Origin of the sequence: Pseudomonas sp. MWU12-2037 (assembly GCF_023242345.1) — a bacterium.
GTDB classification, from domain to species: Bacteria; Pseudomonadota; Gammaproteobacteria; order Pseudomonadales; family Pseudomonadaceae; genus Aquipseudomonas; species Aquipseudomonas gingeri_D.
In genome coordinates, this window is record NZ_JALLIZ010000005.1 from 224837 (window position 1) to 340179 (window position 115343).

General features: G+C 62.2%; 94 protein-coding genes, 1 pseudogene and 1 riboswitch (2 of these 96 running past the window's edge). Of the genes and pseudogenes, 45 read left to right on the forward strand and 50 right to left on the reverse strand.

Annotated elements, in window-relative coordinates:
* Both M5B42_RS11460 and metC read left to right on the forward strand, forming a co-directional pair.
* Window positions 1-176, forward strand: partial view of a glutathione binding-like protein gene (locus M5B42_RS11460; RefSeq protein ID WP_248745886.1) — the final stretch only. The gene continues 481 nt to the left of window position 1, outside the view; 176 of the gene's 657 nt are visible here — the last part of the coding sequence; the start codon falls outside the window, past its left edge; it ends in the stop codon at window positions 174-176.
* A gap of 26 nt (window positions 177-202) precedes the next feature.
* The gene (gene metC, locus M5B42_RS11465; protein ID WP_248745999.1) at window positions 203-2959 is read left to right on the forward strand and encodes a cystathionine beta-lyase; all 2757 of its coding nucleotides are present in this window, start codon (window positions 203-205) and stop codon (window positions 2957-2959) included.
* Between the two features lie 135 nt (window positions 2960-3094).
* Here metC and M5B42_RS11470 read toward each other — a convergent pair whose 3' ends face one another.
* Window positions 3095-4000 (reverse strand): AraC family transcriptional regulator, encoded by a 906-nt coding sequence (locus tag M5B42_RS11470; RefSeq protein WP_100943409.1) that lies wholly within the window; start codon window positions 3998-4000, stop codon window positions 3095-3097.
* Between the two features lie 125 nt (window positions 4001-4125).
* Here M5B42_RS11470 and cobF point away from each other — a divergent pair, with 125 nt between their 5' ends.
* Window positions 4126-4875, forward strand: a complete 750-nt coding sequence (cobF, locus tag M5B42_RS11475; RefSeq protein ID WP_248745887.1) for a precorrin-6A synthase (deacetylating) — start codon at window positions 4126-4128, stop codon at window positions 4873-4875.
* A gap of 211 nt (window positions 4876-5086) precedes the next feature.
* Window positions 5087-7420, forward strand: a complete 2334-nt coding sequence (locus tag M5B42_RS11480) for a glycoside hydrolase (RefSeq protein WP_248745888.1) — start codon at window positions 5087-5089, stop codon at window positions 7418-7420.
* Between the two features lie 3 nt (window positions 7421-7423).
* Here M5B42_RS11480 and M5B42_RS11485 read toward each other — a convergent pair whose 3' ends face one another.
* Complete coding sequence (locus M5B42_RS11485; RefSeq protein WP_248745889.1) at window positions 7424-8716, reverse strand: glycosyltransferase family 4 protein; 1293 nt, start codon at window positions 8714-8716, stop codon at window positions 7424-7426.
* A gap of 88 nt (window positions 8717-8804) precedes the next feature.
* Window positions 8805-9024, forward strand: a riboswitch (cobalamin riboswitch).
* 94 nt (window positions 9025-9118) lie between these two features.
* Here M5B42_RS11485 and cobW point away from each other — a divergent pair.
* From cobW to M5B42_RS11505, 4 genes are read left to right on the forward strand one after another with little or no spacing between them, the layout of a single operon-like run.
* Window positions 9119-10186 carry a cobalamin biosynthesis protein CobW gene (gene cobW, locus M5B42_RS11490; protein WP_283099739.1) on the forward strand — a complete coding sequence of 356 codons (1068 nt, stop codon included), beginning with the start codon at window positions 9119-9121 and terminating at the stop codon, window positions 10184-10186.
* Window positions 10187-10189: 3 nt separating this feature from the next.
* The gene (gene cobN, locus M5B42_RS11495; protein ID WP_248745891.1) at window positions 10190-13963 is read left to right on the forward strand and encodes a cobaltochelatase subunit CobN; all 3774 of its coding nucleotides are present in this window, start codon (window positions 10190-10192) and stop codon (window positions 13961-13963) included.
* 12 nt (window positions 13964-13975) lie between these two features.
* Window positions 13976-15001, forward strand: a complete 1026-nt coding sequence (locus M5B42_RS11500; protein ID WP_248745892.1) for an AAA family ATPase — start codon at window positions 13976-13978, stop codon at window positions 14999-15001.
* Between the two features lie 35 nt (window positions 15002-15036).
* Window positions 15037-15648 carry a VWA domain-containing protein gene (locus M5B42_RS11505; RefSeq protein WP_349292776.1) on the forward strand — a complete coding sequence of 204 codons (612 nt, stop codon included), beginning with the start codon at window positions 15037-15039 and terminating at the stop codon, window positions 15646-15648.
* Between the two features lie 162 nt (window positions 15649-15810).
* On the opposite strand, the gene M5B42_RS11510 is transcribed toward M5B42_RS11505, so the two are convergent.
* Window positions 15811-16074, reverse strand: coding sequence for a hypothetical protein (locus tag M5B42_RS11510; protein ID WP_100943402.1), 264 nt, complete (start codon window positions 16072-16074; stop codon window positions 15811-15813).
* A 360-nt stretch (window positions 16075-16434) separates the two neighbouring features.
* Here M5B42_RS11510 and M5B42_RS11515 point away from each other — a divergent pair, with 360 nt between their 5' ends.
* On the forward strand, window positions 16435-17760 hold the full coding sequence (locus tag M5B42_RS11515; RefSeq protein WP_248745893.1) for a sigma-54 dependent transcriptional regulator: 1326 nt from the start codon (window positions 16435-16437) through the stop codon (window positions 17758-17760).
* A 67-nt stretch (window positions 17761-17827) separates the two neighbouring features.
* Here the strand turns inward: M5B42_RS11515 and M5B42_RS11520 are convergent, their stop codons facing one another.
* The 8 genes from M5B42_RS11520 to M5B42_RS11555 form a co-directional block, all read right to left on the reverse strand.
* A complete protein-coding gene (locus M5B42_RS11520; protein WP_248745894.1) occupies window positions 17828-19129 on the reverse strand; it encodes a hypothetical protein in 1302 nt (433 codons plus the stop codon).
* A gap of 49 nt (window positions 19130-19178) precedes the next feature.
* Window positions 19179-19928, reverse strand: a complete 750-nt coding sequence (locus M5B42_RS11525; protein ID WP_152739682.1) for a hypothetical protein — start codon at window positions 19926-19928, stop codon at window positions 19179-19181.
* 43 nt (window positions 19929-19971) lie between these two features.
* A complete protein-coding gene (locus M5B42_RS11530; protein WP_152739683.1) occupies window positions 19972-20652 on the reverse strand; it encodes a C39 family peptidase in 681 nt (226 codons plus the stop codon).
* Between the two features lie 63 nt (window positions 20653-20715).
* Window positions 20716-21690, reverse strand: coding sequence for a heme utilization protein (locus tag M5B42_RS11535; RefSeq protein ID WP_152739684.1), 975 nt, complete (start codon window positions 21688-21690; stop codon window positions 20716-20718).
* A gap of 65 nt (window positions 21691-21755) precedes the next feature.
* Window positions 21756-22331: an adhesin gene (locus M5B42_RS11540; protein ID WP_248745895.1), complete on the reverse strand. Its 576-nt coding sequence runs from the start codon at window positions 22329-22331 to the stop codon at window positions 21756-21758.
* A 1-nt stretch (window position 22332) separates the two neighbouring features.
* On the reverse strand, window positions 22333-22773 hold the full coding sequence (locus tag M5B42_RS11545) for a hypothetical protein (RefSeq protein ID WP_152739686.1): 441 nt from the start codon (window positions 22771-22773) through the stop codon (window positions 22333-22335).
* A 338-nt stretch (window positions 22774-23111) separates the two neighbouring features.
* Entirely contained in the window at window positions 23112-23639 is a 528-nt protein-coding gene (locus M5B42_RS11550; RefSeq protein WP_248746001.1) for an AAA family ATPase, read from the reverse strand.
* Window positions 23640-23700: 61 nt separating this feature from the next.
* Entirely contained in the window at window positions 23701-25335 is a 1635-nt protein-coding gene (locus M5B42_RS11555; protein ID WP_248745896.1) for a methyl-accepting chemotaxis protein, read from the reverse strand.
* Window positions 25336-25630: 295 nt separating this feature from the next.
* On the opposite strand from M5B42_RS11555, the gene M5B42_RS11560 reads away from it, so the two are divergent.
* Both M5B42_RS11560 and M5B42_RS11565 read left to right on the forward strand, forming a co-directional pair.
* Window positions 25631-26458 (forward strand): undecaprenyl-diphosphate phosphatase, encoded by an 828-nt coding sequence (locus M5B42_RS11560; protein ID WP_248745897.1) that lies wholly within the window; start codon window positions 25631-25633, stop codon window positions 26456-26458.
* Window positions 26455-26886, forward strand: coding sequence for a DUF1294 domain-containing protein (locus M5B42_RS11565; protein WP_248745898.1), 432 nt, complete (start codon window positions 26455-26457; stop codon window positions 26884-26886). Before M5B42_RS11560 ends, M5B42_RS11565 begins: the two co-directional genes overlap by 4 nt.
* Here M5B42_RS11565 and M5B42_RS11570 read toward each other — a convergent pair.
* Both M5B42_RS11570 and M5B42_RS11575 read right to left on the reverse strand, forming a co-directional pair.
* The gene (locus M5B42_RS11570) at window positions 26881-27225 is read right to left on the reverse strand and encodes an MmcQ/YjbR family DNA-binding protein (protein ID WP_248745899.1); all 345 of its coding nucleotides are present in this window, start codon (window positions 27223-27225) and stop codon (window positions 26881-26883) included. The two genes, M5B42_RS11565 and M5B42_RS11570, sit on opposite strands and share 6 nt — an antisense overlap.
* Before the next feature lie 11 nt (window positions 27226-27236).
* Window positions 27237-28145: a LysR substrate-binding domain-containing protein gene (locus tag M5B42_RS11575; RefSeq protein ID WP_103494242.1), complete on the reverse strand. Its 909-nt coding sequence runs from the start codon at window positions 28143-28145 to the stop codon at window positions 27237-27239.
* A gap of 129 nt (window positions 28146-28274) precedes the next feature.
* Between M5B42_RS11575 and M5B42_RS11580 the strand changes: the two genes are divergently transcribed.
* Both M5B42_RS11580 and M5B42_RS11585 read left to right on the forward strand, forming a co-directional pair.
* Entirely contained in the window at window positions 28275-28886 is a 612-nt protein-coding gene (locus M5B42_RS11580) for an FMN-dependent NADH-azoreductase (protein ID WP_103494243.1), read from the forward strand.
* A 248-nt stretch (window positions 28887-29134) separates the two neighbouring features.
* Complete coding sequence (locus M5B42_RS11585) at window positions 29135-30166, forward strand: dienelactone hydrolase (RefSeq protein ID WP_103494244.1); 1032 nt, start codon at window positions 29135-29137, stop codon at window positions 30164-30166.
* Between the two features lies 1 nt (window position 30167).
* On the opposite strand, the gene M5B42_RS11590 is transcribed toward M5B42_RS11585, so the two are convergent.
* The 3 genes and pseudogenes from M5B42_RS11590 to M5B42_RS11600 form a co-directional block, all read right to left on the reverse strand.
* Window positions 30168-31361 (reverse strand): MFS transporter, encoded by a 1194-nt coding sequence (locus tag M5B42_RS11590; RefSeq protein ID WP_248745900.1) that lies wholly within the window; start codon window positions 31359-31361, stop codon window positions 30168-30170.
* Between the two features lie 125 nt (window positions 31362-31486).
* Window positions 31487-33076 (reverse strand): ABC-F family ATPase, encoded by a 1590-nt coding sequence (locus tag M5B42_RS11595; protein ID WP_248745901.1) that lies wholly within the window; start codon window positions 33074-33076, stop codon window positions 31487-31489.
* A 12-nt stretch (window positions 33077-33088) separates the two neighbouring features.
* Window positions 33089-33311: pseudogene (locus M5B42_RS11600) on the reverse strand (site-specific integrase); the annotation flags it as partial.
* 487 nt (window positions 33312-33798) lie between these two features.
* Here M5B42_RS11600 and M5B42_RS11605 point away from each other — a divergent pair.
* Entirely contained in the window at window positions 33799-40092 is a 6294-nt protein-coding gene (locus tag M5B42_RS11605) for a TcdA/TcdB pore-forming domain-containing protein (RefSeq protein ID WP_248745902.1), read from the forward strand.
* A 109-nt stretch (window positions 40093-40201) separates the two neighbouring features.
* On the forward strand, window positions 40202-40546 hold the full coding sequence (locus M5B42_RS11610; protein WP_248745903.1) for a hypothetical protein: 345 nt from the start codon (window positions 40202-40204) through the stop codon (window positions 40544-40546).
* 14 nt (window positions 40547-40560) lie between these two features.
* Here the strand turns inward: M5B42_RS11610 and M5B42_RS11615 are convergent, their stop codons facing one another.
* Window positions 40561-41667: a GNAT family N-acetyltransferase/peptidase C39 family protein gene (locus M5B42_RS11615; RefSeq protein WP_248745904.1), complete on the reverse strand. Its 1107-nt coding sequence runs from the start codon at window positions 41665-41667 to the stop codon at window positions 40561-40563.
* A 92-nt stretch (window positions 41668-41759) separates the two neighbouring features.
* Here M5B42_RS11615 and M5B42_RS11620 point away from each other — a divergent pair, with 92 nt between their 5' ends.
* Together M5B42_RS11620 and ilvA are read left to right on the forward strand one after the other, a co-directional pair.
* The gene (locus M5B42_RS11620; RefSeq protein WP_248745905.1) at window positions 41760-43346 is read left to right on the forward strand and encodes a RimK family protein; all 1587 of its coding nucleotides are present in this window, start codon (window positions 41760-41762) and stop codon (window positions 43344-43346) included.
* 199 nt (window positions 43347-43545) lie between these two features.
* A complete protein-coding gene (ilvA, locus tag M5B42_RS11625) occupies window positions 43546-44577 on the forward strand; it encodes a threonine ammonia-lyase, biosynthetic (RefSeq protein ID WP_248745906.1) in 1032 nt (343 codons plus the stop codon).
* Window positions 44578-44588: 11 nt separating this feature from the next.
* Here the strand turns inward: ilvA and eco are convergent, their stop codons facing one another.
* Window positions 44589-45068 (reverse strand): serine protease inhibitor ecotin, encoded by a 480-nt coding sequence (gene eco, locus M5B42_RS11630; RefSeq protein WP_103494252.1) that lies wholly within the window; start codon window positions 45066-45068, stop codon window positions 44589-44591.
* Between the two features lie 427 nt (window positions 45069-45495).
* On the opposite strand from eco, the gene M5B42_RS11635 reads away from it, so the two are divergent.
* A complete protein-coding gene (locus tag M5B42_RS11635; protein ID WP_103494253.1) occupies window positions 45496-45765 on the forward strand; it encodes a DUF1652 domain-containing protein in 270 nt (89 codons plus the stop codon).
* A gap of 164 nt (window positions 45766-45929) precedes the next feature.
* Window positions 45930-47576: a phosphoglucomutase (alpha-D-glucose-1,6-bisphosphate-dependent) gene (pgm, locus tag M5B42_RS11640; protein ID WP_177099094.1), complete on the forward strand. Its 1647-nt coding sequence runs from the start codon at window positions 45930-45932 to the stop codon at window positions 47574-47576.
* A gap of 160 nt (window positions 47577-47736) precedes the next feature.
* On the opposite strand, the gene M5B42_RS11645 is transcribed toward pgm, so the two are convergent.
* The gene (locus M5B42_RS11645) at window positions 47737-48435 is read right to left on the reverse strand and encodes a pirin family protein (protein ID WP_177099093.1); all 699 of its coding nucleotides are present in this window, start codon (window positions 48433-48435) and stop codon (window positions 47737-47739) included.
* A gap of 271 nt (window positions 48436-48706) precedes the next feature.
* Here M5B42_RS11645 and M5B42_RS11650 point away from each other — a divergent pair, with 271 nt between their 5' ends.
* Entirely contained in the window at window positions 48707-51190 is a 2484-nt protein-coding gene (locus tag M5B42_RS11650; RefSeq protein WP_248745907.1) for a UvrD-helicase domain-containing protein, read from the forward strand.
* Between the two features lie 132 nt (window positions 51191-51322).
* Here the strand turns inward: M5B42_RS11650 and M5B42_RS11655 are convergent, their stop codons facing one another.
* Complete coding sequence (locus M5B42_RS11655; RefSeq protein ID WP_152739699.1) at window positions 51323-51613, reverse strand: DUF1652 domain-containing protein; 291 nt, start codon at window positions 51611-51613, stop codon at window positions 51323-51325.
* 170 nt (window positions 51614-51783) lie between these two features.
* Between M5B42_RS11655 and M5B42_RS11660 the strand changes: the two genes are divergently transcribed.
* The 4 genes from M5B42_RS11660 to M5B42_RS11675 all read left to right on the forward strand — a co-directional run bounded on the left by M5B42_RS11660 (window position 51784) and on the right by M5B42_RS11675 (window position 57201).
* Window positions 51784-52599 (forward strand): nuclear transport factor 2 family protein, encoded by an 816-nt coding sequence (locus M5B42_RS11660; protein ID WP_248745908.1) that lies wholly within the window; start codon window positions 51784-51786, stop codon window positions 52597-52599.
* Between the two features lie 49 nt (window positions 52600-52648).
* Window positions 52649-54055, forward strand: coding sequence for an FAD-dependent oxidoreductase (locus M5B42_RS11665; RefSeq protein ID WP_248745909.1), 1407 nt, complete (start codon window positions 52649-52651; stop codon window positions 54053-54055).
* A 104-nt stretch (window positions 54056-54159) separates the two neighbouring features.
* Window positions 54160-55239, forward strand: coding sequence for a polyamine ABC transporter substrate-binding protein (locus M5B42_RS11670; protein ID WP_248745910.1), 1080 nt, complete (start codon window positions 54160-54162; stop codon window positions 55237-55239).
* Between the two features lie 336 nt (window positions 55240-55575).
* Window positions 55576-57201 carry a methyl-accepting chemotaxis protein gene (locus tag M5B42_RS11675; RefSeq protein WP_248745911.1) on the forward strand — a complete coding sequence of 542 codons (1626 nt, stop codon included), beginning with the start codon at window positions 55576-55578 and terminating at the stop codon, window positions 57199-57201.
* Window positions 57202-57250: 49 nt separating this feature from the next.
* Here the strand turns inward: M5B42_RS11675 and M5B42_RS11680 are convergent, their stop codons facing one another.
* The 9 genes from M5B42_RS11680 to M5B42_RS11720 all read right to left on the reverse strand — a co-directional run bounded on the left by M5B42_RS11680 (window position 57251) and on the right by M5B42_RS11720 (window position 66290).
* Window positions 57251-58228, reverse strand: coding sequence for an NAD(P)-dependent oxidoreductase (locus M5B42_RS11680; protein WP_152739703.1), 978 nt, complete (start codon window positions 58226-58228; stop codon window positions 57251-57253).
* Between the two features lie 19 nt (window positions 58229-58247).
* Window positions 58248-59546 (reverse strand): MFS transporter, encoded by a 1299-nt coding sequence (locus M5B42_RS11685; RefSeq protein WP_152739704.1) that lies wholly within the window; start codon window positions 59544-59546, stop codon window positions 58248-58250.
* A 63-nt stretch (window positions 59547-59609) separates the two neighbouring features.
* Window positions 59610-60563 carry a sugar kinase gene (locus M5B42_RS11690; RefSeq protein WP_152739705.1) on the reverse strand — a complete coding sequence of 318 codons (954 nt, stop codon included), beginning with the start codon at window positions 60561-60563 and terminating at the stop codon, window positions 59610-59612.
* Entirely contained in the window at window positions 60556-61344 is a 789-nt protein-coding gene (locus M5B42_RS11695; RefSeq protein ID WP_248745912.1) for a TIM barrel protein, read from the reverse strand. The genes M5B42_RS11690 and M5B42_RS11695 overlap by 8 nt, the downstream gene beginning before the upstream one ends.
* Before the next feature lie 71 nt (window positions 61345-61415).
* Window positions 61416-62444 carry a LacI family DNA-binding transcriptional regulator gene (locus M5B42_RS11700; RefSeq protein ID WP_349292777.1) on the reverse strand — a complete coding sequence of 343 codons (1029 nt, stop codon included), beginning with the start codon at window positions 62442-62444 and terminating at the stop codon, window positions 61416-61418.
* Between the two features lie 104 nt (window positions 62445-62548).
* Window positions 62549-63478 carry an alpha/beta hydrolase gene (locus tag M5B42_RS11705; protein ID WP_248745913.1) on the reverse strand — a complete coding sequence of 310 codons (930 nt, stop codon included), beginning with the start codon at window positions 63476-63478 and terminating at the stop codon, window positions 62549-62551.
* Between the two features lie 221 nt (window positions 63479-63699).
* Complete coding sequence (locus M5B42_RS11710) at window positions 63700-64641, reverse strand: choline ABC transporter substrate-binding protein (protein WP_248745914.1); 942 nt, start codon at window positions 64639-64641, stop codon at window positions 63700-63702.
* 134 nt (window positions 64642-64775) lie between these two features.
* On the reverse strand, window positions 64776-65387 hold the full coding sequence (locus M5B42_RS11715) for a LysE family translocator (RefSeq protein ID WP_103499143.1): 612 nt from the start codon (window positions 65385-65387) through the stop codon (window positions 64776-64778).
* Between the two features lie 51 nt (window positions 65388-65438).
* Window positions 65439-66290, reverse strand: coding sequence for an AraC family transcriptional regulator (locus M5B42_RS11720; RefSeq protein WP_103499142.1), 852 nt, complete (start codon window positions 66288-66290; stop codon window positions 65439-65441).
* Window positions 66291-66462: 172 nt separating this feature from the next.
* On the opposite strand from M5B42_RS11720, the gene M5B42_RS11725 reads away from it, so the two are divergent.
* The 7 genes from M5B42_RS11725 (at window position 66463) to M5B42_RS11755 (ending at window position 76285) form a co-directional block, all read left to right on the forward strand.
* Window positions 66463-67566 carry a P1 family peptidase gene (locus M5B42_RS11725; RefSeq protein ID WP_248745915.1) on the forward strand — a complete coding sequence of 368 codons (1104 nt, stop codon included), beginning with the start codon at window positions 66463-66465 and terminating at the stop codon, window positions 67564-67566.
* 309 nt (window positions 67567-67875) lie between these two features.
* Window positions 67876-69324, forward strand: coding sequence for a serralysin family metalloprotease (locus M5B42_RS11730; RefSeq protein WP_248745916.1), 1449 nt, complete (start codon window positions 67876-67878; stop codon window positions 69322-69324).
* Between the two features lie 51 nt (window positions 69325-69375).
* A complete protein-coding gene (locus M5B42_RS11735) occupies window positions 69376-69771 on the forward strand; it encodes a protease inhibitor Inh/omp19 family protein (protein ID WP_248745917.1) in 396 nt (131 codons plus the stop codon).
* Between the two features lie 183 nt (window positions 69772-69954).
* Window positions 69955-71736: a type I secretion system permease/ATPase gene (locus tag M5B42_RS11740; protein ID WP_283099741.1), complete on the forward strand. Its 1782-nt coding sequence runs from the start codon at window positions 69955-69957 to the stop codon at window positions 71734-71736.
* Entirely contained in the window at window positions 71733-73061 is a 1329-nt protein-coding gene (locus tag M5B42_RS11745) for an HlyD family type I secretion periplasmic adaptor subunit (RefSeq protein WP_152739713.1), read from the forward strand. Before M5B42_RS11740 ends, M5B42_RS11745 begins: the two co-directional genes overlap by 4 nt.
* A 13-nt stretch (window positions 73062-73074) precedes the next feature.
* On the forward strand, window positions 73075-74412 hold the full coding sequence (locus M5B42_RS11750) for a TolC family outer membrane protein (protein WP_248745918.1): 1338 nt from the start codon (window positions 73075-73077) through the stop codon (window positions 74410-74412).
* Window positions 74413-74437: 25 nt separating this feature from the next.
* A complete protein-coding gene (locus M5B42_RS11755; RefSeq protein ID WP_248745919.1) occupies window positions 74438-76285 on the forward strand; it encodes a polyurethanase in 1848 nt (615 codons plus the stop codon).
* Window positions 76286-76470: 185 nt separating this feature from the next.
* Here M5B42_RS11755 and M5B42_RS11760 read toward each other — a convergent pair whose 3' ends face one another.
* The 8 genes from M5B42_RS11760 to arnC form a co-directional block, all read right to left on the reverse strand.
* Entirely contained in the window at window positions 76471-78066 is a 1596-nt protein-coding gene (locus M5B42_RS11760; RefSeq protein ID WP_152739805.1) for a glycosyltransferase family 39 protein, read from the reverse strand.
* Window positions 78067-78183: 117 nt separating this feature from the next.
* Window positions 78184-79545, reverse strand: coding sequence for a UDP-glucose/GDP-mannose dehydrogenase family protein (locus M5B42_RS11765; RefSeq protein ID WP_103495130.1), 1362 nt, complete (start codon window positions 79543-79545; stop codon window positions 78184-78186).
* The gene (gene arnF, locus M5B42_RS11770; protein ID WP_103495131.1) at window positions 79542-79949 is read right to left on the reverse strand and encodes a 4-amino-4-deoxy-L-arabinose-phosphoundecaprenol flippase subunit ArnF; all 408 of its coding nucleotides are present in this window, start codon (window positions 79947-79949) and stop codon (window positions 79542-79544) included. The genes M5B42_RS11765 and arnF overlap by 4 nt, the downstream gene beginning before the upstream one ends.
* Window positions 79946-80290 carry a 4-amino-4-deoxy-L-arabinose-phosphoundecaprenol flippase subunit ArnE gene (gene arnE / locus M5B42_RS11775; protein WP_248745920.1) on the reverse strand — a complete coding sequence of 115 codons (345 nt, stop codon included), beginning with the start codon at window positions 80288-80290 and terminating at the stop codon, window positions 79946-79948. The genes arnF and arnE overlap by 4 nt, the downstream gene beginning before the upstream one ends.
* Window positions 80287-81936, reverse strand: a complete 1650-nt coding sequence (gene arnT, locus M5B42_RS11780; protein ID WP_248745921.1) for a lipid IV(A) 4-amino-4-deoxy-L-arabinosyltransferase — start codon at window positions 81934-81936, stop codon at window positions 80287-80289. The genes arnE and arnT overlap by 4 nt, the downstream gene beginning before the upstream one ends.
* Window positions 81933-82817 (reverse strand): 4-deoxy-4-formamido-L-arabinose-phosphoundecaprenol deformylase, encoded by an 885-nt coding sequence (gene arnD, locus M5B42_RS11785; protein ID WP_100943353.1) that lies wholly within the window; start codon window positions 82815-82817, stop codon window positions 81933-81935. The genes arnT and arnD overlap by 4 nt, the downstream gene beginning before the upstream one ends.
* Window positions 82817-84808 carry a bifunctional UDP-4-amino-4-deoxy-L-arabinose formyltransferase/UDP-glucuronic acid oxidase ArnA gene (gene arnA / locus M5B42_RS11790; protein ID WP_103495134.1) on the reverse strand — a complete coding sequence of 664 codons (1992 nt, stop codon included), beginning with the start codon at window positions 84806-84808 and terminating at the stop codon, window positions 82817-82819. The genes arnD and arnA overlap by 1 nt, the downstream gene beginning before the upstream one ends.
* The gene (gene arnC / locus M5B42_RS11795; protein ID WP_103495135.1) at window positions 84805-85818 is read right to left on the reverse strand and encodes an undecaprenyl-phosphate 4-deoxy-4-formamido-L-arabinose transferase; all 1014 of its coding nucleotides are present in this window, start codon (window positions 85816-85818) and stop codon (window positions 84805-84807) included. The genes arnA and arnC overlap by 4 nt, the downstream gene beginning before the upstream one ends.
* Window positions 85819-86214: 396 nt before the next feature.
* Between arnC and M5B42_RS11800 the strand changes: the two genes are divergently transcribed.
* Both M5B42_RS11800 and M5B42_RS11805 read left to right on the forward strand, forming a co-directional pair.
* Complete coding sequence (locus tag M5B42_RS11800) at window positions 86215-87876, forward strand: MFS transporter (RefSeq protein WP_103495136.1); 1662 nt, start codon at window positions 86215-86217, stop codon at window positions 87874-87876.
* Window positions 87873-89018: an HlyD family secretion protein gene (locus M5B42_RS11805; protein ID WP_177099075.1), complete on the forward strand. Its 1146-nt coding sequence runs from the start codon at window positions 87873-87875 to the stop codon at window positions 89016-89018. Before M5B42_RS11800 ends, M5B42_RS11805 begins: the two co-directional genes overlap by 4 nt.
* Window positions 89019-89025: 7 nt before the next feature.
* On the opposite strand, the gene M5B42_RS11810 is transcribed toward M5B42_RS11805, so the two are convergent.
* From M5B42_RS11810 to M5B42_RS11820, 3 genes are read right to left on the reverse strand one after another with little or no spacing between them, the layout of a single operon-like run.
* Entirely contained in the window at window positions 89026-89853 is an 828-nt protein-coding gene (locus M5B42_RS11810) for a metal-dependent hydrolase (RefSeq protein ID WP_152739719.1), read from the reverse strand.
* Between the two features lie 14 nt (window positions 89854-89867).
* Window positions 89868-90764, reverse strand: a complete 897-nt coding sequence (locus tag M5B42_RS11815; protein WP_248745922.1) for an SDR family NAD(P)-dependent oxidoreductase — start codon at window positions 90762-90764, stop codon at window positions 89868-89870.
* Window positions 90761-92311, reverse strand: coding sequence for an NAD(P)/FAD-dependent oxidoreductase (locus M5B42_RS11820; protein WP_248745923.1), 1551 nt, complete (start codon window positions 92309-92311; stop codon window positions 90761-90763). Before M5B42_RS11820 ends, M5B42_RS11815 begins: the two co-directional genes overlap by 4 nt.
* Window positions 92312-92563: 252 nt before the next feature.
* Here M5B42_RS11820 and M5B42_RS11825 point away from each other — a divergent pair, with 252 nt between their 5' ends.
* The 5 genes from M5B42_RS11825 (at window position 92564) to M5B42_RS11845 (ending at window position 97924) form a co-directional block, all read left to right on the forward strand.
* Entirely contained in the window at window positions 92564-93556 is a 993-nt protein-coding gene (locus M5B42_RS11825) for an alpha/beta hydrolase (protein WP_248745924.1), read from the forward strand.
* Between the two features lie 242 nt (window positions 93557-93798).
* Window positions 93799-95076: an alkane 1-monooxygenase gene (locus M5B42_RS11830; RefSeq protein WP_248745925.1), complete on the forward strand. Its 1278-nt coding sequence runs from the start codon at window positions 93799-93801 to the stop codon at window positions 95074-95076.
* A gap of 138 nt (window positions 95077-95214) precedes the next feature.
* On the forward strand, window positions 95215-95706 hold the full coding sequence (gene praA, locus M5B42_RS11835; RefSeq protein ID WP_248745926.1) for an alkane oxidation protein activator PraA: 492 nt from the start codon (window positions 95215-95217) through the stop codon (window positions 95704-95706).
* 169 nt (window positions 95707-95875) lie between these two features.
* Window positions 95876-96358, forward strand: a complete 483-nt coding sequence (gene praB / locus M5B42_RS11840) for an alkane oxidation protein activator PraB (RefSeq protein ID WP_248745927.1) — start codon at window positions 95876-95878, stop codon at window positions 96356-96358.
* A gap of 123 nt (window positions 96359-96481) precedes the next feature.
* Window positions 96482-97924: an outer membrane protein transport protein gene (locus M5B42_RS11845; protein ID WP_248745928.1), complete on the forward strand. Its 1443-nt coding sequence runs from the start codon at window positions 96482-96484 to the stop codon at window positions 97922-97924.
* On the opposite strand, the gene M5B42_RS11850 is transcribed toward M5B42_RS11845, so the two are convergent.
* Entirely contained in the window at window positions 97925-98125 is a 201-nt protein-coding gene (locus M5B42_RS11850; protein ID WP_248745929.1) for a hypothetical protein, read from the reverse strand.
* Between the two features lie 23 nt (window positions 98126-98148).
* Here M5B42_RS11850 and M5B42_RS11855 point away from each other — a divergent pair, with 23 nt between their 5' ends.
* Window positions 98149-99063, forward strand: coding sequence for a LysR family transcriptional regulator (locus M5B42_RS11855; RefSeq protein ID WP_103495146.1), 915 nt, complete (start codon window positions 98149-98151; stop codon window positions 99061-99063).
* 16 nt (window positions 99064-99079) lie between these two features.
* On the opposite strand, the gene M5B42_RS11860 is transcribed toward M5B42_RS11855, so the two are convergent.
* The 3 genes from M5B42_RS11860 to M5B42_RS11870 form a co-directional block, all read right to left on the reverse strand.
* Entirely contained in the window at window positions 99080-99853 is a 774-nt protein-coding gene (locus tag M5B42_RS11860) for a substrate-binding domain-containing protein (RefSeq protein ID WP_248745930.1), read from the reverse strand.
* Between the two features lie 200 nt (window positions 99854-100053).
* Window positions 100054-101352, reverse strand: coding sequence for an MFS transporter (locus M5B42_RS11865; protein ID WP_103495148.1), 1299 nt, complete (start codon window positions 101350-101352; stop codon window positions 100054-100056).
* Window positions 101353-101558: 206 nt separating this feature from the next.
* Entirely contained in the window at window positions 101559-102437 is an 879-nt protein-coding gene (locus tag M5B42_RS11870) for a LysR family transcriptional regulator (protein ID WP_248745931.1), read from the reverse strand.
* Window positions 102438-102681: 244 nt separating this feature from the next.
* Here M5B42_RS11870 and M5B42_RS11875 point away from each other — a divergent pair, with 244 nt between their 5' ends.
* The 3 genes from M5B42_RS11875 (at window position 102682) to M5B42_RS11885 (ending at window position 105697) form a co-directional block, all read left to right on the forward strand.
* Window positions 102682-103995, forward strand: a complete 1314-nt coding sequence (locus M5B42_RS11875) for an MFS transporter (protein WP_248745932.1) — start codon at window positions 102682-102684, stop codon at window positions 103993-103995.
* Window positions 103996-104157: 162 nt separating this feature from the next.
* Window positions 104158-104712 carry a phosphonate metabolism protein/1,5-bisphosphokinase (PRPP-forming) PhnN gene (phnN, locus tag M5B42_RS11880; protein ID WP_248745933.1) on the forward strand — a complete coding sequence of 185 codons (555 nt, stop codon included), beginning with the start codon at window positions 104158-104160 and terminating at the stop codon, window positions 104710-104712.
* A gap of 253 nt (window positions 104713-104965) precedes the next feature.
* Window positions 104966-105697 carry a hypothetical protein gene (locus M5B42_RS11885; protein ID WP_248745934.1) on the forward strand — a complete coding sequence of 244 codons (732 nt, stop codon included), beginning with the start codon at window positions 104966-104968 and terminating at the stop codon, window positions 105695-105697.
* Here M5B42_RS11885 and M5B42_RS11890 read toward each other — a convergent pair.
* A complete protein-coding gene (locus tag M5B42_RS11890) occupies window positions 105694-106611 on the reverse strand; it encodes a LysR substrate-binding domain-containing protein (RefSeq protein WP_248745935.1) in 918 nt (305 codons plus the stop codon). The genes M5B42_RS11885 and M5B42_RS11890 overlap by 4 nt on opposite strands.
* A gap of 143 nt (window positions 106612-106754) precedes the next feature.
* Here M5B42_RS11890 and M5B42_RS11895 point away from each other — a divergent pair, with 143 nt between their 5' ends.
* Window positions 106755-107765, forward strand: coding sequence for an aldo/keto reductase (locus tag M5B42_RS11895; protein ID WP_103495154.1), 1011 nt, complete (start codon window positions 106755-106757; stop codon window positions 107763-107765).
* A gap of 89 nt (window positions 107766-107854) precedes the next feature.
* The gene (locus tag M5B42_RS11900) at window positions 107855-108271 is read left to right on the forward strand and encodes an SRPBCC family protein (RefSeq protein WP_248745936.1); all 417 of its coding nucleotides are present in this window, start codon (window positions 107855-107857) and stop codon (window positions 108269-108271) included.
* 22 nt (window positions 108272-108293) lie between these two features.
* Here M5B42_RS11900 and M5B42_RS11905 read toward each other — a convergent pair whose 3' ends face one another.
* Together M5B42_RS11905 and M5B42_RS11910 are read right to left on the reverse strand one after the other, a co-directional pair.
* Window positions 108294-109688: a HAMP domain-containing sensor histidine kinase gene (locus tag M5B42_RS11905; RefSeq protein WP_177099064.1), complete on the reverse strand. Its 1395-nt coding sequence runs from the start codon at window positions 109686-109688 to the stop codon at window positions 108294-108296.
* A complete protein-coding gene (locus M5B42_RS11910) occupies window positions 109666-110349 on the reverse strand; it encodes a response regulator transcription factor (RefSeq protein ID WP_100943330.1) in 684 nt (227 codons plus the stop codon). Before M5B42_RS11910 ends, M5B42_RS11905 begins: the two co-directional genes overlap by 23 nt.
* A gap of 317 nt (window positions 110350-110666) precedes the next feature.
* Between M5B42_RS11910 and M5B42_RS11915 the strand changes: the two genes are divergently transcribed.
* A complete protein-coding gene (locus tag M5B42_RS11915; protein WP_248745937.1) occupies window positions 110667-112286 on the forward strand; it encodes a glucan biosynthesis protein D in 1620 nt (539 codons plus the stop codon).
* A 167-nt stretch (window positions 112287-112453) separates the two neighbouring features.
* On the opposite strand, the gene msrA is transcribed toward M5B42_RS11915, so the two are convergent.
* The 3 genes in view from msrA to msrB are tightly spaced (at most 27 nt apart) and all read right to left on the reverse strand, a layout consistent with a single transcriptional unit that may run on beyond the window.
* Entirely contained in the window at window positions 112454-113182 is a 729-nt protein-coding gene (gene msrA / locus M5B42_RS11920) for a peptide-methionine (S)-S-oxide reductase MsrA (RefSeq protein WP_248745938.1), read from the reverse strand.
* 20 nt (window positions 113183-113202) lie between these two features.
* On the reverse strand, window positions 113203-115008 hold the full coding sequence (locus M5B42_RS11925; RefSeq protein WP_177099061.1) for a cytochrome c biogenesis protein DipZ: 1806 nt from the start codon (window positions 115006-115008) through the stop codon (window positions 113203-113205).
* Between the two features lie 27 nt (window positions 115009-115035).
* Window positions 115036-115343, reverse strand: the 3' portion of a protein-coding gene (gene msrB / locus M5B42_RS11930; protein WP_103495162.1) for a peptide-methionine (R)-S-oxide reductase MsrB. 211 nt of this gene lie beyond the right edge of the window; 308 of the gene's 519 nt are visible here — the last part of the coding sequence; its start codon lies off the right edge, out of view; its stop codon occupies window positions 115036-115038.

Consider the following 115343-nt stretch of genomic DNA (forward strand, 5'->3'; position numbering starts at 1 on the left):
TTGCCGATATGGCGATCTTCCCCTGGATCCAGCCCGCCCGGCAGGGTTTCGACCTTGGCGACTACCCGGCGATCAACGCCTGGCGCGAACGCATCAAGGCCCGTCCGGCGGTGCAGCGCGCCTACGCCAGGGGCCGTGAACTGGCCGCGGGCGAGCGCTCGTTGGTGCTGGAATGAGCTCTTCACTGGAAAGCGGGGTTTGTGTGAGTAAAACCATTACACCGGCACAGTTGCAGCAATGGCTGTTCGACGGGCGGGAAATCGCCCTGTTCGATGTGCGTGAGCACGGTCAGTACGGTGAGGCCCATCTGTTTCACGGGGTGCATTTGCCTTATAGCCGCCTGGAACTGGAAGCCCGGCGTCTGGCGCCCGAGCCACGGGTGCGGTTGGTGATCTACGACCAGAATGGCGGCGAACTGGCTGCCCGTGCCGCGCAACGCCTGCAGGCATTGGGTTATGAGCAGGTGCATGTGCTGCAGGGCGGCGCCGACGGTTGGCAGGCGGCGGGCCTGCAGTTGTTCGCCGGCGTGCATGTGCCGTCCAAGGCCTTTGGCGAATGGGTGGAAGAAGCCTGTCATACGCCGCATATCAGCGCGACCGAACTGGCCGACTGGCAGGCCCGGGGCGAATCCTTGGTACTGCTGGACGGCCGACCCTTCGACGAATACCGCAAGATGACCATTCCGGGCTCGGTCTGCTGCCCGAATGGTGAGTTGGGCTATCGCCTGCACGACCTGGTGGCGGACGAGTCGACGCCGATCGTGATCAACTGCGCCGGGCGCACCCGCAGCATTATCGGGGCCCAGACGCTGATCAATCTCGGGGTGAAAAACCCGGTTTATGCCCTGGAAAACGGCACGCAAGGTTGGTTCCTGGCCGATCTTCAGTTGGAGCATGGCAGTACCCGACGCTACAGCGATGTGGCGCCGCCGGTGGGTATCGAGCAGCAGCGCGAGGCGGCCCGTACGCTGGCCCGGCGTGCCGAGGTGCAGACGGTCACGGCGGCCCAGGTCACGGCCTGGGCACAAGCGGGTGACGGCAGTTTGTTCCTCTGCGATGTGCGCAGTGCCGAGGAGTTCGGTCTCGGCAGCCTGCCGGGCGCGCAACACACGCCGGGAGGCCAGTTGATCCAGGCCACCGATTTGTATATCGGTGTGCGCCAGGCGCGGGTGGTGGTGTTCGACGATGATGGCGTGCGCGCGCCCATCGTTGCCAGTTGGTTGCGCCAGTTGGGGCACGATGCCCGGGTCCTGGAAGACGGGCTGTATAGCGGTTTGCGCTTGCCGCTGGCGGGAGCCTTGCCGTTGCCCGAGTTGCCCGCGCTTGAGGCGCAGGAGCTGTCCCGTGAACTGGCCGAAGACGCGCTGGTGCTGATCGACCTGCGTTCGAGCATGGCTTTTCGCAAGGCCCATCTGGCCGGTTCGCGCTGGTCGATCCGCTCGTTGCTCGCCGCTGAAGTCGCGGGCGAAGAGCGGCCCCTGGTGCTGCTGGCGGACGATATCGCCGTGGCGCAGTTGGCGGCCCTGGAACTGCCCGAGGCCCAGCGCCAACAGGTGCGGTTTTCCAGCGCGGACCTGTCGGCCTGGCAAGCGGCCGGGCTGACGCTGGTCAACGATGCGTCGGTGTTGCCTGACGAGCGTTGCATCGACTTCCTGTTTTTCACCCACGACCGCCATTCCGGCAACAAGGACGCGGCACGCCAGTACCTGGCCTGGGAAACCGGCCTGCTGGCGCAGATGACCCCGGCGGAAATCGCCAGCCTGAAACCGCTGGCACCGGCCAAGGCCCCCGTGGATGTGCGGACCCGGCTGGTTCACGCGGCCCGTACCCTCAAGGGCAGCGGCCCGCGCTCGGTGAACGTGCCGGTCACCCGCTTGAGCACCGTGCTGTTCGACAATCTGGCGGATATGCGTGACGCCCGTCGCCGTCGCGACAGCGAACGGGTCCTGAGCTACGGCGCTCGGGGCAATCCCACGGCCTTTGCCCTGGAAGACCTGGTGACGGAGCTGGAAGGCGGCCACCGCACGCGTCTGTTCGGAACCGGGCTGGCGGCGGTGGCGCAGACCTTCCTGGCCTATCTGCGTCCGGGCGACCATGTGCTGATTACCGATGGCGTCTACTTCCCGGTGCGGCGCCTGGCGAAGGAGTTCCTGGCGCCCTTTGGCATCGAGGTCGGTTATTTCCCGGCGGACGGCCGGGATATCGAGTCACGCCTGCAGGCCAACACCCGTATGGTCTATTGCGAGTCGCCGAGTTCGTTGCTCTACGAGTTGAACGATCTGCCGGCCATCGCGGCCTTGTGCAAGCCACGGGGTATCCTGCTGGCGGTCGATAACACCTGGGGTTCGGGCTACCAGTACCGGCCGTTGGCCCTGGGGGCGGATATCTCGATCATGGCCTTGACCAAGTACCTGTGCGGTCACAGCGACGTGGTGATGGGCAGTGTCTGTACCACCGAGGCGGCCTGGCCGGCGTTGGCGCGTATGAGCGACAGCTTTGGCAACACGGTGAGCCCGGATGATGCCTACCTGGTGCTGCGCGGTGCGCGGACCCTGGCGGCGCGCCTGGAGGTGCATCAGCGCCAGGGGCTGGAAATCGCCCGCTGGTTGCAGGCGCAGCCGCAGGTGCGCCAGGTGTTCCATCCGGCCTTGTCCACGCACCCGGATCATGAGCTTTGGGTGCGGGATTTCAGTGGCAGCAACGGGCTGCTGTCGTTCGAGTTCGCTGACGCCGATCCTGGACAGTTGGAGCGCTTTATCGGCGCGTTGCAGTTGTTCGGGCTGGGAGCTTCATGGGGCGGCTATGAAAGCCTGGTGACCGTGGTGGATGTGAGCGAGCGGCAATTTGCCGGGCCGACACGGCACCCGGTGATCCGCTTGCATATTGGCCTGGAGGCGGTGACCTCGCTGATTGAAGACTTGCAGCGTGGTTTTGCCGCCCTGGCACAACCTTCCGTCTAGCGTGATCCAGGTCTATCGTGTACGCAAAGTTTGTATCCGGCGCCGACCTGTAGGAGCAGGGCTTGCCCGCGAAGCTTTTGGCGGTCTCAAGGGCCCCTTCGCGGGCAAGCCCTGCTCCTCTTTGAACCCGGGCCATCAGCCGTGGTTCTGCTCCGTCAGGCGCTGTACCGCCAGACGCCGGTAATGCGAGGGCGTCATGCCCTTGAGTTGCTGGAAGCGGCGGTTGAAGTTGGAGATATTGTTGAAGCCTGACTCGAAGCAGACATCGGTCACCGGCTTGTCGCCGTCCGCGAGCAATTCGCAGGACTTGCTGATGCGCAGGCGATTGACGAATTCGACGAAGCAACGGCCGGTGGCCTGCTTGAACACCCGGGAAAAGTAGGTGGGCTTCATGCCCAGGTACTCGGCCACTTCTTCCAGCGGCAGCTCCCGGGCATAGTGGGCAAAAATATAGTCGACCGCCCGGTTGGTGCGGTCGATATTGTGCTCGTCGGCCAGTTGTGGTGTGGTAACACCCGACAGCAACTGGTAATCGTCACAGTTGCCGAGCAGTTCCAGCAGGATCAGGAAGTGACCGAGCCGGGTGACTCCCTGGGAGTCGGCGATACGTTGCATCAAGGTCGTGGCCTGGCGCACGGTGTGCTGGCAACGGAACTCGATGCCGTACTGGGCCCGTTCCAGCAGTGGTGTCAGGGTTTTCAGCTCGGCGAACACCAGATGACCGCTTTCGAACAGCTCGTCGGTGAAATTCACCAGCATGTCGCGCTTGGGCACCACTTCGTCCTCGGCCACCTGGCTGATCCAGTTGTGGGGCAGGTTGGGGCCGGTCAGGAACAGGGTCTGCGGGTAGAAGTTGCCGATATAATCGCCAATGAACACCTTGCCGGAGCTGGCGACGATCAGGTGCAGTTCGTATTCCTTGTGGAAATGCCAACGGACCAGGGGGCAGGGAAAACCATGCTGGCGATAGATGATCGACAGGCCGTTGTGGTCGTCCATCAGCTCGTAGGAGGGGTCGGTGACGCGGGCTGCTCGGGTCATGCCTGGCTACTTGTCGTTTTTTGTTGTGGGCGCTTTCCGATAATGCCCTCATCCTTGCCATCGCGCCAGTTGCGCCGTACCCAAGAGGGGGACGTGCCAGGCGTCAGACAACCGGAGCGCCAGTCATGAAAACCCTTCTGCTGGTCGGCATGGGCCCCGGCCACCCGGAGCAGATCACCGTCCAGGCGATCAATGCGCTCAATCGCGCCTCGGTGCTGTTCCTGCTGGACAAGGGCGAGACCAAGGACGATCTGTTGAATTTGCGCAAGGACATCTGCGAACGCTACATCCAGCAGCCCGGTTGCCGGCAGGTCCAGGTCAGTGATCCGGTGCGCGAGGACTCGGCGGCGTCCTACGAGGCGGGTGTCGAGCACTGGCATCGGCAACGGGCGGCCCTGTTCGCACGGCTGATCGACGAGGAGTTGGGCGAGGATGAGTGCGGCGCGTTCCTGGTCTGGGGCGATCCGGGGCTCTATGACAGTACCCTGAGAATCCTTGAGCGGGTCCGTGCGCTGGGCGGTCCGGCGTTTGCCGTCGAGGTGATTCCGGGCATCAGCAGTATCCAGGTGCTGGCCGCGCAGCATCGGATTCCCCTGAATCGCATCGGCGAGCCGCTGCTGATCACCACCGGGCGACGGCTGGACGCGGCTGATCTGGACAATGTGGTGGTCATGCTCGATGCCCGCTGCGCGTTTAGCCAGTTCGCCGACCAGGACCTGGAAATCTATTGGGGCGCCTACCTGGGGACCGAAGACGAGCTGCTGGTGGCCGGCAAGCTCCACGAGGTGGGCGAGCGGATTCGCCGTGTGCGCGAAGCAGCGCGCAAGCGCAAAGGTTGGATCATGGACTGTTACCTGTTGCGCCGGCCGCTGTAGGAGCGGAGCCTGTCGGATCGCCGCACCGCCGCGAAGGGGCCCGTGAGGCCGCTGAAAGCTTCGCGGCGGTGCGGCGATCCGACAAGCTCCGCTCCCACATCCACAGATTTTTAGTGCTTTCACTCGAATTGAGGAGAAGCGGACTACAGGGGCTTTTCTCCTCGGTCAGTTAAGGTTCATCGGTTTACACACCTGAATCGATGAGGACAACATGAAGGTCATGCCGCCGCGGTGGATGAATGATCGTCACTGCCTGCAGATCTGGCTGACCCTGCTCGGATGGACCTTGGCCCTGAGCGTCGAAGGGGCTTCCCAGGTCTACCTGCCTCATCGTTCAGGGACCTTTGTCGTCGACCCGGCGACCCTGGCCGTGTCCCTGCACCACAGCGACGAACATCGGTCCCCGGCCTTGCTCAGCGCCGCGGCCTTCGACGAGGACGCGCAGGTCATCGGGCGAGACGGTAACCGCTGGCGGGTTCGACAGGCGGACCAGGATTTCAGGATCGAGGTCGGGGTCGATGGGAATGCCCTGGTGGTCACGGTGCAGGCCGGACAACCGGGGCGGCTGGAGTGGCCCAGGCCCGTCGAGGACGGGGCGATCGAAGCCCATGCGATTCCCTTTGGCGAAGGCGCCTATATCCCCAGCGACGATCCGAAATGGCTCGACTGGCTGCTGCGGCGTTATCAGCCGGCCCGGCTCAATGGGGTGTTGTCGATGCCGTTCTGGACCGAACTGCGCAAGGACTGTTCCATCACCTGGATCGTCGAGACGCCGTTCAACACCAGCTTTGGCATCAAGGCGCAAAACGCCCGGCCCTTGCCGACCCTCAGCCATGCCTTCAATCGCCTGGCCCCCGGTGCGCCTTACCGGGTACGCATCGTCGTCGGCCCGCGGGAACCGCTGGTCGGCGCACGGCTGTACCGGCAATGGCTGCGCGATCACGATCAGTTCGTCTCGTTGCGCGAGAAAATCCACACTCAACCCCACGTTGCCCGTCTGGGCGGCGCGCCGCATATCTATCTGTGGGATGCCGGACCGCTGAAGGCGGGCGATATCCTGCACTGGCCGGAGTTCCTGCGTTTTTTTGCTCAGCACCGCGATGACAGCGATCACCTGGCCTCCAGGCTCTGGGGGGCCTTCGAGCTCAAGGCTCGCGAGGCCTTCCTGCTGGCGTTGGGTGAAGCCGATAGTGCCTTTGGGCAGGTCCCACCTTTTGCCCGGACCCAGGTGATCCGGGCGATCAATGCCGGGTTGCTCGCGGTGATCGGGCGTGAGGCCCAGGCACCCTTGCCCGGCAATCATGATCCCCTGGCCGAGGTGGCCTGGGCGCAAACGGTGCGTCAGCAGTTGCGCGAGGCCTTTGGTGATCTGCTGGCACCGGCCGAGCGCTGGGGTGGTGGTTTGTCCCTGGATACCGTTGCCGCCTTGCAGGGGGCGGGTCTGGCCCGGGCCTGGCTGGGCGCCGATGACTGGCGCGATACCTTCTGGCACCCCGAGGCGGTGGACGCGGCCAAGGCCGCCGGCTACCTGGTGTCGGCCTACGACAGCTACGGCAGCGCGCATCCGTCGAATCTGCAGGCCAGTTGGGCGACCGCGAAGATGGGCGATGAACTGGCCGCCGCCGGTTATACCGACGAGCAGGGCAAGAAAGTCCAGGGCTTCAATGGCCGTGGTGTTTTTGTCAATCCGCGCAGTGTCGAGGCCTATGCCCGGCGGCGGATCAGTGCGGTGGCGCGGGCGGGGCGCCTGAACAGCTATTTTCTCGATGTCGACGCCGCCGGTCCCGAGTTCAGTGATTACACACCGGGTCGGGAAACCAGCCAGGCGCAGGATGCCGAGGCGCGCCGCCGGCGCCTGGCGTATCCGGTCCAGGCGCTGGACCTGGTCACGGGCAGCGAGGGCGGGCAGGCCTTCTATGCGCCGATCATCGCCTTCAGCCATGGCATTGCCACCCAGCCTTTTGCCTGGATGGACGCGGATATGCGCAAGAACAAGCGCTCGCGTTATTACCTGGGCGGTTACTGGCCGCCGGAAACCCCCAACCTGTATTTCAAGGCGGTCCCGCTCAAGCCGGAGGTGGCGCGCTTCGTGACGTCGGCCGAGTTTCGCCTGCCGCTGTACCAGATAGCGCTGCATGACAGCCTGGTCAGTACCCATCACTGGGAGTACGGCTCGCTGAAGTTCTCCAGCGAACGTGATGTCACGGCCTTGCTGCAGTTGCTGTACATGGTGCCGCCGCTGTATCACCTGAACGATCAGGTGATTTCCCGTGACCTGCCGCTGATCAGTGCCTACGACAAGGTGTTCCGGCCCTTGCACGAGCGCCTGTTCAGCCAGGCCATGGACGATTTCCAGGTGTTGTCCGGGGATCGCCTGCTGCAACGCTCGACCTTTGCCGATGGCACGCTGATTACCGTCAACTTCTCCGTCAGGCCCAGCCGCACGCCGGAGGGCCGGCAACTGCCGCCGTTGTCGGCCCATGTAGTGGTGGCCGGCGAGCCGGCGCAACTGATCGAGATCCGCCAGCTCCTCGGTGCCTCCTGAGGCTCAGTCGACGCGGTTCTTCGCCTCGATCCACTGGGACATGTACTGGGTGCTCTTGTGGTGATGGTGGCGCAGCATCGCCCCGGTGAAATTGTTCCGACGGTGGGCCGCCAGATCCTTGCGGCAGGCCTGGATCCGGGCAATCAACGCCGGGCCGTGGACCCGACGCTCATAACGGGCGGCGAGCAGCACCTGGCCGTTGGCCTGGGCCTGCTGCCACGGCGCACGGTCCTGGTAGAGACGCACGGCCGATTGCGCCAGGGCGACGGCGCTGGTTTCGATGGCGCCGGCCCAGGGCAGCTCACCGTGCATGGCTTCGGCGCCGATGGGGGTGGTGACATTCGGTGTGCCGCAGAGCATGGCGTCGACGATCTTGCCCTTGATACCGGCACCGAAACGCAGCGGTGCCAGACACACCCGTGCCGCCGCCATGACCTGCAAGGCATCCTCGGCCCAGTTCATGATGTGAAAGCCCTGGGCGGGGTTGTGCAGCGCGGTGGCCTTGGGCGGGGTGTAGGCGCCATAGATATGCAACTGGGCCGTGGGCAGTTGCTGGCGGATCAGCGGCCAGATCGTGGTCTTCATCCAGAGCACGGCATCCCAGTTCGGCGCGTGGCGGAAGTTGCCGATGCTGAGAAAGTGCGCGCGCTCATCGAAATCGCGGTACGCCGCCGTGGGCATGTCGATCATCAGTGGGCACCAGTGCAATAGTGCCGCGGGGACCTTGAACTGTTCGATCAGCAACTGCGACTCGACATCGGAAATCATCAGGTTCAGGTCCGAGCGGTAGATGGCGGCGATTTCCCGCTGGGCCTGATCGGTCGCGCTCATCTGTTCGAACATCTGCCGCTGGTCGGGGGCGAACAGGGTGCTGAAGTCATTCAGGTCCTGATCGTCTTTCAGGCGTGCCTTGAGCTGTTGCTGGCGGGCATCGCGCAGGCTTTGCAGGTCCGCGGTCTCCAGCACCCGCAGGGCCCCGGGACAGTGTTTTTCCACGCGCCAGCCGAACTGCTCTTCCATCATGAAACGGTCGAACAGCACCACGTCGGGTTGCAGGTCGGCGACAAAACTGTCGAAGCTGCTGTTATTGAGCTCGATGCGACATTCCTCGATGCCCAGGCTCGCCAGGTCGGCCTTGTGCTCGCCGATAACGGCCGGGCTGGCGAAGGTGATGCGCCAGCCGGCCTCGAGAAAGCTTTCGAGGATCTGCATCATGTGCCCGCCGGCGGCCGACGAGCGCGGTTCCGGCCAGACATAACCGATAACCAGGGCCTGTGTGATGTCGGTGGCGTTCATAACAGGATTCCTTGAAACGGGCAGGGCGGGAAAAGGGGCGCAATTAAACCACAGCGGCGCTCGCGATTGACCTGCCCCGGCGCACTGCGTAGCCTTGCAGCTTCGAGGTTCTTCGGCGCTCGGCCGAAGCTAAGAAGGGAACGCGGTATGCCGCGGCTGCCCCCGCAACTGTAAACGGTTCGATAGCCCTGCAATGCCACTGCCTACGGGCGGGAAGGCGCAAGGCCCGGCCGGTTCGCCTGCTTTCGAGAGCAAGCGCGACCGCCAGACCGTAAGCCAGGAGACCTGCCTCGTCACCGTTTCTCACTACAACCGGGCGGGGTGATCCGGTGGCGAACGCATCCGCGCCCAAGGGCCGCGGTTCTCGTCCCGTATGCCCGCCACTTTGCCAAAGGGCATCCGATGAAAACACTGGCCAAGCTTCCCGTCACCATCGTCACCGGCTTTCTCGGCTCGGGCAAGACCACCCTGTTGCGCCATATGCTCGACAACGCCCAGGGCCGCCGCATCGCGGTGATCGTCAACGAGTTCGGCGAACTGGGCATCGACGGCGAGATCCTCAAGCAGTGCTCCATCGGCTGCAGCGAAGAAGAAGCCAATGGCCGTGTCTATGAACTGGCCAACGGCTGCCTCTGCTGCACGGTCCAGGAAGAATTCTTCCCGGTGATGCGCGAACTGGTGGCGCGCCGTGGCGACCTCGATCATATCCTTATCGAAACCTCCGGCCTGGCGCTGCCCAAACCCCTGGTACAAGCCTTCCAGTGGCCGGAAATCCGCAGTGCCTGCACCGTCGATGCGGTGATCACCGTGGTCGACAGCCCGGCCGTGGCCGCCGGCACCTTCGCCGCGTTCCCGGACCAGGTGGATGCCCAGCGCAAGCTCGACCCGAACCTGGACCACGAATCGCCGCTGCACGAGCTGTTCGCCGACCAACTGTCCAGCGCCGACCTGGTGATTCTCAACAAGGCCGACCTGATCAGCCCTGAAGACCTGGCCCGGGTGCGCCTGGAAGTGGCCGAGGAGCTGCCGCCGGCGGTGAAAGTCATCGAAGCCAGCAGCGGTCGCCTGCCCCTGGACGTGCTGCTGGGCCTGGGCGCCGGTTCCGAGGAGCATATCGACGGTCGCCACAGCCACCATGATCACCACCACGACGATGACGATCATGACGACCACGATCATGATGCCTTCGACTCGATCTCCCTCGAACTGCCGCAAGCCGATGAAAGCCTGCTGCTGGACGCCCTGACGCAACTGGTGGTCAAGCACGGCATCCTGCGGGTCAAGGGTTTCGCCGCGATCCCGAACAAGCCGATGCGCCTGCTGATCCAGGGTGTGGGCAGCCGTTTCGACAAGCATTTCGACCGCGCCTGGACGGCGGACGAGCCGCGTGTCACCCGCCTGGTGCTGATCGGCCAGGAACTGGATGCCGCGCTGCTCGAATCGACCCTGCGCGCCGCGCTGACTGTCTGACCCATGCACCTGCTCAGGACCCAGCCCGGCGGTTTCGTATCGGATGACAATATCGCCGACCTGGGGCAAACCCCCGCCGAGCTGGTGATCCTCTGCAGCGGCGATTCAAGCCTGGCATTGCTCGCCGAAGCGGCGCGGCAACTGCCTGAAAATTACCCTAGTCTGCGCCTGGCCAACCCCATGCAGGTGCAGAACCACGCCTCGGTCGACCTCTATTTCGACCAGGTGCTGCAACACGCCCGGGTCATTCTGTTGTCTCTGCACGGTGGGATCGGTTACTGGCGCTACGGTATCGAGCGATTGGTGCAACTGGCCGAGCGCGGGGTGACCTTGATCCTGGTGCCGGGGGACGACCGTCCGGACCCGGAACTGAGCGACCTGAGCACGGTGCCCGCCGAGGAAGGCCGGCGGCTTTGGCATTTTCTGCGCCAGGGCGGCATGGGCAATGCCCTGGACCTGTATCGCTGTCTCGCCAACCTTTGGTTGGGGCGCGACTACTCCTGGGCCGAGCCGCAACCCTTGCCGCGCACGGCGATCTATCATCCTCGCCATGGCAGCGTCGGACTGCCTGCCTGGCGTGCCGACTGGCAGGCCGGGCAACCGGTCGCGGCGGTGCTGTTCTACCGCTCGCACTTGCAGGCGGCCAATACCGCCTTCGTCGATGTGTTCTGTCAGCGCTTGCAGGCGGCAGGGCTCAATCCCTTGCCGATTGCCGTGGCCAGTCTCAAGGAGCCCGCGTGCCTGAGTGTGGTGGAGGATCTGCTGGACGAGGTGGCGGCCTCGATCATCCTCAATACCACCGGATTTGCCCAGTCCAGCCCCGAGGCTCCCCATCTGCGGCCGTTTCGCCGGGATATCCCGGTGATCCAGGCCATCTGCGCCCAGGACAACGAGCCCGGCTGGCAGGCCAGCGAGCAGGGCCTCGGGCCCCGCGACCTGGCGATGCATATCGCCTTGCCGGAACTGGACGGGCGCATCATCAGCCGGCCCATCAGCTTCAAGGACCTGGCCTGGCGCAGCGAGCGCAGCCAGAGCGATGTGGTCTGCTACCGCGCCCAGCCCGAACGCATGGATTTCGTTGCCGAACTGGCCCGTCGCTGGATTGATCTGGCACGGCTGCCCAATGCGGACAAGCGCGTTGCCCTGATCCTCGCCAACTACCCGACCCGCGATGGGCGGATCGGCAACGGCGTGGGCCTGGATACCCCGGCGGCGGCGCTGAATATCCTGCGGGCGCTCAAGGAGCAGGGTTATCCGTTGAGCGAGGATTTGCCTGAAAGCGGCACGGCGCTGATCCAGGCCTTGCTCGGCGGTGTCAGCAACGATCTCGACAGCCTTGACCTGCGGCCGTGTCACCAGAGTATGGCCCTGGCCGATTACCAGACGATGTTCGAGCGCCTGCCCGAGGCCAATCGCCAGGCGGTCATGGCGCGCTGGGGCCGGCCGGAACAGGACCCGATGTTCCGTGGCGGGCGGATGATGGTCGCGGGGCTGCGTTTTGGCCTGACCTTCGTCGGCATCCAGCCGGCCCGGGGTTATCAGGTCGATGCCAGCGCGGTCTACCATGACCCGGACCTGGTGCCGCCCCATGGCTACCTGGCGTTCTATTTCTGGCTGCGACACACCTACGGCAGCCATGCGCTGATCCATGTCGGCAAGCACGGCAACCTGGAGTGGCTGCCGGGCAAGGGCGTCGGGCTGTCGCAGCAGTGCTGGCCGGATGCATTGCTGGGGCCATTGCCGAATATCTATCCGTTTATCGTCAACGACCCGGGCGAGGGTGCCCAGGCCAAGCGCCGCACTCAGGCCGTGATCATCGATCACCTGATGCCGCCGTTGACCCGAGCCGAAACCTACGGACCGCTGCGGGATCTGGAGTTGCTGGCTGACGAATACTATGAAGCTCAATTGCTCGACCCACGGCGTGCCCGCGAATTGCAGCGTGACATTCTCAAGCTGGTCCGCGAGACGCAGATCGACCGTGAACTGCAACTCGACGCGGGCCTGGACAGCGATGCCGACGCGGCGATCTGGCTGCCCCGGTTGGACACCTACCTGTGCGACTTGAAAGAGTCGCAGATCCGCGACGGCTTGCATGTGTTCGGCGAATCGCCGAGCGGGCGCCTGCGCATCGACACGCTGCTGGCCTTGCTGCGGATTCCCCGTGGCGACGGGCGCGGTGCCCAGTCCAGCCTGTTGCGGGCCTTGGCCAAGGCCTTTGAAATGGGCTTCGATCCGTTGGACTGCGCCCTGGCCGAACCCTGGAATGGGCCCCGGCCTGAGTCGTTGCAAGGCGTCAGCGAGGAAACCTGGCGTACCGCCGGTGACAGCCGCGAGCGCCTGGAACTGTACGCAGGGCAACTGATCGAGCGGGCGTTGCAAGCCGGGATCGATTGGCCGGAAACGGCGTTGTGGACCGATGTGCGGCTGATCATCGATGGCTTGCTGACGGTGGTCGCCCCGCGCCTGGATGCTTGTGGTCCGGCGGAGATGAACGGCCTGCTCGATGCCCTGGCGGGTCGCTTCGTGCCGGCGGGCCCCAGTGGCGCGCCGAGTCGCGGACGCCTGGACGTATTGCCCACCGGGCGCAATTTCTTTTCCGTGGATGTGCGCAATCTGCCGACCACCACCGCCTGGCGCATCGGCTTTCAGTCGGCCAACCTGATTCTCGAACGGCATTTGCAGGACCATGGCGATCATCTGCGCCAGCTCGGCCTGTCGGTCTGGGGCACGGCGACCATGCGCACCGGCGGCGACGATATCGCCCAGGCCATGGCGCTGATGGGCGTGCGGCCGGTGTGGGCCACCGGCAGCCAGCGGGTCGACGATTTCGAGATCCTGCCCCTGAGCCTGCTGGACCGTCCACGGGTCGATGTGACCCTGCGCGTGTCCGGGTTTTTCCGCGATGCCTTTGCCAACCTGATCCGCCTGTTCGACGCGGCCGTGCAGGCCGTGGCGGCCCTGGACGAACCGGCGGATATGAACCCGTTGGCTACCCGGGTCCGCGCCGAGCGCGAGCAGTTGCAGGCCGAAGGTCTGGATAAGGAACAGGCGGCCCGTCAGGCCGGCTGGCGAATTTTCGGTGCCAAGCCCGGGGCCTATGGCGCCGGAGTGCAGAACGCCATCGACGGGCGCTTGTGGCAGAGCCGCGAGGACCTGGCCGAGGTCTACCTGAACTGGGGCGGTTATGCCTATGGCGGCCAGGATGAAGGCACGGCGGCACGTGGACAGTTCGCGCAACGCTTGAGCCAGGTCCAGGCGGTGCTGCAAAACCAGGACAATCGTGAGCACGACCTGCTCGATTCCAATGATTACTACCAGTTCCAGGGCGGCATGCTGGCGGCGGTGGAAACCCTGCGCGGCGAACAGGCCGCCAGTTATCATGGCGACCACAGCCAGCCGGACCTGCCAAAGATCCGCACGCTCAAGGACGAGTTGAACCGGGTGATCCGCTCGCGGGCGGCGAACCCGAAATGGATCGACGGGGTCAAGCGCCATGGCTACAAAGGTGCGTTTGAGCTGGCGGCGACCGTCGATAACCTGTTTGCTTTCGATGCCACCACCGGCCTGATCGACGATCACCAGTACGCCTTGCTGGCCGATGCCTATCTGCTGGACCCGGACACCCGTGATTTTGTCCGCGAACATAATCCGGCGGCGCTGCGGGATATGACCGAGCGCTTGCTGGAAGCCCAGCAGCGTGGCTTGTGGAGCGAGCCCGGCGAGTACCGCGAGGCGCTGGAAAACCTGCTGCTGGATATAGAAGAAGATTCCTGAGGTGTGCAAGCCATGAGCGATACCCCGCATTTCCCGCTGTCGGCCGTGGTCGGCGCCGACGACCTGAAACTGGCGCTGTGCCTGACGGCGATTGACCCGAAGATCGGCGGCGTGCTGATCGAGGGCCCACGGGGTATGGCCAAGTCGACCCTGGCCCGTGGGCTGGCGGATCTGTTGGCCAGCGGGCTGTTCGTCACCTTGCCCCTGGGGGCGACGGAAGAGCGGCTGGTGGGCACCCTTGATCTGGACGCGGCCCTGGGCGAAGGCCGGGCGCAGTTTTCCCCCGGCGTGCTGGCGAAGGCCGACGGCGGGGTGCTCTATGTCGATGAGGTCAATCTGCTGCCCGATCATCTGGTGGACCTGTTGCTGGACGTCGCCGCCAGTGGCGTCAATCGGGTGGAGCGTGATGGTATTTCCCATCGGCACTCGGCGCGGTTCGTATTGATCGGCACCATGAACCCGGAGGAGGGCGAGTTGCGTCCGCAACTGCTGGACCGTTTCGGCCTCAACGTGGCTCTCAGCGGCCAGCCGCAGCCGAGCGAACGGGGGCAGATCATCCGTCGACGCCTGGACTTTGATAGCGACCCGCAAGGTTTCTGCGAGCAGTGGGCGCCGGCGCAGGAGGCCTTGCGCGAGCGCTGCCGCCAGGCCCGGGCACGCCTGCCGGAGATCGCCCTGGATGACCGGGCCCTGGAGGCGATTACCGAACGCTGCTTTGCGGCGGGTGTCGACGGCATGCGCGCCGACCTGGTGTGGTTGCGTGCCGCCCGGGCTCATGCGGCCTGGCGCGGTGCCGGGCAGATCTCCCCGGAGGATATCGAGGCGGTGGCCGAGTTTACCTTGCGCCATCGTCGTCGCGAAGGTGTGCCGCCAACCTCGGCACCGGCCTCGAATCCGGGGGCGGCGCCCCAGTCGGCAAGCGAGCCCGGCGAGGGCCAGGGGCAATGGGGTGAGCTGCCGGCCCAGGCCTTGCCGGTGGGCGCGCGCCGGGAAATTCCGAGCTGGCCAAAAAAGCCCCAGGCATCCGCCCTCGACTGAAACCGGGGGCGGATGCCAGGCCTCGGTCAGGTCGTTTGTCCGCTGGGCGTCAAGGCGTCAGCAGGGCTGGTGATAGCGGTGCGATCAGTTGGGTGGAAACCTTGCTGGCCGGGCGCCCGCGTCTGCGCAAGGACCTGCGCTTTCGTCCGCGCAGCCGCTCGCCCCATGAACTGTGGCTGGTGATTGTCGATGCTTCGGCGTCGACCCGCCGGCACCATGCGTTGAGTGAGGCCAAGGGCTTGCTGGCGCAGGTGTTTGACGATGCTTATCGGCAGCGGGCGCGCCTGGCGTTGATGACTGCCAGCGGTGATCGGCCCAAGTGGCAGCTTCAGGGTTTGAAAGCTTCGAGTGATTTACGCGGTTGGCTGGAGGACTTGGGAGCAGGGGGCGGAACGCCTTTGCAGGCGGCGCTGGCGCAAGCGGCGGATTGGTTGGCCAAGCGGCAGAAACGTTTTGCGGCTGAACAGCAGCGGGTGCTGTTGCTGACGGATGGGCGTTTAAAAGCCTGGTCGGGCTTGCCGGTCTTTAACTGCCAGGCGTTGCTGGTGGATCTGGAAAAAGGTCCGATCCGCCTGGGACGTGCCGTGCGGTTGGCGGCGGAACTGGGCGCGCAGTATCGGCATATCGACGAGCTTTCGACACCCTGAAAGACACTGCGATCGTGCGGGAGAACGCGGTCAACTGTAGGAGCAGAGCTTGCTCGCGAACCGCTGCAAGCGGCCATACACCTTGGAGCTACGGTGCCTATGAATCCGCCTTCGCGAGCAAGCTCTGCTCCTACAAGGTTTTGCGTGTTCTCTGGAGCGCTATCAGGCCGACAATGTCCACGGCTGCAGGTCGTAGCCTTTCTGGCTCAACTCCGCACGGGCCTGTTGCAGCAGGCTGACCAACTGCTCGGAGTCGGAGTAGGCGCTGCAAGGAATCTGCTGGCGACCGATGCTGTTGTTGGTCCGGTCGATCACGGTCAGGCTCAGTTCGCCTTTGTCTTGTGCCACCCAGGCAACACATTGGAATGGCTTGAGGGCCTGGCCGGCCATCAGAAGTGCTTCGTTCATACGGAGCGGGGCGTTCATGGGTTTTCTCTCAAGTATGCCCAAACAATTTCGCTGGACCGTCGGTTTGGGCTCACCGTTTCGGTCGGTTACTTGTACTGATGTCCGATCGCGGGCATCAGGTCACACAAGTCATAAAGTTTTTTTCACTTTCTTTCATATACTCAGTTCAAGCCCCGGTATGGCCGCGTCCGCTCCGCCAAACCAGTAGCAGCGGCCCGAAGGCTCTGGCTTGCAGCTTTCCGGATTTATGGCTTATGCATCGGCAAAGTTATAACCAAACGGTACAAGTCTGCGTCAAGTTCTTGCTAGTGTTACAGGCAGGTTTGCCAACTGCTTGTTTCTAATAAATATTTAAAACTCTGGCGCCAAGGATCAGTCATGCAAGAAGCGGTTCCGCTCAGACGCCTGCTGGTGGTTGATCCTTGCGATGACTGTCATCGCTTGTTACCCGGCTTGCGCACCGTTGGTTGGGATGTCGACAGTTGCAATCTGGACGCTGCTGTCGACCGTTCCTGCGATGTCGGCCTGTTGCGCCTGCAACCGTTTCATCTCGAACGCCCTGAAGCGGTCAAGGACCTGATCAGCCGCAGTGGCACCGAGTGGATCGCGGTTCTCAGCCAGGAAGTGCTGCGTTTGCAGAACGTCGGTGACTTCGTGTGCGAGTGGTTCTTCGATTTTCATACTTTGCCCTTCGATGTTTCCCGCGTACAGGTGACATTAGGTCGCGCCTTCGGCATGGCGCGCCTGCGCGGCCAGGGTTCGATCCATGTCGACCAGCCGGAGCACGAGTTGCTCGGCGACAGCCGGCCGATCCGCGAGCTGCGCAAGCTGCTGGGCAAGCTGGCGCCCACCGAGTCGCCGGTGTTGATCCGTGGGGAAAGCGGGACCGGCAAGGAGCTGGTGGCGCGCACCCTGCACCGGCAGTCCCAGCGGCATGCCAAGCCGTTCGTGGCGATCAATTGCGGGGCGATTCCGGAGCACCTGATCCAGTCCGAGCTGTTCGGCCATGAGAAAGGCGCCTTTACCGGGGCGCACCAGCGCAAGGTCGGGCGCATCGAAGCGGCCAACGGCGGCACCTTGTTTCTCGATGAAATCGGCGACTTGCCCCTGGAGTTGCAGGCCAATCTGTTGCGTTTCCTCCAGGAAAAGCACATCGAGCGAGTCGGCGGCAGCCAGCCCATCGCGGTGGATGTACGGGTGCTGGCGGCGACCCATGTCGATCTGGAAGCCGCCATCGGCACCGGGCGTTTCCGCGAGGATCTCTATTATCGGCTCAACGTCTTGCAAGTGATGACGGCGCCACTGCGCGAACGGCATGGTGATGTGGCGATGCTGGCCAACCATTTTTCCCATTTCTACAGCCAGGAAACCGGGCGCCGGCCGCGTAGTTTCAGTGAAGAGGCCTTGGTCGCCCTGGGCAATCATGCCTGGCCGGGCAATGTCCGCGAGCTGGCCAATCGGGTCAGGCGCGGGCTGGTGCTGGCCGAGGGGCGGCAGATCGAGGCACGGGACCTGGGGCTCAACAGCCTGCCGTGCGACAGCGCACCCATGGGCACCCTCGAAGACTATGTGCACCGTGCCGAGCACCAGGCACTGTGCGATGTGTTGAACCGGCACAGCGACAATATGAGCGTGGCCGCCCGGGTGCTGGGGGTGTCACGTCCGACTTTCTATCGATTGCTGCACAAGCATCAGATCCGCTAGGGCGCGGTGAGCGAAACGAAAAGGCCCGCAGCGTTTGCACGTTGCGGGCCTTTTCCATGGGGCGGCGTCAGAAGTAGTAGGGGAATTTCACGCTGAACGAAAAGTTCGGTGCGTCGGGGGTCATGCCCAGGGACAGCATGGGTACGATGGTGAGGTTCGGCGAAGCGGCAATGGTCATGCCGATGTTGAAGAACCCCGAGTTGGCATCGCTGCCGACCACGTTCTGCCAGCTCTGACCGCTCTGCTGGAGCTTGCTCCTGCTTTGCACCAGGTCCGAGAACGAGAAGGACATGCTCATCTTCTCGTTCAGGGCGAAGGCCACGCCCGCGCCGATCTGGAAGCTGTCGCCGAGCTGGACCTTGCCGGGAACGACCACACCCTGCTGTGCACTGATATCGTTGAACGATTGCTCGAAGTTGTGAGTGTAGGCCAAGGTGCCGAACAGTACGGCCGGGTCAAAGGTTTTGACCAGCGAGATGCCGGGTGTGACGGACCAGACACCGTTGCCGGTCGGCAAGCTTTGCGGATAAGTCAGGCTGGTGCTTTGAGACGAGGTGAGGAACTTGATGCCATACGGATCCTTGCCGGTAGGCGCCTTGATCCGGAAACTGAAGACGGCATCCGGCCAGTTCTCCGACTCGTCGAGGAACTTGTAGGCCACGCCGAAGTTGACGTCGCCCAAGGCCGGGTCCTGTCTCACCGTTTGCTCGACGGTGGTGCCGGCTGCGCCACCGTTGCCGCCCCCGGCTTGATAGACCGAGTCCCGGTAGACAATCGGGGCGTTTATGTCGAACTGCCAACGGTTGTCGAGGTTATAACGGCCGGTCAGGTCGAGCGTCCAGGTATCGGACTTGATCCGATCCAGGTTGATATTGCCGAGGAAGATCGAGTCCAGGGCCAGAAAGCCATTGAGAAACAGCTGTCGGGTATCGTAGTGTGAATAGGTAATCCCGGTCTCGACACTGAACTTGCCATTGCCAAAGAAGCCGCTGGCCTCGTTGTACAGGTCGGACACACTCTGGGCCGGCGCCGAATCATCCTTGAGGGACTGGCCATAAGAGGCGCCAGACGTGCTGGCCGCTGAGCCTGGAGCGTTGGCGCCGGCCGCCGCCACCGTTTGCCCCTTTTTCAGGTCCGCCGGGGATTTGACCAGGCGTTTGGGCGGTGGCGGTGCCGGCTGATCTTCGACCTGACGAACCCGTTGTTCCAGTACCGACAACGCTTGCTGCTGTTGTACGTAGCGTTGTTTCAGCTCCTGGAGTTCCTGTTTCAGGGCCTCTACCTCGGGGTCAGTTGCTGCTTGCAGCATCGTCGCCGGGAAGAGCGCACCCACACATACCGCCATGCGTAGCGAGAGCGATAGAGACATGAGATAAGTCGTCCTTTTCTGACATCCAATGGTCGAAAATGAGCGTAGTTCAGAATCCCATACTGCGTAGTCCCTTGAGTTGAGTCAGGCTGCAATCCAGTGCTCCCACGGTAGGCATGTTGTTCTGCAACACCACATTGAGTTGGGTCATGCTGTTGACCAGGTTGTTGCCACCCAGCAGGGTAGTGGACTGCAGCACACCGCCCTGGGCGATCTGTTGCAGCGCGTTGCCCTGATTGTTGTTGGCCAGTATCTGCATTTTCACGCCGCTGGCCGCGGCAGAGACGGTGACGCTGCCGGCGGCGCCGAGACCGGTGATGCTGCCACCACTGGTGAGCACCTGGCCCATTTGCTGAGGACTGCTCGGGACCTGGTTGGCTTCGCTGACATTGATCGCCACGTTGTTGCTGGCGCCGTTGCCGTCACCGGCGGCACGCACCACCTGGGTCACTCCCGCCGAGGCGTTCAGGCCGGCACCGCCGATCACCGTGCCGGTGCCCTGGGTGGGGGCCGACCCGTTGCCCTGGGTGCTGAAGGTGGTGACGTAGAACTGCGGCTTGACAGTCGATTGCTGGATCTGCAGGGAAGTGGCCGCGCCGATGGTGTCGCCCTGGGCGTTGGTCCAACTGCTTTGCATAACGATCCCGAAGCTGATGATGCGTCCTGGCATGACGTAGCGACCACGCAGTTCGGACATCTCTGAATCTTTCAGTTCGATAGGCTTGAAGGGCAGGGTTGCGTGTGCCGGCAGGCAGGTGAGTGCCAGGCAACTGACCATCAACCAGTGTGAGTTTTTCATGTGCTGCTCCCGGAGCATCCTGCCCCTTTATTTTTAGTTCACCTTAGAAGAAGTCGCTCTGGATAAAGCCGAAATCCATCAGTTCCGCGTCTTGGACCGGGTGGAAGGTGTCCAGCTTGTTCTTGGCCGTCAGCGGGGCCGGTGGGTCGAGCAAGGCGTTGCTCTTGTCGTAGCCGGGACCGATGATGGCGAAGATGATGCCGTTCCAGCCTTTCTGGAAGTCGGCCTTGCTGTAGCGCTTGTGGCCCAGTACCGGGTCGCCGATATAGACCCAGTCCTTGTCGGCGCGCTGCATCACCACGAAATGCTTGTAGCCGCGGATCTCCATCATCACCACGACCGGAATGGTCACGCTGGGCAGGCTGTCGGCGGGAATCTTGTAGCCCCGGGCGCGCATGCCGATGCTTTCGATGTAGCGCTTCATGTCCAGCATGGAGAAGCCTTGCTTCTTGACCAGCTCCTGGTCGGAGGTGGTCAGCATGCCTTTGATGATCTGTTCTTCGTTGACGTCCAGCCAGTAAGCCTGGCGCAACAAGGTGGCGAGTGCGGCGGCACCACAACTGAAGTCGGTCTTCTGCTCGACCAGGTCGGAAAAACGCCGTTCGCGAATACTTTGTACGTGCTTGTAGAAAACCACTGCACCCGGCAGGCCGGGCACGGCCATGGTCGCGGCCTGAATAGGGATGGAGAGAAAAAGCGCGAGGGCAAGGGCGATAGTACGCATGGTCATACGCCTCTCAGAGCTGAAAAAAGAGCCCCGTTTCCGGGGCTCTCAGTACTGTTGCCACTACATGCAGGCGCGGCAGCCTGCTGCGATGGACAGGGTGTTGCCTTGTTGGTTGCCGACACCGGCCGCCACGTTGGCACCCACATTGCCCGAGGCATTGTTGAGCGAGTTGTTGATGCTGGCGTTGTTGACCACTGGCATGGTCCAGCCGTTAGGTGTCATCACTTGATAGGTAGCGACACCGTTCAGGTCGATAGTCCCCATCTCGGTACCTTTGATGGTTTCTTTCCCTTTGCCGTTGTCACCGCCACCCCAGCCGTCATTGCCATAACCGCCTTTGCCGCTGCTTTCGGTGCCTGAGAAGGTCCCTTTGTAGCTGCCATCAATATCGATAGTGGCTTTGAGGGTGGTGACTTTGTAGGCTTGAACCGCGGCGTTGGCCACTTGCAGGCCGTTGGAGTTCTGGGTAGCCGCGCCGGTTGCCGACGCGACACGACCGCCGGATACGGCGATGGCCAGGTCGTTTTTCTGTTGGTTGAAGTTGCCGGCAGCAACGTTGACACCCATGTTGCCGGAGCCGTTGTTACCAGAGTTGTTCAATGACCCATTGTTCTGGGTGGATTGGTTCAGGACCGTGTTGTTGTGGTTGGTTTGGGTCAAAGTAGTGCTGGAAACGGCGCTGCCGAAGATGAAGCTTTCGTCGGCGGTGGCCAGCGCGGCTTCGTTGAGCTGCTGGTTGCCATCGCCGGCCGCGGCGTTGGCGCCCATGTTGCCGCTGGCACTGTTCAACGAGCCGTTGATGCTGCCGTTGTTCTGGGTGCCTTGGTTGACGACGGAGTTGCCGTGGCTGTCCTGGGTGTCATTCACCGAGGCGGTGGCGCCTGCGGTGATTTGCAGCAGGGTTGCCAGGTCCGGGCCTTTGTCATGGTCATGATGACGACGACCGTGTCCTTCATCACCGCCTGCCTGAGCGGCCATTGCCATGATGGCGGCCAGAGCGAAGACCAGTGGTTTGAGAGCCATTGTAGGTTTCATGGTGTGTATCTCCGTGCTTATTAGTTGAGTTAAGTGTTGGTACTTTCTAATGGGCACTGCACGGGTCAATCAGCGACCCGGATACTGAGGGTGTTGGCCATACGGTTGCCCACCCCCGCGCTCTGGCTCACCTGAATCACGCCCCGGCTGCCGGTGAAGGCCTGGTCGCTGGTAACGACCTGGCGACTGCCGGAGGGTGTGGATGAGTCCGAGTTCGGTGACAGCGCCACGTTCTGTTGGGACAGGACGCTGTCGTCGATGCTTTGCGGCGCGGCACTGATGCTGATCCGCACGGCATTGATCATCTGGTTGTTGGCACCGGCGGATTGGTTGACCCCAACCATGCCGTTGCCGTTACTGAAAGAGTTGCCCTGGATGGTCGCCTTGGCGTCGATTGCCGTACTGGCCCCGCTGGTGATTTTCTGGTTCAGCGAGGTCGTGGCACTGGCGTTGGTGCCGACCGCGATGGCGCGGCTGTTGAGCTGTTGCTGCTGGTCGCCGGCGGCCTGGTTGACCATCACGTTGCCGTTGTATTGCTGGCTACTGTTGTTGATCGTGGCGCTGTCGATAACCGGGCTACCGGAGTCGGCCAGTACGCCGGCGCTACTGAACAGGGCGAGAAGAAACAGTGAATGGCGCATGTCATTGCCCCTTGCCGATGGCGCCGAGGGCGTTCATACCCGCCGACAGCCCATGGTTGATCGTGTTGGCGATGCTGGCGCCATTGCCGCCGCCGTGTCCGGCGGTCATCCCTGGCAAGCCATTGGGGTTGTTCAGGCCCGGCATGCTGGCGGTATGGTTGTCGATCAGTTGGCTGATGGAGCCGCCGGTGCTGATGCCGGCGATATCGCCATCGCTCAGTTCCTTGCCGGTGGCCGAGGTGATCACGGCGGAAGGGTTGGCGTTGACCGTGGTGGGGTTGGGATCAGGTTGTAGGGCCGGGCGGCCATAACTCTGTGGTTGCACGGTACGATCAAGGACAATCACTCCGTTGCCCCCGGCCTGGGCCGTGAGGCAGAGCATCGAACTGATCGCGCAACTGATCAGCACGGTGCGGGTAAAGCCGGTAGTGAAAGTCCCCATGACGGCATTCCTTCTTCAGTACGCTGGCCCTAGCCTGGCGTTTGAGAGGGAAAGAGCAGAAGCTGTGCCGCTTTTTGTTTTTCCTTTTAAAACAATAGGTTGTTTTGGAAGGCAAATGAATCGCGTGAAAGCTGTTTCACAGATGAGACAGTATCGAGGGGGGCAGACGGGGAGATTTCGGCGCAACGCGGTAATACGGGCCTTTCAGGGGAGGTGTATCAGGGGCTTAACACTTGGGGCATTGCCGTGCCTGAACCGTTGATTTTGAGGCTTCGTCTGTGTACCGGGTGTTTCAGAAATGGACACTGATCCCGATTTTCCTGGGGTTTTCGGCGTTTTCAGGCACTTTCAAGCAGCCGGGCGACGGCCGCGAAGGCCTGCTCGCGACGTGCCTGCCAATCGCCATCAATCACTGTGACTGTTTGTCCATGCCGCGTCAGCCAATCCAGGCTGGCGGCGAAAAAGGTCTGGCGTTCACCCAGCTCCGGTTGGCAGCGCTGGCCATCGTCGGTCCAGCCCACGCCTTCGGGACGCAGTAACAGGTGCAGGTCATAGTGGCGCGCCTGCAGGGCCTGTTCGACCCACGCCGGGCATTCGCCGAACAGGGTCCGGCTCCAGAGCAGATTGCTCAACAAGTGGGTGTCGAGAATCAGCAGCTTGGGGGCCTGCGCGCGAGCCGCATCCTCCCAATCAAGCTGCCCGTGGGCGATGGCCGGGATATCCTCCAGGCAAGTATCACGCAGGTTGCACTCGATGAAATAACGCACGTATTCGCCCACCACCAGGCCACCGAAATGGGCTTGCAGTTCGGCGGACAGCCAGCTTTTACCACTGGATTCAGGCCCCGCCAGGACAATGACCTTCATGGGCGCGGGCATGGGAATTCCTTGGGCTCGAAAAAAGGAGGGCGATTGTACCCTCCCGCCCTCAGACCTTGAACTGCTTGAGCAAGGTATTGAGTTGCTGGCTCAGGTTCTTGAGCTTTTCACTGTCGACACTCGATTGCTCGGCCGCCAGGGCCGTGCTGTGGGACAGGCCCGCCGCGTCGGTGACGTTCTGGTTGATCTCCTCCACCACATGGGACTGCTCGAGGGTGGCGCTGGCAATCGAGGCATTGAGCCCATTGAGGTTACGCAGGGCCTGGCCGATGGCGTTCAGGCTCTCACCGGCCAGGCCGGCCTGCTCGATGGTCAGTTGCGAGGCACGGCTGCTGTCGCCGATGACTTTCACCGCGGCTTCGGAATGACCTTGCAGGCGTTCGATCATCGACTGGATCTCCGCCGTGGACTTCTGGGTGCGCTGGGCCAGCAGGCGCACCTCATCGGCGACCACGGCAAAGCCGCGACCCTGTTCACCGGCCCGGGCGGCTTCGATGGCGGCGTTCAGGGCCAGCAGATTGGTCTGTTCGGCAATCGAGCGAATCACTTCCAGGACGCTGCCGATCTGCGTGCTTTCGGCCGCCAGGGTGCGGATCACCTCCACCGCCTGGTTGATGGTGGCGGAGAGCGAATCGATCTGTTGCAGGCTGTTGTCGATATTCAGTTGGCCCTGGCGCGCCTGGGCTTCGGCATCACGCATCTCGCTGGCGGCCTGCTCGGCATTCTTGGCCACGTCCTGCACGCCATAGGTGACTTCGTTGATCGCCGTCGCCACCATTTCCATCTGTTGCGATTGCTGCTGGCTGCGGGCCTGGGCCTGGGTGGCGTTGCTGCCCAGGTCGCTGGAGGACTGGCCGAGTGCCGTCGCCGAGTCCTGGAGCTGGCCGACCACGCTGCGCAGCTTGCTGGTAAACCCGTTGAAATGGCGGGCCAGTTGCGTCACTTCATCCTGCCCGTGGGTATCGAGGCTGTGGGTCAGGTCGCTTTCACCGCTGGCGATATTGGCCATGGCATTCACGGTTTCCTGCAGGGGGCGCACGATGCTGCGGGCAATCATCGTCACCAGCAACGCCATGATCAGCGCAATCCCCAGGCCGATCAGCGACGCTCGCCAGACCTGGCCGTAGAACTCGTCCTGCAGGTCGTCGACGTACACGCCCGAGCCGAGGATCCAGCCCCAGGGTTCGAAGAGCTGGACATAGGAGGTTTTCTGTACCGGGGCGCTGGCGCCCGGTTTCGGCCAGCGATAGTTGATCATCCCTGCGCCCTTGGCTTTGGTCAGGGTGACCATCTCGTTGAACAGGGCGTAGCCGTCCGGGTCCTTGACCCCCGACAGGTCCTGGCCTTCAAGCTTGGGGTTGGCCGGGTGCATGATCATCACCGGGCGCTGGTCGTTGATCCAGAAATAGTCGGTCTGGTTGTAGCGCAGGCCGCGGATCACGTTCATGGCCTGCTTCTGCGCTGCTTCGCGGCTGAGGGTGCCGGCGGTTTCCAGGTCATGGTAGTAGTTGAGGATGCCTCCGGCGACCTGGACCACATGCTGAGTCTTCTGCGCCTTGCCCTGGTACAGGTCGTCATGGATCTGCTGGAGCATCAACAGGCCCAGGGTCAGCAGCATCGCCATGGCGACGATGAGGATGAGCCACAACCGCCGACTGATCGACACATTTCGCAAACTATTCATGAGGACACCGCTCCTTGTTTCTTCTTGTTGTGATCATCGCCAATCTGCATCCAAACAGGTTTTATCGCTCCTGCCCAGCAGGCTTTTGGCTACTTTCCTGGCAGCCACAAACAGACGTGTCTGATAGGATCTCGGCCCGAAACTGACAAACCTGAGTTGATGTTTGATTTTTCAGGCATTTTTTACGCTTTGACGACAAGCGGTGCGGCACGCTGTGTACCTGTTGTCATGGGCAGATGATCGAACGTCGAATTTTTCAAGTGCCGCGCGGGGTGTGCGGCAGCATGGGGGAATAATGGATCTGTGGACCGCCGTACAGGCAGTGATTCTGGGTATTGTCGAGGGTTTGACGGAGTTCTTGCCGATCTCCAGCACCGGGCACCAGATTATCGTCGCGGACCTGCTGAATTTCGGTGGGGAACGGGCGATTGCCTTCAATATCATCATCCAGCTCGGGGCGATCCTGGCGGTTGTCTGGGAGTTTCGTCACAAGGTGTTCTCGGTGGTCCGGGACCTGCCGACGCAGCGCAATGCCCAGCGCTTTACCCTCAACCTGCTGGTGGCGTTCCTGCCGGCGGTGGTGCTGGGGGTGTTGTTCAAGGAGGTTATCGCCACCTATCTGTTCAACCCGATCACCGTCGCCGCCGCGCTGGTGGTGGGCGGCTTGATCATCCTCTGGGCCGAGCGCCGCCAGCACGTGGTGCATGCCGAGACGGTGGATGAGATCACCTGGAAAGATGCCCTGAAGGTCGGCTTCGCCCAATGCCTGGCGATGATCCCCGGCACCTCGCGTTCCGGTGCGACCATTATCGGCGGCTTGCTGTTCGGGCTGTCGCGCAAGACCGCCACCGAGTTTTCGTTCTTCCTGGCGATGCCGACCATGGTCGCCGCCGCGGTGTATTCCGGCTACGGTTTCCGCCATCAGTTCCAGATGGCGGACTTGCCGGTGATTGCCCTGGGTTTCGTGACTTCCTTTATCTTCGCAATGATCGCCGTGCGCGGCTTGCTGAAGTTCATCGCCAGCCATACCTACGTGGCGTTCGCCTGGTACCGGATTGTCTTCGGCCTGGTGATCCTGGCCACCTGGCAGTTCGGCTGGGTCGACTGGTCGAGCCACGGGTGAGGGCGCCACGTAGCCAGGAACTTGGCCACCAGGCCAGCGGCCGGGTCCGGCATCTCAAGCTCAAGCTGGCGGTGCTGCTGGTGCTCTGCGTATTGCCTGGATTTGGCGCGCTGAAGATGTGGCTCGGTGATGGCTCCCCGGCGCCGCTGTGGGCTTACGGACTGGTCAGCCTGCTGGCGTTTTTTCTCTACTGGAGCGACAAGCGCAAGGCCCGTGACGAAACCTGGCGTACACCGGAGAAGGTCCTCCACGCCATCGAGCTGCTGGGCGGCTGGCCGGGGGCGCTGATCGCCCAGCAGGTGTTTCGGCACAAGACCCGCAAAGTCTCGTTTCAGCTGGTGTTCTGGTTGATCGTGCTATTGCACCAGGTGTTCTGGATCGACTACCTGTTCCTCAGCGCCAGCCTGGTGCACCTGTCGTATCTATAACAGCAGGCCGACCTGGACGCGCTTGGGCAGTTTTGCCACCACCAGTTGATGGGAACGCTGGATCAACCCTTGCAGTTCGTCACGGCCCAGCGGGTAGGGCGCGTCCATGATGATCCAGTGGGCCCTGGCCAGATACGGCGCGGGCCCGATTCCCGGGCGGTCGACATGCCCGAGGAACAGCTCCTTGTCGACCTTGAAGGCCAGGGAGTCGCCGCGCAGCCCTTGCACGGCGAACATCTTGTTGCCGGCAATGGAAAATACCCGCACGCCGCCCCATTTGTAGTCTTCCCGCGCCCCGGGCAGCGTCAGGCAGAACTGCGCGACGTCTTCCCGGCTCAAGTTTGATCCTTTCACAGTGTTCTATCTCCACAACCTTTGAAAACTTCGGCCAGATGATCGATCCAGGCCCGCACCGCCGGTAGTACGCCGCGCCGATGGGGGTAGACGGCCTGCAACCAGCCGCCGGGCAAGGACCATTCCGGGAGTATCTGCACGAAAGTGCCGTTGGCCAGCTCCTGCTCACAATACAGCATCGGCAGGACGGTAAAGCCCAGGCCGGCGAGGGCACAGGCCTTGCGCACGACAAAGTCGTCGACTCCGAGTCGGGCCTCGAGGGTCAGTTCGCGTTTTTCGCCCTCGGCGTTGATCAGGCTCAGGTGCACCAGCCGGTCGGCCTCCAGGGCGCCCAATACGGGTGCATTCCTGAGATCGTCCAACTGGTTGATGGGGTGTTGCTCGAGAAAGGCCGGTGTCGCCAGGATAAAGGTTTGCGCCTGACGCAGGCGGCGGGTCACCAGCAACGGGTCTTCGTCGCCTTGTTCGCGGACCCGCAGGGCGACATCGACGCCCTCGGTCACCAGGTCGACCCGCCGATTGACCATCAGCACTTCCAGCTGAACCAGCGGGTGCGCGGTCAGGAAGCTGGAGATCACCCAGGGCATGAACTCTTGGGCCAGGCCCACCGGAGAGGAGACGCGCAAGCGTCCACGGGGTTCGCTGGACATGCTGGCCACTGCCTCGTCGGCCATCTCGGCCTCCAGCAGCATCGCCTGGCAATGACGCAGGTAGCGCTCGCCGACCGCCGTGAGTTTCAACTGGCGGGTGGTGCGTTGCAGCAAGCGCGCGCCGAGGCGCTCTTCCAGTTCGGCGATGCGTCGCGACAGGCGCGACTTGGGAATGCCCAGCAGACGCCCGGCCGCCGCGAAGCCGCCGGCTTCGACCACCTTGGCGAAATAGTAGAGATCGTTGAGGTCCTGCATGGGGGTGACTCGATTGTTCTATGGTTGGGACAAACTATCACATTCAAGCTGTCTAATCGGCTATTGGTTTCGCCTGTAGGATTATCTCAACTTGATCGCCCAGTGGCGATCCTCACTTGGAGATCCCGCATGAAACTCTTGCACATTGATTCCAGCATCCTGGGCGACAACTCCGCCTCCCGTCAGTTGAGCCGTCAGGTGGTCGACGCCTGGAAACTCGCCGAGCCTTCTGCCGTGGTGACCTACCGCGACCTGGCCAGCGACGCCATCAGCCACTTCTCCAGCCTGACCCTGGTCGCCGGCGGTACCGCTGCCGAACTGCGTGACGCCGCCCAGCGTCACGAAGCCGAACTCAGTGCTTCGACCATCGAAGAGTTCCTCGCCGCCGATGCCATCGTCATCGCGGCACCGATGTACAATTTCAGCATCCCGACCCAGCTCAAGGCCTGGATCGACCGCATCACCGTCGCCGGCAAGACCTTCCGTTACACCGAAGCCGGTCCTGAAGGCCTGGCGGGTGGCAAGAAACTGGTGATCGTCTCCACTTCCGGCGGCCTGCATGTCGGCATGCCGACTGGCGTAGCCCATGAAGACTACCTGAACGTGCTGTTCGGTTTCCTCGGCATCACCGATATCGAATTCGTCCGCGCCCATGGCCTGGGCTACGGCGAAGAAGTTCGCGCCAAGGCCATCAGCACCGCGCAGGCGCGGATCAGCGAAGAGCTGTTCGCCACCGCGTAAAGCTTTAGTAAACACGCGAGCTTCTTTCGGGAACACCCATTAAACTCTGTGCTCTGATCATTATGAATGGTCAGCGTACGGAGTTTTTTGCGTCTGGCTGTTTGGGTTTGGCTCGGGTTATGCATCATCGATCAACCATAGGTGCTCTGAAAAACCTCGAAAATCAGTCAAAGCCCTCTCCAGAGCTTTAGCTTCAGGGAATTGAAGAGAATTGGTGTGCTAATTACGCAGCAAAGGTGGGCATCCCCATGATGCGTCTTTGTGCAGTGTTACTGATCTGCTTGTCCAGCAGCCTCCTGACGGTGCAGGCCGCGCCGCCCGCTCATTGGAGCGTCGGTTATCATCGTCTGATATTCCTCGATCCGCTGGATCTCAAGCCGATGTCGGCGATTGCCTTCTATCCTTCCAGTGATCGTGAGCACACGAGCCGGATCGGCAACTACACGATCCAGGCCGGCGAAGACGTCAAGGTTGCCATTGGTCGCTATCCACTGCTGATGTTGTCCCATGGCAACACCGGCACGCCCCTGGCCCTGCACGACCTGGCCACTTCCCTGGCGCGCAAGGGCTTTATCGTGGTCGCGGTGTTGCACCCGGGCGACAACTACAAGGATCAAAGCCGCCTGGGGACGCTGAGCAACCTCTATGGCCGGCCCATGCAGATTTCCGAAGCCATCACCGCCGCCCTCGGCGACTCGACCCTGTCACCGTTTATCGAAGCCGAGAATGTCGGCGTGATCGGTTATTCGGCGGGTGGCGAAACCGCGCTGATCCTGGCCGGCGCCCAGCCGAACCTGGAGCGTCTGCGTCGTTATTGCCAGCAGCGTCCGGATGACAAGGATGCCTGCAACACCAAGGGCGAATTGATTGTCGACCGCGATGACCTGCAGCCGGTGGCCGATCCACGGGTGCATGCGCTGTTGCTGATGGCGCCGCTGAGCCTGATGTTCGGCCGCCATACCCTGGCTGGTGTCCATGTGCCGGTACTGATGTACAGCGGCGGTGACGACAAGCTGGTGTTTCCGGACAAGAATGCCGCCGCCCTGGCGCGCAAGCTGCCGGTGGCGCCGCAGTTCAAGCTGATCGCCGGAGCCGGGCATTTCGTCTTCATGGCGCCGTGCGGCCCCGAGCAACTGCAGGCCACGCCGGGACTCTGTACCGATGCCGAAGGGGTCAACCGCGAGGATATTCATCGCGACCTGATCCACGAAGCCGGGCGCTTCTTCAGCAAGACCCTCAGTACGCCGAGCCATGGCGGGATGCAGACCGCCGATCAGTGAGTCAGTGGGCGGCCGCGCGACGTGCCAGCAGCACTGTGACCGACAGGCCACTGACCGAAAGTAGTGCGGCCGAGAAGAAAATCCACGAATAGCCCAGGTTCGAGGCCACCGCCCCCATTACCGGACCGGCGATGGCCAGTGCCAGGTCGAAAAACACCGCATAGGCGCTCAGGCCTGCGCCGCGACTGCTGCTCGGCACCTGTTTGATCGCCTCCACACCCAGCGCCGGATACACCAGCGACAGGCCAAACCCCGCCAGGCCCGCGCCGGCCAGAGCGACGCCGGTGGAAGGCGCCAGCCAGAGCAGCACCAGGCCCAGGGTCTCGATACTCATGCAGGCGATGGCCGCCTTGAAACCGCCGAAGCGGTTGATGCAGCCGATAAAGAACAGCCGGGCGAGGATGAAGCAGGTGCCGAACACCGTCAGGCAATAGGCGGCGCCGGTCCAGCCGCGACTGAGATAGAAGAGGGTGACAAAGGTAGTCAGGGTGCCATAGCCGATCGAGGCCAGGGTCAGGCTGGCGCCATAGGGCGCGATACGCCCGAACACCGCCCAGAACGGCAGGCGCTCACCGCGAATCACCGGCACCGAAGGTTTGTTGCGAATCAGCAGCAGCGCTCCGAGGGCCAGGGTCGACAAGGCGATGCCGAGGCTGGCGAAGCCGTAATCCTCGACCATCAGCACCCCCAATGGCGCGCCAATGGCGATGGCGCCGTAGGAGGCGATGCCGTTCCAGGAGATGACCCGAGCGGTCTGATCCGCGCCGACCTGGCCAATGCCCCAACTGATGGTGCCGACGCCGATCAGGCCCTGGGCGATCCCCAGCAGCAGGCGCGCGCCGATCAGAATCCCCAGGCTCAGCAGTGGCAGGTGCTGCACTTGTGTCGAGACCCACGTCAGCGCGCCGCTGAGCACAATACCCGATAGGCCATGGATGATCGAACGTTTGGTGCCGATACCGTCGGCCATGCGCCCGGCCATGGGGCGGCTGAGCAGGGTCGCCAGGTATTGCGAACCGATGGTCAGGCCAGCGATCACCGCGCTGAACCCCAGTTGTCCGTGTACATAACCGGGCAACACCGCAATCGGCAGGCCGATGCAGAGGAAGGCGATGAAAGTGTAGAAGACGATGGAAACGATCTGCAGGGTGATCGTCAGGTTGCTGGTCGGTCTGGGAGGTTGCTGGGCGGACATGAAGGCTCGTTCGCGGGCGGGCGGTTAGAGGCGAACATGATGGCGGGATGGGAGGATAAAAGAAAGCAGGCTAACTAATTTCTTGTGTGCTCTATGGGAGCCGGCGTGCCGGCTCCCATAGTTTTTTAGAACACCACGCCCTGGCTGCGCAGGTAGTCGTCATAGGTGCCGCTGAAGTCGATCACGCCGCTTGGGCTCAGCTCGATGATGCGGGTGGCCAGGGACGAAACGAACTCACGGTCGTGGCTGACGAAGATCAGCGTGCCCGGGTAGTTCTCCAGCGCCAGGTTGAGGGACTCGATGGATTCCATGTCCAGGTGGTTGGTCGGTTCGTCCATGATCAGCACGTTCGGCTTTTGCAGGATCAGCTTGCCGAACAACATGCGGCCTTGCTCACCACCGGAGATGACCTTGACCGACTTGAGGATCTCGTCGTTGGAGAACAGCATGCGGCCCAGGGTACCGCGAACCACTTGTTCGCCTTCCTTGGTCCAGCGGCCCATCCAGTCGAACAGATTGGATTCGTCTTCGAAGTCCGAGGCGTGGTCCTGGGCGTAGTAGCCCAGCTCGGCCGCTTCGGTCCACTTGACGGTACCGGCGTCCGGGGTCAGTTCGTTGACCAGGGTGCGCAGCAGGGTGGTCTTGCCGATCCCGTTCGGACCGATGATCGCCACGCGCTCGCCGGCTTCAACCTGGAAGCTGAAGTCCTTGAACAGGGTCTTGCCATCAAAACCTTTGGCCATGCGCTCGACGATGACCGCCTGGCGGTGCAGCTTCTTGGTCTGTTCAAAGCGAATGAACGGGCTGACGCGGCTCGACGGCTTGACTTCGGCCAGTTGGATCTTGTCGATCGCCTTGGCGCGGGAAGTGGCCTGCTTGGCTTTCGAGGCGTTGGCCGAGAAGCGGCTGACGAAGGATTGCAGCTCGGAGATCTGTGCTTTCTTCTTGGCGTTGTCCGACAGCAATTGCTCGCGGGACTGGGTCGCCACGGTCATGTATTCGTCGTAGTTGCCCGGGAACAGGCGCAGCTCGCCGTAGTCCAGGTCGGCCATATGGGTGCAGACGCTGTTCAGGAAGTGACGGTCGTGGGAGATGATGATCATCAGGCTGGAGCGCTGGGTCAGGATGTTTTCCAGCCAGCGGATGGTGTTGATGTCCAGGTGGTTGGTCGGCTCGTCGAGCAGCAACACTTCCGGATCGGAGAACAACGCCTGGGCCAGCAACACCCGCAGTTTCCAGCCCGGGGAGACTTCGCTCATCGGGCCGTTGTGCTGCTCGATGCCGATACCCAGGCCCAGCAGCAATTCACCGGCGCGGGATTCGGCGGTGTAGCCGTCCATCTCGGCGAAATCGGTTTCCAGCTCGGCCACGGCCATGCCGTCTTCTTCGGTCATTTCCGGCAGCGAGTAGATGCGGTCGCGCTCGGCCTTGACCTTCCACAGCTCTTCGTGACCCATGATCACGGTGTCGAGTACAGTGAATTCTTCGTAGGCGAACTGGTCCTGGCGCAGTTTACCCAGGCGTACGTTCGGTTCCAGCATGACCTGGCCGCCGGACGGGTCGAGGTCGCCGCCGAGGATTTTCATGAAGGTCGATTTGCCGCAGCCGTTGGCGCCGATCAGGCCGTAACGGTTACCGGCGCCGAATTTGACCGAGACGTTCTCGAAGAGCGGCTTGGCGCCGAACTGCATGGTGATATTTGCGGTGGAGATCAATTACTTTACCTATCAAGGGGTTACGCGCTGTTGATGGGGTGCTTGGGCCATTCCCTGGGCATCTAGGAGCTCTTCTATCTCGCTCCGGTCACCGCTGGAGTTCAGCCAGCGCGCGTACGTAAAGAGCAGCATCCGACGGTTTCGTCCGAGCTGCTGTGCAATTAAAGGCGGGATTCATTCCAGACATTGGGCCTATTGTCGCATACGGATGACGACAGTTACATGGCTGTCGGCGGGTGTCTGTCTGCGACAGCCCGACGCAGAGCCGTGCCATACATATGTATGACTTGAGACATAACGCTTCTCAGCACAATACGTCCCCCTGATTGAAATCATGATTCTGGAGGCGGTACATGGGTGTTGGAGCGGCTACAACCAGGGACGGTATTGATGGGAACGGGAGCAGCGGTTCAAGGAAAAGACCCGGTTCGGCCGTCGGGAACGAGGGCGGACGACCTCGGATCCAGGGGAATGAAGCCGGCACCTCGACACACAGTAATGAACCGGGCCCATTCGGGGCCAACCTCGCCCTTTGGGGGCAATCCAAGCGCTACAACGAGGCCAGTGAAACCTTTGACAGCCAGGTCATCCTGGAGCTTGGCGAGGTCCCGGGAACTGCCGACGCCATACGCTCGCTCGTACTGCAGCACCCCGACAAGCCCAGTGTGTGGTTTCGCTCGAGCGAGCACGGCTTTGCACTGAAGCTTGGTGATCCGGCATTCATGAATGGCCATGCCCGTATCCTGGTCCTCGGCGTGGCGGGTGCGGAAGGGGTCTTGAGCGGCTATACGCCGGCCCAGGTGGAAAGCCGGATCAGCGAGTTCCGTGGCTGGCTGCGTGATCGCTACCACTACGGTAGTTATGGTTTGAAAGGTTCTATTTACGAGGAGTACCTGACGACCAACTCGAGGTGGAATTCAAGGCATTCCGCGTATCCGGTGAGTGGCACGGGGGGCAGCGGTCAAGATGATCCCTATTTCTGGCGCCAGGTGAAAGAAGTCTTGCGCGATAACCATGGCTCACGGGCAGAAAAGGTCCGGGCCCTCAGTCAGATTGACCTCAGGATTGATCTGCATGGCCTGACTTTTTTTCGTATGCCGGGCAGTGTGGCGACCGAACTGGAGCTGGCGGATGGCGCGTTGATTGCCGATATCCTTCATCGCCAGTCAGAGGGTACCCCTGCACCTGTGGTTACCCGCGTGATAGAGCCCATGGCCGGCTCGGGGGTTTATTCGAACTGGGCCAGGGCGCTGGGGTTCAAGGGCAAAATCATCGTCAACGATATCAATCCCTTGATCGTGGTGACCCAGAGCGAGGTGGTCAGCCATCCGCAGGGCGTCGTCAGGGGTGTCCAGGAGATCAAGTCCGACCTTCTGGCGATCAGCCGTCAGCATGGCTTTGATTTCGACGACAACTTGTCAATGAGCTTTGAGCAGGTTTTTCCGGATAACATCCCTTTATCCAGCAAAAAGGAGGAAAGAATAAGAAAGCGAGAAAAGCTCAGGGAGTTTGTCAGGCAAGATCGGGTGGATAATCTTCGTCAGGCGGTAAAGGATTATTTTGAAGACAGTCTGGCTGAATTGATCTCCCTGAAAGATGGCAAGATAATTTTTGATGAAGCGACAGTGGCGAAACGTGGCCATTTAACCTCCAGGACACGTGTCGCCGCGTTGTTTTATGTGATGCAGAATGCGGCCAATTATAGTGATACGGTCAGCATCAACCTGGTCCCCTCGGTAGGGTACAGATTGCGCTTGCCTCTGGCTTTGTTTATGGCGGTGGATCATTACAGGGTCAATCTTCTTCCTTTTGTCACCAATGAAAGAAAGTTGTTTTTTATCAGTCGGCTCCACGGCGGGAATCTCGACAGCACCGAGTTCCTGAACGGTGATGGTTGGGAGTTGTTTGCGCGCGCCGATCTGGGGCCAGGCGATTTGATCCTGCTCAGCGGGCATTTCAGTGACAGCTACCTGAGCGTCGAAGGGTTTTATGAGAAAGTCGATCTTTATGTGGCGCGAGCGGTTGAAAAGGGCGCGCAGGTCCTGATTATCAATGACTTCAGTGAAGCCAAGGAGCAGGGATTCAAACAGCGTGGTTACCAGGTTTCCCGGCATGCGCGATTGAATGGTAATAAAGGATCCTATCTGTTGGCGTTGCGTAATGTTGTCGCGGGTTCCGCTACACCCGAGGCATTAAACAACAGTCTTCGCGATTTCGTGGCCGCGATGCATGATATCGAGAAGCGGGTCGGTTTTATTCCCGGCAAAGTATCGGTCGTTTGGAATGACGCGGATTATTACGACCCCGAGGCGGTCCAGAGGGCGAATGTCGAGCAGTGGGCGGTGTCGTCTAGCAACGAGGATAGAGAGCCTCTTTCGCAAGATGACAGCGTGCTGAACCGGGACGAAGTCGGCGAGTGGGACCGACCGGCGCTGTCCGCGTCCAATGAGGGCGAGAGCACCAGCCGGTTTGACTATCAACTGATTATCCAACTTGAAGATAATCGGACGGTCAGGCAGGCGGCGATTGATCTGGCCGGTAAACATGCTTCGGATTCATTGCTGCTTCAGCTCGACGTCGCGGGCCAGTTGCGCTTTGCCGCAGGCCAGGACGCGGTGCTGGCGCGTATCGGCCAGTTGAACCGGCAGGGAAAAAACCACTGGCGTTTGCAGGCGGTGGGTCATGGTCGTGACGATGCTGCGGGGCAGCGGACCCTGGCGGGTTACCTGCCGTCCGAACTGGCGCAAGGCCTCAGGCAGTTACTGGACCATCCTTTGCTGTCCGGGCAGGTGCGGGGGCGAGCTGTCGCGCCGGAACATATCAGCCTGGTGGGATGTGCGCTGGTGGATAACGAGCCGACACAAACCAGCAGCTATATACAGGCGTTCGTACACGCCCTGGATCGGGAAAAGCTCTCCGTACGTTCTGTCGCGGCCCATTCGGCGAAGATTATCGTCAACCCGCAGGGCGGAAAACGGGGCATCACCCTCACGGACACCAAGCTGGTTCTGCGCCGCAACGGCGATGCCTGGATGGCGCTGGTCGCGCCAGGAAAAACCGGATACGACGAGAGCCTGCTGCTGACGGAGACGCTGGCTGAAAAACTGGCTCAGCTGGAACTGAAGAAACAGCGGCTCGGCGTGGTGACGCGGGCACAAGGGTTTCAGCAAGGCATGGAGCAATTGTACCGTGACAATAATCTGTCCGCGGGCGAATGGCTGCCGCTCTGGCACAGCCTGAAGCCGGAGGAAGCTGCCAAGGGCGGCGAGTACCGATTGGCGTTCGCGCAGGTTGCACATCCCGAGGAACCGACGCGGGTACTGCGTTTGACGGACCGCCGCGTGGTTGAATTCATGCAGGACTACAATCGGCAACTGACCCGGGTCGCGCAGGCTCAAGAGGGGACGGGCGAGCCCTTGACGGGCCAGGTCGACGCGACCGAAGGGGAGGCCGCCGATGGGCTCAATGCCCTGTTTATGGTCCAGACCCTGTTCGCCTGGTTTGGCCACAAGAGTCGCACCGAGGCGGCCGGCGGCCAGTTGACGGGGGTATTGGGCTGCTCGCTGCAAGTGCACGCTTGGCTCAATACGGCGCAGATCGTCCATGGCACGGTCATGGATGTGGCGAAAGTCGTGCACCTGTTTCGTTCGGCACTGGCGATCAGCAAGGGCAAGGCGTTTTTCAGTGAGGCGCAGTCCCTCAATGTGATGTCGTCGCTCTCCAGGCTCAATGCCGGCGTTGGCCTGTTCTTGAATCTGGGCAGCGTGGTACTGGACGTCATCGAGTTGTCCCAGGCGCAGAATGAAGCCCAGCGTGCGGTCTTCGCCACCCAACTGGCCTTTGATAGCGCCGGACTGGCCCTCGGCGTGTTCAGTCTTGGCGCTTCGATGGCGGCGAATGCCGGTATCGTCGGTGCCGCCTCCGCTTCGGGTTTTGCCGGCGCGCTGGCGGCACCCGTGGCTGGCCTGGGTATCGGCTTCACCGCCCTGGCCCAGGCCTTCAGTGCCGTGGCCGAGGAGGCCGCCCAGGTGGGTAGCTATTTTGCCGGTCTCGATAGCGCCTATCGCCAGGGCGGCTATCGGCGCGTGGAGCGCAAAAACAGCACCGATCATGGGGCGGATGTCCAGGCCCCCGGGCATCTCCTGATGGAGTCCATTCCGGGCGCGGTGATCAGCGCACTGGATCTGTGTCGCCAGCAACTGACCCTGGGCAGCCAATACCTTTACCGCAACGACCCCAGGGGCTCGACCGGCTCCGGCAGGAGCAACTACTTCCTCTGGTGGCCAGGCCGCGGAGCGAACCTGGACAAGAGCCAGGCGATCAATATTCGCGAAGGTATCGGTTATCGCCAGGCCGAGGTCAGCTTCGCCCCCGGCGATGCGATCCTGGTGCTACCCATGACCCCGAAGTCGTACCTCAATTACGAATACATGATCCTGCCGTTTGCCACCACTCGGCACGACTACGGTTTTGATGTTTTGCGCAGGCTCGAGGAAGACTATCGCTTCGACTTTGACTTCTACGCCTTCCCCGGCGAGCGGATTGTCCGGCGGATTATACCGGAGTACGTGGCGACGCCGGTCAGGGTGTTATTGGACGCCCAGGACCGTGACATCCTGGTGCCCGCGCTGCCGGATATCCTGCAGGGCAAGCTTTCCTATCAATTGGAGGGCGAGGGCGGCCATTACCGTCTCGGCCTGCTGGAGGGCGTGTCGATTTCCCTGGGGGGCACGGCGAACAGCCGTTGGACACTGGATGCCCGGCAACTGAAGGAGGCCACGATGCGCCTCGACGGCAATCAGTTGCAGGTGGGGAGCCTGGCGATAACCCTGGCGGAGAACTGTGGCGAGATTTCGTTGATCGACGCCAGTGGCGAGCTGTTTACCGTCGACCGGGAGAACCAGAAACTGAGCCTGTTGGAGGCCGATGGCAGTGTATTCGCGGATTGGCAGGCCCTGCATGCGCATCTCAAGCAGTTGACCAGCCATTCACCCCACAGCCAACCCTTCGTGACGGTTGATCATTATCGCCCGGCCGGGCAGGACACCGGCAGGGCGTTCTATCAGGTGAGCCAGGACCGTTTTATCTACACCGATTATCCGCAGGCCAGCGAGTTTCTCGGCCAGGCGCAGTTGGGCGGTATCGTCGAAGACAAGGCCTGGTTCTACCGGGACGCGGATGTCTGGCAGGTGGCAATCGCCACGGGACAGGTACTGGTCCAGTACCGGCCGCGGACCTTTGCCGGAACCATCACCCACAGCAGCCTGGTGCAGCGCGATGGTCAACTCCTGCTGGCGATTGAAGAGCTGTTGCCGGACTGCTCCGTCGAGCACATTTACCAGGTCGAAGAGGCCTCGCTGAAACTGCTGGCGATCCATCGGGTCGGGCAACTGTTCAACCCCGGCGAAAACAGTCTGGCCCTGCTATCCGCCGCTGCACACTGGCGTGATCCGCTAAAACGGATGACCGAGCGGCAAGTCAGCGCCATCTGCGCGCCAGTAGTGACCTGCGCCGCCAGCCTGGGGCAGACGACAGAGCGCGAGTGGCTGGTTTTCAACAGCGAGTACCAGCCGCCGCGTGTGGTGCGGGCAAATCTGGGCGCTGTCCTGCCGCGGGACCTTTCGCTGGTGGGGTCGACGGGGGGTGACAAGCCGGGTTTCTACTTCTACGACCCACATGCGCGGCGGGCTTACTTCCAGGCCGATGAAGGCATGAGCGGGACGCTGGCTACGGCGGTGGACCTCAGCGAGGTCAGTGCTGTCCGGGGCGGCGATCAGTCACCGTGGCTGGCCCTGACGACGGAGGGATGCCTATGGCTGTTGGACCGTGGCGCTGCGCGGCTGGCGGGCGTAGTTGCCAGTTGGCTCGTCGGCCACCGGGAAGATCTGGCGACGGCGCTCGGACGGCTGGCCAGTACGGCGCCAGCACGACTCGACAACCTGGCGTTATGGGGGCTGGGAGGGCTCGCGGGAAAAACCACCGGCGCCTGGTATGACTGTGCCGCGCAACGGCTGGTGCAGGGCGGCGGCAATCTTGATGGACGGCAGGCCCTGACCTATCTGGGACTGACCGCCGATGACCGCCATGCCTGGATTCTGGATGGCGAGAGCCAACAGCTCTATCGCCAGGCCCTGCTCCCGGCCAAGACCGAGTTGGCATTCGACGAGCAGTTGCTCCCGTCACCAGTGGCCCCCGATGCGATGGCTTGGCAGGCGCCGCAGCGGTGGATCAGGGGGCAGCGGCAAGGGACCCGGTTGCACCTGGAAAGCAGCGACGGGGTCATGGTCCTGCTGCCGGTGGCCGCCACACTGACGGAGCGGGCGACGCTGATTGCGCTAAGGATCAATACGCCGCAAGAGAGGGCACAGGTCGGCGAGCGGATCGCGGTGTTGCGCCAGCATTACGATCTGCCGCCGGCCGTGCGACTGCTGACCGAGCCGGGCCAGGCCCCGGGCTGGTATCTGCCGGACAGCGCGGAGTTGCTCTGTGCCCAAGGTCCGCAGGCAGACCATCAGTTGACTTACCTGGGCAAGGCCGCAGGCCAGGCGGGCGGTTATATCCATGATGAAGACAGTGGGCAATTGTGGTGCCTGGACAATCTGCAGGCGACGCCGGCAGGGCGCTACAGTTTTGTCCATTTGTCCAAAGGCAACCTGATCCTGCAGCTCGATCACGGCAGTCCGGCGTACGGCGAGCCGTTGCCGGTCCTGGAGGAGGCCGAGTGCCTGATGGTTTCCGGCCACAGCCATGGCGTGCATCACTACCCACTGGGTCGTGGGCTGCTTAGCCATTATCGACAGATTGTCATTGACGAACAGAGCCGTGATGCGCTCATCAGTGCCGATTCCGAACGGCTGGTGTTGCAACGCAACGGCGAGGATCTGATGCTCTATGACAGTGACGTCCATACCAGCCTGCTGATCCCGGATATCGAGCAGGCGGCGCAACGCGGGACCAAATTGCAACTGGCGCCCCAGGCGCTGAGTGGCCTGCTGGCGGGGCTGGGCCGGCAGTAAGGCGGCCGGCTGTGCCACGGCGGCACTGAATTCGAGGCGGTTGCGGGTATATTATGGGGCGAGGCGTTGTCCAACCCCCATAACGAACGCACCCTTGAAGAGAGGCGTCATGAACAGACTGGTCTTCGCTCCGATAGCCTTGCTGGTCGTCGGGCTTCTGGTCGTTGCCCTTCCTGCCGAAGGTACTCCCCAGGGCGCGCCGCGGTTGCTGGCGCAAAACCTGCCCAACAGCGACAACCCCTACAACAGCCCGATTCGCCGCGCCAATCCAAACAGTCGCCAGGGTTCGGTGTCCAGCGTACCGCCCTTGCGCGGTCCGAGTACGTTGCCGACGCCACGGCCTGCGACCATTGAAAACGGCGCTATCCAGAATGGCTATCCGCGCGATCAGTCGGCACCGATGGCGGTGCCAATCAGTCCCGGTACCCGCAGCGATCCGAATATGCAACGCTGAGTATCGCTCCCAGCTTATTGCTGCTCTCTTCGATAGACAATCACCGCCGCCCGCAGCTTGCTGCTGCCGAAGGCGCTCATCTTGTCGAACTCGGCATGACTGACCGGCAGATGCTGGCAGTCCAATGGCTGGCGATGCTGGCTGTGATCGACATCCGGGTCGTGCAGATAGACGAATTCTTCATCACAGTCGGTGACGATCACCCAATGCGGCGCCTTGGAGCGGGTCAGGCGATAGCTGCTGATCAGCACCAGCGGTTGTCCCGCTGCGGCCAGCAGGCGTGGCAGGTCCAGCGGGCCGCCGAACACCTGCTCGACATCGGTTGACGCCAGCTCGCTTTCAAAGCCCTCGTGGACCAGGCGCATGACGTCTTTTTTATGTTCGTTGCGCACACCGTTGAGCAGTAGCGGCCCTCTGATGCTCACTTGCAGGCGCACCGCGAAACCTCGGCGCCAGGCGGCCAATGCCAGGCCCTGGGGGCTGCAACCGCCGTGGCCGGAGGTCATGAACACCGTGGTCGCCTCGCGCCAGATCTGCACCTCTTCCCTACGCGAGGTACTGCGCCCGGGCTGCAACGCGCCCATGGCCATCAGCAGGCAGGCCGGTCCACAGGTGAACTCGGTGGTCTGGGCGTAGTAGGGGACCTGCAGGTCGCGGCTGTCGCGGTGTTCGAGAATACGTTTTTCCAGGCGCAGGGCGTCGGCGTGGTCCTCGTAGTAATTGCTGATCCGCCCGAAGCGGCGATAGCCGTTGCGCTCGTAAAGGGCGATGGCGGCGGCGTTGTCGCTGCGCACCTCCAGGCGCAGGTAGGCGCAGTCATGCTCCAGGGCGCAGGCTTCGCTACGTTGCAGCAGTGCCTTGCCCAGTCCGGTGCCGCGAGCGTGGGGAGCGATGGCGATGGAGTACAGGCGCGCCAGGGAGGTACCGCGATGAAACAGCACCAGGGCATAGCCGGCCAGTCGACCGTCCGCTTGCTGGGCGACCATCAACTGCGCATGGGCACGGCTGACCATCCACTGGAAGCTGCGGGCGGTCAGCCGGTCGGTGGTGAAACAGTGCTCTTCCAGTTCCAGCAAGGCGGGCAAATCATCGGTCGTGGCAATGCGAAAGACAAGATCCATATAACCACCGTAAAAGTTGTGTAACGAAACGGGACTTTCAAAAAACTTCGTGCTTAATAGGAAGTGTCTTGTTTTCCATGGGGTCGGTTTTTATGTCAGCGGTACAAGGTCATTGGCGCGAAGTATCCGAGCAAACTGCACTGACAGCAATAACCACGACAAGTATTTTGTCAAGTTCAACAAGTCCCGGCAGTCAGTTGGTTATTATCGTGGAGCGCAAGGAAGACTGGGCCTCTTATTTTCCCAGCGAAGACATCGTCACGGCCCAGGAGTACCTTGAGCAGACCCGGGGCAATGAGCCTGGCAAGCGTGTCCAGGTGATCAACCTGTGCCGCAGCTACAAGTACCTGGGCCACGGCTATTACTGCTCGTTGCTGGCCGAGGCGAGAGGGCACAAGGTCATTCCGTCGGTGCGCACCATCAGCGAATTGACCCGCAAGGCGCTGTACGGCCTGGCCCTGGACGATCTCGACAAAACCCTCGATAAAGCCCTGGGCCATCAACTTTACCAAGGCACCGAAGGCTTTACCCTGACCTTGTATTTTGGCAGTACGGTGATTGAACCATTACAGGATCTGGCGCGTCAGTTATTTGAAGTTTTTCCCTGTCCGATATTGTTGGTCGAGTTTAAAAAGACCAACGCCTGGCATATCGAAGGGGTCAAGTCGGGCACCTTGCACAAGTTGCGCGAAGATCAGGAAGATCACTTTGCCCAGTCCCTGGACAGTTTCAGTCGCAAGATCTGGCGCGTGCCCCGTTCGCGGCGCCTGGCCCGTTATGACCTGGCGGTGTTGCATGATCCCCAGGAGGCGCTGCCGCCGTCCAATGCCAAGGCACTGGAGAACTTTATCCGGGTCGGCAAGGGCCTGGGCATCGATGTCGAACTGATCGAGAAAAAGGATTATTCGCGTATCGCCGAGTACGACGCCTTGCTGATCCGCGAGACCACCAGCGTCGACAACCACACCTACCGCTTCGCCAAGAAAGCCGAAAGCGAAGGCCTGGTGGTGATGGACGATCCGACCTCGATCCTGCGTTGTACCAACAAGGTCTACCTGACCGACCTGCTCAAGAGCCACAAGCTGGGCATGCCCGCCACCGAGATTCTCTACAAGGAACGACCGGAAGATTTCGAACGGGTCGGCGATCGGCTGGGTTTCCCCCTGGTGCTGAAAATCCCCGACGGTTGTTTCTCCCGTGGCGTGATCAAGGTCGAAAGCCAGCAGGCGTTGCTGGAGGCCACCGCGGAGTTGTTCGAACACTCGGTCCTGCTGCTGGCCCAGGAGTTCTTCTACACCGAATACGACTGGCGCATCGGTGTCCTCAATCGCAAGCCGATCTTCGCCTGCCAGTACTTCATGTCCAAGGGCCATTGGCAGATCTACAACCACAAGGCCAAGGGCCAGGACATCAACGGCGAATGCCGCACCCTGGCGGTTCACGAAGCACCGCGGGCGGTGGTGGAGCTGGCGGTCAAGACCGCCAACCTGATCGGCGACGGGCTCTACGGCGTCGACCTCAAGCAGTCCGGCGACAAGGTGGTGGTGATCGAGGTCAACGACAACCCGAACATGGACGCGGGTATCGAGGACGCCTATCTGCAGGATGACCTGTACGGCCTGGTGCTCGAGGAGTTCGTCCGGCGCCTGGAGCTCAAGCGCCGTGGCCAGGCCTGGTAATCGATGCATCCGGGCATTGACTTGGCCGTGGTGCCCGGATAACGTCGACACATGACTTCCGTACAGCGCTTTTCTCAGCCAAGCATTATTACCGCCATTCCTTATCTGGCGGGCTGACCTGTATCTGTTACCCAAACCCGCCTCCGAGGCGGGTTTTTTGTTTCTGTCTCCGAGGCCAAACGATCACCCGGAGACCGCCATGCCCAGCACCGCTACCCTCAGCCAGGAACCTGCCACCCATAGCCATTTGCTTGGCGACTATGTGCGCAAGATCCTTGCCGCGCCGGTCTACGACCTGGCGATTCGTACCCCGTTGCAAGTGGCCCCGGCGTTATCCCTGGCCCTGGGCAATCAGATCCTGCTCAAGCGCGAGGACCTGCAGCCGACGTTCTCCTTCAAGATCCGAGGGGCCTACAACAAGCTGGTCCAGCTCAGCGAGGCCCAGCGACGCTGCGGCGTGATCACGGCCTCGGCGGGCAACCACGCCCAGGGCGTGGCCCTGGCGGCGCGAACCCTGGGGATCCAGGCGACCATCGTCATGCCCACCCGCACACCGGAACTGAAAGTGCAGGGCGTGCGCAGTCGTGAAGCCACGGCCGTGCTGCACGGGGAGAGCTTTCCGTTTGCCCTGGCCCATGCCCTGCAACTGGCCGGGGAGCGTGGCTACACCTTTGTCTCGCCATTCGATGACCCGGATGTGATCGCCGGGCAGGGTACCGTGGCCATGGAGTTGCTCAACCAGCATCCCGGGCCGCTGGATGCGATCTTCGTTCCGGTCGGCGGCGGCGGGTTGATCGCCGGCATCGCCGCCTACGTCAAATACCTGCGGCCGGAGGTGCGCATCATCGGCGTGGAGTCGGAGCACTCCAATTGCCTGCAGGCGGCGCTAAGGGCGGGGGAGCGGGTGGTGTTGCCCAAGGTCGGGACTTTTGCCGACGGCGTGGCCGTGGCGCAGATCGGGGCGTATGGTTTTGAAATCTGTCGTGAGTATGTCGATGAGGTCATCACCGTCAGCGACGACCAGCTGTGCAGCGCGATCAAGGATATCTATGACGATACCCGCTCCATCACCGAACCTTCCGGTGCGCTGGCGGTGGCGGGCATCAAGCAGTACGTGGCGGCCCATGGGCTGCGCGGCCAGACCCTGGTGGCGGTCAACTCGGGGGCCAATATCAACTTCGACAGTTTGCGCCACGTTGCCGAACGCGCAGCCCTGGGCGGGGCTGCGTGAGCCAGAACGGTTTATTCGGGGCTGGCGGGCTTGATCAGCTTGGACGGTGTCCAGATCCGATAACGGATCTCGAGGTCATCGGGCGCGTAGATCACCAGGGGCAGCTTGCTGTTGTAACGCAGCATGTAGCCTTCGCCGATCACCGGGACGAAGTCTTTTTTCGTCTTGCTGCCGGGCGGGCAGGCCATCAGGGTGGACATCGGCCCGGTGACTTTCTCCAGGCGGTAATAGGAGTAACTCCAGCCCTCGAGGTTTTTCTCGTCCAGGTTGCCGCCCAGGCGCTTGGTGTTGCAATCGACGGGCATGACCTTGCCGGCGATGATCTCGACCCGATGGTCGGAGTCCTTGGTCATCTTCGGCACGCGAATGACCGAGCGGGTGAATCCGTCTTCGGCCTTGGGGAAGGGGGCCAGGTCGGCTTTGTCGGCGGCGAACACGCCGGTGGTGGTTAGCGCCAGCAGGAAGGTTGCGGCGATAGTCGTCGAATTCATGAGCTCTCGTTGCCCTGTCATGAGGGGGTACTCCCTCGTTTGATGGATGCGGTGGCGGCACGGTGCCTAATGACACTGGCGCTGGATGCCGGTCCAGGCCAGGGGCGTTTGCCACGATACCGGCAAACGGCACGATCCTAGAAGGCATTTGATGCATTTTGCATGGACGCGCGGGTCTATTAGCGCCTTAACGCATTGATTTTTCCAACAAACAATAATTCATCTTGTTTCGGCACGCTGAGTGCTAGGTCATTGTGTCGGATTGTCGGACGAATAACCTTAACGAGCTGTGTGAAAAGGCCTAATCTGAATATCGGTGTCGTCCTCCATGGCTGGACCGGGCGCCCGCTTGAAACGCAGATGTGAATGGCTAACCCTGGCTGTTCTGCCAAAGACCTGGCCGTCTCACATAAAGGAGAGAGTCGCCATGCAAGTATTGTCCACGTTGGAGTTACGCAACATCATCGAGAGCAGTTTCCTGCCCACGCGCTGCCAATGCAGCCTGGGGGCGGACGAGTCGTTGACGGTCAGAGTCTTCGACCGAAAATCCGAACGGATCGACCTTATGGTCACCGGAATCCAGGCATCGAAGCTTGACAGCAGTCGGGCCATCTCCGACTTGATTGCCGGACTGCGCTATGACCTGAAAAATCATCAGGTCGCCGCCCTTGGCGAAATGAAAGCACGGGCGCGCTAACGCGCCGCATCATTTGCGCTGATCAAGAGACGCGCTTCCTCTCACGGGGGAGCGCGTTTCCCATGGAAAATCTTCGCGCCAACGGATAGAACCCTTAACGTCAGTGTCGAACTGCCAGTAAACTGCGCGTCTTCCCCCGTACCATCCATCTCCAGAGGTTTTGCATGACACTCAGTCCTTTTGCGGGCAAGCCGGCACCGGCACAGTTGCTGGTTGATATCCCGCGACTGGTATCGGCCTATTACACCGGCCAGCCCGATGCGGCGATCTCCACCCAGCGTGTGGCCTTCGGCACCTCCGGGCATCGTGGCACTTCGTTCGAGCTGAGTTTCAACGAGTGGCATGTCCTGGCCATCAGCCAGGCCATCTGCCTGTACCGCCAGGCCCAGGGGATCGACGGTCCGCTGTTTGTCGGCATCGACACCCATGCGTTGTCCACGCCGGCCGGCGCCAGCGCCCTGGAAGTGTTCGCCGCCAATGGCGTGGACACCATGATCGCCGCCGCCGACGAGTACACGCCGACGCCCGCGGTCTCTCACGCGATCATCTGCTACAACCGCGGTCGCACCTCGGGCCTGGCGGACGGCGTGGTCATCACCCCGTCCCATAACCCACCGGAAAGCGGCGGCTTCAAATACAACCCGCCCAATGGCGGCCCGGCCGATACCCATGTCACCAAGTGGATCGAGGCCAAGGCCAACGAACTGCTCGCCAACCGCCTGGCCGGTGTGAAGCGTGTGAGCTACGAGCAGGCGCTCAAGGCCAGCACCACCCATCGCCACGACTACCTCAACACCTATGTAGCCGATCTGATCAATGTCATCGATCTGGATGCCATCCGTTCCTCCGGCCTGCGCCTGGGCGTGGACCCCCTGGGCGGGGCCGGCGTGCGCTACTGGTCGGCGATTGCCGAGCACTATCGACTGAATCTGGAAGTGGTCAACACCGAAGTCGACCCGACCTTCCGCTTCATGTGCGTGGACTGGGACGGCAAGATCCGCATGGACCCATCCTCCAGCCATGCGATGCAGGGCCTGATCGGTTTGAAAGAACGCTTCGACGTGGCCTTTGCCTGCGACCCTGACCATGACCGTCACGGCATCGTCACCCCGTCCGGCGGCCTGTTGGCGCCGAACAACTACCTGGCGGTGTCCATCGACTACCTGTTCCAGAACCGTCCGCAGTGGCGCGCGGATGCTGCGGTTGGCAAGACCGTGGTCAGCAGTGGCCTGATCGATCGGGTTGCGGCCCGCCTGGGCCGGCGCCTGTACGAAGTGCCGGTGGGCTTCAAGTGGTTCGCCGACGGCCTGTTCGACGGTTCCCTCGGCTTTGGTGGCGAGGAGAGTGCGGGGGCGTCGTTCCTGCGCAAGGACGGCAGCGTCTGGACCACCGACAAGGACGGCCTGATCCCGGCCTTGCTGGCGGCGGAAATGACCGCGCGCACCGGGCGTGATCCGAGCCAGATCTATCGCGGCCTGACCGATGAACTGGGCGAGCCGTTCTCCGTGCGGGTCGATGCCAAGGCGACCCCGGCGCAGAAGGCCCTGCTGAGCAAACTGGCACCTGAGCAGGTGACGTCCACGCAACTGGCGGGCGAGTCGATCCAGCGCATCCTCAGCCACGCGCCGGGCAACGACCAGGCCATTGGCGGGTTGAAGGTGATGACCGAGAACGGCTGGTTCGCCGCGCGTCCTTCGGGCACCGAGGACATCTACAAGATCTACGCCGAGAGCTTTATCGGTGACGATCACCTCAAGCGCCTGGTGGAAGAAGCCCAGGTGCTGGTGGATGGGGCGATTTCGCCGAGCTGATTGTGGCTTCTGTAGGAGCTGGCTTGCCAGCGATAGCGATGTTGGATTCACCACCGCAATCGCCGGCAAGCCAGCTCCTACAGTTGATTGGGTTCGCAGATAGAAAAAGGGGTGAACGACGATGGTCGTTCACCCCTTTTTGGTTTTGCCGATCAGCAAATCAGGCCAAATCCACCAGGATGATTTCGCTGTCCTGCACGGCGGTCACCCGCAGCACCTGCTCATCCGCCACCGCCACCCCGTCGCGTGCTTCGGCACGCAGGCCATTGACCTCGATCACCCCCGTGGCAGGCACCAGGTAGGCGCGACGACCGCTGTCCAGATGATACTCGGCGCTTTCCCCGGCCTTCAGATTGGCCGCCACCAGGCGGGCATCGGCGCGAATCCGCAGGCTCTGGTCGTCGCCGCTCTTGCCGCTGGCCAGGGTAACGAAACCTTCGCCACGTTCCCCCTTGGGAAACGGCTTGGCGCCCCAGGACGGGGCCGAGCCGGCCTCGTTGGGAATCACCCAGATCTGGAAGATCTTGGTCGGCGTCGATTCCAGGTTGTACTCGCTGTGGGCGATCCCGGTCCCGGCACTCATGACCTGGACATCACCGGCTTCGGTACGGCCCTTGTTGCCCAGGTTGTCTTCGTGGCTGATGGCGCCTTCACGGACATAGGTGATGATTTCCATGTCCCGGTGCGGGTGTTTTGGAAAGCCGGTGCCGGGTGCGATCACGTCGTCGTTCCAGACCCGCAGGTTGCCCCAGTTCATGCGTTGCGGATCATGGTATTCGGCGAACGAAAAATGGTGGTGCGCATCCAGCCAGCCATGATGAGCGCCGCCCAGGGTCTTGAAGGGTCGAAGTTGCAGCATGAGTCTTCTCCTGTTCAGGTTCGTCATGGGCCGGCAGGAGCCGGGGCAGGACGGTAACCGGTGGTTGATGGCAGCGATCATCTATTAAATAGATATCGATAAAAAGCGTAAAAAATGCCTTAAATCAATCGGTTTATTCGATTGTTAGAGTTCTCTCCGGACTTTCAATTCGTCGCCTAAATGGCTGATCGACAAGCAATTGACTAGAACTCGGGACGTAATGGAGCGACCATAGGCCTTTCGCCCAGACCGTCGCCTACCTGGAGTCAGCGTGCCATCACCGACACCCGAACCGCCTGCCGAACTTTCCTCCCTGGCTCAATTGCCCCTGTTCAAGCGCTTGCTGGCCAAGTTGCTGGGCGGCGGCCTGAGTCGTTTGCGCGCCCAGCACGTGGCGTCCTGGTTGCAGGGCCAGGCCGACGGCTTTCGTAGCGGCCATGGCGCCGGCCTCGAGTACGGTTATGAGGAGGGGCGACGCGACGGCCTGGAGGAGGGACGCCAGGTCCTGCTGATCCGCGATACGCGTCCGGTAGAACATCGCGCACCCGGGGTCGACGACAATCTGTTCGACGATTGGCGCCTGCCGCTGACGGCGGAATTGAAGAAGCGGATCAAGGCCGATGTGGCCCGGCTCCTGCCTGCCCAGTCGCAGCCCAGTGCGGCGCAATGGAAAATGATCTTCAGTGACACACCCTCGACGTCGGTGATCGCTGGTGCCGGTGCCGGCAAGTCGACTTCATTGGTGCTGCGCATCCTGCTGCTGACCCACTACCTGGGCTTTGAACTGGACGCCATGACCGTGGTGACCTTTACCCGTGAGTCGCGCAAGGACTTCATGGCCAAGCTGGTGGAGGTCATGGGCCTCTGGGGACATGTGCTCAGCCCTCGGGATGCCCGTGAGGTGGTACGCACCTTTCACTCGCGGATCCTGCCCATGGTCCGCAGCCTGCCAGGCTTCGGTCAGTTGCAGGCGTTCGAGAACCTCAGTGAGCGTAGCCTGTTCGCCGAGGAAGGCGCCGACAGCAACCCGTTCGACCTGCGGATCAACGACGCCCAGCGCCAGCAGTTGAATGCCTGCTATCAACGTTTGCACACCGATAATCCGCGTTTTCGCGAAGTGCTGGTGCCGCTCTACAAGCAGGCTCTGCAACTGCGTGAGCTGGACCAGGACCACCCGGATGTGCGCAAGCGCATGGCGGTCACCGAGCTGGCGTCAAAACGCGACGAGGAGCTGTGCGACACCCTGGAGGACCTGTGGTTTCGCGCGGGTGCCTGGCCGATTGCCGGGATTGAACCGGACCGTGAGGTCATCGAGATCAACGGTTCGCCGTTCCATTGCCATGGTTACATTGCCGAGCTAGAGGCTTGGGTGGTACTTGGCTTCGATCCGCGGGAAAGTCCGCAGATCAGCCGTCCCGGATCCAAGCTCACGGTGCGCGCCGAATGGGCGGTAAAGCGCACCTTGTTTCAAGCTTTCTGTCGTAAGCCATTGATATGGTTGGATAGTTACGAGTCAGCTAAATGCGTTTTGTCGTCCCTGGCGGGTAATGCCACCGCCGGTCCCGGCTTCGATTACAAGGTCAAGGGTGAACTGGCTTCCGCACCGCTGCTCGACTGTTTTGTGATGGCCGCCGGCTTTATCGAGAACCTTGGGCTGGATGTGCCGGCCGCCGTGGCGCGGATGAGTTTCGCCGAGGACGATCCGGACCGCTTCTTCTTCGAAGCCCTCAGTCTGTTCTGGAAGGCCCTCGAAACCCATCTGCTGGCCCAGTCGCCACCGATCATGACCTATAACCGCATGTTCTCGCTGTTCGGCGAAAACACCCCGGAAAACCAGGCGCTGCTCAGTGACGAGCTATTGCGTCCGTTGTCGCACCTGATGATCGACGAGTTCCAGGACGTTTCACCGCAGATCGTCTCCTGGTTGCGGGCCAGCCTGCGGGAGATCCGCCGCCGTGGCCCGGCGATGCAGGTCGGTCGCGCGGCCCGGCATTCATCGCTGTTGTGCGTCGGCGATGACTGGCAGTCGATTTATGGCTGGCGGGGGAGTTCGCCCAAGTACTTTATGGAGTTCAGCAAGCAATTCCCGTCACCGGCGACCACCCGGGTCATGCTCAGTGACAACTATCGCAGTCATCAGCACATCATTGATGCGGCCGAGCATATTGTCCGCGCGGCACCGGCGATTGCCGGGAAAAAGGCCAAGGCCAGCGGCGAGCCAAAGGAACTGTGGCCGGTCAATGTGCTGGATCGGGACGATGCCGGTTTGGCCAAACGTTTGGAAGAGCACTACCGGCGTGGCGAAAGCATCTTGATGTTGTTTCGAAAAAGTAGCGATAAGTTACTAATTAATGAGCATATTTCTTCTGTAGTTAATGTTGATTCTAGCTTGCCTTTCGAGCAGCGACGGCTCAAGCAACTGACCTATCACAGCGCCAAGGGGCTGCAGGCCGATGTGGTGTTCCTGTTGGGCGACTGCCTGCATCTGACCCGTTCACCCTACAAGAACCAGGTCTATCGCATGGCCGGGCTCGGGGAGGATGGCGATGCCGAGGCCTACGACAAGGCGCAGAAGGACGAGATCCTGCGGCTGGCCTATGTCGGCATCACCCGGGCGGTAAAGCATTGCTATTGGTATCTGGACGGGCAGGACGGCCAGGCCGCGAACGGGCCCAAGGCCTCGGATCGGGTGGCGGGGGACAAAGCGTTTTTCGCCGATTTACGCGCCAGCGCTCAGGCCTTGAACGTTAAATGAGCTATTGAAAACGCCGCATAACTGTAGGAGCAGGGCTTGCCCGCGAAGCTTTTGGCGCCTTCAAGGGCTTCTTCGCTGCGATGTGGTGTCCCGACAAGCCAGGCTCCTACAATTGACTTGCAAGACTTCGAGTCAGTTGACGGCCCGCAGCCCCATGGGCGGCACAAAGGCCTCAAGCTCATCCTCGACCGCCTCGATGATCCGCTCCACATCGGCGGCGTTCATCACCGTGGCGCAAGGAATGCCGGCGATAGCAATCAGCGTTTCGCCGCTGGCCCGGTCGAACAGCCGGGCGACCATGCTGCCCGGCGCATCCATGCTGGCTTCGAAGCCCATGGGATGAAAATGCCAGCGCATCAGTTGGCACGCGTTGGGGAAAGTCACCTTGCTGAAGACTTTACTCATGTTGCCCACCTGGATCATTGAGCGCTTCCTTTTGCTCGCGGGTAGGAACGGCGGGACCTCATGGCCCCACCAGCACAAGGCTTAAAAATAGCATCCGTTCAACGGGCGCAAGAGAGTTTTTTCAAGCCGTTCGGCGATTGTTTTCGTGTAATTTGATCTATGTCTCTTAATCTTGGTTCGAGTGCGCCATGTCCGACGACAATGACGGCCCGCAGCAGACCCGGGCGACCGGCGAAACCGTTTTGCGTTACCACCTGTGCTGGAAACACCGCGACCTTGACGGGGTGATGGCGCTGTACCATCCCCAGATCCAGTACCACGACTTCTTTCAGAACCGTGTCCTGGGCCTTTCAGAGTTGCGCGAATACGTAGGATCGAGCATGCCGCGCGAATCAGATGAAGCCCTCGAACATAGCGATCGCATCCGTCTGGATGGCAATACCGCTTTTATCCAGTACCAGATGACCCTGCGTGGCGGCGAGGGCCTGGTATCGTTTCATTCCAGCGAGGCGATCACCGTGCGTGACGGCCTGATCTGGCGCGTGAATGAATACGCGTCCCTGGTACGCGAACAGGTCGCCAGCGCAAGTATCGGCGGGATACGCGCGGCGACCAGTCGCCTGGGCCTGTCGCCGCGGCAACTGAGCTTTATGGCGGATGACCTGCAACAGTATTTCCAGCGCCAGCAAGCCTACCTGGACCCCGGTCTGGACCTGCAACGGGTCGCCAAGGAGTGCGGTTACAGCCGCAACCAGATTTCCTATCTGCTCAACCAGGTGCTCGGCCAGAGTTTCTACCGCTACGTCAACCAGGCACGTTTGCAGCATCTGCTGGCGGCGCTGGAGAAGGCCGCGCCACCGGTACGCGTCGATGAGCTGGCGTTCACCGCCGGGTTCAACTCCCTGTCGGCCTTCTACAAGTGCTTTCGCGAGCACACCGGCCTGTCGCCCAAGGCCTACGCCAAGGAAATTTCTCTGCGTGCACGCGCGCAAGACAGCCTCTGAGCACTGGCACTAGGATCGCAACCATCTGTTACCGGTTGTGGAGTCTGGAATGCCAGCATGGCGCACTATCAGTTTATGGATGGATCAGCTCGATGAGCCGCTGACGCCACGGGCGTCCCTGGAGCAGGACCTGGATGTCGACGTGGCCATTGTCGGCGCCGGTTACACCGGGCTGTGGACCGCCTATTACCTCAAGCGCCAGGCCCCGCAATTGAATGTGGTGATTGTCGAGGCGCAGACCGCCGGTTTCGGCGCGTCGGGGCGCAACGGCGGTTGGGTGATGGGCAATCTGCTGGGCGAAGACCGTCTTTTGGCCGGGCTGTCGCCGGAACAGCGGCGGGCGTCCTTCGACTTGCTGCATGGCATCCCCGACGAAGTGAAGCGGGTGATCGATCGCGAAGGCATCGACTGCGACTACCGCAAGGCCGGGGCGCTGTACTGCGCCGCGCGTTACCCCGAGCAGGAACGCAGCCTGCGGGCCTACCTGGACAAACTCTACAAGCAGGGTCTCAACGAGAGCGATTACCGCTGGCTGGGGCCCGAGCAACTGGCCGGGCAGATTCGGGTCGCACGGCCCTACGGCGGCATCCATGCCGCCCATATCGCCACGGTCCAGCCGGCCAAGCTGGTGCGCGGCCTGGCCCGGGCCGTCGAGCGCCTGGGTGTGCGGATCTTCGAAAACACCCCGGTGACCGACTGGCGCTCTGGCGGCTTGCGCACGGCCCGGGCACTGATTCGCAGCCGCTGGGTGGTCCCGGCCGTGGAAGGCTATTCGGTGACGCTGCCGCCCCTGGGCCGCTATCAACTGCCGGTGCAAAGCCTGCTGGTGGCCACCGAACCCTTGTCCGCCGCGACCTGGGACGAAATCGGCCTCAGCCAGGGCCAGGCCTTCAGCGAGAGCAGCCGCCAGGTCACCTACGGCCAGCGCTCGGCGGACAACCGGCTGATCTTCGGTGCTCGCGGCGGCTATCGCTTTGCCGGCCGGCTACGGTATGACTTCGACCTCACCGACAGCGAAATCGAGTTACGCCGCTACCTGTTCGGCGAACTGTTCCCGCAATTGAAGAAGGTCCGCATCAGCCATTCCTGGGGCGGCAACCTGGGCATGTCGCGACGGTTCCAGCCGCACATGCTCTGCGACCCTGCCAATGGCCTGGCCCTGGCCGGAGGTTATGGCGGCGAGGGCGTGGGTGCCAGCCATCTCGGCGGGCGGACCCTGGCCGACCTGATCCTGGAGCAGGACAGCGAACGGGTCCGGCAACCCTGGGTGATCCGCGAGGGCGGCCTCCAGGCACTGAAAGCCTGGGAGCCGGAACCCTGCCGCTGGCTGGGCTACAACGCGATCATCCGCAGCTTTGTCCATGAGGACCAGACCCTGGCCGACCCCGATACGCCGCCCTGGCGCCGCAAGCTGGCGAGCAGCATTGCCGGCTTTATGGAGGGTTTCATGCAGTAACCGGCGCCTGGGCGCCGGCTCATCCATCACAAGACCGATGCACTGATTTTCTGATCCTCTGATCGCCCGAACCTGCCAACAAAAACTCACACAGGAATCGACTCATGATCCGCATGTCCCTTGCTCCCTTGATGCTGGTCGCCTCCCTCGGCCAGGCGGCCGAGACCGTCAAGATCTACAACTGGTCGGATTACATCGCCCCGGACGTCACCCAGAACTTCCAGAAGGAGACCGGGATCGCGTTCACCTATGACGTCTATGACAGCAACGAGACCCTGGATGGCAAGTTGATGACCGGCAAGTCCGGCTACGATGTGGTGTTCCCGTCCAACCATTTCATGGCCCGGCAGATTGAGGGCGGGGCGCTGAAAAAGCTCGACAAGCGCCAGTTGCCGAACTGGAAGAACCTCAACCCGGCGTTGCTCAAGGCGCTGCAGGTCAACGACCCCGGCAATGAACATGGTTTCCCGTACCTGTGGGGCAGCACAGGCATCGGTTACAACATCGACAAGGTCAAGGCGGTGCTCGGTGATAACGCGCCGGTGGACTCCTGGGACTTGATCTTCAAGTCCGAGAACATGCAGAAACTGCAGAAGTGCGGGGTGGCGATACTCGACAACGGCCCCGAATTGCTCCCGGCGGCCTTGAATTACTTGCACCTGCCGCCCCACAGCAAGAACCCGGCGGACTATAAGAAAGCCGAAGCTTTGCTGATGAAAGTGCGTCCCTATGTGGCTTACTTCCATTCCTCGAAATACGTCAGTGACTTGGCCAATGGTGATATCTGCGTCGCGGTGGGTTTCTCCGGCGATATCCTGCAAGCCGAGAGTCGGGCCAAGGAAGCGAAGAACGGTATTGATATCGGCTACTCGATTCCCAGGGAAGGTGCCGCCATCTGGTTCGATATGGTCGCCATGCCGGCCGATGCCCCGGATGAAAAAGCCGGTTACGCCTTTATGAACTACCTGCTGCGCCCGGAAGTAATGGCCGGTATCAGCAACTATGTGAAGTACGCCAATGGCAATGTGGCGGCTGATAGCCTGGTGGACCCGGCGTTCAAGGCCGATACCAAGGTATATCCGAGCTCGGAAATGATGGGCAAGCTGTTTGCCCTGGAAGCGATGCCATTGAATATCGATCGCATTCGTACGCGGCTGTGGAGCAAGATCAAGACCGGAGAATGATTCGCTATAACTGGTGCTCCGCTTGTGGGAGTTCAGTGCTCCCACAAGTTACCGCTTCAGATCATTGAACATGTCTGTACAGTTAGTGGCTTATAGCCATAATTTTAAGCGCGCAGGGCGCCAATTGTATCGGTTATGAAATATTTCGCCATGCCAAGTCATAAAGTGAAATATTTTTTCATTCCCCCTGAATAAATTCACAACTTCTGCCGATAATCAGTTGTAAGCCCACCGTCACTGAAAAGAGTGGTGCAACACTGTCGGTATGGCCAGTTGCTATCTGACAGGTTTACGGCATGGAAGCTAGTAGTCCTCAAGCCTTATAGAGAGCAGCCCATGTCCCTACGAAATATGAATATCGCTCCCCGCGCGTTTCTCGGCTTTGCATTTATTGCATTGCTGGTGATTGTGCTGGGGGTCTTTTCCCAGACCCGCATGACAGTGATTCGTCAGGCGTCCATCGACATGGAAACCAATCAGCTGCCCAGTGTGGGATACCTCGGCAACCTGATCGAAGGTGTATTACGTCTGCGCCTTCTCTCGTTTCGTGTGTTGATCAATCGCGAACCGGCGGATTTGCAGGAAGCTGAAACGCGGATATCGGCGCTGGTGGAGAAGGTTCGCAAGGATCAGAAGAGCTATGCCGACTTGCCAGCTGAAGGCGAGGAGTTGGCCAAGTACAAGGAATTCGCGGCGACACTCGACAGCTATATGAGGGACCAGAGTCAGATGGTGGAGCTGTCGCGCCAGAACAAGGTCGACGAGATGCGTAACCTGATCAACAACCAGATCAAGGCCGGCACGGACCTGATGGGGGCGCAACTCAACCGGTTGGTGGAGATCAACAAGGCCGGGGCCAAAGCCGCATCGCACCTGGCCGGTGAGGAATACAGCACTGCCAGTTTCGGCATTATTCTGGTTTCGGTGGTGGCTGCGCTGATGACCGTGCTGCTGGCCTGGTTGCTGACCCGCAGCATCGTGGCGCCGCTGAACCAGGCGGTCGAAGCGGCCGAAACCATTGCCGGCGGCAACCTGACCAAGGCCATTGTCGTCGAAGGCAAGGATGAGCCGGCCCGCTTGCTGGGTGCGTTGACGAAGATGCAAGGCAACCTGCGCAAGACCATCGAGCAGATCTCCGGGTCGGCCACGCAGTTGGCGTCGGCGGCCGAAGAGCTCAGCGCGGTGACCGAGGAGTCTTCCCGCGGGCTGCAGCAGCAGAACAACGAGATTGAGCAGGCGGCCACCGCGGTCAACGAAATGACCAGTGCGGTGGAAGAAGTTGCACGCAATGCGGTGTCCACCTCCGAAGCCTCGCAGCAATCCAATCAGGCGGCTCGTGACGGACGCGACCGTGTCGTGCAGACGGTGGAGGCGATCCAGGCCATGACCCAGGACGTGCAAAGCACCTCGGTGCTGATCGAAGGCCTGGCCACCCAGGGTCGCGATATCGGCCAGGTGCTGGATGTGATCCGCGCGATTGCCGAACAGACCAACCTGCTGGCCCTCAATGCCGCTATCGAAGCCGCACGGGCGGGCGAGGCCGGGCGTGGTTTTGCGGTGGTGGCCGATGAAGTGCGGGCGCTGGCCCATCGTACCCAGCAGTCGACCAAGGAGATCGAGCAGATGGTTGCCGGTATCCAGAATGGCACCGGTCAGGCCGTGCAATCGATGCAACAGAGCAACCAGCGGACCCAGAGTACCCTGGAAACGGCGCGTGCCGCCGGTGTGGCCCTGGAGCAGATCACCCAATCGATCAACCTGATCAACGAGCGCAACCTGGTGATTGCAAGTGCCTCGGAAGAGCAGGCGCAGGTCTCCCGTGAAGTGGACCGCAACCTGGTGAACATCCGCGACCTGGCTTCCCAGTCGGCCGCCGGTGCCAACCAGACCAGTGCCGCAAGCCATGAGCTGTCGCGCCTGGCGGTGGACCTCAATGCCATGGTCGCGCGCTTCGTGATCTGACGCTGCGAGCGTTGTCAGGGCTCGGCGACGCTCGCTACCGGCACGGCTGTCAGTGCGGGTAGGCCTGGGGATTGACCAGGTTCGCCGGTCGTTCTCCGGCCAGGGCTGCCAGCAGATTGTCCACCGCACAGCGTGCCATGGCTTCACGGGTTTCAAAGGTGGCCGAGCCGATATGCGGCGTGGCCACCACGTTGGCCAGGCTCAGCAACGGCGAGTCCGGCGCCAGCGGTTCGCGCTCGAACACATCGAGGCCGGCGCCACGGATCTGCCGGTTCTGCAAGGCCTGGATCAGCGCCTGCTCGTTCACCACCTTGCCCCGGGAAATATTGATAAGGATGCTTTCCGGGCGCATCAGGGCCAATTCCCCGGCACCGATCAGCCCCTCGGTCTGAGGGGTCAGGGGCAATGTCAGGCAGACAAAGTCGGCTTCCTGCAACAGTTCGTGCAGTCCCAGGTAGCGCGCATTGAAGCGTTGTTCCACTTCAGGCTTGGGCGAGTGACTGTGGTAGAGCACCGGCATGCCGAAGCCGAAATGCCCGCGTTGGGCAAGGGCTTCACCAATACGGCCCATGCCGATGATGCCGAGCTTCTTGCCATGTACATCCGTGCCGAAATGCAGCGGACCGATATTGCGCGTCCACTGTCCGTTGCGCACCAGGTTCGCCAGTTCCACCACCCGTCGGGCGCTGGCCAGGATCAGGGCGAAGCCGGTGTCGGCGGTGGTTTCGGTGAGCACGTCCGGCGTGTTGCTGAGCAGGATCCGTCGGCGGGTCAGGTAATCGATGTCGTAATTGTCGACCCCCACCGAGACGCTGGCGATGGCCTCCAGGTGTGGCGCCAGGTCAAGCAGTGCGGCGTCCAGCTTCAGGCTGGCACCGAGCAGGCCCCGGGCCTCGGGCAAGGCGGCACGCAGTTGCGCCAGGCCGTTGTCACCCAGATCGTCGATCAGGGTGACCTGGGTGTGCTCATGCAGGCGGGCCATCAGCGAGGGCGAGAGCTTCTTGTACAACACAACCGGTTTTTTCATCGGGTTCGCTCGACAGGGTTCAGGGATGGGAGAGCGCACGGGGCGTCGGCAAGCCCTTGGGGGCTGCGCGATCGCTGGCGCCGGGATTGAGGAATACGGTCAGGATCACTGACAGCAGCAGGGCGCCGCTCATCAGCAGGTAGGAAGCCCCCGGCGAACCGGTTTCGCTGTTCAGGTAGCCCACCAGGTAGGAACCACCGAAGGAACCGAGGGCACCCATGCTGTTGATCAGCGCCATGGCACCGCCGGCAACGTTGGCCGGAAGGATCTCCGGGACAATCGCAAAAAACGGTCCATAGGGCGCGTACATGCAGGCACCGGCGATCACCAGCAGGCTGTAGGACCACCAGAAATGTTCCGCGCCCAGGGCGTAGGAGGCATAGAAGGCCACCGACGCCACCAGCAGCGGTGGCCAGACAAAACGTTTGCGCCGTTGCAGCTTGTCCGAGCCCCAGGACACCGCGAGCATGGCGATCACCGCGGCCAGGTAGGGCAAGGCCGACAACCAGCCGGCTTCGACCATGTCCATCTTCAAGCCGCTTTTCAGAATCGACGGCAGCCACAGCACAAAGCCGTAGACGCCGATGCTCCAGCAGAAGAACTGCAGGGCAAGGATGATCACCTTGGGTTCGCGGAAGGCCTGGGCATAGTTTTTCACCGCCTTGATGCCGATCTGCTCGGCGGCCAGGGCGCTGTCCAGGTCGCGTTTTTCCTGCGCGCTGAGCCAGCTCGCCCGGGCTGGACGCTCATCGGCCAGGCGCCACCAGATAAAGGCCCAGATCACCGCCGGCAGGCCTTCGACGATAAACATCCAGCGCCAGCTGAAGTGCTGCACCAGATAACCCGAGACCACCGACATCCAGAGCATGGTCACCGGGTTGCCGAGGATCAGGAAGGTATTGGCCCGCGAGCGTTCGGCACGGGTGAACCAATAACACAGGTACACCAGCATCGCCGGCATCACGGCGGCTTCGACCACGCCAAGCATGAAGCGGATGCCGATCAGCATATAGGCGTTGGAAACGATGCCGGTGAGGGTGGCCAGGCCGCCCCAGAGGATCAGGCTGACGAAGATCAGCTTCTTCACGCTGTGCTTCTGCGCGTAGAGGGCGCCGGGCACCTGGAAGAAGAAGTAGCCGAGAAAGAACAGCGCGCCGAGCAGCGACGACAGCCCGGGGGTGATCTGCAGATCGGCGGCCATGCCCGAGGCCGCGGCGAAGCCATAGTTGGCGCGGTCCAGGTAGGCCAGGCTGTAGGTGATGAAAACGATGGGCATGATGTACCACCAGCGGCGGGTGGCGAGTTTCAGCGTGTGCATGGTGTGGCTCCTGAGCTTGTTGTTTTTGTCGCAGCAGGTGGCATTCAAGAAAACGGGTCTTGCTTAGCCGACGGGGGCGGGTCGGTGCGCAGCTGTCAGTTGTTCCCGGGTCGGTAAACCCTCCATGTCGCCGCGGCTCTGCACCGCCTGGGCGCCGATCCAGTTGCCGCGCGCCACGGCCTGGGCCACGCTGTGGTTCTCCAGCAGCGCACTGACCACGCCAACGGCGAAAGCATCACCGGCACCGACCGTGTCCACCACGACCTGCACCGGCACCGCGGCGACAAACCCCTCGTCGCGATGGGTTCGGTAGTAGGCGCCGTCAGCCCCGAGCTTGATGGCCACGACGGCGGCGCCCTGGTCGAGGTAGAAGGCGGCGATATCCCGCGGATCCTGATAACCGGTGAGCAAGCGGCCTTCGCCCAGGCCCGGCAGGACCCAATGGGCGAGGGCGGCCAGGGCGTTGATGTCTTCGATCATCTGTCTTTCACTGGGCCACAGGCTCGGTCGCAGGTTGGGGTCGAAGGACACGCTGCGCCCGGCCGCCGCCATGCGTGTCATCAGCTCGAACGACAGCTCGCGGGCACTGGCCGAGAGGGCAGGAGGAATCCCGGTGGCATGCAGATGCCGGGCCTTGAGCAGCTCCGGGCGGATATCGGCCACTGACAGGTGACTGGCGGCCGAACCCCGACGGAAATACTCCACCTGCGGGTCCTGGCCCTGGTCTTCCCGGGACTTGAGTTGAAAACCGGTGGGATAGCCCGGGTCGATATCGACGTAATCGCAGTGCAGGCCTTCGCCTTGCAGGGTGTCGATCACAAAACGGCCGAGGGAGTCGGCGCCGACCCGGCTCAGCCAGTTGACCTTGAAGCCCAGGCGCGCCAGGCCGATGGCGACATTGCTGTCGGCGCCGGCGATGCGCTTGTGGAAGTGCCCGACCCGGGCCAGGTCGCCGGTCTGTTCGGCGACGAACATCGCCATGGTCTCACCGAACGAGAGGATTTCGATCTCAGGCATGGGCTGTTTCCTCCATGGAGTGGCCCAGGCAGGCGAGGGTGCGTACCTGTTCGCGGGTGACGGCCAGCAGGTCGTCGCCTTGCAGCGGGTATTCAACGGCTCGGGTCAAACCTTGACTCATCTGGCCCAGCAAACGTTCCCACTGTTCCAGGTCGACGGCGCTCGGTGGCAGGGCGACGAGCTTGCCGTCCGCGCGCTGGGCCACGGCCTTGCAGTGCAGGTAGTCGACATGCCGGCCGAGCAAGCGCGCGGCGCTGCTGGCGGATTGGTCCTGCCAGCGCCAATTACCGATATCGAAGGTCATTTTCACCGGCAGTTGCTGTTGCTCGACCTGATCGAAAAAGCGCAGCAGGGGTTCGATGCGGCCGCCCTGGGTGGTCTGGTCGTTCTCCACCAGCAAGCGGACTGATGATGCCGACAACAATCCTGCCAGTGCCGACAGGTCGCAGTTTTCACTGAAGTAGCCCAGGGAGACTTTCAGCCAGCGGGCGCCAAAGGCTTCGGCGCGTTGCAGGGTAGCCGCCAACTGCGGGTCGGGACGCGACTGACCGGCGGGCCACAATTCCAGGGGTGACGAGTAGGCACACTCCAGGCCCATGGCCGCCGCGCGGGTTGCAAAGCGCTGCGGATCTTCGTTGGTCAGCAGTTCTTCGCGTACTTCGATGCGACTGGCGCCGGCCTCGGCCAGCAGTTCGATAAAACTTTCCTGGCCGCGTTCGCGAATCAGCGTCGCGCCGTAACTGGAGAGGCTGATGGCGACGGGAAACAGCTGTTCTTTCATGCTTGTTGTACCTCTGAAACCGGTTTCATTTTTTGGCGGGCTTTACAGCGGAGGCCAGGCTCCGCTGCGTCTCAGGCAAATCTTGTACGTTGGGTGGATCCACGGACGATCAACTGCGCGGGAAAATCGAGGGCTTTGGCGGCGCCCTTGTCACCCCGCAGGCGCTTGAACAGGCAGTCGAAGGCACCGGCGCCGATCTGCTGCGTGGGCTGGGCGAGGGCGGTGATGCCGCTGCCGACCAGGGGGAACCATTCCAGGTCGTCGAGGGCGATCAGGCCGATATCGTCGAACAGATTGCAGCCCAGCTCGCGCAGGGCCTGGACACAGGCCAGGGCGGCAATGCCGTTGGCACAGAACAGCGCCTTGGGTCCGGCACTGGGGGCCGCCAGGAAATCCTGCAACTGATGTCGCAATGATTCGCCGGTATGGCCGATGCTGCCGCTCAGGGCATCACGCCTGGCGATTTCGAGATTGAAGTGTTCAATCCGTTCCAGCCGCGAGCTGGTGCCGTCGAGGGGTTCACTGACCAGCATCAGGTCGCGGTAACCCTGTTGTTCCAGGTGCTCGACGGCGCTGCGTACGGCGGCACCATTATCAAGGCCGACCAGATCGCTGCCCAGTTGCTCGACCTTGCGGTCCACCAGCACTATCGGCATTTCCCGTTGCAGTGCCTGCAACTCTTCGAGATGGTGACCGAGGGTATTGAGGATCAGGCCTTCGATGTTGTACGAGCGCAGCGCCGCCAGGTGCAGGCGTTCCTGCTGGTCGTCGCGGTCGGTGTTGCACACCACCAGGCTGTAGCCGTGGGCGCGGCAGGCGGTTTCCACGCCATGCATCACAGCAATCGAATAAGGGTTGCGGATATCGGCCACCAGCATGCCGATCAGGCGCGTACGGCCGCGTTTCAGGCCACGGGCCATCTGGTTCGGGCGGTAGCCCAGTTCGCTGATCGCCTGTTCGATGCGCAGGGCGATGGCTTCGGAAAGCAGGGCGCGGTCATCGCCGATAAAACGCGACACGCTGGCCTTGGAGACCCCGGCGCGTTCAGCGACATCGAGCATGGTCACGCGGCTGCGTTGGGCGGCGGAAAAACTGTTCACGGCCTGAAACCTTTTCTTGGAGTTATCGGCAGGCGGTTGGTGCATTGGCACTGAAACCGGTTTCAGAAGAACTCAAGGCAAGGTCGGTCGTCAAGTAACTTTTGCTACAGGTCCAGGGAGTGGCGCAGGGCGGCGAGGAGTTTTTCGTAGAGCAGATCGACCTCCGGTGCGCTGCCCCGGGCGCGCAGGCAGCCGTGCACCAGGCCGTGGCCGGGATGAAAATCCACACTTGCACCGGCCGCTTGCAGGCGTTCGCTGTACTCCACGCCGTCGTCGCGCAAGGGGTCGAATTGCGCCACGGCGATAAACGCCGGGGCCAGACCCCGCAGATCCGTGGCTTGCAATGGCATCGCATAGGCCGAAGGCTTGGTCGGACCCGGTAGGTACAAGGCGTGGTAGCAGTGCACATCGCTGGCGCTGAGCAGCGGCGCGTCGGCGCATTCGGTGCGCGAGGGCAGTTGGTCGTCGCCACCCAGTCCGGGATAGATCAGGGCTTGTAGCCGCGGCTGCGCTTGGCCGGCATCGCGCAGGGCCAGGCATACGGCGGCGGCGAGATTGCCCCCGGCGCTGTCGCCGGCAATCGCCATGCGTTGCGGGTCCAGTTGCCAAGTTGCGGCGCTGTCCTGCAAACCGCGCCACACCGCCAGGCAATCGTCGAAAGCCGCCGGGAAGGGATGTTCCGGTGCCAGTCGGTAGTCGACCGCGATGACCACGGCGTTGAGCCGGGAGGCCAGTTCAGCGGTGATGAAGTCGTGGGAGTCGAGGTCGCCGACCACCCAACCGCCACCGTGCAGGTAGACCACACAGGGCCAGCCATGGGCGGGTGCTGTTGAGGTCGGACGGTATAGGCGTACGGGCACTTGGCCGATCCGCTGTTCGCTGACGCTGATGTTCGCCGGGCGTGCCGGGGTGAAGGCTCGGCACATAGCGCTGTAGCCAAGGCGCAGGCCATTGATCGTGCTGTCCGGGGCGTTGAAATCGAGGGTCTTGGCGACAAAGGCGCTGAGTTGGGGGGAGAGCGGGTAATCGGTCATGCGCAGTCTCAGTTCTGTACGAGGTGTCAGGAGAACCTGTGGCGGCGATCTTTAGGGCCTCTTCGCGGCGGTGCGGCGATCCGACAAGCCCTGCTCCTGCAGCTCGGCGTCGGATACAGATTTTGCGCACTCCATGGACCTGTAGGAGCTTGGCTTGCCAGCGAAGAGGCCCGTGAGGACGCTAAAAGCTTCGCGGGCAAGCTCCGCTCCTACAATGGGTGTTATTTCAAGCTGGCCTGCACGGTTGCCACACCGTCCTTGCCATCAACACTGGTCACGCCGGCCAGCCACTTCTGCAGATCTTCCGGGTGATCGCGCAGCCATTTCTTGGCCACGTCCTGGGGCGTCTGGCGCTCCATGATCGGCACCATCAACTGGCTTTCCTGGGCGGCGCTGAAGGTCAGGTTCTCCAGCAGCTTGTTCACGTTCGGGCAACGCTGGGCGTAGTCCGGGGCGGTGACGGTGGACACGGTGGCCGCGCCTTCGTTAGGCCCGTAGACATCTTCGCTGCCGGTCAGGTAGGTGATCTTCATATTGATGTTCATCGGGTGCGGGGTCCAGCCGACGAACACCACGAACTCCTTGCGATTGACCGCCCGCTGCACGGCCGCGAGCATCCCGGCTTCCCCGGACTCCACCAGATTGAAACCCTTGAGGCCGAAGTGGTCGGTGTCGATCATGGTCTTGATGGTAGTGTTGGCGCCGCTGCCGGGCTCGATGCCATAGATCTTGCCACCGAGCTTGTCCTTGAACTTGGCGATATCGGCGAAGGTCTTCAGGCCCGCGTCAGCCACATATTGCGGCACGGCGAGGGTGGCCTGGGCGTCGGAGAGGCTGGGCTGGGCCAGGACCTTGACCTGGTTGGCGGCGACAAAAGGCGCGATGTTCTTGTCCATCGCCGGCTTCCAGTAGCCGAGGAAGATATCCAGGCGCTTGTCCCGGATCCCGGCAAAGATGATCTGCTGCACGGCGCTGGTCTGCTTGCTTTCATAACCCAGGCCGTTGAGCAGCACGTCAGCCATGCCACTGGTGGCGATCACGTCGGTCCAGTTGACCACGCCCATGCGCACGGTCTTGCAGGAAGCGTCGTCGGAGGCGAGCACGCTGGTGCTCAGGAGGGCGGTACCGCAGAGGAACAGACAGCTGTTGAACAGTCTTTTCATGATACGCAGGTCTCGCGGCAGGTCGTTTATTGTGGAGTTCGGTGTCTTCATGCACCGTCCGGCCACGTTACGCAGCCGGCTGCTGGCAAAAGCGCACCAGTGCGACCGGCTTTTGCACTGCAGCGACCCCGACGTTATACCAGCACGCTCAGCCAGGCCGAAACCAGCAACAGCAGCGCCATGCAGCGATTGAACCGCCGCATCGCCAGGGGCGAGCGAAACAGCCGCGCGGAGCCGACACCGAGTACCGCCCACAGGCTCATGCATGGCAGCGACACCAGGAAGAACACCAGGGACAGTGACAGCACGTGGGCCTGGCGTTCGGCACCGCTGCCGGCGAACACGCCGACCACCGCCAGGGCCATCATCCAGACCTTCGGATTGATCAGTTGCAGGCTGGCCGCGCCCAACAGGCCGAGACGTTTGGCCGGAGCTGCATCAGGGTCAATGGCACTGGCCGGTGCGCTGAAGATCTGCCAGGCCAGGTAGCTCAGCCAGGCGATGCCGAGCCATTGCATGCCGGTGCGGACCTGGGGCCGTTGTGCCAGCGATTCACCGACACCGCTGCCCACCAGCAGGACGATCAGTGCCGCGCCGGCACCGGCGCCGAGGATGATCGGCAGGGCTGCCGCCAGGCCATGGCGGGCACTGTTGCTCAGCACCAGGATATTGTTCGGCCCGGGGGTGACGGAGGCGACGATGGCGAAGAGCACAAAGGGCAGGAAGCTGGAAAGGCTGGACAACATGGGGAGGGACTCCACTGAAAGATCGATCAACCGATCTTCCCGCGCGGCGCCTCAGGCGTCTGGAAGATTTGAGCAGCGCTTGCGGTAGGCGGCGGGCGTCAGCCCGTAGGCGCGGACAAACCAGCGGCCCAGGTGGCTCTGGTCGGCAAAGCCCAGGGTCATGGCGACGTTCGCCGGGGTTTCGCCCCGGGACAGCAGTTGCCGCGCCTTGGCCACCCGCAATTGCACCAGGTAGGCGTGGGGCGGCAGACCGTAGGCGGCCTTGAAGGCTCGGGTCAGGCGGAAGCGGTCGACACCACAGACGGCCGCGACCTCATCCAGGCTCAGGTCATGTTGCAGATGGGCGTGCAAGTACTCGCGGGCAACCTGCGCAACCCGTGGCAGGCGCGGGTCCTCGCGGTAGCGGGCGCGCCAGTGCAGATGGTCGGTGAGGCTGTCGAACAGCCGGTCGAGAGCGCTTTGCCGGACGATGCGCAATTCCTGGGTATGAATGGCCTGGAACGCGGCACTGGTGGCCTGGGCCAGGCGGGTGTCGGTGGCCAGGGTCGCGGCAAAGCTCAGTTGGCTGCCCGCCGGGGCTTCCTCGAACAACGCGCTCAGCTCCCGTTCCAGCCAGTGTGGGTCGAGATAGATGGTGCGGTAGGTGAAGCCGCCGTCGGTGGGTGCGTCGCCGTCATGGATCTCGCCGGGTTCGAGCAGGAAGACGTTACCTGCCAGGCTTTGGTAGCGGGTGCCCCGGCAATTGAACTGCTGCACGCCTTGTTCGGTGACACCCACCAGGTAGCTGTCGTGCCAGTGGGCATCGTAGGCATGGGTATGCCCCTGGAAACGCGCGCGCAGGGTTTCGATGCCAGTGTCGCGGTCCTGGTTCAGGTCGACCCAGTGGTTGACGGTGCTGGACATGGGGTTCCTGGAGTCGTGGTCAATCTGCAGTGCTTCAGTAGAGGCTGGCGGCCGGGTAGCAGTCTAGAAGATCCGTGCACGGGCTCGACAGTACCCCGATAGGGGAATTGGCGAGCGGGAAGTGAGCGCCTAGAGTGGCCGCACATTTCAAACCCGCGGACAGAGAGGGATTATGCGCGCACGTGAATGGGGAATCACCCTGGGCCTGGGAACACCGGGGCCGCTCAATGCCATCACCGATGTGCCCGGTGTACGGGTCGGCCACAGTACATTGAAGACCGAGATCGACGGCAAGCAGGTGCGCACCGGCGTGACGCTGATCCAGCCACGGCCCGTCGCGGCGCGGCAGCAGCCCTGTTTCGCCGGTTGCCATGTGCTCAACGGCAATGGCGATGCCACGGGCCTGGAGTGGATTCGCGAAGCCGGGTTGCTGACCACGCCCGTGGCGATCACCAATACCCATAGCGTCGGCGTGGTGCGCGATGCGCTGATCGCCGACGAGCGCGACAGCCTGGCGGACCCGGCGGTGTACTGGTGCATGCCGGTGGTGATGGAAACCTATGACGGGGTGCTCAATGATATCTGGGGCCAGCATGTCGGCCCCGCGCAGGTCCGTGAAGCGCTGGCCGATGCCAGGCCCGGTCCGGTGACCGAAGGCTCGGTGGGTGGCGGTACCGGGATGATCTGCCATGAATTCAAGGGCGGTATCGGCACCTCATCGCGGCGCCTGCCGGCAGCGCAGGGCGGCTGGACCGTCGGCGCGCTGGTCCAGGCCAATCATGGAAAACGCCAGGAGCTGCGGGTGGATGGCTATCCGGTTGGTCGCCAATTGCTGGATATCCCGTCGCCTTTCGCCCGTCGTGGCACCCCGGGCATGGGCTCGATCGTGGTGATTCTCGCCACCGACGCACCCTTGCTGCCCCATCAATGCCAGCGCCTGGCGCAACGGGCTTCCATCGGAATCGCCCGCACCGGCGGCGGCACCGAGGATTCCAGCGGCGATATCTTCCTGGCCTTCGCCACCGGCAACGACCAGTTGCCACCCGCCGATTACGGGCGCAAGGACCTGCCGTTCAGCAGCCCGCTGGCGATGCTCAACAACGATCATATTTCCCCCTTGTTCCTGGCGGCCGCCGAAGCGGTGGAGGAGGCGATCATCAATGCCCTGCTGGCCGGCGAGGACATGAACACGGCCGATGGAACAGCGGTATCGGCGTTAAGCGGCGAAGTTGTCCTGAATGCATTGAGAACGAGTGGTCGACCGGGAAATTTATAAGTATAAAAGTGACTGGTTGGTCATTTATTGATGCACTTCCCATATGCATTCTTGCGACTTGAAGTTTTCCGAAAGTCTGCTTGCGGGAGTCGGCCGTTACTGTCAGAAAAAACTTTCATGGCGTTGTCCAACGTTTGTAGGTGTTTTCGGTGTTTATGGGATTTGTTATCAAAAAAGCGCTGGACGTTTGATTTCAAATTGTGTCAGTTTCTCGCTGCCTTCAAAAAGGGCGAGTGATAGGATGATCTCGCCAAGGGATTGTCGCTATCTGACAAAAACTGTTTCACTTGCAAACAAGGAAGTGTGTTTATGTCGAAAGTCAAAACCAAAGCTATTGTTTCTTCTGATGCGGCACTGGCGGCCAACGGGACAAGTTCCGCCTTTAACCAGATCGATAGCTTCAGCCATCAATACGACCGTGGCGGTAATCTCACGGTCAATGGCAAACCCTCCTACTCCGTCGATCAGGCCGCCACGCAACTGCTGCGTGACGGTGCCGCCTGGCACGATCTGGACGGCAGCGGCAAGATCGAACTGACCTATACCTTCCTGACTTCCCAGACCTCGAATTTCAGCGGTCTGGGCGTCACCGGGTTCAGCCAGTTCAGCGCGCTGCAGAAGTCGCAGGCCGTGCTCTCCATGCAATCCTGGGCGGACGTGGCCAATGTGACCTTCACGGAGGCGGCGAAGGGTGGCGATGGTCATATGACCTTCGGTAACTACAGCGGCGGGCAGGAAGGCGCGGCGGCATTCGCCTTCCTGCCGGGAACCGAGCCTGGCTACGACGGCCAGTCCTGGTACCTGACCGGTAGCGGCTACAACGTCAACAAGACGCCTGGCCTGAACAACTACGGTCGCCAGACCCTGACCCATGAGATCGGCCATACCCTCGGCCTGGCTCATCCCGGCGACTACAACGCCGGCGAAGGCAACCCGACCTACAATGACGCGTCCTATGGACAGGACACCCGCGGCTACAGCGTCATGAGCTACTGGAGCGAAAGCAACACCAGCCAGAACTTCAGCAAAGGCGGGGTCGAGGCTTATTCCTCGGGCCCGCTGATGGATGATATCGCGGCGATCCAGAAACTCTACGGCGCCAACTACAGCACCCGTTCCGGCGACACCACCTATGGGTTCAACTCCAATGCCGGTCGCGACTACCTGAGCGCCACTTCGTCTTCGGACAAGCTGGTGTTCTCGGTCTGGGACGGCGGCGGCAACGATACCCTGGACTTCTCCGGGTTCACCCAGAACCAGAAGATCAACCTGCATGACGGCTCGTTCTCCGACGTTGGCGGCATGGTGGGTAATATCTCCATTGCCCAGGGTGTCACGATCGAGAACGCCATCGGCGGTTCGGGCAACGACCTGCTGATCGGCAACGATGCGGCCAACGAACTGCGTGGCGGTGCAGGCAACGATATCCTCTACGGGGCTGGCGGTGCCGACAAGCTCTGGGGTGGTTCGGGCAACGATACCTTCGTGTTCGCCGCCGTTTCCGACTCGGCGCCGAAAGCGGCCGACCGGATCATGGACTTCACCAGTGGCCAGGACAAGATCGATCTGTCCGGGATCACCCATGGTTCGGGCCTGACCTTCGTCAACGCGTTCACCGGCCATGCCGGCGATGCGGTACTGACGTATGCCTCGGGCACCAACCTGGGTACCCTGGCGGTGGACTTCTCCGGGCACGGCGTCGCCGATTTCCTGGTGACCTCCGTGGGTCAGGCAGCGGTCACGGATATCGTGGCTTGAGTTGATGCGGTAGGGGCAGCGCTGCAGCGCTGCCCTCTGGCCAGGTAGTCCATGTCCATGATCAAGAGCTTTGTTCGCAGTACCTATTCGACGTGGCTGATGGCTGCGTTTCTGGCGTTTTCTGGAGAAGTCACCATGGCGAGCAGCCTGCTCATGACCAGCCCCGAGGCCCTTGTCGGCCAGTGGCGGATGTACCCTGAAGGTGAGAAACCCCAGGCCTGCAAGCTTGACCTGGCGTTGCAGTCACCGCGCCTGAGTGGCGACCTGGAGTGCATCGCCGGCTGGTTGGGCGAACGCCCGGCCAACTGGGAACCGACCCCCGATGGCCTGTGGCTGTATGGCGCCGAAGGGACTGGCATCGTCCATCTCAATCGGCAGAGGGCGGATCGTTATGAAGTGCGTTTGAAGAATGGAAGCGTTCTGGTACTGGTGCGCGATAAGCCCTGAGTATCCAGGTGCAAATCGATTAAACGGCAACTTGATGCCTTGTGCCTGTTAGTTGTTTTCTCGTTCAGTCTTTATGCGTCGCTAAAGAACGACTCCTATTGAAAGTGCCTATATTCCCGAGCGGCTCGCCGGCCATCGAATAAAGGTGCGTATCCGGCTGTGCGTAAACTTCAAGGAAGAGAGATGAACCCGCCGAAAATGATGTCCGGGACACCTTTGATCCGTGTGCTCGGCGATTATAAAAGTGTGTTGTTCAGCGTCGGTTGTTTCACCGCGTTGATCAATCTGCTGATGCTGGTGCCTTCGATTTACATGCTCCAGGTCTATGACCGGGTATTGACCTCCCAGAACGAAACTACCCTGGTCATGCTGACCCTGATGGTGGTGGGGTTCTTTGCCTTTATCGGGCTGCTGGAAGTGGTCCGCAGTTTTATCGTGATCCGCATCGGCAGCGCCCTGGAGCGGCGCTTGAATCTGCGGGTCTACCAGGCGGCCTTCGAGCGCAACCTGTTGCGCGGCGAAGGGCATGCCGGCCAGTCCCTCGGCGACCTGACGCAGATTCGCCAGTTTCTCACCGGCCCGGCCCTGTTCGCCTTTTTCGACGCACCGTGGTTTCCCATCTACCTGCTGGTGATCTTCCTGTTCAATCCCTGGCTGGGGGTGTTCGCCAGTGTCGGGGCCTTGTTGCTGATCGCCCTGGCCTGCCTCAACGAGTCCATGACCAAAAAGCCCTTGAGCGAAGCCAGCGGTTATTCGCAACGTTCGACTCAGTTGGCCACCAGTCATCTGCACAACGCCGAGACGATCCAGGCCATGGGCATGCTCGGGGCCTTGCGCAGGCGCTGGTTCCAGGTGCACTCGCGATTTCTGGCACGGCAGAACCGCGCCAGCGATACCGGGGCGGTGATTACTTCCCTGAGCAAGATGTTGCGCCTGTGCCTGCAATCGCTGGTGCTGGGCCTGGGGGCGCTGCTGGTGATCAAGGGTGAGATGACCGCCGGGATGATGATCGCCGGCTCGATCCTTATGGGCCGGGTGCTCAGCCCCATCGACCAGTTGATTGCGGTGTGGAAACAGTGGAGCACGGCCAAGCTCGCCTATCAGCGCCTGGACGGCCTGTTGCGTGAGTTCCCCGAGACAGAAGGGCAGATGAGCCTGCCCGCGCCCCAGGGCCAGGTGGCCTTTGAACAGGTCAGCGCCGGACCGCCGGGCAAGCGTATCGCGACCCTGCACCAGGTAAGTTTCAGCCTGGCCCCCGGCGAGGTGCTGGGGGTGCTCGGTGCCTCGGGCTCGGGCAAGTCGACCCTGGCCCGGGTGCTGGTGGGCGTCTGGCCGACCCTGGGTGGCACCGTGCGCCTGGACGGTGCCGACCTGCACCGCTGGGACCGCGACGACCTCGGTCCGCATGTCGGTTATTTGCCCCAGGACATCGAGTTGTTCAGCGGCACCATTGCCGAAAATATCGCGCGGTTTGCCGAGGTCGACTCGGCGAAAGTGGTCGAGGCGGCACGTCAGGCCGGTGTGCACGAGCTGATCCTGCGCCTGCCCCAGGGCTACGACACACTGCTGGGAGAAGACGGCAGCGGCCTGTCCGGCGGGCAGAAGCAGCGGGTGGCGCTGGCCCGCGCGTTGTATGGCGGCCCGCGCCTTGTGGTGCTGGATGAGCCCAATTCCAACCTCGATGTGGTCGGGGAAACCGCCCTGACCCAGGCGATTGCCCTGCTCAAGGCGGGGGGCAGCACAGTGGTCCTGGTGACCCACCGTTCCACCTCCCTGACCCAGGCGGACAAGTTGCTGGTGCTCAACGAAGGCCGCCTGCAAGCCTTCGGCAGCAGTGCCGATGTGCTCAAGGCACTGTCGGCCGGCGCCCAACCCGCACCGCAACCGGCCCGCGAGGCAGCCACCCCGGCGGGCGTCAGCCTGAGCCGACAGTATCCCGCGCCGACGCGCAGTAGCGGCGCATGAGCAAGGACAGCACAATGCAGATCAGTACCCCTGTTGAATACCGGGAGCGTGATGCCCGGTTCTTTGCCCGTATGGGCTGGTTGTTGGCCCTCCTGGGTGCCGGCGGCTTCTTTCTCTGGGCGGCCCTGGCGCCGCTGGACCAGGGCATTGCCGTGCAGGGCACCGTGGTGGTATCCGGTAAGCGCAAGGCGGTGCAATCCCTCGGCGGCGGCGTGGTCAGCCGGATCCTGGTGCGCGAAGGGCAAGTGGTGCATCAGGGTCAGCCGCTGTTTCGCCTCGACCAGACGCAATTGTCGGCCGATGTGCAATCGTTGCAGGCCCAGTACCGCATGGCCTGGGCCAGCCAGGCGCGTTGGCAGAGCGAGCGCGACAACCTGCCCCGGGTGGTGTTTCCGCCCGAGTTGAGCGCGGAGGCCGACCCGCCCCTGGCGCTGGTGCTCGAAGGCCAGCGGCAACTGTTCAGCAGCCGTCGCGAAGCCTTTTCCCGGGAGCAGGCCGGTATTCGCGCCAGTATCGACGGCGCCGGCTCGCAACTGGCCGGTATGCGTCGCGCGCGCAACGACATGCTGGCCCGCGCCGATTCCCTGCGCAGCCAGTTGGACAACCTCAAGCCCCTGGCGGACAACGGCTATATCCCGCGCAACCGCCTGCTGGACTACCAGCGCCAGCTGTCCCAGGTGCAACAGGACCTGGCGCAGAACAGCGGCGAAAGCGGGCGGGTCGAGCAGGGCATTGTCGAGTCGCGTCTCAAGCTCTCCCAGCACAGCGAGGAGTACCAGAAGGAAGTGCGCGGCCAACTGGCCGAGGCCCAGCTCAAGAGCCTGACCCTGGAGCAGCAGCTGCGCTCGGCGGATTTCAATTTGCAGCACAGCGAGATCGTCGCGCCGGCGGAGGGCATAGCGGTCAACCTCAGCGTGCACACCGAAGGCGCGGTGATCCGTGCCGGGGAAACCCTGCTGGAGATCGTGCCCCAGGGCGAACGCCTGGAAGTCGAGGGGCACCTGCCGGTCAACCTGGTGGACAAGGTCGGCAGCCATCTGCCGGTGGACATCCTGTTCACCGCCTTCAACCAGAGCCGCACGCCACGGGTGCCCGGCGAAGTCAGCCTGATCTCCGCCGACCAGTTGCTCGATGAGAAGACCGGCGCGCCGTATTACGTGCTGCGCACGTCGGTGAGCGACATGGCCCTGGAAAAACTCCACGGGCTGGTGATCAAGCCGGGCATGCCCGCCGAGATGTTCGTGCGGACCGGCGAGCGCTCGCTGCTCAACTATCTGTTCAAACCCCTGCTGGACCGCGCGGGTTCCGCGCTGACCGAGCAATAGGATGTTTCACCGAATGAAGACACTGTCGATGATCGTGGCAACGATGTCCCTGTTGGTCAGCACCGGCAGCCAGGCCATGGGGCCGTTCCAGGTGTATGAGCAGGCGCTGCGCAATGACCCGGTATTCCTCGGCGCGCTCAAGGAGCGCGATGCCGGCCAGGAAAACCGCGCCATTGGCCGGGCCGGCCTGCTGCCGAAGATTTCCTATAACTACAACCAGGGCCGTAACGATTCGCGGGCCACCTATCTCAGCGAACGGGGCAACGCCCACGAGGACCGTCACTACACCAGCTCCGGCTCGACGCTGATGCTGCAACAACCGCTGATCGACTACGAGGCCTATGCCAATTACCGCAAAGGCGTGGCCCAGGCGTTGTTCGCCGATGAAACCTTTCGCGGCAAGAGCCAGGAACTGCTGGTGCGGGTCCTGACCTATTACACCAAGGCGTTGTTTGCCCAGGACCAGATCGAGATCGCCCAGGCCCGCAAGAAAGCCTATGGGGAGCAGTTCCAGCAGAACGAGCATCTGTTCCGCCAGGGCGAGGGCACGCGCACCGATATTCTCGAAGCCGAGTCGCGTTTCGAGCTGGCCACCGCCGAGGAAATCGAAGCCCGGAACGAACAGGATGCCGCCCTGCGCGAACTGGGGGCGCTGATCGGCGTAGCGTCGGTGGATGTTTCCGAACTGGCGCCACTGGCCCGGACCTTTCAGTCGTTTCCCCTGGAGCCGGCCAACTTCGATACCTGGCACGCCATGGCCCTGGAGAACAACCCGACCCTGGCGTCCCAGCGCCAGGCCCTGGAGGTGGCCCATTATGAAGTGGAGCGCAACCGCGCCGGGCACTTGCCCAAGCTCAATGCCTACGCCAGCGTGCGCAAGAGCGAGTCCGACAGCGGCAACACCTACAACCAGCGCTACGACACCAACACCATCGGTTTCGAGGTGAACGTGCCGTTGTTCGCCGGTGGCGGCGTCTCGGCGTCGGTGCGCCAGGCCAGCGCCAATCTGGAACAGGCCGAATACGAACTGGACGGCAAGACCCGCGAAACCCTGATCGAGCTGCGTCGCCAGTTCAGTGCCTGCCTGTCGGGGGTGAGCAAGTTGCGCGCCTACCAGAAGGCCCTGAGTTCGGCCGAAGCCCTGGTGGTCTCGACCAGGCAGAGCATCCTCGGCGGCGAGCGGGTCAACCTCGATGCGCTGAACGCCGAGCAGCAGCTCTACAGCACCCGGCGCGACCTGGCCCAGGCGCGCTATGACTACCTGATGGCCTGGACCAAATTGCATTACTACGCGGGCACCTTGCGCGAAACCGACCTGGCCAGGGTCGACGAGGCCTTCATACGACAATGATTCCAACCAGCAAGGAGGCAATACCATGGGTGTGTTTGACTATAAAAACGCAGGAACCGAGGCTTCGAAAGCACTGTATTCCGATGCAATGGCGATCACCTTGTACTCCTACCACAACCTCGATAACGGCTTTGCCGTGGGCTACCAGCAGAACGGCTTCGGTCTCGGCCTGCCAGCAACCCTGGTCAAGGCCCTGATCGGTGGCACGGATGCCCAGGGGGTCATCCCCGGGATCCCCTGGAACCCGGACTCGGAGAAAGCTGCGCTGGCGGCGGTGAAGGCCGCCGGCTGGACACCCATCAGTGCCGCGCAACTGGGCTACGGCGGCAAGACCGACGCCCGCGGCACCTTCTATGGCGAGAAGGCCGGCTACACCACGGCGCAGGCGGAAATCCTCGGCAAGTACGACGCCAGCGGACACCTGACCGAGATCGGCGTGTCCTTCCGTGGCACCAGCGGGCCGCGGGAAAGCCAGATCAGCGACACCATCGGCGATGCGATCAACGACTTGCTGGCGGCCATCGGACCCAAGGATTACGCGAAGAACTACAGCGCCAATGCCTTCGAAGGCCTGCTCAAGAGCGTGGCGACCTTTGCCGCGGCCAACGGTCTTTCCGGCAAGGACGTGCTGGTCAGCGGCCACAGCCTCGGCGGGCTGGCGGTCAACAGCGTGGCCGACCTGAGCAAGGACCATTGGGGTGGTTTCTACAAGGATGCCAACTACATCGCCTTTGCTTCACCGACCCAGAGCGGCCCGGGCACCCAGGTGCTGAATATCGGTTATGAAAACGACCCGGTGTTCCGCGCCCTCGACGGCTCCAACCTGACCCTGGCGACCCTGGGTGTGCACGATGCCAACAAGGCGTCGGCGACCAACAATATCGTCAGCTTCAACGACCATTACGCGTCCGATGCCTGGAATGTGCTGCCGTTTTCCATCGGTAACGTCGCCACCTGGATTTCCCATCTGCCGACGGCCTATGGCGATGGCTTGAATCGGGTGCTGGGGTCGCAGTTCTACAACCTGACCAGCAAGGACTCGACCATCATCGTCGCCAACCTGTCGGATCCGGCGCGGGACAAGACCTGGGTGCAGGATCTCAATCGCAATGCCGAAACCCATAGTGGCAGCACCTTTATCATCGGTAGCGACGCCAACGATCTGCTCAAGGGAGGGCGTGGCAACGATTACATCGAGGGGCGCGGCGGTAACGATACCTTCCGCGATGACGGTGGCTACAACATCATTCTCGGCGGCAAGGGCAACAACACCTTCGATCTGCAGAAGTCCCTGGCCAGCTTCGATATCGCCAATGACGGCCACGGCAGCTTGTATATCCGTGATGCCAGTGGCGGGATCACCATCGCCCAGAATATCGGCACCCTGGTCAGCAAGGAGTCGAGCCTGGTGTTCTTCAACAAGGACGTGGCCCATGTGGTGGGCAACCAGAGCTTGTCCGAGGGGAGTTACGTCAACTCGCAGGTCGGCAGCGATGGGGCCGATACCCTGACGGCGAAGTCTTCGGGGGAGTGGTTGCTGGGTAATGGCGGCGACGATCATCTGATTGGCGCGATCAAGGGGGGGAACGTGTTTATCGGTGGTGCCGGCAATGACCTGATGGATGCGAAGGGCGGGGGCAATACCTTCCTGTTCAACGGCTTCAACGGATCGTTCGGCCAGGACAAGATCACCGGCTTCCAGGCTTCCGACAAACTGGTGTTCATGGGGTATGCCGATTCCCAGGGACACACTATCCAGGACCACGCCAAGGTGGTGGGACACGATACCGTGCTGACCTTCGGGTCGGATTCGGTGACGTTGGTGGGGGTAGGGCTGGATGTGCTGAAGGGGGCGAGTGTCGTTATCGCCTGATGCTGTAATACAGGAAACGATAGCAGCCTCCAGGCCGCCAAAAGCTTCGCGGGCAAGCCCTGCTCCTACAGTGAGTCGTCGTTTGCTGATCTTGTGTACGACACCGAACTGTAGGAGCAGGGCTTGCCCGCGAAGAGGCCCGAGATCGCTCAAAGCCTCTCTGGCAAGCCAGGCTCCTACAGGTTTTACGGTAGCTTCAACAGCACATAATCGTTCTTGTCGAACCGCTGGCTGAGTACTGGCGTCAGATCGCCGATAGCCGTGCCTTTCAGGGCGTCATACTGATCCTTGCCCATCATCACCCACGCCGGTCGCGCCACGCCCTGAAGCTGCTCAGGCGTTTCGGTGAAGATCGGCTGCAGATCGCCCTCGGCATTGACCATGAACTTGATCGCCCGTCCATCCTTGCCCACCGCGTGCATGACCAGCGGCGCAGGATCCTTTTGCATCAACTGCTGGGTCGCCTGGGTAAAGGCGCGGGTATCGTAGGCGACGCGTTCGGTCGGCTCGACAATCAGGATATAGCTGCTCCACAGCGCCAGCACCGCACAACCGGCCAGCCCGAGCGCGCGCCAGCGGGCGTTGAACAACGCCACCACGGCGATCAGTTGCAAGGCCCCGACCAGATAGGGCGCGACGCCCAGGGTTGGCAGTTCTTCAGGGAAGCGCCGGTGCAACATGAACATCCCGACAATCAGCAGGCCCGGCAGGATCAACCAGAGACCCTGGATCAGCCCACGCAGCCAGGCAAACAGACGGCCTTTCCCGACCTGGAACGGATAGGCGGCAATGATCGCCGCCATCGGTACCATCGGCAGGATATAACGGGCTTTTTTCGCCTGGGGCACCGACAGGCCGAGCATCACGATCAAGCCGGCCGCGACCGCGTAGAGGGTCAGTTGCAAGGCCGGCCCACGATGCTGGCGACCGGTTGTCAGAATGGCAACCAGAACCAGCACGGCCAATGGATAAGCCAGGGCGTAGTTGCCAAAAGCGCTGCTGAAGTAATACAGCGTACCGCTGGAGCCCGCCGAGCCGTCCATGCGGCCGGTGAACTGCATACGGATCACTTCTTGGAGGAAGGCCGGGCCGCCATCGAGCGAGGCCAGCCACAACAGCAGGCCGATGCAGGCTGCCAGCAGGAACAGGGCCTGGAAGCCAAACACGAACAACCGGCGCCATTGACCGCTGAGCAGGTAGAAGCTGCACAGCATGCCGGTGGGGATCACCAGGCCCATGGGGCCGCGAATGGCAAAACCGAGCACCAGCAGCGCCAGGAGCAGCACGCTGCGTTTCGGCGCGCCGTAGTATTTGGCGGCATAACCCAGGTAGAACACCGCCAGGGACACGGCGGCGAGCATCTGGTCGAGGGATACCGCGCGGGTTTCAATCAGGAAATTATTGGTCAGCAACAGCAAGGCAATGCTCAGCAGCGCCCAACGGGGCGAATGCGGGGCCACCAGCCGGTACATCAGCACCACGATCCAGGCCGAGGCCAGGGCGCTCGGCAGCCAGGCGGCGAGGGCGTTGACCGAGCCGAACGGCAGCGACAGCAACCAGATCAACAGGGTGGAAAATGCCGAATAGTCCGGATACGGCTCGCCATAGGTGGTCGGGAAGAAACTCGGACCATGGCGCAGCATTTCCTCGGCGAACAGCACGAAGCGCGAGTCGAAACCGATGGCGGCTTGCTGATAGACGCCGGCGATAAACAGCAGCAGGGCGATCAGGCCCAGGCCGAGGGATTGGCGATTCAGGGTGTTACGGGATGAGGACGTCAATGTCACGGCCGTGGACCTAAAACAACGGGCAAGCCCGTTAGGAACGAAAACGCGGTCATTTTTTCGAAATGACCGCGTCGTTTGTTTGCTCAGTAACCCTATGCAAGGGTCAGGGCATCATTCCAGACCGTGACGGGTCACCGGCAGATCCAGCGACGCACCGCGACCGATCGCAAAGTAGGTGAAACCTTTGCGCTGCATGCGGTTGGCGTCGAACAGGTTACGGCCGTCGAAGATCACCGGCGCTTTCAGGCGCTGCTTGATCAGTTCGAAGTCCGGTGCCTTGAACTGCTGCCATTCGGTGCAGATGATCAGCGCATCGGCGCCGACCAGGGCCGATTCCGGCGTGCCCATCAGCGACAGGCCCGGCTCATCCGGATAGATGCGCTGGGTTTCCTGCATGGCTTCCGGGTCGAACGCGCGAACCTGGGCGCCGGCCGCCCACAGGGCTTCCATCAGCACGCGGCTCGGTGCGTCGCGCATATCGTCGGTGTTCGGCTTGAACGCCAGGCCCCAGAGGGCGAAGGTCTTGCCTTTCAGGTCACCCTTGTAGAACGCGTTCAGGCGGTCGAACAGCTTGTGCTTCTGACGCTCGTTGATCGCTTCGACCGCTTGCAGCAGGTCGCTCGAGCAGTTGGCTGCCTGGGCGCTGTGGATCAGGGCGCGCATGTCTTTCGGGAAGCACGAACCGCCGTAGCCGCAGCCCGGGTAGATGAAGTGGTAACCGATGCGCTGGTCGGCGCCGATGCCCATGCGCACGGCTTCGATGTCCGCGCCCAGGTGTTCGGCCAGTTCGGCGATCTGGTTGATAAAGCTGATCTTGGTCGCCAGCATGCAGTTGGCGGCGTACTTGGTCAGCTCGGCGCTGCGCAGGTCCATGAACATGATGCGGTCATGGTTGCGGTTGAACGGGGCGTAGAGGTCGCGCATCACTTCGCGGACTTCTTCACGCTCGCAGCCGATAACGATCCGGTCCGGACGACGGCAGTCTTCCACCGCCGAACCTTCCTTGAGGAATTCCGGGTTGGAGACGATATCGAATTCCAGGGTCCGGCCGACTTTGTCCAGGGCGGCTTGAATGTGCGCGCGCAGGGTGTCGCCGGTGCCGACCGGAACGGTGGATTTTTCCACCAGGATCAGCGGATCGACGCGGTGACGGACCACGGCATCGCCCACCGAGAGGACGTACTTCAGGTCAGCCGAACCGTCTTCGTCCGACGGCGTGCCGACGGCGATAAACAGCACCTGGCCATGCTCGATCGCCAGCTTTTCGTCGCTGGTGAAGTGCAGGCGGCCGCTTTCCAGGTTGCTCTTGACCATGGTCTCCAGCCCTGGTTCGAAGATGGGGATGTGGCCTTTACGCAGCAAGTCGATCTTGTTCTGGTCGACGTCCATGCAGACGACATCATGACCGACTTCGGCCAGCACAGTCGCCTGCACCAGACCGACATAACCGCTACCAATTACGCTGATTTTCATACGGAGTCCCTAGGACGGGGTATACGTGGAGAGTTGATCGTTAGCACGCCGAGAATGACCAGGGCCACTCCCAGCGATTTCGAAAGACTGAAGCTTTCATTGAAAAACGGCAGGCCGGCGGCCAGCAGGTAGACCAGCGCGTAACTGACGCTGAGCAACGAGTAGGCCCGGCCCAATGGCAGGTCGCGCAAGGCGGCCAGCCAGCAGAGCATGGACAGGGCGTAGGCGAGGATCGATGCCGCCACTACACCCAAGGCGAGTAACGATACGTCCTGAGTCATCAGGGCGTCCAGCCACTGTGTCGGTTCCGGCAGGCGGGTCATGCTCCAGCGCATGCCCAACTGGGCACCGCTGACCAGCAGGACGCTGCCGGTGGCCAGGGTAAAACCGCGAGCCTGGCTCATACGTGACGCCCCAACAGGACCACACCGGCGATGATCAACGCCACGCCCAACCAATGGCGGGTGTCGATCGACTCCTTGAACAGGTAGTGCGCCACCAGGGTGATCAGGACAAAGTTCAGGCTGAGCATCGGATAGGCAATCCCGACCTCCAGCCGTTGCAGGACCAGCAGCCAGACCAGCAGGCCGAAACCGAGGCTGGCCAGGGCCAGCCACAGCCAGGGCGAACGCAGTTTGTGCAGGACGCCCAGGTCCGGGCCGCGCCAGCTTTCGACGGCGAACTTCTGCGCGACCTGCCCCAGGCACGTCAGCAGGCAGGCGCTGAGCAACAAGATCAGGGTCATGGGGTGGTCTTCGAAAAAATCAGGATAACCATGTTGCCTTCTTCATAGCGAACATGATCCTTGGGCAGCAGGTCGATCTCGTGCAGTTCGTCCTCATCCTTGACGCGCATCACCACACCGACCGGGCCTTCACGCCGGGCGTTGTCCATCCAGGCCTGGATCTGGCTCAGATCCTGAGCGCGACCGGCGGTCTCGGGATAACCCAGGCCGTACTGCAATTCACCCTGGGTGTTGTAGAGGGTGATATCGCTGCGTTTCATGCGCCAGGCCAGCGCCGAAGCGGCACCCAGGTCGTTGCTCAGGAAGTGACGGCTCTGGCTCAACTCTTCGGCATGGTGGGCGATGAACTGGTCGGGCATCTTGTTGTGCACGATGACGTTCGGCATCGCCGCCGGCAGCAGCAATACCAGCATGCCCATGCCCAGCGCCGGGGTGGCCCAGAAGGTCAGCGGCTTGAGCAGGGGCAGGAGATTGACCAGGATCCAGCTGCTGATGAACACGCAGAGCAGGGTCAGGTGCAACGGCTCGTTATCGTAGAACGGCTGCTTGATCTGGAAATACACCAGCGCCGCCAGTCCCGCCAGGCCCAACACCAGGTTGAGCAGGCCGTTGAGACGAGGAACCTGGCCTTGGGCAAGCTTGATGCGATCCATCAGCGAATGCCCCATCAGTAATGCCAGGGGCATCAGGCACGGCATGATGTAGGTCGGCAGCTTGCCGCGGCTGAGGCTGAAGAACGCCAGTGGCAGCAACAGCCAGAGCAGCAGGAACAGGGTGATGCGCTGACCCTTGGTACGCCAGGCGTCCTTCAGGGTCACCGGGAACAGCACTGCCCATGGCAGGCTGGAAGCCACGATCATCGGCAGGTAGAACCACCAAGGCCGGGTGTGTTGCGCGTCTTCGGCGGCAAAACGACGGATATGCTCGTGCCAGAAGAAGAAGCGCCAGTAGTCCGGTTCCTGGAGGTGAACCGCCAGGACCCAGGGCAGGCTGATCAGCGTGGCCACGACCACGGCCACCAGGCCATAACCCACCAGTTCGCGAAAACGCTTCTGCCAGATCATGTAGGGCAGGGCGATCAGCACCGGCAACAGCAGGGCGAGGAAACCCTTGGTCATGAAACCCATGCCGCAGGCCAGGCCCAGGGCCACCCACGACCACAGGCGTGCCCGTGGGGTACTGCCGTCGATGGCGAACCACAGGGCGACGAAGCTCAGGTTGACCCAGAAGGTGAACTGCGGATCGAGGTTGGCATACCCGGCTTGCCCGGCGATCAGGCCGAAGCTCATGTACAACGCGGCGCAGGCAAACTGCTTGCGTTCGTCGTTCCACAGGCGTCCGGCAATCAGATAGACCAGCAGCACGCTCAGCCCGGTGCTCAGGGCCGAAGCGAAACGCACGCCGAAAAAGTTCTCACCGAAAATGGCCTGACCGATGGCGATCATCCAGTAGCCGGCGATGGGTTTTTCGAAGTAGCGCAGGTCCATGAAATGCGGCGACGCCCAGTGGCCGTGCCGGAGCATTTCCTGGCCGATCTGGGCGTAGCGGGTTTCGTCGGGAATCCACATGCCATGGGTGACCAGTGGCAGGAGGTAGAACAGCAGAAAAGCGAGAAACAGCAACGGCAAAGCCCAGCGCCTGGTCATCCCTGCTGTACCCCAAGCCAGCCTTCACGGCCGCCGAGGGTGCCACGGACCAATTGCCCTGCGGGCAGGCGGTCCAGTTGGGCCGGCAATAGATTGACCAGGGGTTGGAACTCGATATCGCGCGCCTTGGCCTGGGCCAGCAGCTGGCGAAACTCGTTTGCCATCAGAATCCCTTCTACTTCTGCGTGAATCGTGTAGACATTCAGGCGCGCCGGACTGAACCGGTCGAGAATGAACGCATTGAAATCTTTCGCGGCCAGATCCGCACCCACGACTTCGTCGAAGGTAGGCAGGTCCACGGGAATTTGCGGGGTCCCCAGGCTGCCATCCGCCAGCCGTGGCAGAAACAGACCGTGCCCGCGGCAGTCGCTGTTATAGCGAAAACCGAAATGCTCCTTGGCTTGCACGACACGCTCGTCCGCCCGCCAACCGGCGGTGGCCGAACATTCGACGGCTTGCCCGGTGATATCGCTCAGGCAATCGACGCCGCGACGGATCTGTTCGATCAGTTCGGCTTCGCTCCAGCGCCCGGCGTTGGCCTGCCAGCCGTGGTGATCCCAGGCGTGCAGGCCGACCTCATGGCCGGCGGCCAGGGTCTGGCGCATCAGATGCCCCAGATCCCGACCGATCGGCTTGCCTGGCCAGGCAGTGCCGGCCAGCAAGATGTCCCAGCCATAAAGACTGGCAGCCTTGGAACGCAGCATCTTCAGGAGGAACTGGGGTTTGATGAGGCGCCACAAGTGGCGCCCCATGTTGTCCGGTCCAACGCTGAAGAAGAACGTCGCCTTGACCTGGGCCTCGTCGAGCAGTTCCAGCAACCGCGGTACCCCTTCACGGGTGCCGCGATAGGTGTCCACATCGATGCGAAGTCCAGCCTGCATCAGCGCTTGTCCGCGATTTCGAGCATGGCTTCTTTCAGGAAGAAGTCCAGGGTGTTACCGATGGTTTCGCTCATCTCGACGGTCGGCTCCCAGTTCAGCAGGCGCTTGGCGTTTTCGACGCTTGGTTTGCGGTGCGACACGTCCTGGTAGCCAGTACCGTAGAACGCCTTGCTTTCCACGTCGCGGAAACCGGCGAACGGAGGGAAGTTGCTGCGCAGCGGGTGAGCTTCGAACTGACGCAGCAGTTCTTCGCCCAGCTGACGGATGCTGGCTTCGTTGTCCGGGCTACCGATGTTGATGACCTGGCCGTTGCAGCAGTCGTTCTCGTTGTCGACGATACGGGCCAGGGCCTCGATGCCGTCGGCGATGTCGGTGAAGCAGCGCTTCTGCTCGCCGCCGTCGAACAGACGGATCGGAGTACCTTCCACCAGGTTCAGGATCAGCTGGGTGATGGCACGGGAGCTGCCGATACGCGCCGAATCCAGACGGTCCAGACGTGGACCCATCCAGTTGAACGGACGGAACAGGGTGAAGTTCAGGCCCTTGGCGCCGTAAGCCCAGATCACGCGGTCCAGCAGTTGCTTGGAGACCGAGTAGATCCAGCGCTGCTTGTTGATCGGGCCAACGATCAGGTTCGAGGTGTCTTCGTCGAAGTTCTCGTCCTGACACATGCCGTAGACTTCGGAAGTCGACGGGAAGATCACGCGCTTGTTGTACTTGACGCAGTAGCGAACCAGCTTCAGGTTTTCTTCGAAGTCCAGTTCGAATACGCGCAGCGGGTTGCGGGTGTATTCGATCGGGGTGGCGATGGCCACCAGCGGCAGGACCACGTCGCACTTCTTGATGTGATACTCGATCCACTCGGAGTGGATGCTGATATCGCCTTCGACGAAGTGGAAGTTCGGGTGGCTGCGCAGGCGCTCGATGGCGTCGGAGCCGATGTCCAGACCGTAGACGTCGTACTTGTCGTCACGCAGCAGGCGCTCGGACAGGTGGTTACCGATGAAGCCGTTGACGCCCAGGATCAGTACGCGGGTACGACGTGGCTTGCGGCCCGACTCGGCGCCACGCAGGAAGGAACCGTCCACCAGGCCCAGTTCGTTGGCCAGTTGCGGGCCGCTGAGGAAGAGGCCGGCGTCGTTGCGCTGACCGGCCTTGATCACCAGGGAGTCTTCACCGCAAGCGATGCGCAGCGGGTCGACGCTGATCACACGGCCAGGGGCCTGACCTTCGTTGCCCTTGACGACTTCGGCGCTCCAGACGATCAGCTTGTGCTCGCCCACGGCGCAGAAGGCACCCGGGTAAGGTTGGGTCACGGCGCGGACCAGGTTGAACAGCTCTTCGGCAGGCTTTTTCCAGACCAGCTTGCCGTCAGCCGGGGTACGGCGACCGAAGTAGGTGGCCTTGGACTCGTCCTGGGCGGTTTCGCTCAGTTTGCCAGCGGCCAGTTGTGGCAGGGCTTCACCCAGCAGGGCTGCAGCGCTGTCACGCAGCTTGGTGTGCAGGGTCAGGGCGGTGTCGGCACGGTCGATGGCGACGCGGTTCTGCGCCAGGATGCCACCGGCATCGGCACGCTTGACCATGCGGTGCAGGGTCACGCCGGTTTCGGTTTCGCCGTTGACCAGCACCCAGTTGGCCGGTGCGCGACCGCGGTAGCGTGGCAGCAGGGAGCCGTGCAGGTTGAACGCGCCGTTCTTGGCGGTGGCCAGCAGCTCTTCGCTCAACAGGTTGCGGTAGTAGAACGAGAAGATGTAGTCCGGGCTCAGCTTGGCAATGCGCTCGATCCACAGAGGATGGTTGGCATCTTCCGGGGCGTGCACGGTAATGCCCTTGCGAGCACAGAGTTGCGCTACGGAACCGTAGAAGGCGTTCTCCTTCGGGTCGTCGGCATGGGTGAACACTGCGGCGATGTCGTAACCTGCGGCGAGCAGGGACTCGATGCCGGTGCAACCAATATCGTGATAGGCGAAGACGACAACTTTCGGATTCATGGTGCGACCTGATTGGAGGTAGTAGTAGAAGGGGTATCACCAGCAGCGCTGGCAGGAGACGGCTGGCTACGCAGCACTTTCTCGATGAAGAAGCGCGGACGTGCACGCACGTCACTGTACATGCGGCCCAGGTATTCACCCAGGAGCCCCATGCCGATGAACTGGCCGCCGGTAAAGACGAACAGGATAGCAAACAGCACGAACGAACCGTCACCGGCCCAGGCGGCGCCGAAGATCAGGCGCAGCACCACCAGCAGGATGGCGAACAGGGCGCCGAGACCGGCCATGGTGAAACCGATGATGCTCAACAGCCGCAGGGGCGTGGTGGTCATGCAGGTGACCAGGTCGAACATCAGGTTGATCAGGCGCATCGGGCTGTATTTCGAGTCACCGTGCTCGCGCTCGGCGTGCTGCACCAGCACTTCGGTGGTGTGCCGGGCAAAACTGTTGGCCAGGATCGGGATAAAGGTGCTGCGCTCGCGGCAGGCCAGCATCGCGTCGACGATGGTCCGGCGATAGGCGCGCAGCATGCAGCCGTAGTCGCTCATGGCGACGCCGGTGGAACGTTGCACGGCCATGTTGATCAGGCGCGACGGCCAGCGGCGCAGGGCCGAGTCCTGGCGATTGTTGCGCACGGTGCCGACCACGTCGAAGCCCAGGGCACACTGTTCCACCAGACGCGGAATTTCTTCCGGCGGGTTCTGCAGGTCGGCGTCCAGGGTGATGACCACATCACCGGTGGATTGCTCGAAGCCGGCCATGATCGCGGCGTGCTGACCGTAGTTGCGGTTCAGGATCACGGCGATGACCTGGCTGCCTTCACGCTCGGCGGCTTCCTGGAGAATGTCGGCGGAGCGATCACGGCTGCCGTCGTCGACCAGGATGATTTCGACATCCTGGGTCAACTGCGAACAGGCCGCTTCGGTGCGGCGCAACAGTTCTGGCAGGCTCTGTTCTTCGTTATAGACCGGGATAACGATCGACACGCGCTGAATTGGATAAGGTTTCAAAGGCTTCTTTCCAGAATGGTTTCAATGGTGCGGCGATGCTTCAAGCCAGCCGATAGCATGCCGGACTCAACGCTCGGGCACAATGAACGATGCCTTTTATGCGGACAAGCATAGAGGCATGACCGTGGGATGATACAGGGGTAATAAAAGACATGCGGCGATTTAAGCCTAAAAAAATGAAATGTCAAAGCTGCATTGCAGCGTTATGTTCATGATTTTTATCAATTCCCTGGCCCGAAGCGCGGGCAGGATTCTACGGTAAACGCCCAAATGTGAAAAGCCTATGAAGAAGAGATGAACGACCTGTTGTTTTTGCTCAATAGACAGCGGCGATTCAGGTAATCTGTGTGGCCGCGCAAATAAGAGTCGCCTTCCTGTGTTTGGAGCAAGGCCCCGATGAACCAATACGCGCCGCACGACTGGCAGCCCCACGAGCGCCCCAGCCTGCCCGGATCGCCGTCGACGCCGTTGCATTCCACGCCCAGGCGCTGGGCCTATGCCATGGTCGGACTGCTGGTGGCCTTGACCGGCGGCCTCGGCAATTCGCTGGTGATCGCCAATTTGCCGTACCTGCAAGGCGCCCTGGGCTCGACCACGGCGGAGATCGCCTGGTTGCCGGCGGCCTATGTCATGACCAATGTCTCGATGAACCTGTTGCTGGTGAAATTTCGCCAGCAATTCGGCTTGCGAGCCTTCACCGAGGTGTTCCTGGTGCTCTATGCGCTGGTGACCTTCGGCCATCTGTTCGTCAATGACCTGAGTTCGGCGATTGCCGTGCGTGCGGCCCACGGCATGGTCGGCGCGGCCCTGAGTTCCCTGGGCCTGTATTACATGATCCAGGCTTTTCCGGCGAAATGGCGGCTCAAGGCCCTGGTGCTGGGGCTGGGCACCTCGCAGTTGGCGCTGCCCCTGGCCCGGCTGTTTTCCGAGGACCTGCTGCAGATCGCCGAGTGGCGTGGGCTGTATCTGTTCGAGTTGGGACTGGCCCTGGCGGCCCTGGGCTGCGTGTTCCTGCTCAAGCTGCCGCCGGGCGATCGCTTCAAGACCTTTGAAAAACTCGATTTCCTGACCTTTGCCATCCTCGCTACCGGCGTGGCGCTGCTCTGCGCGGTGCTGTCCCTGGGGCGGATCGATTGGTGGCTGGAAGCGCCCTGGATCGGCATCGCCTCGGCGGCCTCGATCGTGCTGATCCTCGCCGGGCTGGCAATTGAACACAACCGCAGCAACCCGATGCTGATGACCCGCTGGCTGGGCAGCGGGGCGATGATCCGCCTGGGGCTGGCGGTGATCCTGATCCGCATGGTGCTCTCGGAGCAGTCCACCGGTGCGGTGGGCTTTCTCCAGGCCTTGAACATGGGCAGCGAACAGATGCGCAGCCTCTATGGGGTGATGCTGCTGGGCAGCATCGCCGGATTGGCGGCCAGTGCCCTGACCATTCACCCTGACCATCTGCTCAAGCCGCTGATCATTTCCCTGGCGCTGATGGCGGTCGGCTCGTCAATGGACAGCTTTTCCAACAACCTGACGCGTCCGGCCAATATGTACGCCAGTCAGTTCCTGCTGGCCTTCGGTGGGACCTTTTTCCTCGGCCCGACCATGGCCCTGGGCACCCGCAACGTGGTGACCAACCCGCGCAACCTGGTGAGCTTTTCGGTGTTGTTCGGGATCTGCAACAATCTCGGCGGCTTGATCGGCTCCGCGTTGCTGGGGACCTTCCAGGTGGCGAGGGAGAAATTCCACTCCAGCAGCATCGTCGAACACCTGACCCTGATCGATCCGCAGGTCGCCGCACGCCTGCAAAGCAGCAGCGCGGCCTATGCCGGGGTGATTTTCGACCCGTCGGCGCGCACCACCCAGGGCATGCAGGCGCTGGCCGCGTCGGCGACCCGCGAAGCGAATATCCTGGCCTATAACGATGTGTTCATGCTGATTGCGGTGATCGCGGTCCTGACCATGCTGTGGATCTTCGCCCGCAGCCTGTGGTTGCTCAGCATGAACAGGAAGATTGCCCGCAACGCCCCGTCTCCCACTCTCACCAGCGGTGCCCCTTCACGATGAGCGAACCTGCGACCACGACCAATGCCATTGCCGCCACCCCCGAAGGGGTCACCCCGGCCGGCGCTTCGTCCACCGAACCAAGGTCCCTGGGGGTGCGGATCGTCTCGTCCCTGGGCTTTGCCGCGATTGCCCTCACCGGTGTGCTGATCGTGTTGTATGCCTGGCAGCTGCCGCCGTTCGGCAGCGCCATCGAAAGCACCGAGAATGCCCTGGTGCGCGGACAGGTGACGTTGATCGGTCCGCAGCTCAGCGGCTATGTGTACGAAGTGCCGGTGCAGGACTTCCAGTTCGTCAAGGCCGGCGACCTGCTGGTGCGCCTCGACGACCGTATCTATAAGCAGCGACTGGACCAGGCCCTGGCCCAACTGGACGTGCAGAAGGCCGCCCTGGCCAACAACCTGCAGCAGCGCCGTAGCGCCGAGGCAACCATTGCCCAGCGCCAGGCGGCCCTCGACAACAGCCGGGCCCAGGTGCTCAAGAGCAGTGCCGACCTCAAGCGCAACGAAGCGCTGATCGCCGATGGCTCGGTGTCCCGGCGTGAACTCGACGTGACCCGTGCCGACCATGCCCAGACGGACGCGGCGGTGGCCCAGGCGAAGGCGGCGCTGGATATTTCCCGCCAGGACCTGCAAACCGTGTTGGTCAATCGCGGTTCACTGGAGGCGGCGGTGACCAACGCCGAGGCCGCGGTGGAGCTGGCGCGGATCGATTTGTCGAATACCCGGATCACCGCTCCCCGGGACGGCCAACTGGGGCAGATCGGCGTGCGCCTGGGGGCGTATGTGAACTCCGGCGCGCAGTTGATGGCCCTGGTGCCGGATCGGCACTGGGTGATCGCCAATATGAAGGAAACCCAGATGGCGGATGTGCGGGTGGGGCAGGCGGCGAGTTTTACCGTCGATGCCCTCAACCATCGTCGTTTCTCTGGCCGGGTACAGCGTATTGCCCCGGCGACCGGCTCGGAGTTCAGCCTGCTGCAGGCCGATAACGCCACCGGCAACTTCGTCAAGATCGCCCAGCGGGTGCCGGTACGGATCATCGTCGACCCGGGGCAGGAGGAGATCGACCGGCTGCGCCCGGGGCTGTCGGTGGTGGTGAGTATCGATACCGCCAGTCAGGTCCAGCCTGTGGAGCCTGACTGACAGGCTATCAGGGGCGCTGCTTATCCATCGCCTCGACCAGGGCATCGATGCGTTGCAGATGCTCGCGGTTGTCATGGTCCCAGGGATGGAAGCCGGGCTTGAAGTAATCCAGCCAGGGCAGGGCGATACGCGGGAACACACCGTGGCGGCCGAACAGGTACTTGAGCATGGACCAGCAACCTTTGAGCGGATGACCGGCCTTGCGGTCGGCGATCAGCAGGCGCACATGAAAGTCGAACACCACCAGCCAGAACATCAGCGTGGTGCTGAGCATGCTGCCGACACGGATCAGGTAGCGCCCCGGTCCCGGCTTGAGCGCGGCATTCCACACATCGAAGGCCACTGACTTGTGCTCGGTCTCCTCCAGCGCATGCCACATCCACATCTGCCGATAACCCTCGACCGAGTCGCCGAAGCGGCTCGGGTCGCGCAGCATCAGGTCGGCGAGCATTGCGGTGTAATGCTCCAGGGCAATGGTGATGCCCAGGTTGAAGGCGGGCGGGAAGTGCTTTTTCTGGAAATCGAGGATTATCCGCAACCGTCGATCGAGCTTGTGCGCCGGCAGGCCGGCGGCTTGCAGCATGTCGTTGTAGCGCAGGTGCTCGCGGCTGTGCATGGCTTCCTGGCCGATGAAACCCTGGATCTGGCGCTTGAGCTCGGGGTCGTGCACCCGATCCCGGTAATGGCGCACGCTGTCCATGAAGAACAGTTCGCCGGAGGGAAACAGCAAGGACAGGGCATTGAAGAAATGCGTGACCCACGGGCCCTGGGCATGCCAGTCCTTGGCACGCTCGGCGGGCAGGTCGACACGGACATCACGGCGTACAGGCAGCATGGCTGGCACTCCTTTCAATTGAGACCGCCGGCGTCACTGGCGTCGGGCCGGGTCTTGCGTTTGCCCGAGGGCGACATGCGTCGGGTGACGAACACCACCAGGGCCTGATAGGCGCTGGGCAGCAGGCGCACCAGCAGATCCAGGGCATGGGCGTCGCGGCCGATCAGCACCCGTCGACGGTTTCTTCGCACGCCGTGCAGGATCGTCCGGGCCGCCTGGTCGGCATCGGTGATAAAGAGTTTCTCGAAATCCGCCCGGGCCTGTTCATCGTTGTCGATCAGCAGGCCCTTGACGTTGTCACTGATCCGGCTGGAACGGGCGATATCGGTCTTGATGCCGCCAGGGTGCACGCAGGTGGCCGAGACACCTATGTCCATCAGGTCGAGTTCCTGGCGCAAGGACTCGGTAAAGCCGCGCACGGCGAACTTGCTGGCGTTGTAGGCGCTCATCCCCGGTTGGGCGAACAAGCCGAACACGCTGGAGGTGTTGATGATATGGCCGTGGCCGGTCTGCCTGAGGTAAGGCAGGAAGGCCTGGGTGCCATGGATCACACCCCAGAAATTGATCCCGATGATCCAGTCGAGGTCTTCCTGGCTCATGCCTTCGATGGTACTCGACAGGGCCACCCCGGCATTATTGAACACCAGGTTGACGCCGCCATGCTCGGCCGCCGTGGCGGCCGCCCAGTCGAACAGAGCCTGGCGTTCGGCGACATCGAGGACCCGGGTGGTGATGCGCAGCGGTAGTAGCGCGGCGGCCCGGGCCAGTTCCAGGGTCTGTGCCAGGCCCTGGGGATTCTTGTCCGCCAGGGCCAGGTGGCAACCTTCGCGGGCCAGGGCAATGGCCAGGGCGCGGCCCATGCCGGCACCGGCCCCGGTAATGGCGGCGACTTTACCGTCGAAGGTCTTCATGGGTGGCCTCCGGGGGATCGGGCTTGAACGGGAGCCGGTTCCGGGCTTGGGGATATCCGGGCAGAAACCTTGTAATCGCCGAGCTGGAAATGACGCGTGACCTGACGGAAACGCCAGGTCGAGCCGGGCCAGAGGGTGGTGTTCTTGCCGGTGCGCGGGTCCAGGTACCAGCTGCGACAGCCGCCGGTTGACCAGATAGCGCGCTGGAGTTGCTGCTGAAGCCGCTCGTTGTAGCGACTTTCCACTTCGGGCCTGATCTCCAGGGTCTCGATCCACTGGCTGCGCATTTGCGCAAGGGCCTGAAGGATATAGGTGACCTGGGCCTCGATCATCAGGATCATCGAGTTGTGCCCCAACCCGGTGTTCGGGCCGATGATCATGAAGAAGTTCGGGTAGCCCGGCAGGCAGCTACCCAGGTAGGCATGGGCGCCGTCGGCCCAGGCATCGAGCACGTCGAGGCCGTTGCGTCCGATGATCAGGCCCCGGGGCAGGGGTTCGGTGGCCTGGAAGCCGGTACCGAAGATCAGGCAGTCGACGGGGTGGCGGACACCGTCGGCGGTGACCACGGCATCGGTCTCGACCCGCGTTACCGCCTGGCTGACCACTTTCACGTGGCTGCGCGCCAGCGCCGGATAGTAGTCGTTGGAAATCAGGATGCGCTTGCAACCGATGGTGTAGTCGGGCGTCAGGGTCTTGCGCAATGTTGGCGCGGCCACCTGGCGGTGCAGATGGCGTACGGCAATTTTCTGTACCAGCGTCATCAACTTCGGATAGCGGGCGAAGGCAATCACCCGGCTTTCCAGGGCCCAGTAGATGGCCGAGCGGGCCAGCCGCTGGGTAAAGGGCAGGTGTCGGAACAACCAGCGTTCGGCCGTCGACAATTCGCGATCCGGCTTGGGCAGGATCCAGGGTGGCGTGCGCTGGAACAGGCTCAGGTGCGCCACCCTCGGGGCGATCCGCGGCACGAACTGGATGGCGCTGGCCCCGGTGCCGATCACCGCGACCCGTTTGCCTTCCAGTGCATAAGCATGATCCCAGTGCTGGGAATGGAAGCTTTTGCCCTGGAAGTCCGCCAGCCCCGGAATATCCGGCAGCGCGGGACGCGAGAGCCCACCCATGCCGGAAATCAGCACCCGTGCCGACAGCTGGCGTCCGTTGGCAAAGCTCAGGGCCCAGCGCTGTCGGCTTTCGTCGAACACTGCGCGGCTCAGGGTCATGTCGAAATGCAGGTGGGGAGTGACACCGAAATCCTTCGCGCAACGCTCAAGATAGGCACGGATTTCCGCCTGCGGTGCAAATTGCCGGCTCCAGTGCGGATTGGGCGCGAAAGAGAAGGAGTAGACATGCGACTGCACATCACAGGCGCAGCCGGGGTAGTGGTTGTCGCGCCAGGTGCCGCCCAGGCTGTCGGCCCGTTCGGCGACGAAGAAGTCGCTGATGCCGGCCTGTTTCAAGCGAATGGCCATGCACAATCCGGCAAAACCGGCGCCGATGATCGCAATATCAACGGCTTCGCCATCTGGCGGGGGTGACGAGTACGCATTCATGGTGTGTACCTCGATTGTGGCAACGCCTGCCGATGATTGGCGGCGCTGGATGAGTCCTCAGCATTGCATATTTAAATTAAATGTTTTAAAAAATAATTTAAATAACTTACCTGAAAATATCGCCTACGCTAGTGTTCTGCCGAACCCTGGCGACTCATCCGACCGATGGGCCTGTTTATCAGGTGTAGGCGATTCTCGAGGTGGCAGCCAATCCCGGCGCCGCGCCTTGGGCAGGGATGCAAGGGGCGAGCAATGGGATGGGGCGTTGGGGTTGCACTTTTTGCGGCGGCAAATGCCGCGCTATGGGTCATCAGCTCACGGATCAACCGGAGCATCGAAGCCGCGGTGCCCGCCGAGGGGCGTTTTATCGAGGTGGGCGGCGAATGGATTCATTATGTGGATGAGGGCAGCGGCCCGGCCCTGGTGATGATCCATGGACTGTCCGGCTGTGGACGCAACCTCACCTATGCCTTGTCGCCGCGTCTGCGCGAAGAGTTCCGGGTGATCACCCTGGACCGTCCCGGCTCCGGCTATTCTTCCCGTCACTCGGGCGCCGAGGTTGATATCCCGGCGCAGGCCAGGCTGATCGCCGAACTCATCGGCAAATTGGACCTCGATCGCCCGTTGGTACTCGGACATTCCCTCGGTGGCGCCTTGGCGCTGTCCCTGGCGCTGGATCATCCGCAGTCGGTTAGCGGCCTGGTGCTGGTAGCCCCCTTGACCCATCCCCAACCCCTCCTGCCTCCGGTGTTTCTGTCATTGGGGGTGAGGCCGGCATTCTTGCGCCGCTGGTTTGCGCGGGTCCTGGCCACGCCCATCGGGATGCTCGGGCGCAAGGCCCTGATCAGGGCAGTGTTCGCTCCCGAGCCGCCGCCCGATGACTTTGCCGAGCGCGGCGGCGGGTTGCTGGGCATGCGCAGCGATAACTTCTATTGCGCCTCCAGCGAGATCGCCACGGTGAACAACGATCTCCCGGATATGGTCAGGCGCTATCCCTCCCTCAAGCTGCCGGTGGGCCTGATCTATGGCTCCAAGGACCGCGTACTGAATTACCGCAAGCACGGCGAATCGATGCTCGGCAAGCTGCCAGGCCTGTCCCTGGAGATTGTCGAAGGGGCCGGACATATGTTGCCGGTCACCGCCGTGGAGCCGGTGGTCGAGCTGGTCCGCAGCATCGCCCTGCGGGCAAAACCGCAAGCCGGGCTCGCCGTGGATCAGGCAACCCCGGTGCTGGGGGCTTCCTGAGCGAGCGGCTGGCAGGTTGATCCAGCGCGACGTGACGACATTCAACATTCGATAAAAAAATAGTTGACGAGCTAACGAGATCGGGCTAAATATTTAAAAAAATGTTTTGAATGTTTTTTTTAAAAGTGCAATTGAGCGATTAAAATAATGAAAATAACGCTTTCTGACGCATTTGCTTTCTCCCTGCCTGCCCATCAGTCGAATGCGCGGCCGTGTGCAGTTGTGATCCTGCGGAGGCTGCCATGAGCGCTTCCCTGGTGGCACCCGGGATCTGGACCGACGGCAAGCGGCATCTGTGGTGGCTCGGTGCTTTGCCAATGGCCACGCCACTCTTGTCCGGCCTGTTTGCCCTTACCACCGGCATCCAGTCCTTGTGGTGGAGCGGGGTGCTGGTGATCTTCGGGCTGATCCCGATGATCGACGGCCTGTTCGGCGAAGACCGCAACAATCCACCGGAAACCATGGTTCCGGATCTTGAGAAACAGACCTACTACCGCTGGATCATCTACACCTGCGTGGCCCTGGTCACCCTGTCGATGATCAGCACCGCCTGGCTGGCGGCGGGCGGCATCGACTGGTTGATCGGCGGTGGTCTGCTGCGGCTCGGCGAGGCGTGGTCGTTGCACGGTGGTCTGGCGAGCCTGATGGGCTATATCACCGAGCGTGCCCAGGTGCACGGCAGCGTCGGTGCCTTCACCTACCTGGGGATGGCAATGTCCACCGGGGCCGCCACCGGGATCGCCATCAACATTGCCCATGAGCTGGGACACAAGACCCGGCCACTGGAGCAGTTCCTGGCGAAGTTGTCCCTGGCGCCGACCTTCTATGGCCACTTCTTCGTCGAGCACAATCGCGGCCATCACGTGCGGGTTGCCACCCCGGAAGACCCGGCCAGCTCGCGACTGGGAGAAAGTTTCTGGCGCTTCCTGCCGCGCTCGGTCTACCACAGCCTGCGTTCGGCCTGGCATCTGGAGCGTGATCGGCTGGGCAAGCTCGGGCTGCCGGCCCTGCACTGGAAAAACACCGTGCTCGGCGCCTGGATGTTCAGCGTGGTGATGTGGGGCGGCTTGATCCTCTGGCTGGGCAGCGCGGTAATTCCCTTCCTGCTGATCCAGGGGATCTACGGGTTCTCGTTGCTGGAAGTGGTGAACTATGTCGAACACTACGGCCTGTTGCGCCAGAAGTTACCCAATGGCCGTTATGAGCGCTGTTCTCCACGGCACTCCTGGAACAGTAATCGGATTGTCACCAATATCTTTCTCTTTCAACTTCAGCGGCATTCCGATCACCATGCTTACCCGACACGCAGTTATCAGGCCTTGCGTCACTTCGATGAATCGCCGCAACTGCCATACGGTTACGCAAGTATGATTGTCTGGGCCTATGTACCGTTTCTCTGGCGGCGGCTGATGGATCACCGGGTATTGGCGCACTATGAGGGCAATGTGCGGCTGGCCAACTTGCAACCCTCCCGACGCTTGGAGTTATTAAAGCGCTACGGCACTCGTCACACTGATTGAATAGAACCATTGAATAACATGCCCATTTTTCAAAGTGCGCATGGCGGGAAGACTCACGCCAAGATTGGCGAAGGGGCCCCGGATGGAAGATGAAGTTGCTCCATAAAACAACAATAAAGACCAGGAAGGACATCAGCCATGCACTCAATTCTATTAGCTTTTCGGGTACTTGCGGTACTGCTGGGTTTTTCGGCCGTGGCCCCGGCGTTTGCCGCCGCGCGGATGGAACCGGCCAATAGCGAGTTCAGCGCCAAGGGCCCGATCAGTTTTGCCAAGAGCATCATCAATGCCGACTGCACCCTTGAAGTCAGCGGCCGGATCAGCGCCGACGGCAGTTATGCCAGTGTCGAGAAGGTCGGTTTCGACGGTGGCCTGAAGTGCGGCCAGGTCGAGGCCACGCACTTGCCCTGGAAGCTGGTGGCCAGGGATGAGGGCAGCGGCTCGATGTCCGGTATCCAGGTCACGGTGCATGCCCCCTTTGTCGGTGGTGATTGCGGGCCGACCACGGCAACCGGGACCTGGAACAACAGCAGCGGAAAACTCCAGGCGGTGGATGTGGCATTGGACGGCGGCTGCACCATCAAGACGGTATCGATCCAGATGCCGCCGAACTTTCGGGTTGTGCCCTGAATGGAATAACCCGTTATTGGACGGCTGTTAAAAAGTTATACAGCGGATTTTGAAAGTTTGGCTGGAAAAGGAAGCTCGGTCGCTGTTGCTGTCGTGGTACTCCGTGTTGTCCGTAAAGGCCATTACCCCCGGCGAAATGAATCGCCATACCATGCGAGGAATAACAACAATGAAAGGCATCAAAACTCTTGTATCGTTTACTGCCATTGCTGTCTGCTTAGGCGCGGCATCCATGGTCAACGCTGCAACCATTACTCCGGTCAACACCACCTTCAGCGCACCCGGCACCATTACGGTGAAATCCCCGGCGTCGTTCAACCTGCCGGTGACCTGCAACATCACTTTCACCGGCAAGACCGCCGCTAACGGGGCCTCGGCGTCGATTACCGCGGCCACTGTCAGTGGTTCCAACTCGCTGTGCGGTGTGCCGGTGATGCAGAACCTGCCCTGGACGCTGACTCCTACCAGCACCAGCACCGCAACGGTGTCCGGCGTCAGCTTCAGTGTCATTTCGAACTGCGGCACCGCGACGATCAACACCAACTATGGTGGCGGCGCGTTGACCGTTCCAAGTGCCCAGGCCGTGGGCAGTTGCAGCATCACCGCACTCAGCGTCTCACCGAGTCCGACCTTCGTTATCACCAACCCTTGAGGTTGGGGTGAGAACAACGTGCTGATCACTCGTTGATAAGACCGGCGCCTCCTCGGGAGGCGTCTGTTGGGTGCTGGTGAGCGGGGATGACCTGTTGCGGTTGATAATAATAAGGAGTGGGGCATGAATAATAAGAAACAACAATTGCACGTCGCTATCGCACTGGCTGTTCTGGGCGGTTTGGTGACGGCAGGGCCTGTTCAGGCCGGTGGTTTTTCGACACCCACCTACGGTGCACCGGGCTGGGGGCGTGCTTTCGGTGGTGGCTCGCTGTTCAAGAACGACCCGAGTGCCGCCTACAACAACCCCGCGGCCATGGCGTTCATTGATCAGAGTGTTGGACAGTTCACGGTCGATTATGCGCGTATCAAACTGAAGTATACGGGGACCGCCACCGACTATCAGGGCAATCCTGCCTCGCAGACCCCCGTGGACGCCAATGGCATTCCCGGCGACCCTGTGCCCCTGACCGGCGATGGTGGTCAAGGCGGTTTTACGGCCTGGGTTCCAACCGGGTTCCTGGTCATACCGATCAATGATCGTTTTGCTTTTGGCCTCAGCCAGGTGGTTCCCCTGGGGATGCGCAGTACCTGGGATGAAGACTGGAAAGGTCGTGACTTTGCCGTGGATACCAAGATCGAGACCGTGGGACTTACGGGCTCGCTGTCGTTCAAGGTCAACGATGCCTTTTCCGTGGGCGGCGGTGTCATCGTGCAACACACCAATGGGTTCGTCAGCCAGAACCTCAACCTGACTGGCGCGGCAGCCTTGTCCCCGGGGCTGGGGGGCATACCCTTCCCATCGGGCGTCGGCTCGAACCTGATGCGCGTCAAGGTGGACAACACCTCGGTCGGCTGGTTTACCGGGATAGTCTGGAAGCCGACCGATCGGGACTCTCTCGGACTGAATTACCACGCCAAGATCAAGAACAAGCTGGAAGGTAAATACAATATCTACGCCGATGCGCTCGGTAGGCAGTACACCACTCAGCCGCTGGGGCCCAACGGCGAGACGCTGGTAGGACTGGCCTATCCCGGACTCAGTCTCAATCCGGACGGTGCCAACGCCAGTACCCAGTTGGATATCCCCGCCACGGCCGGCCTGGATTGGGTGCATGTGTTCAATGATCGTTTCACCCTGGGTGTCAGTGCAACCTGGACCCAATGGTCGTCTTTCCAGGATCTGACGCTGAAGTCCAATGGCAATCTTATCGTCTCGATTCCCTATAACTACAAGGACACCATGATGTACTCGGTGGGCGGTGACTATCGGTTCACTGATCGCCTGACCCTGCGCGCCGGTGTGGCCTTCGACGAGACTCCGACCCGCGATTCGACCCGTGATCCGCGGATCCCGGACAACAACCGCTGGTTCACGTCCCTGGGCTTTGGCTATGAGGTCAAGGAAATACCCGGGTTGAGCGTCGATGGGGCCTATTCACACCAATTTGTGAAAGATGCTCCGATCAATACCCAGAACGTGGATCGCCTGGGTGGCTCGACCCTGAATGGCAAGGTGGAAGCTTCGGGCGATGTGGTCAGTCTGTCGACGACCTACAAGTTCTGATCAGAAGTTGCGGCGGCCGTGACCGATCAAATGGCTTGAAAACACCGCGTAACTGTAGGAGCGAGGCTTGCCCGCGAAGCTTTTGGCGTCCTTGAAGACGCCATCGCCGGCAAGCCGGCTCCTGCTCGATTGCGACGAATAACGCGCATTCAAACTCAGCTCATGCATCGAACCGGCAGACTCATGCGTTAAACTGATCAATCAGTTTCCGACGAGTAAGCCCGGTGGCCATCAACTTCGATTTGAACGACTTGCAGGCCTTCCGCGCCGTGGTCGAGCAGGGCAGTTTTCGCAAGGCGGCCCAGGCCATCAATATTTCCCAGCCGGCGTTGAGCCGACGTGTCGATAAACTCGAGGAAGCCCTCGGTGTCCGGCTATTCGAACGCACCACCCGGCGGGTCAGCCTGACCCAGGTGGGCCGGGCGTTCGCGCCGACCGTGGAGCGCTTGCTGGACGATCTCGACCTGGCACTGCTGGGCATAACCGACGTGGCCTCGACCCGGCTCGGGCATGTCACTGTGGCGTGTGTGCCGTCGGCGGCCTATTACTTCATGCCCAAGGTGGTGGCTCACTATCACCGGCAATATCCGAAGATCAAGGTCAAGGTGCTCGACTCCAGTGCCAATGACGTGCATGCCGCCGTACTCAGTGGCGAAGCGGATTTCGGCTTGAGTTTCACCGGCAACCTGCAGGCGGAAATCGAATTCGAGTTATTGGTCGAGGAGCGTTATGTCGTGGCCTGTCGCCGCGATCATCCGCTGGCCGGGCGGGCCAGCGTGACCTGGACCGAGCTGTACCAGCAGGACTACATCAGCCTCGACAAGACCTCGGGCAATCGCTTCCTGCTCGACCAGGCGCTGGTGGGGATCGAGGCGCAGAAGCCTGGGGTCTGTGAAACCCGGCATGTCACCACCATGATCGGTCTGGTGGAGGCCGGATTGGGCATCGCGGCGGTGCCGACCATGGCGATGCCGGTGGGCGACGAGCATCCGATTCTCACCAGTGTGCCGTTGGTCGAGCCGGAGGTGATGCGCAAGGTCGGCTTGCTCAAGCGCCGGGGACGGGTGCTGACCCCGGCGGCGCGGGAGCTGGAGCGGCTGATTGTCGAGATGAAACTGCCGCATACCAGCGGATCCTGAGCAAGCCGGATCGTGATCAATGAAGAACGGAATCCAGCCCGGTGGCCTTCACGGTGGCTTGGGCGGCCGGAGCGGCGAGGTATTCAAGCAGGGCCTTGGCCTGTGCCGGATGCTCGGCCCCCACCGGGATCCCGGCGGCAAAACGTGTCACCGACTGCACTGATTCCGGGATCTTGCCGACATAGGTCACCCCTGGCACCGGCAGCAGTTCGCTGACCTGCTGGAAGCCCAGTTGAAAGTCACCGGTTGCCACCACCGAGGCCACCGGGATCTTCGGCACCATGGTTGCCTTGGGCTTGAGCTGCGTTTCGATGCCCAGGCGCTTGAACAACTGATCCTGGATATACACGCCGCTGGCACTGTCGGAGTAGGCCACGGACTTGGCCTTGAGCAGCGTGTCTTTCAGTTCGGCTTCGGTGCCGATGGCCGGTTTGGCACTGCCTGCGCGTACCACCAGGCCGATCCGCGAATCAGCCAGCTCGACCCGCGAGCCGGGCAGGACCTTGCCTTGCTTGATCAACTCGTCGAGGGCGTAGCCGACCATGATCACTACATCGGCCTTTTCACCGCGTTCCAGCCGGTTGGGAATGGCTTCCGGGGCCTTGCCCATGGACGGGCCGAGAACGGTATCTAGGGTGTTGCCGCTGGCGGCGGCGAATTTCGGGCCGAGGAGCTTGTAGGCGGCGGTGAAGCCGCCGGAGGTCATCACACGGATTTCCTCGGCCTGGGCCGTCAGGCTGGCCAGGGCCAGGCTGCCGAGCAGGGCGAGCTTGAGAAACACTGCTTTCATCGGGATTCTCTTATTGGTATCGAATGGGCGAGGTTGGGTTCAGGACCCATGGGGTTGTGGTGCCTGTTCTGCCGCCTTCGCGGGCAAGCCCTGCTCCTACAGGTTCTCGGTCGACCAAAAGACTCTGGTTCGACACGGACATTGTAGGAGCAGGGCTTGCCCGCGAAGAGGCCCTTGAGGTCACCCCAAAAACACCAGGCTTACACCGCCGGCTGGAACTGCACCCTGGCCTTGCGATAGAGAAACAGCGTCGCGCACAGGGCACAGAGCGCGGCAAAGCTCATCCAGTAGCCCGGCGAGGCCTTGTCCCCGGTGTACTGGATCAGCGCGGTGGAGATCGCCGGAGTGAAACCGCCGAACACCGCGGTTGCCAGGCTGTAGGCCAGGGAGAAACCGGCCACCCGGACTTCCACCGGCATGATCTCGGTCAGGGCCGCAACCATCGCGCCGTTGTACATCCCGTAGAGGAACGAGAACCACAGCAGTACCAGCAACATGCTGGTGAACGTCGGCGCCTGGACCAGCAGCGACAGCGCCGGATAGGCCGTGGCCAGGGTCAGGCCGGACATGGTCAGCAGTACCGGACGACGGCCGATACGGTCGGAGAGGGCGCCGCCCAGGGGCAGCCAGCAGAAGTTTGAAACACCCACCAGCAAGGTCACCAACAGGCTGTCGGCGGTGCTCAGGTGCAGCACGGTCTTGCCGAAGGTCGGCGCATACACGGTGATCAGGTAGAAGGCGGTGGTGGTCAGCGCGACCATCAGCATCCCGGCAACCACGATGACCCAGTTCTGCGCCAGGGTGTTGAACACCTCGCGCATGCCCGGACGGTGCTTGCGCTTGGCGAATTCCTCGGTTTCCGCCAGGTTGCGACGCAGCAGGAAGATAAACGGCACGATCATGCAACCGACCAGGAACGGGATGCGCCAGCCCCAATCGGCGACCACGCTGGCCGACATCCACTGGTTCAACCCGTAGCCCAGGGCAGCGGCGATCACCACGGCGACCTGCTGGCTGCAGGACTGCCAGGCGGTGAAGAAACCCTTGCGCCCCGGCGTGGCGATTTCCGACAGATAGACCGAGACCCCGCCCAGCTCGGCACCGGCGGAGAAGCCCTGGAGCAGACGACCGATCAGGACCAGGGCCGGGGCCAGCAGGCCGATGCTTTCGTAGCCGGGCACCAGCACGATCAGGATGGTGCCGCTGGCCATGATCGACAGGGTGACGATCAGGCCTTTGCGCCGACCGACGTCATCGATATAGGCGCCGAGGATCACCGCGCCGAGCGGGCGCATCAGGAAGCCGGCGCCGAACACGGCGAAGGTCATCATCAGCGAGGCGAACTCACTGCTGGCGGGGAAGAAGGCGGCGGCGATATAGGTGGCGTAGAAGCCGAACAGGAAGAAGTCGAACTGTTCGAGGAAGTTGCCCGAGGTAACGCGAAATACCGCGCCCGCCTTGGCACGGGCGGAACTGGCGGTCGGTGTTGTGGCGTGCATCGTGAAAGGTCTCCAGCATTTTTATGGCCTGCATCGCAGTGCAGATTTTTATTGGCCGGGATACTGGAGCAGCGCTATAGATTTGATAAGTGCATTTTTAGAATGGATTGATGCGTCCAGCGAATTAATACTAGATGTTTCCATGTGCCGCATGGCCAACAATGTGGCGAGCGGGCTCGGCTTGAGGTCTTCTTTGTGAGGTCGTCCTAGGCAAACCGCCTGACCATGAACTCGATAAAACTGCTCAACTTCGGCGTCATCTGCTTGTCCGGCAGATAGACCAGATGCAGCGGTCGATCCAGGGTCTCATGATCCGGCAACAGGTGTACCAGGCGCCCGTCCTTCAGGGCGTCTTCCACCAGCGTATGGGGTAGCAGGACAATGCCGATGCCTTCCATCGCGGCGTTCATCAACGCCGTGCCGTTGTTGGCCGAGAACTGTCCCTGCACCCGGACGCTTTCGCTGCTCACACCGTGGAACAACCAGTCACGTTGCGGTGTGGCCCGCAGGAATACCAGGCAGTTATGCTGCGCCAGATCCGCCGGCACCCGCGGTGTACCGTGGGCCTTCAAATACGCCGGCGAGGCGCAGGCAATGCGCCGGTTCTTGCTCAGCAGACGTCCCACCAGGCCGCTGCTGGGCAGTTCGCCGTAACGGAACACCAGGTCGAAACCGTCCTCCACCAGGTCCACCACCCGATCGTTGAACTTCAACTCGATATCCACTTCCGGGTAGGCCTTGAGGTAGGCGGCAATGGCCGGGATCAACCGGTCCGAGGCCAGGGTCGGCGACGCACTGACGCGCAATCGGCCGCGGGGATGGGCGCGCTGTTCCCGGGCAATCAATTCGGCCTGTTCGATCTGCCCAAGGATGGCCAGGCACTGGGTGTAATAACCCTGGCCGATCTCGGTCAGGCTCTGGCGGCGGGTGGTGCGATGCAGCAGGCGCGTGCCCAGGTGCTTCTCCAGGCCCTGGACATGGTTGCCGACCATGGTCGAGGAAATCCCGATGGACTGCGCCGCGGCGCTGAAGCTGCCGTGATCGACCACCTTGACGAAGACCTTCATGCTTGCCAGAACGTCCATTGCCAACCTTTTATTGGGAGTGATCCAAGAAAGTCCTAGTTTATCAAGTGAGGGTAGGGGATCACCATGGGCGCAGACGCCGCCTGAACCCGCGCTCGATATCGTACAGCCACGGTTCAGCAAAACGTCGTCATCGGTATTTGGCAAAAAGCTATGATCCGCTCTGTACAGCGGGTTTCGGGGGTGTGCGATCAGCGGGTTATCGGGAATTTTCAGGCCGCGTTTATCGCGTCAGGTCAGTGGCATGTTGGCGATCCTGATCTCCATCGCCCTGGCCTCGCTGGACACCGCCATCGCCAATACGGCGCTGCCGGCCATCGCCACCAGCCTGCACACCACACCGGCGGCATCGGTGTGGATCATCAACGCCTACCAGCTGTCGGCGGTGGCGACCATCCTGGCCTTCGCCTCGTTCGGCGGCGTGATCGGCCATCGCAAGATCTACCTGTTCGGCCTGGTGTTGTTCACGCTGTCGTCGGCACTCTGTGCGATGTCGAGCACCTTGACCGAGTTGACCCTGGCCCGGGTCCTCCAGGGCGTGGGGGCGAGTGCGATCATGAGCGTCAACGCGGCGCTGATCTTCAGCCTGTTCCCACCGGAAAAACTCGGCAAGGGCATGGGCCTCAATGCCCTGGTGGTGGGCATGTCGTTCGCCGCCGGGCCGACCGTGGCTTCGTTGATCCTGTCCGTGGCCACCTGGCCCTGGCTGTTCGGGGTGAATATTCCGATTGGCCTGATCGCCCTGGCCATGGCCATTCCGTCGTTGCCCCATACACCGCCCAACGGCCAGCGCTTTGCCTGGGGCACGGCCGGCCTGAGTGTCGTGACCTTCGGTTCGCTGATTTATGCGCTGGGGGAGGGCGCGCAGTTTGCTGGCACCCTGCCGATCTGCCTGGCGTTGCTGGTCTGTGTCTGTGCCGGTGGCCTGATGCTGCGCCGCGAGGCCGGGCATCCGGCGCCTATGTTTCCGATCGATCTGCTCAAGCGCCCGATGTTTGCGCTGTCGGCCCTGACCGCCGTTTGCTCCTTCGCCACCCAGGGCCTGGCCTTTGTCTCGCTGCCGTTTTTCTTCGAGACGGTGTTGGGCCGTGATCCGGTGCAGACCGGCTACCTGATGACACCCTGGTCGGTGGTGGTGGCCTTGATCGCGCCGTTTGCCGGACGCCTGTCGGATCGTTACCCGCCGGGCTTGCTCGGCGGTATCGGCCTGGGGGTGCTGTCGCTGGGCATGTTGTCCCTGGCGATGTTGCCGGCGGATCCGAGCGCCCTGGAGATCGGCGTGCGCATGGTGATCTGCGGCCTGGGCTTCGGCTTCTTCCAGTCGCCGAACCAGAAGGCCCTGATGACCAGCGCACCCCGTGAGCGCAGCAGCGGTGCCAGCGGAATGATCGCCACCGCGCGCTTGCTCGGCCAATCCACGGGGGCTGCGCTGGTAGCCCTGAGTTTCGGTTTGTCGAGCCACTCCGGGCCGATCCTGGCATTGTATATCGGTGCCGGCTTTGCCGCCGTGGCTTGCCTGGCGAGCTTCTCCCGACTGGCGGCGCGCAACCCGGCTTGAGGCAACTGCATTCGCCCGGCCCAGGCCGGGCGTTGCGGCTTGTCGAGCGGCCATGAACCCGTGCACCTTGTCCCCCCGTCCGTCCTCGAACACCTTTGCGGCCAGTGCCATGATCGCCGCGAGTGTTGTACTGTGCGCGCGACAATGTGTGAGGGACTGTGGATGGCCGGCCGATTGATCTATCTCATCGGGCCTTCGGGCTCGGGCAAGGACAGTTTGCTCGATGCCGCCCGCGAACCCCTGGCCGCGCGTGGCTGCCGGATTGCCCGGCGGGTCATCACCCGTTCGGCCGAGGCGCTGGGGGAGGCGGCGCAATCGGTCAGCACCGAGCAATTCGCGACGATGCAGGCCCAGGGGGCCTTTGCCATGAGCTGGCAGGCCAACGGCCTGTGTTACGGCATCCCGCGGCTGGTCGACGATTGGCTGGCCGCCGGCCTGGATGTGCTGGTCAACGGTTCGCGGGGCTATCTGCCCCAGGCCCGCGGGCGTTATCCGGACTTACAGGTGATCCTGCTTACCGTGGACCAGGCGGTCCTGCGTGAACGGCTGCTGGCGCGGGGGCGGGAGAGCTTGCCGCAGATCGAGGCGCGCCTGGCGCGCAATGCCGAATTCACCGCCTCGCTGCTGGCGGCGGACGATCCTTCGCTGAACTTGCTGGATAACTCCGGCCCTCTTTGCCAAAGCCTGGAGACCTTGTTCAGACTGCTCGGGAAATAGTTGGTTTTTGCAAAAGTGCGCAGGATATATAGGACCTTTCTTATTGCCTTTTGCGTTTTTAAATAAACGGAAAATTCAGGTAATACATTGGCCTTTTTTTACCTCGTTGAATGGTATTCGGGACTGATATTTTGATTAAAAAACCCGGATCTTTAAACACGAGAGGTAGGCCGATATGGGTGTGGAGCAGGATAATTTTGCCGCGAGCTTGAAAGAACTTTCCCAATACAGTTTCAAGGTGGATAGCCTGATCATGGACACTGCCCTCGCATTGTCCGGATTGGTCCCCCATGGTGCGGGGGCCACCGTGGCGCCGCTGGTGGGGTCCTACAAAATGGGGCAAGCGTCTTCGGCCCTGGTGGATAATCCCTATTTCACGGTGAACGGTGTCTCGCGGCGTTCGCCCAAGACCAAGCACCTGTTACACCATCGTAAAGTGCGTAATTACGTGCAGTCTTTTACCGGGACGGCGGCATCACTCGGAAGCACGGTCTTGCCGCTCAACCCTTATGCGCTGATTCGCGATGGTAGTTCCGCCGGGGCTTCAATCGTGCACTTGTATCGTTTTGCTGAAATGGCCAGGAACTGTCGACAAAGTAGAACCCTAAGCCAGTGGTTTGAACTGTTGAAACTCATGAAAAGCCACAAGTTGTTCAATCGCGGCGTCGGGTTCAGCCTGGCGGCCATTCCCGGCGGGGTATCCCTGGCCGTCAGCATCCCGATCAAACTCGGTCTGCTGGTTAAAAACACCGGCGTGCTGGCCCAGGAGTCGGCGCTGTGCAAGGTCATTGCGATGGAGTTGCATTGGCGCGCCTATCAGGAACAGAGCCTGTTGAAAGGCAGTGGCAGTGGGCCGGCAACCGCCATCGTCCGTGAACTCATGACCCGGCGTGGCGTGATGGGCGGCTTTTCGCACAACTACCAGGCATTGATCCAGGAGCCGGCCGGCTGGAATGCCTTCGCCGCCAAGATCATGGACATCTAGTCCGCCGCCGGCAGGTCGGCCTGGATCGCGTCCCGCACCAGCACTTCCCTGAAAGTCGCCACCAGCGGTCGCAGGTTGATCCGATGCCAGGCCGCCCACAAGGGCGTGGTGTAGATCATCCAGGGTAATTCCCGCAGCACCACGCCCTGGGGGGCGTTGTGTCGCAGGCTCTGCTGGATCATGGTCAAGCCCAGTCCCGCCGCCACCAGGCCCAGCGCCGTCAGCGGTTCATTGGCTTGCAGCCGGACATTGGGGTTGAACCCGGCCTTGATACAGGCCTGGACGAAATCGTCCTGTTTGCCGGTGCGCTGGGGATGCTGCACGGCAATCCATTCCTGCTCCAGAAAGTCCGCCGGACTCAACTCGCTCAGTTGTGCCAGCGGATGCCGTTCGGGCAGGGCCAGGAGCATGGGGTCGTTGAGCACGCGGGCGCTGTTCAGGTCCGGGTCATCTGCCGCCGGCGGCTCGCTGACCAGGGCGATATCGAGGCTGCGCTGGCGCAAGCCTTCCAGTTGCTGCGCCGAATTCAGGCTGTAGAGCGCGATATGCACATCCGGCCGCTCGACACGCAAGCTGCGCAGGGCCTGGGGCAGCACGCCCGAATGCATGGCGTTCTCGATGTAGCCGATGCACAGGCCGCCTTCTTCACCACGACCCAGTCGCCGCCCGAGGGACTCCAGCCGGTTGGCATGGGTCAGGAAGGCCCGGGTCTCGGCGAGAAAGGTCTGGCCGTCGGCGGTCAGGCGGATGCGTTGCAGGCTGCGTTCGAACAGGGTCAGGCCCAGGCGCTCCTCCAACTGGGCGATCTGCCGGCTCAGGGGGGATTGGGAAATATGCAGGCGCTCGGCGGCACGCCCGACGTGCTCTTCTTCGGCGACCGCCACGAAATAGCGCAGCTGGCGTAGATCAATCATATCAGACCTTCTAGGACTCAAGTTGAGTAAATTATGTCTTGGACGGTCAAAAGTCTGCAACCTAGTATTGATCCCGACAGCGAGATCCGCGTCACCCCAGTGGGTGAGGCGGACTCATCATTTCCATTCAAGGGATCATTACGATGAGCATCAGAGACAAACTGCAGGGCACCATGGGTTTCGGCACCGCCCCGCTGGGCAACATGTTCCGCGCCATTCCCGAGGAAGAGGCCATGGCCACCGTCGATGCGGTCTGGGACCAGGGCGTACGCTACTTCGACACGGCGCCGTTCTATGGCTCGGGGCTTGCGGAAATCCGCCTGGGCGAGGCCCTGGCCAAGCACCCGCGGGATCAATACGTGCTCAGCACCAAGGTCGGCCGGCTGGTGCTGGATGAAGTGGAAGACGTCACCGCCCGTGACCTGGGCGAAAAGGCCGGGGTCTTCGAGCATGGCCGTCCGAACAAGATGGTCAACGACTACTCGGCCGACGCTACGCTGCGCTCCATCGAGGGCAGCCTCGAACGCCTGAAGACTGACCGTCTGGACATCGTCTGGGTGCACGATATTGCCCAGGACTTCTACGGCGACGAATGGCTGGAGTATTTCAACCAGGCGCGCAAAGGCGCGTTCCGGGTGCTCAGCCGCCTGCGCGATGAGGGTGTGATCAAGGCGTGGGGCCTGGGGGTGAACAAGGTCGAACCGTGCGAGCTGACCCTGCAACTGGACGAAGCGCAGCCCGACGGCTTCCTGCTGGCCGGGCGTTACACCCTGCTGGATCACGAGCGCGCCCTGCAACGCTTGATGCCCGAGGCGCTGGCCCAGCAAGTCGATATCGTTGTCGGTGGTCCTTACAGTTCAGGAGTGCTGGCCGGCGGCACGCATTTCGAATATCAACCGGCATCGTCACAAATCATGGCTAAAGTTGAACGGATAAAGACCATCGCGCAACGCTTCGGGGTGAGCCTCAAGGCGGCGGCCTTGCAGTTCTCCCTGGCCAACCCGGCCGTGGCGGCGGTGATTCCCGGCGCCAGCCGGCCAGGGCGGATCGCCGAAGATGTGGCGGCCTTGCGCGAGCAGATTCCGCAGGCGTTCTGGCAGGCGTTGCGTGATGAAGGGCTGGTGGCGGGCAATGCGCCGTTGCCGCTGGTCTGAAACAAAAAAACGGTCCGGTAATGTCGTTGGCGTCAGAGTCTCCAGCGTCGGGATCGGACCGGCTACCCACTTATTCCTGGAGATTATTCATGGCCGCAACATCCGTCACCCTCGAAATCGGTGCGCCACCGGAGCAGGTCTGGCAACTGATGGGTGGGTTCGACTCCCTGCCTGACTGGCTGCCGTTCATTCGTCAAAGCCGCCTCAGCGAAGGCGGGCGTGTGCGCAGCTTGCACACGGCGGACGGCGTGCGGATCGTCGAACGCCTGGAAGCGTTCGACAATCGCGCCCGGCGCTACAGTTATTCCTTTATCGAGCAGCCCTTCCCGGTGGCCGACTACCTGGCCACGATGCAGGTCCGCGAAGGCAATGATCCGTACACCTCGATCGTCGAGTGGGCGGGGATCTTCACGCCGACGGGCGTCAGCGAAGAGGAAGCGGTGGAGCTGTTCCACGGGATCTATGCCGACGGCCTCGCGGCCTTGAAGGCCAATTTCCCGGACTGAACCCAAGGCTTGGCCCTTGGCTTCAGTCCACGGTGATCAGGCTGTCCCGGCAATTGAGGATCAAGCGCGCGCCGGCCTGTTCGCTGCTGTCGATGTCGAGGGTGAAGCCGTGCAGGTTGACGATGGCGGCGACAATCGACAGGCCGAGGCCGAAGCCGCCGTGCTGGGCGCCTTCGTCGCAGCGATAGAACCGCTGGAACACCGCTTCGCGCTCGGCCACCGGGATACCGGGGCCGGAGTCGAGGACTTCGATGCGGGTACTGCCCGCATCAAAGCTCGCCTTCAATACCACTTCACCGCCCGGTGGAGTGAACTTGATCGAATTACTCAGCAGGTTGGCCAGGGCTTCGAACAACAAGGCCCGGTCGCCAGTGATCGCCGGCAGTGTCTCGGGCACTTCGAGGCGCAGGTGGATCTCCGCTTCCTCGGCCAGCGGCAGGTAGAAATCATGCAGCTCGTGCAGCAACGGCAAGGGATCCAGCACCAGGAAACCGGAGCGCCGTTGATGGTCTTCCAGCTCGGAAATACGCAACAAACCGCGAAAGCGCGCCATCAAGGTATCGGTCTCGGCAATCACCCCATCCAGTTGCAAGGACTCGGGCGAACCGTCGACGGTCTGTTGCTGGATCCGGTACAACTGGGCGCGCAAACGGGTCAACGGGGTGCGCAGGTCATGGGCGATGTTGTCGCAGACGCCCTTGACCTCGTGCATCAGCTTCTCGATCCGGTCGAGCATGGCATTGACGATCGCCGCCAGCATATCCAGCTCGTCGCGGCGGTTCGACAGCGGCAGGCGATGGCCCAGGTCGCCGGCGATGATCGACTCGGCGCTGGCCTGGATCGCCCGTATCCGCCGGATCGGTCGGCGACGCAGCAGGTGCCAGCCGGCAACGCCGGGCAGGATGGTCAGTGATACCGCCCAGAACAGGGCATGGAGAATAATCCGGGTCACGCCGAACAACGAGCCGTTGTCGCGTACCAGCACCAGCCAGCGTCCGTCGTGGGTCTGGGTGGCCACCGCGTCGCAACTGTCCTGGGGCAGGTTGGGGTCGTCGGAGTCGATGCAGTCCGCCAGCTCATGGATCCTGCCGTCCAGGGGCAACTCGGCGGGGATTTCCTGGATCGGCCCGCTCAGGTGCAGTTTCTGCTCATTGAACAGGCCGTAGGCGTCGACCCCGCGCATGTCGAAGGTCATGCTGGTGGTCAGCGCTTCCATCAGCGGTTGGCCCTGGAAGCGCGAAAACAGGTGCTGGCGTTGCATCAACGAGTGGCGGGCGAGGGTACTCAGGTAACCGGAAACTTCGTAGTACAGCACCCCCATCAGGCTGCAGCTCCACGCCACGAACAGGAAGCTGTAGAGCGCCAGCAGCCTGCTGGTGGAGGAGCGCCAACCTCTAGAGGGGTTCGGCAATGACATAACCCGAGCCTCGCACGGTACGGATCAGCGGTGCCAGGCCCTGACTGTCGATTTTCTTGCGCAGGCGACCGATATGGACGTCGATCAGGTTGGTGCCGGGGTCGAAGTGATAACCCCAGACTTCCTCGAAAATCATCATTCGCGAGAGGATCTGCCCGGTATTGCGCATCAGGAATTCCAGCAGCTTGTATTCGGTGGGCAGCAAGCTTAACAGTTGATCGGCCCGGGAGGCTTCGCGGGTCATCAGATTGAGCTCGAGATCGGCCACCCGCAACGAGGTTTCGAATTCCCGTGCCGGGCTCTTGCGTCGCAGCAGCACTTCGACCCGAGCGGCCATTTCGTCGGAGGCGAAGGGCTTGGTCAGGTAATCGTCGCCGCCGGCGCGCAGGCCGCGTACGCGTTCGTCGACATCGGAGAGGGCGCTGATCATCAGGATCGGCGTGGCCACCCCGATGGTTCGCAGCGTGGTGACGATGGCCAGGCCATCGAGCTCCGGCAGCATGCGATCCAGGGTAATCAGGTCATAGTCACCGCTGACGGCGCGAACCAGGCCTTCACGGCCATTGTCGACCCAGTCGACTTCAAGCCCGTGGCTGCTCAGTTCTGCCACTATTTCCTTGGCGGTTACAGCATCATCTTCGATGGTCAGGATGCGGGTCATGGGTTGCCTCGACGGACCTTCAAAACAAGTGGGCAAGTGTGCCAAGAAGCGCATGAAAACATTCTGAACAAATCTTCATGCGCCTCGGGCAGCCATTAACAAGGTGCCTCGGGTCTATCAGAGAGGCTGGAAACATATAGCCACACCTTGGCTGAATAAAGGCTGTCAGTAAGTTTTCTGTAGGATGTTGCGAACCGTCACCGGGATTTGTTATCTGTTACCTGTAGCCGCATTCGTTCGCAGTCTTGAACGAGCGCTTCTTTTGATCCGGCGCCCAAGGGTTCCGGATGTCCGGCAGCTCCTGTACAGGTCTTTTTATGCACCGCCGCAATCTTCTGAAAGCTTCCCTGGCCCTGGCGGCCTATACCGGCCTGTCGGCCAGCGGTCTGTTCGCGGCCCGGGCGCTTGCCGCCACCGCGGATGGCGAGATAGAACACTTCGACTTCGAGACACTGCAGGTCCACGCGAAAAAACTCGCCGCGAAGGACTATGTCAGCACCCGCCAGGTGTTGCCGCAGTCCCTGGCGGACATGACCCCGCAGCAGTTCAACGCCATTCAGTACGATGCCCGGCACTCGCTGTGGAACGAGCTCAAGGGCCAGTTGGACATGCAATTCTTCCATGTCGGCATGGGGTTCAAGCAGCCGGTGCGCATGTACAGCGTCGACCCGCAGACGCGCCAGGCCCGCGAGGTGCATTTCCGCCCGGCATTGTTCAACTATGCCCGCAGCGGCATCGACCCGTCGCGCCTCAAGGGCGACCTGGGATTCTCCGGCTTCAAGCTGTTCAAGGCCCCGGAAATCGACCAGCACGACATCGTCTCGTTCCTCGGCGCCAGCTACTTCCGGGCGGTGGACAAGACCGGGCAATACGGCTTGTCGGCGCGGGGGCTGGCGATCGATACCTATGGGAAGAAGCGTGAGGAGTTTCCCGACTTCACCCATTTCTGGTTCGAAACCCCGGACAAGGACAGCACCCGCTTCGTGGTCTATGCCTTGCTCGATTCGCCGAGTGCCACCGGCGCCTATCGCTTCGATATCGATTGCCAGGCCGAGCAGGTGGTGATGGCGGTCGATGCCCATATCAATGCGCGTACCGCCATTGAGCAGTTGGGCATCGCGCCGATGACCAGCATGTTCAGTTGCGGCACCCATGAGCGGCGGATGTGCGACACCCTTCACCCGCAGATCCATGACTCTGACCGCCTGGCCATGTGGCGCGGTAATGGCGAATGGATCTGCCGGCCGCTGAACAACCCGGCGACCTTGCAGTTCAATGCCTTCGTCGACAAGGACCCGAAGGGCTTCGGCCTGGTGCAGACCGACCATGAATTCGCCAGCTACCAGGACACCGTGGACTGGTACAGCCGGCGTCCGAGCCTGTGGGTCGAGCCGACCACGGCCTGGGGCGAGGGCTCCGTCGACTTGCTGGAAATCCCCACCACGGGCGAGACCCTGGACAATATCGTGGCGTTCTGGACGCCCAAGGAACCGGTGGCGGCGGGGGCTTCGCTGAATTACGGCTACAAGCTGTATTGGAGTGCGATGCCGCCGGTGGGCACGCCGTTGGCACGGGTGCACGCGACCCGTTCGGGCATGGGCGGCTTTGTCGAAGGCTGGGCGCCGGGTGAGCATAACCCCGAGGTCTGGGCCCGGCGCTTTGCCGTGGACTTTACCGGTGGAGGGTTGGAGCGTCTGTCCCTGGGGGCCGAGATCGAGCCGGTGGTGACGACGTCCTGCGGTCAGGTGAAGGATATCGATGTCCTCAAACTGGACGAAATCAACGGTTATCGGGTGACGTTCGACTGGTACCCGAGCGACGATCGGGTCGACCCGGTGGAACTGCGGCTGTTTATTCGCACCCGTGACCGCACCTTGAGCGAAACCTGGCTGTACCAGTATTTCCCGCCGGCTGCGGACAAGCGGCGCTATACCTGATAAGGAGGTTTGAAGCCCGAACGCGGTCCCTGTAGGAGCTGGCTTGCCAGCGATGAGGCCCTTGAGCCTTGCAGCGCCCATCCGGACGCCATCGCCGGCAAGCCGACTCCTACAGGTGCCGTGGTGTTTTCAATATCTCATTACGGGCATTGGGATTGCCGCAGCCATCAGTTGACGTTCGGCACCAACACCGGATCCTCCCGATACAGCTGCGGTTCCATACGCTTGAGGTTTTCCACCTTCGGCAAATCATTGATGGCGATATACGGCGCGTTTGGGTGCAGTGTCAGGTAGTTCTGGTGATAACCTTCGGCCGGATAGAAGACCTTGCCGTCCTCGATCCGGGTGACGATTGCCGCCGGAAACGCCTTGGCGGCATCCAACTGGGCGATATAGGCCTTGGCGATGGTTTCCTGTTCGGCATTCATCGGGAAAATCGCCGAGCGGTACTGCGTACCGCTGTCCGGCCCCTGACGGTTGAGCTCCGTCGGGTTATGGGCCACCGAGAAAAACACCTGCAGCAGTTGCCCATAAGTGACCTTGCTCGGGTCATAGGTCACCTGCACCGACTCGGCGTGTCCGGTCGAACCTTCTCCCACCGATTCGTACTGGGCGGTATTCGCCGCGCCGCCGGTATAACCCGACACCGCATTCTCGACCCCCCGCACATGCTGGAACACCCCCTGGACGCCCCAGAAACAGCCGCCGGCAAACACCGCCGTGGCCTTGCCGCTGGCGCCGGCCGCTTGATCCAGCGCCGGCGGGGCGATCTGCACCGCATCTTCCGCCGACCAGGCCAGGCGCTGGAATATCAGCACCGACAGGGACAGGGTAGCGATCCCGGCGAGTATCAGCAGCGGAGACCTGGTTTTTTGTTGCAGGATTGGCTTGCTCATGGTGTTTATCCTTGTGGCGATCAACCGAAGGTAAAGGCGTAGGCTTGTACGCCGGGATCGAGAAATTCGATGGAGAAGGTGTGTTCGCTGACGTCCCCGGCCTGGCGGACCAGTTGGTACAGACGCTGCTCGGTCACCTTGCCTTCGCCGTTGGCGTCGGTATCGGTGCCGTGGTTGGCGCCGGGCATGGCGCCGTCGATACGCACCTTGAAGCGCACCGGCTTGCCATCCGACGCCGGGCCCAGCACCAGGTGCAGGTCACGGGCGTGGAAGCGATAGACCACCTGGCCCGGGGCCTGGTTGAGCGTCACTTGTTCGGCATGGGCGGTCCATTGACCGTCCAGGCCCCACTGGTTCAAGGCCGGTTGCTTCGGTGCGACGTAGTTTTTCTGATGGTCGGCCACCTGGTCGCCCGGCGAGGCGAAGTTCTCGGCGCGGTCATAACCCAGGTAGGTTTCCGGCGATTTCACTTCGGCTTCGTCGGCGGCCTGCATCACGCCCTGGGCCTGGGCACTGACCATGCCGCCGGAGACGTTCTGGTGGCCGGCTTCTTTCAGCAACTGCTGGATCACCTGTTCGGAACCTTCGTAGTCGCCTTCGCCGAAGTGGTGATAACGCACACGACCCTGGGCATCGACGAAGTAGTGGGCTGGCCAGTACTGGTTGTTGAAACCGCGCCAGATGGCATAGTTGTTGTCGATGGCCACCGGGTACTGGATGCCCAGCTTGCCGACGGCCTGGCGGACGTTGTCGATATCGCGTTCGAAAGCGAACTCCGGTGCATGCACGCCGATCACCACCAGGCCCTGGTCGTGGTACTTCTGCGCCCAGGCGTTGACGTAGGGCAGGCTGCGCAGGCAGTTGATGCAGGAGTAGGTCCAGAAGTCGATCAGTACCACCTTGCCCTTGAGCTCGGCGGCGCTCAGCGGTGCAGAGTTGAGCCACTGCACGGCACCCGAGAGGTCCGGCAGGGTGCCTTCCACCGGCAGCGCACGTTCCGCGCCACCGGTCTTGGCCGCCATCGCCATCATGCTGCCAGACGGCTGGCCGGCGTCACTGTTGACCGCCGCCATCATGGCGCCACCCTGTTCCGGGGCTTTCTTCGGCGTCAGGTTGTCGAGCAGCTTCTGTTCGAGGCCCGAGGTGGCGACCGTGGACACCCGGGTCAGGATGCCGGTGTCCAGGCCCAGGGCAATGGCGACCACGCCGATCAGCATGGCCGCACCCAGGCCGCGACGCAGCCATTGGCCGGTGCCGAGGTTGCGCTTCATCGCGCTGAACAGCTTGCCACCGATCAGCAGCGCGCCGGCCAGGGAGGTCGCGGCACCGGCGGCGTAGGCCAGCAGCAACAGGGTGGTGCCGATGTTCGCGCCCTGCAGGGCGGCACCGGTGAGGATCAGCCCGAGGATCGGCCCGGCGCAGGGCGCCCACAGCAGGCCGGTGGCGATGCCGAGTACAAAGGACGAGCGCGCGCTGGGCGAGCCATCGTGGCTTTGCGCCGAGCGCGACAGCCGGTCACCGGCCGCCACCAAGGGTTGGGTCAGGCGTTCGGCCAGGTGCGGGAACAGCAGGGTAATGGCAAAAAACGCCATCAGCGCCATGGCCAGCCAACGGCCGTACTGGTTGGCCTGCACCACCCAGCCACCGCCGACCGCCGCCAGGGTCGCGACCAGGGCGAAGGTCAGGGCCATGCCACAGAGCAAGGGCAGGCCGCTGCGCCGGAACGGCTCGCCGGAGCGGGCGAAGACGAACGGCAGCACCGGCAGGATGCAGGGGCTGAGGATGGTCAGAAGACCGCCGAGGTAGGCCAGGATAAGCAGGAACATGATGGAATCCTTGTCGAAACGTGGGAATCAGGCCGCGCCGGGGGCGAAGGTCATGGCGACACCGTTCATGCAGTAACGCAGGCCGGTGGGCTGCGGTCCGTCGGGGAAGACATGGCCCAGGTGGCCGCCGCAACGGTGGCAATGCACTTCGGTCCGGGAGACGCCGAAGGAGGTGTCGCGGCGAGTGGCCACGGCGCTTTCCAGCGGTGCGGTGAAACTTGGCCAGCCGGTGCGGCTGTCATATTTGGCGGCCGACGAAAACAGCGCCAGGCTGCAGCCGGCACAGGCGAACACGCCGGCGCGGTGCTCCTCATTGAGGGCGCTGCTGTACGGCC

Bases quoted from the DNA above. Each gene is read 5' to 3' on its own strand.
- M5B42_RS11470 (WP_100943409.1), bottom strand. From the start codon at position 4,000: ATGACCCGAGCAGCCCGCGTCACCGACCCCTCCTACGAGCTGATGGAC.
- cobF (WP_248745887.1), top strand. From the start codon at position 4,126: ATGAAAACCCTTCTGCTGGTCGGCATGGGCCCCGGCCACCCGGAGCAG.
- M5B42_RS11480 (WP_248745888.1), top strand. From the start codon at position 5,087: ATGAAGGTCATGCCGCCGCGGTGGATGAATGATCGTCACTGCCTGCAG.
- M5B42_RS11485 (WP_248745889.1), bottom strand. From the start codon at position 8,716: ATGAACGCCACCGACATCACACAGGCCCTGGTTATCGGTTATGTCTGG.
- cobW (WP_283099739.1), top strand. From the start codon at position 9,119: ATGAAAACACTGGCCAAGCTTCCCGTCACCATCGTCACCGGCTTTCTC.
- cobN (WP_248745891.1), top strand. From the start codon at position 10,190: ATGCACCTGCTCAGGACCCAGCCCGGCGGTTTCGTATCGGATGACAAT.
- M5B42_RS11500 (WP_248745892.1), top strand. From the start codon at position 13,976: ATGAGCGATACCCCGCATTTCCCGCTGTCGGCCGTGGTCGGCGCCGAC.
- M5B42_RS11510 (WP_100943402.1), bottom strand. From the start codon at position 16,074: ATGAACGCCCCGCTCCGTATGAACGAAGCACTTCTGATGGCCGGCCAG.
- M5B42_RS11515 (WP_248745893.1), top strand. From the start codon at position 16,435: ATGCAAGAAGCGGTTCCGCTCAGACGCCTGCTGGTGGTTGATCCTTGC.
- M5B42_RS11520 (WP_248745894.1), bottom strand. From the start codon at position 19,129: ATGTCTCTATCGCTCTCGCTACGCATGGCGGTATGTGTGGGTGCGCTC.
- M5B42_RS11525 (WP_152739682.1), bottom strand. From the start codon at position 19,928: ATGAAAAACTCACACTGGTTGATGGTCAGTTGCCTGGCACTCACCTGC.
- M5B42_RS11530 (WP_152739683.1), bottom strand. From the start codon at position 20,652: ATGCGTACTATCGCCCTTGCCCTCGCGCTTTTTCTCTCCATCCCTATT.
- M5B42_RS11535 (WP_152739684.1), bottom strand. From the start codon at position 21,690: ATGAAACCTACAATGGCTCTCAAACCACTGGTCTTCGCTCTGGCCGCC.
- M5B42_RS11540 (WP_248745895.1), bottom strand. From the start codon at position 22,331: ATGCGCCATTCACTGTTTCTTCTCGCCCTGTTCAGTAGCGCCGGCGTA.
- M5B42_RS11545 (WP_152739686.1), bottom strand. From the start codon at position 22,773: ATGGGGACTTTCACTACCGGCTTTACCCGCACCGTGCTGATCAGTTGC.
- M5B42_RS11550 (WP_248746001.1), bottom strand. From the start codon at position 23,639: ATGAAGGTCATTGTCCTGGCGGGGCCTGAATCCAGTGGTAAAAGCTGG.
- M5B42_RS11555 (WP_248745896.1), bottom strand. From the start codon at position 25,335: ATGAATAGTTTGCGAAATGTGTCGATCAGTCGGCGGTTGTGGCTCATC.
- M5B42_RS11560 (WP_248745897.1), top strand. From the start codon at position 25,631: ATGGATCTGTGGACCGCCGTACAGGCAGTGATTCTGGGTATTGTCGAG.
- M5B42_RS11575 (WP_103494242.1), bottom strand. From the start codon at position 28,145: ATGCAGGACCTCAACGATCTCTACTATTTCGCCAAGGTGGTCGAAGCC.
- M5B42_RS11580 (WP_103494243.1), top strand. From the start codon at position 28,275: ATGAAACTCTTGCACATTGATTCCAGCATCCTGGGCGACAACTCCGCC.
- M5B42_RS11585 (WP_103494244.1), top strand. From the start codon at position 29,135: ATGATGCGTCTTTGTGCAGTGTTACTGATCTGCTTGTCCAGCAGCCTC.
- M5B42_RS11590 (WP_248745900.1), bottom strand. From the start codon at position 31,361: ATGTCCGCCCAGCAACCTCCCAGACCGACCAGCAACCTGACGATCACC.
- M5B42_RS11605 (WP_248745902.1), top strand. From the start codon at position 33,799: ATGAATGGCCATGCCCGTATCCTGGTCCTCGGCGTGGCGGGTGCGGAA.
- M5B42_RS11610 (WP_248745903.1), top strand. From the start codon at position 40,202: ATGAACAGACTGGTCTTCGCTCCGATAGCCTTGCTGGTCGTCGGGCTT.
- M5B42_RS11615 (WP_248745904.1), bottom strand. From the start codon at position 41,667: ATGGATCTTGTCTTTCGCATTGCCACGACCGATGATTTGCCCGCCTTG.
- M5B42_RS11620 (WP_248745905.1), top strand. From the start codon at position 41,760: ATGTCAGCGGTACAAGGTCATTGGCGCGAAGTATCCGAGCAAACTGCA.
- ilvA (WP_248745906.1), top strand. From the start codon at position 43,546: ATGCCCAGCACCGCTACCCTCAGCCAGGAACCTGCCACCCATAGCCAT.
- eco (WP_103494252.1), bottom strand. From the start codon at position 45,068: ATGAATTCGACGACTATCGCCGCAACCTTCCTGCTGGCGCTAACCACC.
- M5B42_RS11635 (WP_103494253.1), top strand. From the start codon at position 45,496: ATGCAAGTATTGTCCACGTTGGAGTTACGCAACATCATCGAGAGCAGT.
- pgm (WP_177099094.1), top strand. From the start codon at position 45,930: ATGACACTCAGTCCTTTTGCGGGCAAGCCGGCACCGGCACAGTTGCTG.
- M5B42_RS11645 (WP_177099093.1), bottom strand. From the start codon at position 48,435: ATGCTGCAACTTCGACCCTTCAAGACCCTGGGCGGCGCTCATCATGGC.
- M5B42_RS11655 (WP_152739699.1), bottom strand. From the start codon at position 51,613: ATGATCCAGGTGGGCAACATGAGTAAAGTCTTCAGCAAGGTGACTTTC.
- M5B42_RS11660 (WP_248745908.1), top strand. From the start codon at position 51,784: ATGTCCGACGACAATGACGGCCCGCAGCAGACCCGGGCGACCGGCGAA.
- M5B42_RS11665 (WP_248745909.1), top strand. From the start codon at position 52,649: ATGCCAGCATGGCGCACTATCAGTTTATGGATGGATCAGCTCGATGAG.
- M5B42_RS11670 (WP_248745910.1), top strand. From the start codon at position 54,160: ATGATCCGCATGTCCCTTGCTCCCTTGATGCTGGTCGCCTCCCTCGGC.
- M5B42_RS11675 (WP_248745911.1), top strand. From the start codon at position 55,576: ATGTCCCTACGAAATATGAATATCGCTCCCCGCGCGTTTCTCGGCTTT.
- M5B42_RS11680 (WP_152739703.1), bottom strand. From the start codon at position 58,228: ATGAAAAAACCGGTTGTGTTGTACAAGAAGCTCTCGCCCTCGCTGATG.
- M5B42_RS11685 (WP_152739704.1), bottom strand. From the start codon at position 59,546: ATGCACACGCTGAAACTCGCCACCCGCCGCTGGTGGTACATCATGCCC.
- M5B42_RS11690 (WP_152739705.1), bottom strand. From the start codon at position 60,563: ATGCCTGAGATCGAAATCCTCTCGTTCGGTGAGACCATGGCGATGTTC.
- M5B42_RS11695 (WP_248745912.1), bottom strand. From the start codon at position 61,344: ATGAAAGAACAGCTGTTTCCCGTCGCCATCAGCCTCTCCAGTTACGGC.
- M5B42_RS11705 (WP_248745913.1), bottom strand. From the start codon at position 63,478: ATGACCGATTACCCGCTCTCCCCCCAACTCAGCGCCTTTGTCGCCAAG.
- M5B42_RS11710 (WP_248745914.1), bottom strand. From the start codon at position 64,641: ATGAAAAGACTGTTCAACAGCTGTCTGTTCCTCTGCGGTACCGCCCTC.
- M5B42_RS11715 (WP_103499143.1), bottom strand. From the start codon at position 65,387: ATGTTGTCCAGCCTTTCCAGCTTCCTGCCCTTTGTGCTCTTCGCCATC.
- M5B42_RS11720 (WP_103499142.1), bottom strand. From the start codon at position 66,290: ATGTCCAGCACCGTCAACCACTGGGTCGACCTGAACCAGGACCGCGAC.
- M5B42_RS11725 (WP_248745915.1), top strand. From the start codon at position 66,463: ATGCGCGCACGTGAATGGGGAATCACCCTGGGCCTGGGAACACCGGGG.
- M5B42_RS11730 (WP_248745916.1), top strand. From the start codon at position 67,876: ATGTCGAAAGTCAAAACCAAAGCTATTGTTTCTTCTGATGCGGCACTG.
- M5B42_RS11735 (WP_248745917.1), top strand. From the start codon at position 69,376: ATGTCCATGATCAAGAGCTTTGTTCGCAGTACCTATTCGACGTGGCTG.
- M5B42_RS11740 (WP_283099741.1), top strand. From the start codon at position 69,955: ATGAACCCGCCGAAAATGATGTCCGGGACACCTTTGATCCGTGTGCTC.
- M5B42_RS11745 (WP_152739713.1), top strand. From the start codon at position 71,733: ATGAGCAAGGACAGCACAATGCAGATCAGTACCCCTGTTGAATACCGG.
- M5B42_RS11750 (WP_248745918.1), top strand. From the start codon at position 73,075: ATGAAGACACTGTCGATGATCGTGGCAACGATGTCCCTGTTGGTCAGC.
- M5B42_RS11755 (WP_248745919.1), top strand. From the start codon at position 74,438: ATGGGTGTGTTTGACTATAAAAACGCAGGAACCGAGGCTTCGAAAGCA.
- M5B42_RS11765 (WP_103495130.1), bottom strand. From the start codon at position 79,545: ATGAAAATCAGCGTAATTGGTAGCGGTTATGTCGGTCTGGTGCAGGCG.
- arnF (WP_103495131.1), bottom strand. From the start codon at position 79,949: ATGAGCCAGGCTCGCGGTTTTACCCTGGCCACCGGCAGCGTCCTGCTG.
- arnE (WP_248745920.1), bottom strand. From the start codon at position 80,290: ATGACCCTGATCTTGTTGCTCAGCGCCTGCCTGCTGACGTGCCTGGGG.
- arnT (WP_248745921.1), bottom strand. From the start codon at position 81,936: ATGACCAGGCGCTGGGCTTTGCCGTTGCTGTTTCTCGCTTTTCTGCTG.
- arnD (WP_100943353.1), bottom strand. From the start codon at position 82,817: ATGCAGGCTGGACTTCGCATCGATGTGGACACCTATCGCGGCACCCGT.
- arnA (WP_103495134.1), bottom strand. From the start codon at position 84,808: ATGAATCCGAAAGTTGTCGTCTTCGCCTATCACGATATTGGTTGCACC.
- M5B42_RS11800 (WP_103495136.1), top strand. From the start codon at position 86,215: ATGAACCAATACGCGCCGCACGACTGGCAGCCCCACGAGCGCCCCAGC.
- M5B42_RS11805 (WP_177099075.1), top strand. From the start codon at position 87,873: ATGAGCGAACCTGCGACCACGACCAATGCCATTGCCGCCACCCCCGAA.
- M5B42_RS11810 (WP_152739719.1), bottom strand. From the start codon at position 89,853: ATGCTGCCTGTACGCCGTGATGTCCGTGTCGACCTGCCCGCCGAGCGT.
- M5B42_RS11815 (WP_248745922.1), bottom strand. From the start codon at position 90,764: ATGAAGACCTTCGACGGTAAAGTCGCCGCCATTACCGGGGCCGGTGCC.
- M5B42_RS11820 (WP_248745923.1), bottom strand. From the start codon at position 92,311: ATGAATGCGTACTCGTCACCCCCGCCAGATGGCGAAGCCGTTGATATT.
- M5B42_RS11825 (WP_248745924.1), top strand. From the start codon at position 92,564: ATGGGATGGGGCGTTGGGGTTGCACTTTTTGCGGCGGCAAATGCCGCG.
- M5B42_RS11830 (WP_248745925.1), top strand. From the start codon at position 93,799: ATGAGCGCTTCCCTGGTGGCACCCGGGATCTGGACCGACGGCAAGCGG.
- praA (WP_248745926.1), top strand. From the start codon at position 95,215: ATGCACTCAATTCTATTAGCTTTTCGGGTACTTGCGGTACTGCTGGGT.
- praB (WP_248745927.1), top strand. From the start codon at position 95,876: ATGAAAGGCATCAAAACTCTTGTATCGTTTACTGCCATTGCTGTCTGC.
- M5B42_RS11845 (WP_248745928.1), top strand. From the start codon at position 96,482: ATGAATAATAAGAAACAACAATTGCACGTCGCTATCGCACTGGCTGTT.
- M5B42_RS11860 (WP_248745930.1), bottom strand. From the start codon at position 99,853: ATGAAAGCAGTGTTTCTCAAGCTCGCCCTGCTCGGCAGCCTGGCCCTG.
- M5B42_RS11865 (WP_103495148.1), bottom strand. From the start codon at position 101,352: ATGCACGCCACAACACCGACCGCCAGTTCCGCCCGTGCCAAGGCGGGC.
- M5B42_RS11870 (WP_248745931.1), bottom strand. From the start codon at position 102,437: ATGGACGTTCTGGCAAGCATGAAGGTCTTCGTCAAGGTGGTCGATCAC.
- M5B42_RS11875 (WP_248745932.1), top strand. From the start codon at position 102,682: ATGTTGGCGATCCTGATCTCCATCGCCCTGGCCTCGCTGGACACCGCC.
- phnN (WP_248745933.1), top strand. From the start codon at position 104,158: ATGGCCGGCCGATTGATCTATCTCATCGGGCCTTCGGGCTCGGGCAAG.
- M5B42_RS11885 (WP_248745934.1), top strand. From the start codon at position 104,966: ATGGACACTGCCCTCGCATTGTCCGGATTGGTCCCCCATGGTGCGGGG.
- M5B42_RS11890 (WP_248745935.1), bottom strand. From the start codon at position 106,611: ATGATTGATCTACGCCAGCTGCGCTATTTCGTGGCGGTCGCCGAAGAA.
- M5B42_RS11895 (WP_103495154.1), top strand. From the start codon at position 106,755: ATGAGCATCAGAGACAAACTGCAGGGCACCATGGGTTTCGGCACCGCC.
- M5B42_RS11900 (WP_248745936.1), top strand. From the start codon at position 107,855: ATGGCCGCAACATCCGTCACCCTCGAAATCGGTGCGCCACCGGAGCAG.
- M5B42_RS11905 (WP_177099064.1), bottom strand. From the start codon at position 109,688: ATGTCATTGCCGAACCCCTCTAGAGGTTGGCGCTCCTCCACCAGCAGG.
- M5B42_RS11910 (WP_100943330.1), bottom strand. From the start codon at position 110,349: ATGACCCGCATCCTGACCATCGAAGATGATGCTGTAACCGCCAAGGAA.
- M5B42_RS11915 (WP_248745937.1), top strand. From the start codon at position 110,667: ATGCACCGCCGCAATCTTCTGAAAGCTTCCCTGGCCCTGGCGGCCTAT.
- msrA (WP_248745938.1), bottom strand. From the start codon at position 113,182: ATGAGCAAGCCAATCCTGCAACAAAAAACCAGGTCTCCGCTGCTGATA.
- M5B42_RS11925 (WP_177099061.1), bottom strand. From the start codon at position 115,008: ATGTTCCTGCTTATCCTGGCCTACCTCGGCGGTCTTCTGACCATCCTC.